Raw genomic sequence first — 88,623 nt, forward strand, 5'->3', positions numbered from 1 at the left:
CGATCCCGCATGTCAGCGACGGGGTGTTCCCCTCGTCCACCGCGTCCGGATCGTGGCTCGGGGCGCTCGCCGAACTGCCACCGTCCTTGCGTGGTGACCGGGCGGTCGACGCTGATTCGGCCGACGGAGTTCCGGTGCTCGACCTCGAGGAGCTCTACAACCGCAAGGACCTCGAGAACGCGATCACGGCGCACAAGAAGGCCTTGTCCAACCGTCGACTGGACGAGGACCGGCGACTGTTCTACGTCGCGCTGACCAGAACCGAACGGGCGCTGTTCATCTCGGCGCATCACTGGGCGGAGTCCGGTTCGGAACCGAAGGGGCCTTCGGAGTTCCTGGACGAGCTGCATCAGATGGTCACGGCCGAAAACGATGCCGGTGAAGAAGACTCACGCGGTGCGATCGGCGTCGTGGAGGAATGGGCGCCTGCACCGGAACCCGACACCGAGAACCCGTTGGCCTCCACACCCCGTACTGCGCAGTGGCCGCCCGACCCGCTGGGTGCGCGTCGCGGCGCGGTCGAGGCCGGAGCCGCGAGCGTCCTGTCCGCACTTGCATCGCTGCCGCAAGACAGCGAAGAGACGGAAGAACCGGAGGACGATCCGGAGAACTGGGCCTCGGACGTCGACGTTCTACTGGCCGAGCGCGAAGCCCGGGCAAACGCGCGTGCCGAAGTGATTCTCCCGGCGCAGCTTTCGGTGACTCAGCTCGTCGACCTCAAGGCAGATCCGGATGAACTCGCGGCACGGCTGCGTAGACCACTGCCGTACCCACCTAACCCGCTCGCGCGGCGCGGCACGGCTTTTCACGCCTGGATCGAGCGAAGGTTCGGTGCGACCCGACTGTTGGATCTCGACGAACTACCCGGCGCCGCGGATACCGGCGCGGGTCCCGAGACCGATCTGGTGAAACTTCAGGATGCGTTCCTGCGGTCCCCGTGGGCCAATCGCAGCCCGATCGAAGTGGAAGTTCCTTTCGAAACATCCATTGCCGGAACGGTTTTACGCGGTCGGATCGACGCTGTGTTCGCCGATCCCGACGGCGGATGGACGGTGATCGACTGGAAGACCGGTGCCGAACCGTCGGCCGCCAACGAGGACGCTGTTGTGATGCAGTTGGCCGCGTATCGGGTGGCCTGGGCCGAATTGATGTCGGCCAGAGCCCGTTCGGCGGGGCGCAACGAACAGTTTCCGGCCGACAAGGTGCGGGCGGCGTTTCACTACGTTCGATCGGGTCGCACCATCGCACCCGAGAACCTGCCGGACGGTGAGGCTCTCGCTCGCCTCATCCGAACGGCAGGCGCGCAAGATTAGCTTGCGTTTCGACGAGCCTTGAGTGCTTCGGTCACCAGCGGAACCTGCAGGGGAAGACGTGCGATCGAACCGATCTTCTGCGGTGTGGACGTCTTCGGGCTTCGGCACCAGTCGATCGCCATCTGGATGTTGGCGGGGAACACGGCGACAAAGAGCGCGGCGGCAAGGCCCGCGCCGAGCTTGCGGGTCTTCGGCACGGCCAAGGCAGCGCCGATCGCCAGTTCCGCGACGCCGGACACCTGGGTGTAGGTGCGGGCCTGTCCGGGAAGCTGGCGGGGAACGGTGCTGTCGAAGAAGGAAGGCGCCACGAAATGCATGGTGCCGGCGCCGAGAAGGAGGGCCGACAAACGAAGAGCGGCCGCTTGGCTGGGAGTGGACGTCGAACCGGTGAAAGGCATTTGCCCAGCCTGCCTCACGGTGGACCTTCTTGCCACTACCGGCGCCACGACCCGCGCGCTATTCGGCGCCCGAGTTCCGAAGTCGATCTTCGAGGGTTACGCTGCCTGCCGATGTCCGTGTAGGTATTTCGTAAGTTCGAGTGAGAGAGTCGATGTATGGCCGGTAAGCTCCGGGCGCGTTTGACCAGGTCGGAAGCATTGACCGATCAGCCTGACTTCGCCCTTGTCGGGGTGCTGCGCATTCCCCAGCTACAGACAAGTCCGGCGCGGGCCATCTACAAGCGAGTTCTCATCGCGTTGGGTGCTCTCGGCGCCGCCGTGTTGATCGTGTACATCGATCGCGCGGGATACCGGGACGCACAGGACAACGAGCTGTCGCTGCTCGACTGCATTTACTATGCGACGGTTTCGCTCTCGACCACCGGTTACGGCGATATCACTCCGTTCACGCCGTCGGCGCGCCTGGTCAACGTCCTGTTGATCACGCCACTTCGGATCTTCTTCTTGATCGTGTTGGTCGGAACCACACTTTCAGCTCTGACCGAGAGTTCGCGTCAGGCGTTCAAAATTCAGCGTTGGAGGCAGCACGTGCGTAATCACACCGTCGTCGTCGGATACGGGACCAAGGGGCGGACGGCAATCGAAGCAATGCTCGGTGACGGTGTACCGGCGTCGGAGATCGTGGTCGTGGACACCGATCAGACCGTCCTCGATTCGGCGGCGAGCAAGGGCCTGGTGACGGTGTTCGGTTCGGCGACGAAATCGGACGTACTTCGGTTGGCAGGTGCGCAGAATGCGTCGTCGATCATCGTGGCAACCAACCGTGACGACACCGCAGTGCTCGTGACGCTGACAGCCCGCGAAATCGCGCCGAAAGCCAAGATCGCCGCAGCCATCCGTGAAGCCGACAACGCGCATCTTCTGCGTCAGTCCGGCGCAGACTCCGTCGTCGTGTCCTCGGAGACGGCGGGTCGACTCCTCGGCATCGCGACCACGACGCCGACCGTCGTGGAGATGATCGAAGACCTGCTGACTCCGGAGGCCGGATTCGCGATTGCCGAGCGTGCCGTCGAGCGCGACGAGGTCGGCGGCTCTCCGCGTCATCTCTCCGACATCGTGCTCGGGGTCGTTCGTGACGGCCGTCTGGTTCGCGTCGGTTCACCCGAGGTGGACGCCGTCGAAGAGAACGATCGACTGCTCTACATTCGCCGCGTCACGAACTGAGTGTTACCGAGCTTCGTGCGCGCAGTAATGTCGTGAGCGTGAACGACTTCCAGCTGACCGAAACACCTCTGCTCTCACGCTCGAGCGTCGGCCGCGCCGAGGAATTGCGGTCGGACGCCGCTGCACTGACGACGGGTTGGGCGGACGCACTGCTCCTCCGTGTGAATTCACGGGGTCAGGTCAAGGTGTCGCCGGAAGGTCAATTGGTCTTCGCCGAGGCAACCGAGTTGGGGCCCGAACCGGTGCGCGGCGCGGTCTTCCTGGGAATTCGGGAGAATCGCCACGTCTGGGCGGTGCGGGTGTCGCTGCTGGCGGGCACTTTGTCTGAATTGCGGATGCTCGGCGGAACACTCGACGACGCGGACGCCGGTTTGTTGACCGGTGCCGTCGCGATTCTCAACTGGCACGACAGTGCCGGATTCAGCGCTATCGACGGCGCACCGAGTGAACCCACGATGTCCGGCTGGTCACGCATTTCCACGTCCACCGGCCACGAGGAGTTTCCCCGAACGGATCCGGCGGTCATCTGCCTGGTGCACGACGGCGGCGATCGAGTTCTACTCGCGCGTCAGCCGACCTGGCCGCAGCGCCGTTTCTCGATTCTCGCGGGATTCGTCGAGGCCGGGGAGTCACTCGAAACGTGTGTTGTCCGCGAGATCAAGGAAGAAGTCGGTATCGACGTGCACAGCGTTCGATACCTCGGGAGCCAGCCTTGGCCGTTCCCTCGCTCGGTGATGTTGGGCTTCGCCGCAATCGGCGACCCCGCCGCTCCGCTGCTGTTCGCGGACGGCGAGATCGCCGAGGGCACCTGGTTCACGAAGGACGAGGTGCGCGCCGCTCTCGAACTCGGCGACTGGGGTTCGGAAGCGGACGCGCCACTGCTGCTGCCCGGGTCGATCTCCATCGCTCGCGGAATGCTCGAGAGCTGGGTCAAGTAGCAGCCGGAGAAGGTCTACAGACCCAGAGCCTGCTTGACCTGGTTGAGCGACGGGTTGGTCGCAACGCTGCCGTCGCCGTACTTCACGGTCGGAACGACGTGATTGCCACCGTTGACGCTGCCGACGAAATCGGCTGCTGCCGGATCGTTCTCGATGTCGATCTCGGTGTACTCGATCCCCGACGCGTTGAGCTGCGTCTTGAGGCGACGGCAGTAGCCGCACCACGTGGTCGAGTAGATGGTCAGGGCAGGCGCATTTTCGGTAGAAGTCACGGCCGATATAACACCACGACCGAGAGCGTTGTTCCGTATCGGCCCGTGTTCTCTTGCCCACATACCGTCGGGCGCGGCGAATGGAGTGTCGGAACGTCCTGCCATGATGGTCCCCATGCCTGCGGACACCGGACTGGATCCAGAACAATCGGCCGCCGTGCTCGCGCCACGCGGCCCGGTATGTGTCCTCGCGGGCGCTGGAACAGGCAAAACCCGCACCATCACGCGCCGGATCGCTCATCTGGTTGCCGACGGTCACGTGTCGGCCGGTCAGGTGCTTGCCGTGACGTTCACCGCTCGTGCGGCCGGGGAAATGCGTGGACGTCTCCGTGAGCTGGGCGTCGGCGGGAGTGGGCCGCAGGTGCAGGCTCGAACTTTTCACGCTGCTGCTCTCCGTCAACTGAAGTACTTCTGGCCGCAGGTTGTCGGCGACACGCCGTGGCGCCTGCTGGACCGAAAGTTCGCGGTTGTCAGCAGTGCCGCAGCCCGGGTGGGATTGTCCACCAGCACGGAAAGCGTCCGCGACCTAGCCAGTGAAATCGAGTGGTCGAAGGCGTCGTTGATCGCGCCGGAGGATTACCCACGCGCGATCGCCAAGATTCGCCGTGAGGCACCGGTCGATGCCACCAAGGTGGCCCAGGTGTATGCCGCATACGAAGAGCTGAAAGCACGCGGCCAGGACGGCATGCTGCTTGATTTCGACGATCTCCTACTGCACACGGCGGCAGCTCTCGAAGAGCATTCGACAGTCGCCGACGAGTTCCGCGAGCGGTATCGCTGCTTCGTCGTGGACGAGTATCAGGACGTCACCCCACTGCAGCAGCGTGTGCTCGACGCCTGGCTGGGCGACCGAGACGATCTGACCGTGGTGGGCGATGCGAATCAGACCATCTACTCCTTCACCGGAGCCACCCCCAACTATCTGTTGGACTTCTCCCGGAAATTCCCCGAAGCGACCGTCGTTCGGCTCGAACGGGATTACCGCTCCACCCCTGAGGTCGTGTCGTTGGCGAACCGCGTGATCGGTGCCGCGCGCGGGCGGATCGCCGGGACGCGTCTGCAGCTGATCGGGCAACGCGCTCCGGGGCCTGAGCCGGAGTTCATGGAGTTCGACGACGAGCCGGCCGAAGCACTCGGCGTTGCGCGGGCGATCAAACGGCTGATCGCGGCAGGCACCCCTGCGGCCGAGATCGCTGTTCTGTACCGGATCAATGCTCAGTCGGAGGCGCACGAGCAGGCCCTGACGAAGCTGGGCATTCCGTTCCAGGTGCGCGGTGGAGAGGGCTTCTTCACTCGCACCGAGGTACGTCAGGCGGTGGCAGCGCTGCGTCAGGCTGCTGGACGCGACGACCTCCCCGAAGGTGCAGACAACGGCGAAGCACTGGTCTCACTCGTCCGCGCTGTGCTCGCGCCGCTCGGCCTGACCAACGAAGAGCCTTCGGGTACTCAGGCACGCGAGCGCTGGGCTTCGCTCTCGGCTCTCGTGGCGCTCACCGAAGAACAACTTGTCCACGAACCTGAACTGACGCTCACCGGGCTTCTACAGGAGCTCACGGCCCGAGCCGAGGCGCGGCACCCACCGACCGTGCAAGGTGTGACGCTGGCCTCGCTCCACGCGGCCAAGGGGCTCGAATGGGATGCGGTGTTCCTGGTCGGCCTCAACGACGGCACCCTGCCTATCCAACACGTTCTCGGCGACGCCAATTCGGGCGCCGACGACGTCGCGGTGGAGGAGGAGCGTCGGCTTCTCTACGTGGGGGTTACTCGCGCTCGCGAGCATCTGCAGCTGTCGTGGGCATTGGCCCGCAATGAGGGTGGACGCAAGTCCCGTCGCCGGTCGAGATTTCTCAACGGACTAATCCCGGAGGACTCGCCGGCCTCGCGCGTTGCCGCGCCGTCGTCGGGGAACAAGAAGCGTCCGCGCTGCCGCGTCTGCGGCAAACCGTTGATCGGGACGTCGGCGACCATGCTCGGGCGCTGCGAAAAATGCCCGTCCAATGTCGACCTGGAATTGCTCGAGCACCTCAAGGCCTGGCGTCTGGACAAGTCCAGAGAACTCAAAGTTCCGGCCTATGTCGTCTTCAGTGACAACACATTGATGGCTATTGCCGAACAACGACCACAAGACAATCGTGGACTGGTTTCGATCCCTGGAATCGGGCCGAAGAAACTCGACAACTTCGGGGAAGACGTACTAGCTGTCATTCGCGGCGAACTGCGTGCGGCAACACTCGATATCTGAAATGCATCCGAATCGACAACGGTGAGTTACATAACCGCAGGTCAAAAATAGGTTGTGCAGATTCGGCAGATTCTCTACTCTGGTTTTCAGTGTTACGGGGCAACCTGTGCGCAGAAACTATCCGGACCGACACGAAATGGAGGTGGCAAAAAAATGACGAACTTGATCTCGTATGAAGCGTGCGCAAGCGCAAAGTTCGCTGTTGCCGCCCCCATGCTGCCGCGTGCAGCGGGATGGGCGCAGCATGCGTTCCGCCTGCGCCCTCAAGCAGCAGCAAAGAAAGCAGCTGTCGAGTCCGTGTTCTTAAGCCATCGAGGTATTTCTCGGTAGGACACATCCGTTCACTTACGGCCACGGACCCGCAGCCCCTGCGGACCGTGGCCTTTGTGTTGGATAGCCCTCTTCATCTGGTTTCCGACTCGGCTCAGGTTCGCACCCATCGAACCCATATCGTGCGACACAGTTTCGCATCCGAGCACTAGGAGACCGAGTTGTCTGCCCAGACAATCCGCGTGGAATCCGAAAACTCCACCACTGCAGTAACTTCCACCGACGTCACTTCGGCTGCAGTCACGTTCATCGAGGTCGCGTCCACCCGCCGCGACCTGCCGTGCCGGGCATCCAACCCCGATCTCTGGTTCGCCGAAGCTCCGGCCGAACTCGAGCAGGCGAAGGCACTGTGCGCGCAGTGCCCCATCCGTTCCCGTTGTCTCAGTGCGGCTCTCGACCGCGCCGAGCCATGGGGGGTGTGGGGCGGCGAGATCCTCGATCAGGGGGCCGTCATAGCGCGCAAGAGACCGAGAGGGCGCCCACGCAAGCAACTTGTGTGCGCGTGAGAGCCCTATTCGGCGGAGCCGGTGTCTTAGTCGGCGGAGCCGGTGTCATCCAGAACCGGCTCCGCGAACCCTGGCAACCAACGAGTCAGGATTTCCATGTACGGGGCATATGCGTCCAACTGGGCGCATATGCCGACCGAACCGAGAAGAACACGGAAGATCATCAAATACTCGGCCGGAAGGTTGAGTGCACGGGCCGTTCGGAACTGCGCACTGTTGAAGTCAGTGGCGGTTCCGGCGGCCTTTTGCAGCCATGCCCGAGTGAAGTGAAATGACTCGGTCTGGATCGGGTCGGTGAAGGGTCGCAGGTAATCCGCGATCTCCTTGTCGGTCACCGTGCGTCCGGGGATCACGAAACCGTTGGCGCGCAACAACTCCGTCAACTCGTCGAATTGTTCCTCGACAGCCAGGCGCACCATCGTGCCGAGAACCCGTGGCAGTCCGTTCGGAAACGGCGCAGCAGCACCGAAGTCGATGACGCCGAGTCGGCCGTCCTCGAGAAGCATGAAATTGCCGGGGTGCGGGTCACAGTGGAGCAATCCGACACGGGCCGGAGACGCGAAGTGGAATTCGGCGAGTAGTGCACCGGCCGCATTGCGCTGCTCCGGCGTTCCACTCTCGATGATTCTGGTCAACGGGGTTGCCGTCATCCATTCGGTCACGACCACTTTCGGCGCGCTCGCCACGACGTGCGGGATCACGAATTGGGGATCTCCGTCGAACTCTTTGGCAAAAGCTCGCTGATTGTTCGCCTCGATCCGATAGTCGAGTTCTTCCTCCGTGCGCGCGGTGAACTCCTCGATCACGGGCCGTACGTCGACACCGGGCATGACCGAACCGAAGAGACCGGCAAATCTGCCCAGGGTCTTGAGATCGGCGCGTAGAGCTTCGTCGGCGCCGGGGTACTGAACTTTCACGGCTACGTCGCGGCCGTCCGCCCAGACGGCTCGGTGAACCTGCCCGATGCTTGCCGACGCGGTCGGTTCGTCGTCGAACGACTGGAATCGGTCGCGCCACTTGGTTCCGAGTTGCTGGTCGAGCATCTTGTGTACTTGCTTGGTCGGCAGCGGCGGGGCGGCGGCCTGGAGCTTGTTCAGCGACTCGCGGTACGGCTCGGCGAATTCCTCCGGAATTGCCGCCTCCATGACGCTGAGCGCTTGGCCCAGCTTCATCGCGCCGCCCTTGAGTTCGCCCAGCACCGCGAACAGTTGCTCGGCCGCCTTCGCGCTCAACTGCGCGTCGATCTCGCCTTTGTCGCCGCCGGCGAGCTTGCGTCCGAAGCCCATGGCGGCGCGACCGGCCATCCCCAGGGGGATGCTCGCGAGTTTGGCAGTACGGGCAGAACTCTTGCGTGGGATCTCGGACACCACACCATCATGTCTGACTGGGGCGTCCTTTGCCCGAAACAGGTGCCAGGTATTGGCAACTGCAGGATATTTGCCGAGGCCAGCGCCTGGTTGTGATCCGATACGGACGGAGCGCGATCTCGAGCGTCGACGACAGACTCGCCGCATGCGTCGCCGCTGTCTCCGATAATGCGGAGTCGATCTCGGCCAGGGCCAGCGCGACACTTGCATGGATCATCGCCGATTCCGCGTGGCCTGCGCTGCCGAGTAGCTGCGCGGACAGATGAAGCCAATGAGGGTCGAGTTCGGATCGGAGGATGTCTGCGCACCGCAGGCAACTCGACTGACCAGGCAGGACAAGAGGACCGACCACACCGTTGCCGTCGCGGATGCGGACGGAAAGGTGGGGGAGTCCGCAGCGAACGAGATCGCTGACCAGACGAGGATCAGTCACGACGTCGTCGCTCAGGACCACCAGTTGTTCGTTCCACGTGCGCACGACGTCGGTGTTGCGATACCCGCGCGAGCGACGCGTGCTGACCCCGCCGGTGACCAGTGCGCGCTCGATGGCGTCAGAGAGCGGACCGACACCGTGAATCCGGACCGTCGCGGTGCTTCTGCGGGCAGTGTGGGCGAAACCGGAATCGGCGAGTTGCTCGAGCAACTCCTCCGTCACGGACGTGGGAATCCCGAGCCTCGACGCTTCCCAGAGGATGTTTGCGCGGGATCTCGAGCCGTCCATTTTGCGCAGGATCGACTTCACCGCGCGATCGTCGACCCCGACAGGCAGAGTCAGCAGGACGGCACGTCCGGGGGTCCATCCCAGCTGCAGTCGACCATCCGGGCGCGACAGAACAGCGATCCGCGGGTCCCATCGAGGTCCCGCGGATCGCTGTGAAGTGCTGTCTTGTCTGGTGTCGTCGTGTGTGTGACCGGTCATCATTCGATGCTGGCACGACGGGCCCTCGGCGAGTCCCCGTCAGCGGCAGTTATCCACAGGCGGTCATCGCGGCTGATCTGCGAAAATCGGTCGAGAAGGGATTACTTCTCTTCGTCGTCCTCGCGGGTCTTGTCCATCGCTTCCTCGGCCGCACGCTCTTTTGCCACGACGGCTTCGAGCTGGGCTATCGGGTCGTCGAAATTACCGGCTTCGCCGGCGCCGAGGACACGGGCGACAAATCCGTCCGGTGCGTCGAGATCGCTCGAATCGGGCATCAGGTCGGGATGCGACCAGACGCCATCGCGAACGTCCATACCGGCTTCCGCAGTGAGCTTCTGCCACAAACCGGCCGCTTCACGGACCTTGCGAGGACGAAGTTCGAGTCCGACCAGCGTCGCAAAGGTCTGTTCGGCGGGGCCGCCGGTAGCGCGGCGACGCCGCAACGTCTCACTCATCGCGGCAACACCAGGCAGTCGCTCGCCGAGTGCGGCGGTGACGACCGTCTCCACCCAACCCTCGACCAGCGCAAGCAGAGTCTCGAGACGTTCGAGAGCGGCTTTCTGCTCCGGTGTGTTCTGCGGCTCGAACGTGCCCTGCTGCATCAGCGCTTCGAGCTTGCTCGGATCGGTGAGAGCGGATGGATCGAGGTCCTTGGCGAATTCTTCCATCGCCGAGAAGTCCATGGTGATTCCGCGGGCGTATTCCTCCACTGTCGCGAGAACACGCTGGCGCAGCCACGGAACGTGACTGTAAAGGCGCTGATGAGCGGCTTCCCGCGCGGCGAGGAAGACCAGAACTTCCTGATGCGGCTGTTCGAGACCCTCACTGAAAGCCTGAACCGCAGCCGGGAGAAGGGCCGCGGTGCCTTCGGGGCCGAGGGGCAGGCCGATGTCAGTGGAGGAGAGCACCTCGGTGGACAGTTGGCCGAGTGCCTGGCCCAATTGCGAGCCGAACGCGAGTCCGCCCATCTGGCCGAGCATGCCCAGCATCGGGCCAGCCATCTGCTGTGCTTCGGCCGGAAGACCCTGGACCCACATGCCCGCTACCTTCTCGGCCACCGGATCACAGAGTCGCTTCCAGGTGTCGATCGTGTTGTCGAGCCAGTCGTTCGGAGTCCACGCAAGAGTGCGGCTCGCTCCGGCAGGGAGCGTTGTCGCGGCGTCCAGCCACATCTCGGCCAGGTGCGCGGCGTCGGCGATCGCCTTGACGTTGCCCTCGGTGATCGGTGTGACCGATCCGATCTGTTGGCGTGCCAGCTTCTTGGCGATGTCGTAGTTGACCGGGCCGGACGTACCGCCCTGGCCCATCGACGAGCCCATTCCGCTCAGCATCTGCCCGAACTGGGTGAGCATCTGGCCGAGCTGAGCCGGATCGAATCCCTCACCGCCCGCGCCGAACCCGAACGGCATGTCACCACCCCCGAACGGATTGCCACCCGCCGCGTTCTTGTCGCGATCGGGATCGTCGTCGGAGTTGGAGAAGCCGAACGGCATATTGCTCATACCTCAACGGTACAAGGCTCGAGCGGTCGGAGTCGCCCTCCGAGTCACGCTGACGGCGAACACGCACGGCGCTCAGGCGGTGCGATCGGTGCTCCGGAGCCTTCGCGCTTTACTCTGGATCAGGTGAATCGACGGATAGTGACGCTCTTGGCCGCACTCGCACCCATCGTCGTGTTGGGAGTCGTCGGAACAATGGTCACTGTTCCTTATGTCGCACTCGGTCCGGGCCCCACCTTCAACACGCTCGGCGACGTCGACGGTAAGCCCGTCGTGGACATCCAGGGGACCGAGGTCGATCCCACCGACGGCAACCTCAACATGACAACGGTGTCGGTTCGCGACGGCCTCAACATCTTCGAAGCGTTCGGACTGTGGGCGAGTGGCAGCAACGGACTCGTCCCTCGCTCGGAGATCTATCCGCCCGAGAAGTCGAAGGAAGAGATTCAGCAGGCCAACACGGCCGACTTCCAGCAATCAGAGGACAGTGCCGAGTTGGCGGCACTGCACTTTCTCGGCAAGCCGGTGGCACTGACTGTTTCGAAGGTGACTCCGGACGGTCCCGCTGCGGGTGCCCTGCAAGAAGGCGACGTCCTGGTCAAGATCGGCGACACTCCGGTAACCACCATCACCGGCGTTCAGGACACGGTCGGTGCGATCGCGCCCGGCACCGCGATCGACGTCACCGTCCTTCGTGAGGGTGTGGAGACCGTGGTGCCGGTCACCGTCGGGGCGCGGCCCAACAAGCCCGAATCGGGTTACCTCGGCGTCACACCCAACGAGGTCCCGGACGTTCCCTTCACCGTGCAGTTCAATCTCGCCGACATCGGCGGTCCTTCTGCCGGACTGATGTTCACACTGGCCTTGGTCGACAAGCTGACTCCGGGGGAGCTCAACGGTGGAAAGTTCGTGGCCGGAACGGGCACCATCGACTCCGACGGCGAGGTCGGTCCGATCGGCGGCATCAGGTACAAGTTGATCGCCGCGTCCGAAGCCGGTGCTGAGACCTTCCTCGTGCCGGCCCAGAACTGTGACGAGGCGAAACAGAATGCGCCGGACGGGCTTCGACTCGTCAAGGTCGACAACCTGCCCGGCGCAGTGGACTCACTCGAGAGCCTCAACACGGGCGGCGACGCACCCCGCTGCTGAAAGCTGCCTGGCCGCCGACGACTCTGTCAGTCTTCTTCGACCTCGTCGAGCGTCGCGTACAGGGCGTGCACGAGGTGAGGTGCAAGACCGTCGTAGGTGAGCAGTTCCAAGTCACCGTACGGATCCGCATCCTCGTCGGGACGCATCTGTAGGAGCGACAGCGAGGGACCGTCACGGAGCACGCCGACGAACAGTCGAGCCTCGCGTCGATCGGGATGCGCGTTGGCCGTCAGCCGCGCGACCTCGTCCGCCGCGTGCTGATCGGTCAACACCGGCGCCGTGGCGTGGTCGAGATCCGATTCCGCCTCGGGCGGCAGGACGACGATCTCCTGCACCAGGATGCAACCCTGCACGGACTCGGGCCAATGCGTCGTCGCCAGGAACTCGTCGAGTGCCCGTGAACCGCCGATGATGTCCTCGGGAAGCGATTCCTGTTCGATCGGTGTGTATTCGGCGCCCTCGGCGAGTTGGTCGAGCAGTCCGGGTTCGGCCGCGGCGAGCATTTCGGTGGGTACCAACGCGTACAGCTTCGGCGGCTGATCCCAGCCTTCGGCGTCGATGTGGTCGACAACTTCATGAACGCACCGGGCGAGGGCACTCGGTGATCTGCTCATATTCTCTTCACTCACACGTTCATCCTCCCACCTTCTGTCCGGCTCCCCGCTCTCCGTGTTGTCAACCCGTGACCGTTGTTACGTAGAGTGGTCGGAAACGGCCAAGTCCACTCGGGCGTGGCCGCAGTGATCGATGCAATCGGTTGCGACGCCACGGCGTCGCCAAATCTTGGAGCGTGGCACGTGGGCATGCGGCCCCCCGCAGGTTTACCCTCTCTGTCCAGACGCAGTCGAATCTTGTTGGTGGTGGCTGTCGTAGTGGCGGCCTTGCTGCTCGTGGGGCCGCGACTGATCGGCATGTACACGGACTGGTTGTGGTTCGGCGAAGTCGGCTTCCGCGGTGTCTTCACCAAGGTTCTGCTGACGCGATTCGTGCTCTTCCTGGTCGTCGGAATTGTCGTCGGCGCCATCGTGTGGCTCGCGATGCTTCTCGCGTACCGCGCACGCCCGGTGTTCGTCCCGGTCTCCGGGCCCAATGATCCGATCGCGCGCTACCGCACCACCGTTATGTCGCGTCTTCGTCTGTTCGGCGTGATCATTCCGGTAGCGATCGGCATCCTGTCCGGTCTCATCGCGCAGGCCAACTGGGTCACTATCCAGTTGTTCCTCAACGGCCAGGCATTCGGTATCACCGATCCGCAGTTCAACATGGACGTCAGCTTCTACACGTTCGATCTGCCGTTCTACCGTTTCGTTCTCAACTGGTTGTTCGTCTCGATCCTGCTGGCTTTCGTGGCAAATCTGATCACCCACTACGTTTTCGGTGGAATCAAATTGGCCGGACGAGCGGGGACGTTCACTACCGCCGCTCGTGTGCAGTTGGCTGTTCTGGCCGGCACTTTCGTGCTGTTGAAGGCCGTCGCCTACTGGCTCGATCGCTACTCGTTGCTTTCGAGCGGCCGTAAAGAGCCGACGTTCACCGGCCCGGGGTACACGGACATCATGGCTGTGCTCCCGGCAAAGCTGATATTGATGTCCATCGCGATCATCTGTGCTTTGGCTTTCTTCGCTGCGATCTTCACCCGCGACCTTCGTATCCCGGCTATGGCCGTTGCTCTGCTGGTTCTCTCGTCCGTGCTCGTAGGCGCAGTCTGGCCGATGATCGTCGAGCAGTTCTCCGTCAAGCCCAACGCGGCGGACAAGGAGAGTACGTACATCGAGCGGAACATCGCGGCCACCAGGCAGGCCTACGGAATCACGGACGACAAGGTCACATATCAGCCTTACTCGGGTGACGGCGACGCAATTCCGCGCGAGGTGCCGGCAGACGTCACCACTATTGCCAATGCTCGTCTCCTCGATCCGAACATTCTGTCGCCCACTTTCACCCAGCAGCAACAGCGTCAGAACTTCTACGGGTTCCCGCCCTCGCTCGACATCGATCGCTACGACATCGACGGTGAGATGCGCGACTACATCGTGGCGGCGCGTGAGATCTCACCGAACAACCTGCAGGGAAACCAGACGGACTGGATCAACAAGCACACGGTCTACACCCACGGCGACGGCTTGGTGGCCGCTCCGGCGAACAAGATCACTGCGCCGGTCCTGGACCCGACGAAGGACAACGCGAACAACAACAATGCGGGCTACCCGATCTACACGGTCAGCGACATCGCCTCGCAGGACGCGGGAACACAGGTCATCAAGGTCGATCAACCGCGCATCTACTACGGCGAGGTCATCGGTCAAGGCGCTGACGACTACGCAATCGTCGGTGGTGCCGGTGGTTCGGAAGCTCGCGAATACGACACGGAGCAGACCAAGTACACCTACACCGGTTCCGGCGGCGTCTCCATCGGAAACTGGGTCAATCGCTTGGCTTTCGCGGCGAAGTACACGGAGAGGAACATTCTCTTCTCGGGTGCCGTCGGTTCGGATTCCAAGATCATCTACAACCGTGATCCTCGCGATCGCGTCGGTCAGGTTGCTCCGTGGTTGACCACTGACGGAGATGCGTACCCGGCCGCAGTCGACGGCAAGATCGTCTGGATCGTCGATGCGTACACCACGCTGGAGAACTACCCGTACGCACAGCGCAGTTCGCTGGACGGACTGGTCGCGGACAGTGTGGATGCAACGACCGGTCGTTTGTTGCCGAAGAAGGAAGTCTCGTACATCCGCAACTCGGTCAAGGCAACCGTCGATGCCTACGACGGCACCGTGACGCTCTATCAGGTCGACGACAACGACCCGGTACTCAATGCGTGGAAGGGTGTGTTCCCGGACACGGTCAAGCCGCAGAGTGATATCTCGGACGATTTGCGGGCACACTTCCGCTATCCCGAAGACCTGTTCAAGGTTCAGCGGGAAATGTTGGCGAAGTACCACGTCGACAATCCGACCGAGTTCTTCACCAACAACGCTTTCTGGTCGGTGCCCAACGAGCCGACGGTGGAGAATTCGAAGGAAAATGAACCGCCGTACTACGTGATGGTGGGGGACCAGGAAACCGGCGCGCCGTCGTTCCGGCTCACAAGTCCGATGGTGGGATTCCAGCGAGACTTCCTGTCGGCTTACATCACCGTGAATTCGGATCCGAAGGACTACGGCAAGATCACTGTTCTGCAGTTGCCCGTCAACAAACAGACGCAGGGTCCGTCACAGTCGCAGAACTCGATGATCTCGGATGCTCGCGTGGGCTCGGAGAAGGCACTGCTGGAGAGAACCAACACGATCCGATACGGCAACCAGTTGGCCTTGCCGATCGCAGAGGGTGGAATTCTCTACGTCGAACCCATGTATACCGAGCGAAGTAACACAACGACTTCGTTCCCGCAGCTTTCCCGAGTTCTGGTGAGTTACCAGGAGTCTGCGAAGGCTGGCAGCAGGGTTCGTGTCGGTTACGCATCCACGTTGGCCGAGGCGCTCGATCAGGTCTTCGACAATGGTGGAGCCGCGGGTGCTGCCACCGCACCGGGTGGAACTGCCACGACGGAACCGCCGGCGGGAACCGGGACCACCCCCGCGCCGACGGCGCCGACGACGCCTACAGGTCCGGCATCATCGGAAGATGTGTCGAAGGCTCTGGCAGAGGTCAACGCTGCCATGGATGCATTGAAGTCTGCGCAACAGACTGGTGACTTCAGTGGTTACGGAGCCGCGCTGGATCGCCTGCAGAAGGCGGTTGACGCTTACCAGGCGCTGCCGCCCAGTTAGTCGACCTCGTTCGTGAGTCACAGAAGGCCCGCCATCCGATCGGATGGTGGGGGGGCCTTCTTGTGTTCTCAGGTGAAGCTGTACGAGCTGAATCAGCGCAGTGCTGCAACGATCGGTGCGTTGGCATCGGAGAGCTGCTGGAACTGTGCGGCGAAGCCGTACTGGCCGGCGAGGTCACGAGCGGTGTCGTAAGCCTGCTGTGCGGCGGGCTTGAGCTCGGCCGGGATCTCGATGGCGGGAGCAACTGCGGGTGCCTCGGCGACGGGAGCCGGCGCTGCGGCGGGAGCTTCTTCGACTGCAGGCTCGCTCGCGACGGTCAGACGCTGGCCGCAGACGGGCCATGCGCCGGGGCCCTGGCTCTGCAGGGTGTTCTCGGCGACGCGGATCTGCTCTTCCTTGGAAGCGTTGGCGGGCGAGCCGGTGCCACCGTTGGCGGTCCAGGTGCTCTGCGAGAACTGCAGGCCGCCGTAGTAGCCGTTTCCGGTGTTGATGTTCCAGTCGCCACCGCTCTCGCACTGTGCGACGCCGTCCCAGTTGTGGGTGGCTGCGGAAGCGGTGCCGGTGCTCATGGTGAGGGGCACTGCGACAAGTGCGCCGGCTACTGCCAATGTGCCGAATGCACGCTTGCTGATGCTGGTGTACGTCATGTCGGGGTAAATCCTCTCCGCGCTTGCTGACATCGGCGGGCCTGCGGGTCGGCGATGATGCTGACTTTCCCGGGCGCTTGTCTCTCCGTGTCTCTGCCCCTCGAAGGTTTCGGGGGTTCCGATCCCGCGGGGCAGAGTGGAGCAGCGGCGGGTCGGCGTTCGCCCGGTTGATTCGGGCCGGGACCGACCGTACGGGAGCGTCGAACGAGGGTCGATTCGCAATTTTCCGGACTGTCTGGTCTGCTCTCGACCCAAAATTTTAGCGTTTGTGCTGGTAGAGCCTTTCCGATGCCGTTTCGACGTACGTTCGTTACATGCTTGTTATGTGTTGATGCTCACGGGCATTTTGTGAACCCAGTCACCCGATTCTTCGACTTTCAGGCGTGTATTTCGCTCCAGCGCAGGCGATTTGCGTTCCGTTCACCTGCTCGTGTAACTTTGTCCATGCATCGCGGGGTGGAGCAGCTCGGTAGCTCGCTGGGCTCATAACCCAGAGGTCGCAGGTTCAAATCCTGTCCCCGCTACTAGAAAAGGACCGCCGCACTGGAATCCAGTGCGGCGGTCCTTTTTTTGTGCGCAGCCGTCGTAGGGTGGCGACGTGCGACTCTCGAAGATTCTCTTGGCGATGGCGGTGACTACTTCGCTGGTGACCACCGCTCTGGCGTTCTCGGCAGGAAGCGCTGCCGCCGGTGGGCGGATCACCGATGCGAAGCGCGTGGTCTTCATCGTTCCGGGGCAGCAGCTCTACAACTCGGGAGAAACGCACCAGGCGACCTACCGCGCCCTCGACAAGGCACTGAGCGCTGCGGGCTACGAGACACACTTCGTCGACGCACCCGGCAAGATGATTGCGGCCGACGCCGAGCTGATTGCGGATTCGATTCGCTCCTACGCTACCGGCGCTGACTCCGTCGGGGTGATCGCGCACAGTGCGGGTGGACTGAGCTCCCGGTACTACGCGAAGTTCCTCGGTGGCTCCGAAGTAGTGGATTCATTCGTCGCCATCGGTGCGCCACAGTACGGTAGCCCCGGTGGCTGCGTACAAGGCCCTGCCGACGGTTACGACACCTGCATGTTCTCCGAAGTTCTCACCAAGCTCAATGCCGGTGAGGACACTCCTGGATCTGCCTACTATTCGGTGGTGCAGAGTTCGGGCGAGTGGGCGGACGGTCGGTTGGACGGGGGCCAGTGCCGGGTGTACGTCGATGGCGTTCCCGGGGCCGGAACCGGAGGAGACCACCTCACCGAGCTCGAGCATCCAGAGGTCATCTCGGGAGCGATCAGCGCTTTGGGGCGCGACTGTGTCGGTACGTTCGTGGACGAGAACGACGGCGACATCACCTGGCCTGACACGCTGTTTCCGTCATTTCGGTAAAGCTTCAGGTCCGGGTTGTTCGGACGAGTAGCCCGGCTACGTGTGCGCTCGCGGCAGTCCTCGCCCCCAAGGCGTCACCCGATTCGATGGCCGCGACTATACGTGCGTGCTCGGTGACGGCGATCCGCCGATTGAGCTCGAGGCTCCACATGTCCGAACGGTAGAGGTGTGACTGACCATCCAGACGATGCAGGGCTTCGCTGAGCGGGTGATTGCATGCAGTCTCACGAATCAAGGTGTGGAACTCGAGGTCGAGCTTCGAATCCCGACGCTGATCCGGCGGGCTCTCGAGAAGTTCGCGTTGCACCTGCACCATCTTGTTCAGCTGTGACACGGTTTCGTGCGTGGCATTGGCCGTCGCGTTGAACGCCGCGAGACCGTCGAGTACCTCACGCACCTCGAAGACCGCGCGCAGAGACTCCGCGTCCAGCGAATCGACTTTTGCACCCGCATTCCGTGTGTGGACGGCGATGCCCTCGTAGATCAACTGCTGCACGGCCTCGCGGACCGGCGTTCGACTGACATTGAGCTTGCTCGCCAGCGCGGGAACACTCAGTGGTGTCCCCGGCGCCAGCTCGCCCGAAAAGATCAGTTCGCGAAGCGTCTCGTGCACGGACTCGGTGAGTAAAGCTCGTTCGGTGGTGGTCATCTTGTCCTCACTTCGATCCTGCACGATGTCGACGGTACCCGGGAGCGCTATCCAGCGGCGCGCACCCGGTCAGCGCTGCGACTGTCGACCTCGGGCGCCGTCGCGCCTTTCAGTCCGGCCACTTTGGCCGCGATGTTCTCAGCGATCGTGATCGGCGGGTATCCCACTTCGCCCGGTGTGAGAGTCCCTGGCAGTGCTTCGATGACGGCGTCGTAGTTCCCGTCGAAAAAGAATGCGGCAGAGCGACGTCGGATGATCTGACCATCGACGATAGGTGGGTCGACTCGGTGCACTGTCGAGCGCCATCGGTCGTTCGTCCAGCGTGCCATCGCGTCGCCGAGGTTGATCAAGAGTGCGCCGTCGGCAGGTTGGACGTCGTGCCATAAGCCGTCGGCACTCAGAACTTGAAGACCCGGAACTCGATCTGCCCACAGGATGGTCAAGATTCCGAAGTCGGTGTGAGCGCCCATTCCCGTCATGTCGCCGGAGATGCGGATCTCGCCCTCGGGCAGTGCGTAGTTGTTCATCTTCATCGCGTCGATCGAATGGTCGAGCATCGAATCGAAGTACCCGGGCTGCAATCCGAGAGCGTCGGTAAAGGCGCACATCAGGATTCGTGCCAAGCCCTGGGCATGACGGAAATACTCTTCGATTGCCGGTCGGAATCCGGGCGCGGCCACGGGCCAGGTGTTGGCGGCGTAGCTGGACTCGGGTAGGTCGACGCCCGGATAGTCGCTCACCTCTGTGCCCACGACTATTGCTTCGTAGAAATCGTTCATCTGGTTCGCAGCGGCGACGCCCAGGCTCATGCTGAGTGATTCCGATTTCGGTGGTGAGTAGCCGCGGTTCTCGGACGAGGGACGGCGATAGTTGTTCTTCACCGTCAGTGGGAGAGCAAAGAACTCGTCGAGAGCGTCGGCCAGTCCTTCGGTCGCCGATCGTGGAATGCTGTGTCCGACAATCTGTATGAATCCGACCTCCCGGCACGCGCGATCGAGTTGAGCTGCCACTTCCGCACAGGCAGTGCTGTTGGTGGCGTTTGCAACCGCTGCCTCGCCGCGGAGGTACGGGCTGATATCGATCGTAGGGATTTCGAAGACAGGAGTTTCGTGGGTCATTTAAAGTCCTTGCGGCCGGACGTGTGCCACTTACCGACGAGCACACGTGAGAGGAATCCAAAGGCAGAGAAGACGAGGACACCGAACACCGACGCGATCACGATCGCGGCGATCAGATCCTCGGACTGAAGGCGGCTTCGGTAGACGTCGAGCAGCGTTCCGATCCCGGGTTGTCCTTTGGCGAAGAACATGTCGCCGATGATGGCACCGACGACAACAAGGCCGGAGGCGGTGCGGATGCCGGTGAGAATAGCCGGCATTGCCGCTCGCAGTTCGAGTTTCACCAATCGATCCCAACGGGACGCGCGGCCGAGGGTGAACAGTTCGTGCAGTCCGCGATCGACCGATTGCAATCCGAAGTGTGTGTTGGTGATGATCGGGAAGGCTGCGATGAGAACACACACCAGGGTACGCGCGGTCATACCGTAGCCGAACCAGAGCCCGATGAGGGGGACGATGGCGAGGATGGGAATGACCTGCAGCACAACGGCATAGGGATAGACGATCCGCTCGATCCACTTGGCCTGGCTCATCAGCACGCCGGTTCCGACGCCGACTGCCACCGCGACCACGAAGCCGACCAGTGCTACCTGTGCCGTCACTGCGAGGGCTTCGAGCATGGGAGAGAGGTGTTTCCAGTCGAGTAGCGACTTTGTCAGTACTTGACTCGGCGGCGGAAGGAGAAATCGACGTTCCGGGGAGAGAACGAGGTAGCTGACGATCGACCACGCTGCGACCGCGCCGGCAAGTGAGAGCAGCGGATAGAGAAGGAAGGTGCCGAGCGCTCTCATTCGCGAGGGCCGTCCGGGCTGTGACTGTGCTCGCGCGGCGGTCGCAGAATCAGTGCGAACGGCGGAATTGCGTGCGGTGCCCTGTTGCACTGCAAGGACTTCGGTCATCGTGAGCTCCCATGGAGACTGGCCGAGATCTCGGCGACGTGTTCGGTGTATCGGGCGTCGTAGCGCAGTTCCGGGCTACGCGGGTACGGGAAATCGATGTCCACGACCGAATGGATTCGTCCGGGCCGGGCGGTCATGACGACCACCTTGTTTGCGAGGTACACGGCCTCGGATACCGAGTGCGTGATGAACATCGAGGTGAACCCCTTGTCGGTGTAGAGCCTTTGCAGCTCTACCTGCATCTCCAGTCGTGTCATCTCGTCGAGAGCACCGAAAGGTTCGTCGAGCAGCATCACAGCAGGTGCGAGGGTGAGCGCACGTGCCAACGAGACGCGCATCTTCATTCCGCCCGACAACGCGTTGGGCAGTTGTTTCGCAAAGTCCGCCAGGCCCACTGCGCGAATTGCCTCGTCGGCGCGCAACTTTCGGGCTGCTTTGTCGCCGCCACCGAGTTCGGCGGACAATTCGACGTTGGCCTGCACGGTTCGCCAGGGGAGGAGAGTCGGCTCCTGGAAGATGAAGCCAACTGATTCGGTGTCGAGGGCAACCGCGCCGCTGGTCGGTCGCTCGAGGCCGGCCGCCATGCGCAACAAAGTCGACTTGCCGCAGCCGGAGGGTCCGACCACGGCGACGAAGTCTCCTCGCTCCACGTTCAGATCGATGCCGTCCAGCGCGACAGTGCCGGTATCGAACTTCTTGACGACATCGGAAAAGACCATCTGCATCGGTGCGGTGAGCTTGCGAGCGTCGGCATCCTGCATCGTGTTCGCGAGTTCCATCTGAGCCTCCGGTTCGATAATGCATGCAAAAGTTGTTCAATATGTATGAACCATCTTGAATTGCATGTATGTCGCCTAGGTTGCTGAATGTAAATGTGAGGTGACATTGCAGGTGAAGCGAGAATCCTGGCGCACGTTACCTGATGGAAACAACGAGTCGATTGCATGTAATCCACGTGCTGCAGAGTGTGCTCATCGGATCACCCTTCCTGGTTCGCCCACATCCCAATTGTTTTCACGAAGGAGACGCTGTGTATTCAAATCGCAAGGTGCATTCCAATCGCAGAAGTGTGGGAGCGGCGGGCGCGGCACTGGCCATGTGTGCAGCCATCGGATTGACTGCGTGCAGCTCCAGTGAGGCTGAGACGGCCAAGGCTGAATCTCTCGAACCAGCTGCCGAGGCTCAGAACCTAGCGGGTCTCTGTCCGGAAAACGTTGTGGCTCAACTCCAATGGCAGCCACAGTCGGATATGGGGGCGCTCTTCGAGATGCTTGGTCCCGGCTATTCGGTCGACACCGACGACAAGTCCGTCAGTGGGACTCTTGTCGCCGGAGGGAAGGACACCGGAGTCGACTTGACCTTGCGGGCCGGGGGACCGGCAATCGGGTTCCAATCCGTCAGCTCCCAGATGTACGTCGACGATTCGATCACTCTCGGCTTGGTGCACGGCGATCAGGTGATCGCGGCAGCGGCAAGTCAGCCCGTTGTGGCCGTCACGCCATTGCTCAAGTACAGCCCGGCAATCCTCATGTGGGACAAAGAGTCTCATCCGGAATGGGCGAGTGTTGCCGATATCGGCAAGTCCGACGCGAGTGTCGTCGTTTCCAAGGAGCAACTGTTTCCGCAGTGGCTCGTGGCGAAAGGCCTACTGAAGCGGTCTCAGCTCGACACGAGCTACGACGGAGCTCCCTCGCGATTTGTCGGTGACCCGACCATCGCTCAGCAAGGATTCGCGAATTCGGAACCGTACACGTACGAGAAGGAGACGCCGGCGTGGGACAAGCCGGTTTCCTATGACCTGCTGAAAGATTCGGGTTTCGACATCTACGCGTCCAATGTTTCCGTTCGTGCCGACAAGGTCGAGACACTCTCCCCGTGTTTGAGCAAGCTGGTTCCGATCATTCAGCAGGCCACCGCGGACTACATCACTGCGCCGGATACGGCGAATGCTGCCATTGTCGACGTCGTCTCGCAGGACGTGTCGTTCTCTCCCTACACCGAGGGTGAAGCAGCGTTCAGTGCCCAACTCTTGAAAGAGAAGGGCCTGATCGCGAACGAGGCGGACGGATCCGTCGGCACGTTCGACATGACGCGAGTCGCTCACACCGTCGAAGAACTGAAGCCCATCCTGAACGCCGGGGGTGCGGCGATACCGCAGTCATTGACTGCAGAAGAGATCTACACCGACAAGTTCACCGATCGGTCCATCGGAATCCGCTGAAGGAGCTGACAGCAAATGACTTACGACATGACAGAACTCAACCGCGAGACCCGCATGGGTGGCCTGGGCACGGAGACCACCGACCGCGAGGTCCGAAGAATCGATCTCTCGGATTTCGAGAACCGGCGCAGCGAGATCGCCGAGGAGTTGTGGTCGGCAGCAACCGACATCGGATTCTTCCAAATCGTCAATCACGGGATCGATCTGGACCAGGTCCGCGAGGCTTTCGCGGCGGCCGAGCGATTCTTTGCACTGCCCACTGAGGTCAAAGCGCAGTATCCGCTCAAGAAGGGTTTCAACTCCGGCTGGGAGAGCATGACGCAGGTGCGTCCGTCCATCGGAACACCTGATCAGAAAGAGTCCTATCAGGTGACCCGCCCGCATATGGGTGATCTGTGGCCCACTGCAGACGAATTGGGCGGATTCCGCGAAACGATCCTGGACTTCGAAGCCAAGTGCTGGGGCATTGCGATGGACCTGTTGTCGTGCTTCGCCGAGAAGCTGGGATTCGAACGAGACTTCTTCACCAGGGCACATGACCCGTCGGTGGACACCTACCAGAGCACGCTGCGACTACTCCACTACTTCCCCCTTGCCGCCGACGCAGATGTCGAAGGGATGTGGCGTGCCGGAGCACACACCGATTTCGATTGCCTGACATTGCTTTTCCAGCGTGACGGTCAGGGCGGCTTGCAACTGTGCCCGGGCAAGGAGATGGACACCCAGGAACGGACGTCGGTGGTGCCGGCTGAGGAAGCAATCACCTGCAACATCGGCGACATGCTGATGAGATGGAGTGATGACGTCCTGCCGTCGAATTTTCATCGAGTCAAGAGTCCCGGAGTCACCGACTATCGGGGAGCCCGCTACAGCCTCGCGTTCTTCGCTCAGGCGAACCGCGACGTGACCATCGAGGGGCCGGCGGGCAAGTACCCGCCGATCACTGCCGAGGACTACATCGACCAGCGAGTACGCGCGAACTTCGCGCGTTGATCCGTATCCGTTCCGTCACACACTTTCAGGAGAACTGGCGATGACTACCGCGCCCAAGAACATGACCGACGTGATCATCCGGGACGTGACGTTGTACAGCGGCGGGCAATGGCTGACCGGCCACGACGTCGTCGTCTCGAATGGGGTGGTCGAATCGATCGAGAAGTCGACCGGCACCGCCACACCTGGAAGTGTGGACGGATCGGGGGCGTATCTGATCCCTGGGTTCGTCAACACCCATACGCACCTTCAGCAGTCACTGATGCGTGGGATCGCCGAAGGGGCACCGCTTCTCGAATGGCTACTCGCGGTCGCAGAAGAGTCGGTTCAGATCACTCCCGAGCGCGCATACGCGGCCACTGTCGCAGCCTCGCTGGAGGCATTGCGCAGCGGTACGACCACCCTGGTCGAACACATGTGGCCGCACCCGTCCAGCGAGGTTCACGATGCCGTGATCCGGGCGTTGCACGACACCGGGATTCGTGCGGTGCTGGGACGCGGAACCGCAGACCGGGCGGACAAGACGAGGAAGTGGGGCTTCGATCCGCGGCTCATGCAACCACTCGGAGACGTTCTCGCACATACGGATCAGATGATGCGGGACGTCGCCGGTTCCCGCATTGACGTGGCAGTCGCGGTACCGAACCCGCGTTCGCTGACCCCGGAGGGGATGTCGGAAGTGCGTGAGTTCGCGCAGGCTCGCGACCTGACGGTCTCGATTCACCTGCTCGAGACGCAGACCGACAACACGATGTGTACCGAACACGCGGGCATGAACGCGGTCGACTACCTGGATTCCCATGGTTTCTTGTGGGACCGGGTGCTGGCGGTCCACTGCGTCGAACTCGACGACCGTGGTCAGAAGGTGCTGGCGGAGCGCGGCGTCGGAGTGTCGTACAACCCCGTCAGCAACATGCGCCTCGGTAGCGGAATCGCGCCCGTCCCGAGTTTCCTCGACGCGGGGATCGCGGTGGGGTTGGGTGTGGACGGCGCAGCCAGCAACGATACTCAGGACATGCTCGAGACGCTGCGCACCGGCGCCTACGTGCAGCGAGCCGCGCGCGGCCGCGCCGACCTGCTCGGCTTCGAAGCCATGATCGACATCGCATCCGGCGGTGCAAACGCAGCACTCGGTCTGCCGGCCAGGTCCGGCGGGATCTCCGTGGGCGATCCCGCCGACCTCACCATGATTCGGTTCGAACGCGACTTCGGTTGCCTCCCGGTGCGAGATCCGGGCGCGTCCATTCTCACGACGGGCAGTCGTCAGATAGTGGACACGGTGTTGGTTGCGGGCGAGGTCGTGCTCCGCGACGGGCACTCCACTCGCGTCGACGAGGCGGAATTGATCCGCACGCTCAGAGCTTTGTGACTGTGCTCAGTCTTCGCTGATCTCCATCTCGATCAGGACGCGGCGCAACAGCTTTCCGGTGGCGTTGCGGGGAAGTTCGTCGATGAAGACGATCTCGCGGGGAACCTTGTAGCGCGCGAGATTCGACCGGACGTGATCCTTCAGCTCGTCGGAGTTCTGGTCGGCGCCGTGGGCGACGACGACAAACGCTCGCAGACGGTGCCCGAAGTCGGCGTCCTCGACTCCGATGACTGCCGCTTCCAAGACGTCCTCGCGATCGGCGAGCAGGTTCTCGACTTCGAGCGGGTAGACGTTCTCGCCACCGGAGACGATCATGTCGTCGTCGCGGCCGTCGACGAAGAGGAGGCCGTTGGCGTCGAAGTGTCCGACGTCGCCGGTCGAGAGAAGTCCGTCGATACGTTCCTTGTCGCGCCCGTCGGTGTATCCCTCGAAGCTCAGCCCGCTGGCGACGAAGATCCTGCCGATCGTGTGTGGGGTGGTGATCTTCTTGTTGTTCTCGTCGAACAGTTCGACGTGACAGGTCACCGGAGCGCGGCCCGCGGTTCCCGGCGCAATGGTCAGATCCTCGGGAGTCGCGACCGTGGCCACTGCGACCTCGGTGGATCCGTACAGGTTGTAGAGGACGTACCCGAACGAGGCCGTGACTCGCTTGCACAGGTCGGGTGAGAGTGACGAACCTGCCGAGAAGATGATCTTCAGGTTCGACGTGTCGTACTTGGACAGCACGTCGGGACCGAGGTCGATGATGCGAGTGAGCATCGTCGGGACCACGACCAGACTGTCGCACTTGTACTGGGCGACAAGCTTGATCGTGTTCTCCGGATCGAACTTTCGATGCATGACGACGGTCTGGCCGAGCGCCAACGCGAGAGCGAACTGCGAGACACCGGTTCCGTGGAAGGCGGGGGCCGCCATCATCATGGTCTGTCCGCGGCGCAACGGCACGCGGTCGAGGAACTGTGCCGACGCGAGAGGGGAGGTGTGGCCACGCGGCGCACCCTTGGGAGTTCCCGTTGTGCCGCTGGTGAGGAGGACGAAGCCACCGTTCTTCTCGGGTGCCGGCACCGACGACGTGGTGCGTCCGGCGATGGCCTCGTCGAGAGTAGCTGCCGTGGAACCGTCAGCGGCTGTGCCCTCTGGCCAGGAACGATAGACGACGACGTCGTCCGGCAAGGCATCGGCGATGTCCGCGAACTCGTCGTCGTAGACGAAGGCGACAACCTTCTCACGCGCTGCGACGTCCACGAGTTGGGGCCGAGCGAAGCCCGTGTTCATGAGAACGAGCTTCGTTCCGTTCTTTGCTGCCGCCAGCATGGTCAGGACCAAGCCTCGATGGTTACGGCACATCGCACCCATGACGGAGTCGGAGGTGATGCCGTCGGCCTGCCACGCCCGGACCAACGCGTTGCTCTGACGCTCGAGCTCGGCATAGGTGATGGGTCCGCGCTCGTCGATGATCGCCACCGCATCGTAGCCGTTCTCGGCGTGTGCATGGACCGGCCCGGCAAAGGGTCCGTACTTGTCCACGGCTGCAATGGATTTGAGTCCGCGATCGAGGCGAGGGAACGGGACGAGTCCGGCTCGGAACATAACCCCCGCCGCGCCGATGGTGTCAGTGACCTTGGTGACCAATCCGGGCATACGTGAACCTCTTCCCAGCGTCGTTGTAGGACTGATTACACACTAATGCGCAATCAGGTTTCGGTGGTGAAGTTTCACGATGGCGACCGAGCACTCCGCCCCCCCACCTCGAAAGGTGGCGGGGCGGAGTGTTTCGGGATCTGGTCCGTGCGACCGTCACTTCAGTTCGGCGGACGACTTTCCGAGTAGACGGCGTGCGACGATCAGCTGCTGGATCTGCTGGGTGCCCTCGAAGATGTCGAGAATCTTCGAGTCGCGGCCCCACTTCTCGAGCAACGGGCGCTGCGAGTAGCCGTAAGTGCCGGCCAACTCGACTGCCTTGAGCGTCACGTCGGTGCCGGTGCGGCCGGCCTTCGCCTTGGACATGGACGCTTCGAGCGAGTTCGGCTTCTTGTTGTCGGCCATCCACGCCGCGCGCAGAGACAGCAGGTACGCGGCCTCCCAGTCGGCTTCCAAACGGATGAACTCGGCTGCAGCTGCATGCTGGTTGTAGACCGGTGTGTCGTAGGAGATCTCGACACCGGCTTCGGTCAGGATGCCGCGCAGTTCTTCGAGAGCTGCGCGTCCGACGCCGACGGCCATGGCTGCAACGAGGGGCCGGGTGTTGTCGAACGTCTGCATGACGCCGGCAAAGCCCTGCTCCACGTTGACCTCCGGGCTGCCGAGGATGTTGTCCGCGGGAATGCGGCAATCCTGGAGCAGGAGTACTGCGGTGTCGGAGGCCTTGATGCCCAGCTTGTGCTCGAGGCGAGCAACGCTCAGGCCCGGTGCGTCACGCGGAACGACGAACGACTTGATGGCCGCTCGGCCCTTCGACTTGTCGACCGACGCCCACACGACGATGTGCGTCGAACGCTCACCGGCGGTGACGAAGATCTTCTCGCCGTTGAGAACCCACTCGTCGCCGTCGAGAACGGCGGTGGTGGTCACGGCGGCGGAGTCGGAACCGAAGCTCGGTTCGGTGATGGCCATCGAGGCCCACACCTTGCCGAAACGTTCGAGCTGTTCGTCGGTTGACACTGCGGCGATCGCGGCGTTGCCGAGCCCCTGGTAGGGGATCGAGAGCATGAGTCCGACGTCGCCCCAAGACGTTTCGAGCGAGTTGAGGAGCGCAGACATGTTGCCGCCGTTGGCGTTGCCACCCTTGGCGCTCGCGTCGGACCGTCCGCCGCTGGCACCGCCGATGTCTCCACCGGAATCGGAGAGGCCTTCGACCATGGCGGCCATGGTGTCGAGCTCGACGGGGTACTCGTGCTCAGCGAGATCGTACTTACGTGAAATGGGTCGGAAGATCTGCGCCGCGACCTGATGTGCCTGGTTCGCTGATGCTTTGAGCTTCTTGGGAAGTTCGAGGTTGATCATCGTGGTTCTCCTGGAAGTTCAGCGGCGTCAGATGAGGACGATGCCCTCGGCAACGCCGATGGCACGGAGGTCGCGGTACCAGCGCTCGACCGGGTGTTCCTTGGTGAACCCGTGTCCACCGAGGAGTTGCACACCGTCGAGGCCGATCTGCATGCCCTTCTCGGAAGCCAGCTTCCGGGCCAGAGCGGATTCGCGAGCGAAGGACAAGCCCTGCTCGGCGCGTGAAGCGCCCCGAAGCGTGACCAGGCGCAGTCCGTCGAGTTCGATGCCGATGTTGGCGACCATGAAGGCAACCGCCTGGCGGTGGCTGATCGGCTCGCCGAACGCTTCGCGCTCGTTGACGTACGGAATCACGTAGTCGAGAACTGCCTGGCTGGTTCCGACGGCCATGGACGCCCAACCGAGGCGAGCCAGGCGAATCGCGTCGGCGTATTCGGCCTTGCGCTGCTCGGCGTCACCGTCGCCGAGCAGTGCGGACTCCGGCACAGCGACATCGGTGAGGATCAGGCGACCCAGGCCTGCGGCGCGCAGTCCCATGCTGGGATCTGCTTCGACGACGAGTCCCTTGGTGTCGGATTCGACGATGAAGAAGGAGGGCTTGCCGTCGAGTTCTGCGGCGATGACGAAGAGTTCGGACGTAGCCGCGGCGGGCACCAAGCTCTTGACGCCGTTGAGCTTGTAGCCGCTGGGGGAGCGAACTGCCTTGGTCTGCAGGGCGAACGGATCGAACAGTGCGCGTGGTTCGTTGACCACCACTGCTGCGCCGGGGACCTGCTCGCCGGTGAAGGCCGGAAGGTAGGTCTTCTGCTGCGCGTCGGTGCCCCACTGCGTCAGTGCGACTGCAACGCCGCTGGGTGCGAGGATCGGAAGTGCAAGCCCCATGTCTCCGTGCGCAAGTGCCTCGGCGACAAGAGAATTGGTGACTGCGCCGCGATCGGCAGCTGCTCCGTCGAGTTCTTCGGGAACGTTGATCAGCGTGATGCCGAGTTCGGCCGCGCGCTTGGAGAGATCGGCGGGTGCCTGCGCTGCGCCGTCGGCGTCGTGCGCTGCGGGACGCAGGATCTCGGCCGCGAACTCGCGCACGGTCTCGACGATCATCTTCTGGTCGTCGTCGGGGGTCAGATCGAAGTAGTCGGCGTTCTTGCTCGGGTTGTCGGGCAGGCGCTTGGGTGCGCCGTTGCCCGAGACCTTCTGGAATCCTCGAGTGGCGGCACCCAGGGTTTTGAAGCCCGTCTTGGTGCCCTCGTAGGTCACGCGATCGATGGTCTGACGCAGATTGAACTTCTCGGCCAGTTCCGAACCGGTGATCTTGGTAAGCACACGCATGGCTGCGCCCATGGCGTCGCGTTTGATCGGGTTCAGGCCGACGGCGGACGTGTCGCGGGGCGCACCCTTGGCGCCGCCGCGCTGCGCGCCCGATTCGCTGCGCTGAGCGCTCTTGTCGGGGGCAACACTGTCTTGCTTGGTCATGATCACCAGCTGTTTCTCGGTGTTGGGGCGTTGGACGATCCTTATCTTACTCATCAGTAAGGTCTGTTGTCGAGAAACCGCGAAATGATGCGCGTCATAGGCTCGAGGGGTGAACCGGACAGAGGTGCCAGATCGGATACAGCGGTACGTGCGCTACACGCCGTTGGTGGTGGTCCCGTGCCTGTTGATCGCCAGCACGTATCCGGGGGAGTATCGAGTTCCCCTCACCTACTGGATTCTGTCGATGCTGTCGGCGCTCGCCTTCGCCGTCGGCCGTCGATGGCCGGTCTTCGCGTCCCTGGTCATCTCGGCGCTCGCCGTTCCGATGTTCGTCGCCGACGCCTGGGGGCTGTCCGAGCTTGTTCCGTATCTCGGGGCGGTCGCCGTCGTCGACGTCACGATGCGGGCCGAGCGTAGAGAAATGGTTGCCGTATCGGCAGCAGGATGGTGCGGTTCGGTGCTCGCGGGTATCTGGTTCGAATCTCACGAAGCGTTCTGGTCTGTCACGACGGCTGTGAAAGTGCTTGCGTACGTGGGGTTGCCACTGCTGCTCGGGCTGTATCTACGCTCGCAGCGTGAATTGGCCGCGAACAATCTTGCGCAGACCCGCGCTGCGGAGCGCAGTGCGCTCGCCCGCGAACTGCACGACCTGGTTGCGCACCACATGGCATCGATCGTCCTGAGAATCGGCGTGGCTCAACATGTCTTGGCGCCCCAGGACGAGGCCGTGCGTGAGGTCCTCGCGGATGTGCGTGGGACTGCGTCCGATGCGCTGGCCGATATCCGTCGCCTCCTGGTCGCACTTCGTGATCCTTCGCTCGGTGAGGTCGCTCTGGTCGAGCCGGATGCCGTCGAGGCGGAAATCGAGGCGGCGATAGATCGTGTGCGTGCGGCGGGTTTCGAGGTGCAGGCAGTCTTCGATGCCCAGGAGAATGTCGAGTCAGGCGCAGCCGATCTCGACGCGATCGGGAGGCTGACGTTGTTGCGGGTGATTCAGGAATCACTGACCAACGTCATGAAGCACGGCGACAAGAAGGGGCTGGTATCGGTCTCGGTCGGTCGCGAAGACAGCCGGGTGCATGTCAGGGTTGTCAACGACGTCGAGGGATCGCCTCGGAGTGCAGGTCATGGCCTGGTGGGAATGCAGGAGCGTGCGGAGTTGGTCGGCGGCGAGATGACCGCCGGCACCAACAGTGACGGGAAATGGGAAGTGCACGTGAGTATTCCACTCGTTGTCTCGGGCGATGTCTCGTGATCAGCGTGCTGATCGTCGACGACCAGCGACTTGTGCGCGCCGGTTTGCGGATGCTGTGCGCGGCAGCCGAGGACATGACCGTGGCCGGTGAGGCGTCGAACGGCGTCGAGGCGGTAGCGCTCGCTGCAGAATTGGATCCCGACGTGATTCTGATGGACTTGAGAATGCCCGGGCTGGACGGGATCGGCGCCACGCAGCAGATCGTCAAGGCCGGTCGTCGAGCGCGCATCCTCGTGCTGACCACCTTCGACGACGACGATCATCTGTATCCCGCACTCGCCGCGGGGGCTTCGGGATTCTTCGTCAAGGACACCGAACCCGCCGAGTTGCTCGGTGCCATTCGGCGGATCGCCGAGGGCGAGATGGTGTTCACTCCGGAACTTCTCCGCCGCGTTGTGGATCGAGCGGTGATCGGTGGTATCGCAGACACTGCTGCGACGGAGAAGGTTCCGTTGACCGATCGCGAATCGCAGGTCCTCGCGCTGGTGGCAGAAGGGAAGAGCAATCAGGAGATCGCGGACACGCTGCATCTCGGTGTGACCACGGTGAAGACGCACGTGGCGAACCTGATGTCGAAGACCGGTTGCGACAATCGGGTTCGCCTCGCCGTGTACCACTTGCAGAACTTTCAGTGACCGGAGTGCGAACCAGGCATCGGCATGTCCATCGGCATGTCCATCTGCATCGGAGCCGCCTTCTGTCCCGGTTCGAGGACGAGGAATTGGCCCATCATCCCTTGGTCCTCGTGCATCAGCAGGTGGCAGTGGAACATGTACGGGAAGGTGGGATCGGTGTACTCGGACCACTGCAGTGCGACGCGAACCCTGCTGCCCGGCGGTGTGTAGACGGTGTCCTTGAGTCCGCGCAAGTGCGGCGGGGGAGTGCGACCGTCGACGTCGAGGATCTGGAACTGTACGTCGTGGACATGGAAATTGTGTGGCCAGTTGTCCTTGTTGGTGATCGTCCACACCTCGGTCGCGCCGACCTCGGCCTCGAAGTCGATGCGGTTCATGTCCATTCGTTGCCCGTTGATCATGTACCACTGCAGATCGAAGGTTCGGGAAACGCTTGCCTTCGACGGATCCAGACTCGGCAGTACGGCCAACTGCGCCGGGAGAGTCGACCGTGACGCGCGGCTGGCAACGCCCCGCAGTTCGAGGATGTCGAAGCGGTCGTTCATGCCGAAGTTCTCGGCGTCGGAGGAACTCACGCCACCGCCGTCCTCGATCGGGAACGACACCAGTGTGGTCGTCGCACCGGGGTCGACGCGAACCACGATCTCGGCTCGTTCGCCGGGGCTGAGCTGAATCCGCTTGATCGCAATAGGTGATTCGAGCAGTCCGCCGTCGGTGGCAATCAGATCGAAGGTGCGGTCGTCGGGGAACCCCAGGTTGTAGAGACGGCCGGAAGAGCCGTTCAGAATGCGTAACCGGACGACCCCGGTGGTGACGTCGAGGTAGGCGTCGGAGATGCCGTTGGTGACTATCGTGTCGCCGAGCAGGCCTATGTCGGTCGGATCCGATTCGTCGAAGCTGCCGTCGGCGAGGAATCGACGATCCTGGATGATCAGCGGAACATCGTCGACACCATAGCTTTTGGGGATGTCCAACGCCCGCGTGTCGGCGTCGTCGATCAGGAACAGTCCGGCGAGACCGCGCTGCACGTGCCGTTCGGTGGATCCGTGCGGGTGTGGGTGATACCAGAGCGTCGACGCCGACTGGCCGATCGTCCACGCCGGTTCCCAGCGTCCGCCGGCTTCGATGGTCTGGTGCGGGCCGCCGTCGTATCGGGCGGGCAGATGCATGCCGTGCCAATGGACGGTCGTGGGCTCTGCCAGTGTGTTGTCGATCGTGAATGCGACAGATTCTCCGCGTTCGGCGCGGACGGTCGGCCCCAGAATGGATCCGTTGAAACCCCAAGTGTCGGTGAGTTTTCCCGCGACGATCTCGGTGGTCCCGGCACCGGCACGAAGTGTGAAGTGGCGAACACCGGCGTCGTCGACGGTGGATTCGGCAAGCGGCGGAATCGGTAGCGGACGCGAAGTTCCGGCCACCGCCAACGTGGCGCTCTTCGCTGCCGGGTCGGCGCCGCAGCCCACCGCGAGCCCGAGGGGCGCTGCGGCCAGACCGAACAGAATCGTGCGCCTGGAAATCCGGTTCATCGTTCTCCTGGAAGTAGTGCGTGATCAACTACTTCCAGTCAACGGGCCGAGATGTCGTGCCGAATCCTGCCGACGGGCCTGTCGGAACTCCTCCCTCGGACCCTTGCGGCGGGTGGGATGTTCTGGTACTCGGGTGTTACCGCAGGCGGGCCAGAACGTCTTCGTGCAGCAGTCCGTTGGTGGCGACCGCGCTGCCGCCGTGCGGACCTGCGCCGCCGTCCAGATCGGTGAACGCGCCGCCGGCCTCACGGACCAATACGTCGAGCGCTGCCAGATCCCACAGGGAAACCTCGGGTTCGGCAGCAATGTCGACGGCGCCTTCGGCCACGAGGCAGTAGGAGAAGAAGTCCCCGTAACCGCGCACGCGCCAGACGTGGTCGGTGAGTTCGACGAACTGATCGCGAATTCCGCGGTCCTTCCACCCCGAGAGGCTCGAGAAGCTCAGGCTCGCTGACTCGCTGCGATCGACGGCGGATACCTGGATCGCCCGCGCATCACTGTCCCCGAAGGAAGTATGTGCACCCAAACCTGTTGCAGCCCACCATCGCCGATTCAGTGCAGGTGCGCTCACGACGCCGATGACCGGGACGCCGTCCTCGAGCAAGCTGATCAGCGTGGCCCACACCGGTACGTTGCGGACGAAGTTCTTGGTCCCGTCGATGGGGTCGACCACCCACTGTCTGCCCTCGAAGACTGCGTCGCCGCCGAATTCCTCGCCGAGTACGGAATCCGCAGGACGATGCTCACCGAGCGTCGCGCGCACTGCTCGCTCGACAGCCAGATCGGCGTCGGAGACGGGGGTGAGGTCCGGCTTGTCGTCCACTCGAAGGTCGAGGGCGCCGAAGCGGGCGCGAGTGATCGCGTCAGCCTCGTCGGCGATACGGAGGGCGAGTGCGAGGTCGGATGCGCGATCGGTCACGGGTACACAACCTACCGGCTCAATCGGGGAGGACCTCGTTCAGCTTTCCGGTTGCGACGTCGAAGACGAATCCGCGTAGGGAGGTCGTCGCGGTGACGAACGGACTGTTCTCGATGCGCTTCAACGACTGACGGACGTCCTCGTCGATGTCGGGAAACGATTCGGCAGCCCAATTTGGTTTGATGCCGATCTCGTCCTGGATGGATCGCTTGAAGTCGTCGTCGGTGAACGTCAGCATTCCGCAGTCGGTGTGGTGGATGAGGATGATCTCGGTAGTTCCCAGCAGACGCTGGCTGATGGCCAGGGATCGGATCTCGTCGTCGGTGACGACTCCACCCGCATTGCGGATGACGTGCGATTCGCCTTCCTTGATTCCCAGCACCCGATAGACGTCGATGCGGGCGTCCATGCAGGCGAGTACGGCGACGTGTTTGCTGGGTGGGAGGGGGAGCGGTCCGGTGAACTGCTCGGCGTAGGCGGCGTTGTTCTGCAGGTATTCGTCGGTGACAGTCATCGTTCCAGTAGGTTCCCTCGGAGCGAGGTTGGCAAGGCTTCCAGTCCCGGTGATCCCAATACGTGACGGGCGGCAGGGCCGAGGTCGGCACCCGGTAGCCTTGAGAACCGTGCATCCCGACGTAATTGCAGACCTGAACGCCCTCGACACCACCCTTCGCACCTGCGAATCGGTTGTGGACGTCGAGGAGCTGCGCCGACGCATCGACGAGCTCGAGCACCAGGCAGCCGACCCGGGTCTGTGGAACGACCAGGAACACGCCCAGCAGGTCACGAGCCAGCTCTCCCACGCGCAGGCCGAGCTGCGCCGGATCGTGGCACTACGCGAGCGACTCGACGAGATGCCGATCCTCTACGAACTGGCAGAAGACGAAGGCCCCGACGCGGTGGCCGACGCCGACGCCGAGCGCGCGAGCCTGCGAGACGACATCGCGGCGATGGAAGTCAAGACCATGCTCTCGGGCGAGTACGACGAGCGCGACGCGCTCATCAACATCCGCTCCGGTGCCGGCGGTATCGACGCTGCAGACTGGGCCGAGATGCTCATGCGTATGTACATCCGCTGGGCGGAGAAGCACGACTACGGCGTCGAGGTCTACGACACGTCGTACGCCGAAGAAGCCGGACTCAAGAGCGCGACGTTCGCGATCAAAGGCCCGTACACGTACGGCACGTTGTCCGTCGAGATGGGCACCCACCGGCTCGTTCGCATCAGCCCCTTCGACAACCAGGGGCGCCGTCAGACGTCGTTCGCCGAGGTCGAGGTACTGCCGGTCGTCGAGACGACCGACCACATCGAGATCAACGAGAACGACATCCGCGTCGACGTCTACCGCTCGTCCGGTCCCGGCGGCCAGTCGGTCAACACGACGGACTCCGCCGTTCGACTCACGCACATCCCGACGGGAATCGTCGTCACCTGTCAGAACGAGAAGTCGCAGCTCCAGAACAAGGTGTCGGCGATGCGCGTCCTGCAGGCAAAACTGCTCGCGGTCAAGCGTCAGGAAGAGCGCGCCGAGATGGATGCGCTCAAGGGCGACAGCGGCAGCTCGTGGGGCAACCAGATGCGCTCCTATGTTCTGCATCCGTACCAGATGGTCAAGGACCTGCGTACCGAGTACGAGGTCAACAACCCGTCGGCAGTGCTCGACGGCGACATCGACGGGTTCCTCGAGGCCGGCATCCGCTGGCGCATGAGCGAGAACCAGTCCGCATAGCGTTCGGATACCGAAAGGCACGATGACTTTACTTCGACCTGGGCAGAACCTGCTCGATTGGCTTCAAACCACCGGTTTGTCCGTCCTCATGACCGTGCTCGGGGCGATGATTCTCGCCCGGTTGGTCAGTTGGGGAGGCAACAAGGTCACCGACCAGATCGACTCCAACTATCAGTTGGGCGATGCGCTGGTTCGTTCCGAGGCGACCAAGCATCGTCACTCGGTCGCGCAGGTCATCACCTGGGTGGTCATCACGTTCATCTACGTGATCGCGACGCTGAAGGTTCTCGACCAACTGAACCTGCCGATCGGAAGTCTCGTCGCGCCGGCGACCGTTCTCGGTGCGGCGCTCGGTTTCGGTGCACAGCGCGTCGTGCAGGACATTCTTGCCGGTTTCTTCATCATCACCGAACGTCAGTACGGCTTCGGTGACACCGTGCGACTTGCGATCACCGGCTCCTCCGACGACGCCGAGGGTGTCATCGAGGACGTGACCCTGCGCGTGACGCGGATGCGAAACTCCGACGGCGAGGTCATCACCGTTCCCAACGGCCAGATCGTGAAAGCGACCAACCTGTCCAAGGATTGGGCACGCGCCGTCATCGACGTTCCGGTTCCGGCGACCGCCGATCTCACCCGGGTCAACGAGGTGCTTCGCCAGGTCGGAGTCGACGCGATGGCCGACCGCGGACTCAAGAAACTGCTGCTCGACGAGCCCACGGTCATGGGCGTCGAAAGCCTGGAGGTCGATCAGGTCAACGTGCGGATGGTCGCGCGCACACTCCCTGGCAAACAGTTCCAGGTCGGACGCGCTCTTCGCGTCCGCGTCGCCGCAGCACTGCGACGTCAGGGGATCACGGTGTCACCGGATCTGCACACCGTACGGACCGAGGAGGCGAGCGAATGACCGATCAGGAACCGCGCCGCGGACTCGACCGACTGTTTCACCTGGACTGGCTCCCGTCCCGGATTTTCGGCGGCCGGATGCGAACCTCTACCTTCATTCTCATCGTGGCGTGGATATTGACGTATCTGTTGCATACGTATCTCAATCCTGAGGACCCGACCGCAGTGACACCACCGCCCAGCGTGGACACGTCGCAGACCGAGCCTTACGTCGCGCCCTCGGTCAAACCGTCGACGACGACCCCCGTGCCGTCCTCGGCCGAGCCGACGACTACGTCCGAGACCCAGTCTCCGGAATCGAGCACGGGCAGCTCAGGTTCTCCGACGCCGACTTCGGGTCCCGCGCCTGCGCCGGGCAACGCCGAACAGTCCGCGACCACGGTGCCGACCACTCCGGCGACGACCACCGTTCCCCAACCCGGCGCGGCGATGCAGGCACCGACGTCTGTGCCGCAGTCACCCGCGACCACCGGTACCGGATAAGGACGAGGGTGCTCGCGCGTGGCGCCAAGGTCACCGTTAGATAACGGCTAGACTGGCTAGTTGTGATCAGCATGAAGAATGTGTCGAAGTCCTACAAGGCCTCCACCAGGCCGGCGCTCGACAAGGTCAGTGTGGAGGTGGAGAAGGGGGAGTTCGTCTTCCTCATCGGCCCCTCCGGCTCCGGCAAGTCGACGTTCATGCGGTTGCTGCTCAAGATGGAGTCGCCCACGTCCGGCGACATCGAGGTCGCGGATTTCCACGTCAACAAGTTGGCGGCCCGCCGCGTGCCGAAGCTTCGCCAGAGCATGGGCTGTGTGTTCCAGGACTTCCGCTTGCTTCAGCAGAAGACGGTCTCCGAGAACGTGGCCTTTGCGTTGGAAGTCATCGGCAAGCCCCGCAACGTCATCGCGCGCACTGTGCCCGAGGTTCTCGACATGGTCGGTCTGGCCGGCAAAGCCGATCGACTGCCCACCGAACTTTCCGGCGGTGAGCAGCAGCGCGTCGCCATCGCCCGCGCATTCGTGAACCGCCCTCTCGTGCTGCTCGCCGACGAGCCCACCGGCAACCTGGACCCCGAAACGAGCCAGGACATCATGCTGCTGCTCGAGCGGATCAACCGCACCGGCACCACCGTCGTGATGGCGACCCACGATCACCACATCGTCGACTCCATGCGTCGACGCGTCATCGAACTCGATCTCGGCAAGGTGACCAGAGACGAAGCGCGGGGTGTGTACGGCGTCGGCAGGTAGCGCCGACTACGACCACACGTCCCGTACGCCCACCGGTTGTCGTGAAACAACCGGCCTCTCGAGAAGGAATCGGATTCCCCGATGCGCGCCAGCTTTATTTTCAGCGAAGTCCTGACCGGCCTACGCCGCAACATCACGATGACCATCGCCATGATCTTGACGACGGCGATCTCCCTCGGACTCTTCGGCGGCGGTCTGCTGGTCGTGCAGATGGCAGGCAAGACCCAGCAGATCTTCCTCGAACGAGTCGAGGTGCAGATCTTCCTGACCGACGACATCTCTTCGGCCGATCCCGGTTGCGAGCAGGAGATCTGCAGTTCGTTGCGCAAGGAACTCGAGCAGACTCCGTCCGTCGTCGCGGTTCAGTACCTCAACCGCGAAGACGCCGTGAAGGACGCCACCGAGCGCGTGTTCAAGGACCAGCCCGAACTGGCAGCCCTGGTGAGCCCGGACAGCTTCCCGGCGTCGTTCAAGGTCAAGCTCAGTGACCCGGAGCGGTTCGGCGTCATCAACGACACCTTCGGTTCGAGGCCCGGCGTCGAGAGTGTGCTCAATCAGCGCGAGTTGGTGGACCGACTGTTCAGCGTGCTCGGTGGAGTGCGCAACGCAGCGTTCGCGATCGCGATCGTCCAGGCGATAGCGGCCATCCTGCTCATCGCCAACATGGTCCAGATCGCCGCGTTCACGCGTCGTACCGAGGTCAACATCATGCGGTTGGTCGGCGCGACGCGTTGGTACACCCAGCTTCCGTTCCTCCTCGAAGCCGTCGTGGCGGCCTTGATCGGTGCGGTGCTCGCCATTGCCGGACTGTTCACGGCGAAGAACGTCTTCATCGACGGGGTCCTGTCCGACGTCTACGAAGCGAACATCGTGGCGCGGATATCCAACAGTGACGTGCTGTTCGTCTCGCCGATCCTCGTACTTGCCGGTGTCGGAATGGCCGCGGTGACGGCGTACGTGACGCTGCGTCTGTACGTCCGCGAATAATCGGTTTGCACGAGCTTCTATGCTGGAACAGCAAGAACCATTCGACAGCAAGACAGCGGACTGAGAGGCCCGGACAGTGAAGGAAAAGGGCCGCAAGGTCATTGCGACCAATCGCAAAGCACGCCACAACTACACGATCATCGACACCTACGAGGCCGGCATCGCTCTCGTCGGGACCGAGGTCAAGAGTCTGCGTGAAGGCAAGGCGTCGCTCGTCGACGCGTTCGCCACGGTGGACAACGGCGAAGTGTGGTTGCGCTCGTTGCACATTCCGGAGTACACGCAAGGCACGTGGAACAACCATTCGCCACGTCGTACCCGAAAGCTCCTGCTGCACAAGCGTGAAATCGAGCACCTCGTCGGCAAGACCCGCGAGGGAAACCAGACGCTGGTCCCGCTGTCGATGTACTTCAACGACGGCAAGGTCAAGGTCGAACTCGCACTGGCAAAGGGTAAGCAGGACTACGACAAGCGCCAGGACATGGCCAAGCGCACCGCCGAGCGCGAGGTGACCCGCGAGCTCGGTCGTCGTATCAAGGGCATGCGCTGACCTCCATCCTGCTTGCCCTCGTGGCGGCAGTTGCCTACGGAGTCAGCGACTTCGTCGGGGGAGTTGCGTCACGACGAGTTGCCGCACTGCGTGTGGTGATCGTCTCGTATCCACTCTCGCTCGTCATCGTTCTGATCGCAGCACCTTTCGTATCCGGGACGCTGACGCCGAACGGTCTGATCTGGGGTGCGATCGCGGGCGTCACGAGTGGTCTGGCGGTCTGGTGGTTCTATCTCGCGCTGGCAACCGGCCCCATGTCGGTGGTCTCGCCGCTGACAGCTGTTCTGGTGGCGGGCATTCCGGTGCTCGTCGGCTTCGCTTTCGGTGAGCGGCCGGGGTTGATCGCGTACCTGGGTATTGCCGTCGCGCTGGTCGCCGTCGTCCTGGTCAGCCGCGAGTCGCCTGACGACACCGCGGGTGAGGTTGCTGGCGGAATCACCCTCCGCTTCACCAGACAAGTGGCTCTTCTGACCGTCGGAAGCGGTGGCGCATTTGCTCTCTCGTTCATCGCACTTCACCAGATCGGCGAGGGCAGCGGGCTGTGGGCGTTGGCCGTATCTCGAGGCGCCGCGACCGTCGTGGTGTGGTTGGTCGCGCTGGCGGCCGGTCACTTCGTTCTCCCACGAGGCGAGCCACTCAAGCTCGCGGTGTACGTCAGCGTCCTCGACGTCGTCGCGAACGGGACGATGATCTACGCCTTCCAAGGCGGAATGCTCTCACTGGTCAGCGTGATCGGTTCGCTGTATCCGGCTGCGACGGTTCTGCTCGCCATGGTGATGCTGGGCGAGCGGGTAAGCCGCGTGCAACAAGCGGGAATGCTGTTGGCGCTGGCGGCAGTCGGCATGATTGCCGTCGCTGGGGCGTAGTTCCTTTTCAGCGGCTGTGACCCGTACACCCATCGTAGGAACGCGCTGTTTCATTCCTCGACGAGTACCTGGGCTACTTGCACGCCGGATACCCCGATCCCCACCATCCTGTCAAAAGAGTCCCGCGTGGTTTGAACTGGTCTCCGATTGGCGGAGTGGCCAAATTGGAAACGCGGCGGCGGTGCGAGTTTGGTATCGCACCAAACTCAGGGCCTCGGAATAGCTCATGACGGCTCGACAATGCCCGCGGGCGAACCAAATTCAGTACTCCGCAGGAACATCCGAGTGGCCGCGGAAAGGTGGGCCAAGGTTTCATCCGGATCTCCGATATCAGCGGTGAACACCTCGACTCCCAACACGACGTCGGGAGCCACGACCCCCAACGCCCGCACAATCTCCGCGATCGGCGCCGTTCCCTCGCCAGGAGCCAGGCGGCCGGTCATCGGTACATAGGGATCGTGGCGGCCAGGCTGGACACGATCGCTGATCTGCACTTCGAATACCTGCTCATGGGTAACCTCTGCAAGCTGGGTCGGCGTACCACCCGAGCGCAGAAAGTGCCAAGTATCGAACAGGATTCCAACGCCGGGGTGGTCGGCTCGCCGGACGATGTCCAACGCCGCACCGAGATCCGGTATTCCTGTGCCGGGGATGAACTCCAGACTGACACGAACTCCGACCTCGGCTGCGCGGTCGGCGACTTGTCGCACCGCCGACGCCAGCGCGTTTCTCTTCACTGTCGGATCACCCAAGAAATGGGCGACGTTGAGAGTGCGAGCGTGAAGCGCCTCAGCGGCTTCGAGACACTCGTCGAGATCTACCATGAGCTTGCGCCAGTGTGGAGGTACCTCATCCAGTCGAGCAGAGCCGGGTAGATAGGTCATGAGCGCATCGATCACGCCAACAGTCACACCTAGATCGTCCAGGCGCTCCCGCACTCGGGAGTCGGCACTCTTCACAATCGAATATTGCGAGGGATGAACAGTGATCTCTGGAAAGCCGCCCCTACGGGCCAACTCGGCGAGCTGTATCAAATCAGCGTGTGGGATGCATCCCCAGCAGAGGGCAGTGCCCTCGATTGGCTGCACAGCCTGGTAGGTCATCGATGGCCACTTCTCTTCGTCACTCACACACACTCGGAGGTGATGTGCTGGTCCTGTCGTTGCGACTGCCGGCGGAACGAATACGGTCGACGCGGCTTACAGGTTGGAAGTCCAACATTGGATTGCGAAAGCGAGCTACCAGTGCGCGGGCCGTTTGTTTTCTATCTGGCTGCTCAGTAGTCAAATCAGCAAAAGGAGTTGAACCGCAGACTTTCAGGGGCGCGAAGGCAGCGCCGCAAGAACGTCGTCGTCGAGCTTCCACTCCGCGGCGGCAACATTTGATCGCACTTGTTCGGGGTTCATCGCACCGATGATCACAGAGGGAACGCTCTCCTGCGCGCACAGCCACGCTATGGCGAGTTCGAGTATCGAGTGTCCGTGCGCTTGTGCGAACGCTGACAGTTTCTCCACGTACTCGAAGTTCTCTTCCGTTGCCAGTGTGGCGAAGTACGGCGCACTGGCTAGTCGGCTGCCGGTCGGAAACGGCCGTCGCATCGTGTACTTACCGGTGAGCATTCCGGAAGCAAGCGGAAAGAAAGGGATGATTGACATTCCGACCTCGTGTGCGGCGGGAACAATGTCTGCCTCGATCGCGCGGTTGAGCAAATTCCATTCGACCTGGTTCGCCAATAAATGCGATGCGCCAGTACCGGTGGCGATGCCCTCGGCCTGCCTCATCTGATCCGCGGAGTAGTTCGAGCAAGCTACGTGGCGGGCTTTCCCTTTGGCTACCAGCCCATTCAACGCCTCGATGGCCTCCTCCAGTGGAGCATCGGGGTCAGGGACATGCTGGTAGTACAAGTCGATTCGATCGGTGCTGAGTCGCCGCAAGCTTGCCTCACAGCTATCCTCGATGCTTCGTGCGAGTACTCCGGGCTTGTAATCGACCTCACGCGGGCGTGGAATCGCTTTGGTGGCGATTACCACCTGGTCTCGTTGACCTGCGAGCGCCTTGCCGAGGATTTCCTCCGAGCGCCCGTTTCCGTACATCGTCGCTGTGTCAAAGTGGGTGACGCCCTCATCGAGGGCGGTACGGACGACCTCCGTACTCCCCTCAGGGTCCAGCCGGGTACCAAAGTTGTTACACCCTAAGCCAATACGCGAGACTTGAAGATCGCGCGCGAGTTGTCGTAATTCCATGTCATTCCCCTTGTTTTCGCCACTTACGTGAATTCGTCGCCCCGCGAACTCGACGAATGATTGGACGCAAGATCAATTACCCTGCAAGAGCTCTGAGCGGTCGGCAGGCCCTGTGGGACGAACGAACATCTACATTCCATACATCGACAAGGTGGGTCCGCCGACCCACTTCATCGGAGCGATTCAAATCGTGCACGAGCCCGGACCGCAGTAGGAAGTGGTTTTTCCACTCATCGGGATTCCTCTTCTCGGTCATGATGATTCATCGGGCTAGCTATCTCGCGTGGAGACAGGCGGCGCGGTACAACAGTTGGCATTGGTTTGGCCGGATTCTCAGTCATCTCTCAACGATGTGCACCCGCTCCACCGAGTCACCCGCTTGTAGATGTCCTCGCTTCTCGGAGAGTTTTCTTCAGCCGCGTCTGTCGGCCGGCGCTGCGCGTAGGTGAACCCGCTCGCCTTGTTTTCCGAAGAGGCTGATCGCCTCGGCCGGCCGTCCGTCGGCAGCACTGATGCGGTGCGGGATGTGCGTGTCGAACTCGGCGGCCTCGCCTGCCCCCATGATGAAATCCCGGTCGCCGAGTTGGAGTCGGATGCGCCCGGACAGAACGTAGACCCACTCGTAGCCCTCGTGGGATCCCGGTTCGCGATCGTCGTCGGTGGGCGAGATGATCATCTTGTAGGCCTGCAGATTGCCGGGTTGACTGGTCAGCGGAATGACCGTCATACATCCGACCGTTCGAGGTTCTTCTCGAACGCGGGGGTCCTTGATCTTGCTGTTCACCAGGTCGTCCAACGGGACGCCGTGTGCCTTGGCAATCGGCAGCAGAAGCTCCAAGTTGGCTCGGCGAGTACCGGATTCGAGTCTCGACAGTGTGCTGACGCTGATGTCGGTGGCCTCCGACAAATTGGCCAGGGTCATCTCGGACTGTTGGCGCAACGCACGTAGGCGAGGGCCGATGCCGGCTAGTACGGCTTCGAACGATGGTTCGGTCATGCACTCATTTTGCCAAAGTGGCAACAGTGTTTGTCAAGACTGCGTTCTCTTGTCATTCTGGATTCATGACGCAGAACTCATTCGACGTAGCAGTAATCGGAGCCGGTGCGGCAGGCCTCAACGCCGCACTCATTCTCGGTCAGGCACGCAGGTCCGTGATCGTCTTCGACAACGGATCGCCACGGAACGCGGCCGCCGACCACATGAACGGATTCCTCTCCCGTGACGGCATGAACCCGGCAGAATTGTTGACCATCGGCCGAGGTGAGGTCCGCAAATTCGGCGGCGAGTTCCATGACGGCACCGTTGTCTCCGTGACACGGGACGGCGAGAAATTCTCGGTAGAACTGGCTGGCGGCAGCAAGATTCAGGTGCGCAAGGTGCTTGTTTCGACGGGTCTGACGGACCGCCTACCGGTAGAACTCGAAGTCTTCGGCGAGCGTTGGGGCCGCGATGTGTTGCACTGCCCGTACTGCCACGGGTACGGCGTGCGTGATCAGCCGCTCGGCGTGATCGCCAAGAGCGCGGAATTTGCGATGCACCAGGCGCTCATGGTTCGCCAGTGGTCCGATGACGTGGTTCTCTTCCTTCATCGCATCACCGAACTGAGTTCCGAAGATCGGGAAAAGCTTGCGGCTCGCGGTATTTCGATCGTCGAGGGTGAGGTTGCCGGTCCCGTCGTCGAGGATGATCGGTTGGTGGGCGTGCGGTTGGCCGACGGCAGTGTGGTCGCGCGTTCGGCGGTCTTTGTCGGTGGCGCCCTCACGATGGACCCCAACGATGCGATCTTGCGCGCATTCGGTGCGCAGCGCGCCGAGACGATGATGGGCGATTTCGTCACAGTCGACATGATGGGGGCCACAAGCGTGCCCGGCGTGTTCGCCGCGGGCAATGTCGTGGACCCGGGTGCCCAGGTCATCATGGCCGCAGCCGCCGGGGCGAAGGCCGGAGCGGGGATCAACATGATGTTGACCAACGACGACCTCGGGGTTGCACTCGCGCTTCGCAGTTGAATTGTGCGTAGCGTGGGGTGATGGACGCAGTGAGAGTGTTGATCACGGGTGCGACCGGATACATCGGCGGACGTCTTGCCCCTCGCCTGGTCGAAGAGGGCCATCGAGTTCGAGTGGTGGTGCGCAGCCCGGAGAAACTACGCGATGTTCCCTGGCACGATTCCGTGGAGATCAAGCGCGGAGATCTGACCGACAGTGCCACCCTCTCAGGTGTTTTCGACGATATCGACGTGGTCTACTACCTCGTTCACGCCATGGGTGGGGGAGGGTCGTTCTCGGATATCGACAAGCGAAGCGCGGAGAACGTCGCCGCCGCTGCCCGCGATGCGGGGGTGCGACGGATCGTCTACCTGGGCGGGCTTCATCCCTCCGACCGAGAGTTGTCGACTCACTTGCAGTCCCGGCTCGAAGTCGGTCGGATCCTGCTCGACTCCGAGGTTCCGACGGTTGTGTTCCAAGCTGGAGTGGTGATCGGATCGGGTTCGGCGTCCTTCGAAATGGTGCGCCACTTGACCAATCGGCTTCCGGTGATGACCACACCCAAGTGGGTGCACAACAACATTCAGCCGATCGCGGTGCGTGACGTACTCCACTATTTGATTGCAGCCGCGGCGACGACGCCGGAGGTCAACCGCGCCTTCGACATCGGTGGGCCGGATGTCATGCAGTACGGCGAAATGATGAACACCTACGCCGACGTCGCTGGATTGGTACGCCGACGCATCCTCGTCCTGCCCGTCCTCACCCCGCGTCTGGCAGGTCACTGGGTGGGATTGGTCACGCCGATCCCACGAGGTTTGGCGATGCCCCTGATCGAATCCCTGCAGAACGACGCGGTGATGCACAATCACGACATCGACGGCTTCATCCCGCCTCCCGCCGAGGGCCTCACGCCGTATCGAGAAGCGGTGCGACTGGCACTTCGAAAGATCGACACCGGTGAGGTGGAGACGGCGTGGTCCGGTGCAACGATCGCGGGCGCTCCATCCGATCCTCTTCCATCCGACCCGGATTGGGCCGGCGAAGCGGTCTACGTCGATCATCGCGAACGTGACTGCGCGGCGGATCCGAAAACCCTCTGGTCGGTGGTCGAGTCGATCGGCGGCGAGAACGGTTGGTATTCATTCCCTTTGGCGTGGGCCATTCGGGGGTGGATGGACCGCGCGGTCGGTGGTGTCGGACTGCGCCGGGGCAGGCGGGATCCACGCCGGCTCAACACGGGCGAAGCCCTGGACTTTTGGAGGGTCGAAGAAATCGATCGAGGCAAGTTGCTCCGATTGCGCGCCGAGATGAAGGTCCCGGGCGGAGCATGGTTGGAGTTGCGAGTATCAGAAGGCCCAGCCGGTGCCGACGGACGGCCGGTGGGTTCCCACCTCGATCAACGCGCGGTCTTCTTCCCTCGCGGGCTCGCGGGTCGGGCGTACTGGTATTCGATCCTGCCTTTCCACGGAGTCGTCTTCCAGGGGATGATCACCAACATCACCGGTGCCGCCGAGCGTGAGATGGCTGCGGTGCAGGAAACGGGTGCAGTGCAGGAAGCGGGTGCAGTGCAGGAAACGGCTGGGCCGAAGGACACGGAAAGTGCCGCCGATTAATTGGTATGACTTCCGAACTTCGGCGCGTTATAGTGAATAGCCCCACGAAAGACGCGGGGCACACACGGGGCTGAACGGTTTCGACTGCGTGTGTTGAGTTAGGGGAAGCGTGTCGGTGCAGGCAAGAGACCACCGTAAGCGTCGCTGCAAACCTATAAGCGCCGATTCCAATCAGCGCGACTACGCTCTCGCTGCCTAAGTAGCGAAGCGTGTCTGTCAGCCCGGGGTTGCCCTCGACCCGGTTCCTGGCATCAGCTAGAGGGCTTTACTGTTCGGCTCGGTCACGGAGTCGAATGGGACATCAAACAGTGACTGGGATCGTCATCCTGGCTTGTTCGCGAGACTGGGAGATCCAAGTAGAGACTTAGCGAACTGCACACGGAGAAGCCCTAGCGATTCAACGTAGGACCCGGGTTCAATTCCCGGCAGCTCCACAACAGGTCGGGCCGGAGAGCACACGCTCTCCGGCCCGACCTTTTTGCTGCCTTTTTGCTGCCTTTTTGCTGCTGTCTTGCTGCGGCACTCTGCTGTGTGCCCGGGCCTTCTTGCGATCAGGAGCCGAAGAATCCCAGGTCGACCGAGCCGACGAAGCCGGGAGCTTCCTTGGCCAGCGGCTTGCCGTCCAGATCGGCAGGCAATGCAACGCCCAGGCTCTTGAGGATTGTCGGGGTGATGTCGGCGATCGTGTACGAGTCTGTGTTCTTACCGGCCGCGTATCCCGCGCCGCGTGCTATGACGAATGTCGTTGCTTCCGCGGGTGTCTGACCGCCGTGCCCACCGGCGGGCTTGTGCCCGTGATCCGCAGTGACCAGTACAGTCCACTTCTCGCCGGTCTTTGCTGCGCGCTGATCGACGGCATCGACAATCTTGCCCACCTGAGCATCGACCGAGGCGATCGACTCTTCGTACGCAGCGCCGTTGGTGCCGCCGCTATGTCCCGCGCCGTCCACCTGATCGAGTTGGGTGAAGATCAGGTCAGGTCCCTTGTCTGTGATGTCGCGGGCGACGGCGTCTGCCGTCGCAGCGTCGGTGGCCGCTCCGGAACCTGCATCGGCCGTGGTGACGACAACGTCGGCTTTCGGTGTCCCACTGGAGGCGATGTTGTCGATGCCGCCCCAGGTGGAGATCGATTCGGTGAGGAGGGAGGGCTTTGCTGTTTCCAGTCGGGTGAAGACGCTCGGGTAGAGGTCGAAGCGGGCGCCCGCGTACGTGTTGTCCTTGACTCCGTGCTTGGTATCCCAGACTCCGGTCAGGATGGTCGACCACGACGGTCCGGAGATGGTGGTGTGGCCGAGGATGGAAGATTCTCCGCTGGTTCCTTCGGCGATCAGCTTCTGGAGACGGGGAGCGTCGGCGGTCTTGATGTGGCTGAGCATGGTGCCGTCGAGGCCGATGACAACTGTCTTCTCGGCGGCCGACGGATTGAGGTCGGATGATCCGGGAATTGCTGCAGCGGTTGCAGTTCCGGCTGCTACCGCGCCGGCGAGGAGGAGTGTGATGGCGGCTGAGGTGCGTGCGATTTTCTTGGTCACGCTAAGCATCTTGCGATAGGACTAGACCAATTGCACTACCTGGATGTGAGGGTTGTCCTGTTGTTCACGGCAGGTTCAGATTGGACTAGACCAATGTTTCCTCAGGCGGCCCAACCGTCGAGGATGACGCTGACCGCGTGATCGAGGTGAAGGGGCTCGCCGTCCCATCTTGGGATGATCGCGTCGTCGGGTATGTCTCCGCGCAGTAGGCCATCAGCGAATCCCTCGGTCGGTGGTGCTGGGTCGATGACGTCACCATTGGCGTAAAGGAACTCGAACTTCTGCTCGCCGAGAGCAGTGATCGTGAACTGGCCGTCATGCAGCGCGCGGTGGCAGGTGCCGCACAGCATGATCAGATTGTCCAAGTCCGTATTTCCGCCGCGTCCCCAGAATTTCACGTGATGTGCGTGTAAGAAGCGAGTCCGCCCGCAACCCGGTGTGCGGCAACATCCGTCGCGGTAATTCAATGCCAGCATTTGTTTGGCGCTGACGACGCGGGTCCTTCGGCCCAGATTCAAAACGCATCCCTCCTTTGTCGTTCCCAGGCGAAGTTTCGCGTTGCAGAGCACTTCCTCGGCGGCACTTTGGGGGAGTGCGGGTCCACTCGGTACACGGACGGTGTTCGCTTCGTGGAAGAACACAACTTCGTTCGCGGCGGCCTTGGACGTGCGGTCTGTGACTGCGGCGGTGGCGAGCTCTGCCATCGCGACGAGTCCTGGTCCGATATTTCCGGCCGGGTTCTTTGTGGCCTTCTCGTCGACAGGGCGGATGGCAGCGGTTCGGGTGCGTTCACGTTCCGCCGCCGCCAATGCTGCGAGGATTCGGGCGCCGTCCTGCGCGGGCAGGCGTCCTTTGATGACAAACTCGCCCGTATCCGAGTCCCAATGCCAGCGGACCTGAAGATGTTCGGGCGCTTTGCTTTTGCCAGATTCATTGTCGGTTGCTTTACGCAGACCTGCGGCGAGACGATCGATCTGGGCTGCGGGCGCCTCGCATCCGAACCGAACCATCTGCTTTTCGTTTGACGGCGTGGTGACCCGGGTGAGTGCGCGAACCTTCGAGTAGGACAGCCGGCCTTGCTCGAAAGCCTTCCGCATCTCGGGCAAAGGGCGGAGCGCTTTGGCGACGCGAACATATTCCCTGCCGGTGTGCAGGCTCATTCCACATTTCCACGACAGCCAGTGGGCGCATGAATGCAGTCCAGGGCCGGCCCAGCCGCGGTCTTCGTCGAACTTCGACAGGAGGGTGAGGAATCGAGCCGTGGCCGCCGCGATCTGGCCGGCGAGAGCGCAGATTTCGGAGCCGAGTTGCTCTACGTCGCTTCGGGTGGAACCCTGCGTTTCTTCATTGATCAGTGCTGCGGTATCGGTCAGTTCTGCGGTATCGGTCAGTGCTGCGTTCATCGTTGCCCCCCGGCGCGTGTCCGACAATGTTTCGAATGTACGTTCGATAATAGATGCCAGTACCGACACACATCCGTGGATGAGGACGGAAAGCGTCCCCGCGGGGACGTCTAACCGCTGCCGATCGAGTACTCGGCGTAGGTACCGACATCCTCGAAGCCGACGTTTCGATAGAGCTGTGCGCCGTCGCTGGACGCCTGAAGTACAGCGGTTCGGGCACCTCGCTCGCGGGCGATGTCGAGTGCGGCAAGGGTGACCGCCGAGCCGAATCCGCGTCGGCGCGCCGTTTCGAGTGTGACGACCCCATACAGTCCGGCGACGTCGGCGGCAAAATGGACCTCGGCTCCGGCGACAGGCTGGGAGTTCGCGTATCCCACGACAAACGAACTCCGCGAGCGCTCATCGAGGATGTCATCGGCGGTGTCTTCGAAGAAACGTATTACTGCGGTTGAGGGCGGCGACCAATTGGCGGCCATCACGGCGGCGTAGTCGGCGAGCTGCGAACGAGTCGTCACTCGCTGAACGCACAGTTCTGAGACAGGCGTTGGGCGTGGGACGACGTTCAAGTCTGCCGTCATCGCTCTTTCTTCCTCGGAGCGCACGCAGCCGACGGCTGACAAGCGAGCGCCGAGGTCAGAGGGCTTGTCGCGCGGACCTGTCCACCAGGAGAACGGACGACCGGTTGCTCGAAGCCACGCGAGTACGTCGAGTAGTCGTCGGTCTTCTTCCGGGCCTTCAGCAGCAGGTACAGCGAAGCGCGCACCAGCGATGATGTTGAAAGTGTCGTCGGTGAGGCCGCTGTCTGCGACGACAACATCTGCAGAGACCGATCCCGTCGGCAAGTGTTCATGCAGGTGGCAGGCATGGGATACCAAGTTGGCGTCCATGGCGTCGAGGACATCGCCGACGAGTGCTTCACGATTCACAAAAGAAATTCTACGAACCCCATCCAAATGGTTTTCGGCTCCGAATACCGTGTATGACGCCCAACCGACGGCAACAGCAGGACGGTGACCAGCACCTGGTGGTGCTAGTGCTGCCTGGAGGAAAGGTATCGAGCCATCGCCCGGCTCGCGCCTGGCATCTGTCCAACCTTCGGATGTGCCCGTTCACCGCTCAGCTTCGCCTCTCCCGTGTCAAAGCGGTGCAGGCTCGCTATCGAGTTCGAGGTTGGAACGGTGCCGAGCGCAGTCCGGTCGCCGACGCCCGCGCCGCACTCGACGCGATAACGAAACGTAATTCACAAGCTCAGGTGATCCTGCTGGGGCACTCGATGGGCGGACGGGTCGCCGCCGAACTATGTGGCGATCCGGCGGTGGTCGGTGTGGTCGCGCTGGCGCCGTGGTGGCCCGATGGAACGTCGGTGAATCTGCGTTCGGACACACCACTGTCAGTCCTTCACGGCACGGCTGACTCCTGGACCGATCCGGAGGTGTCGCGGCGAAAGGTCGACGAACTGCAGGCGTCGGGTAAGAGCGCTGAATGGATCGGCATCGACGGCGCAGGCCACTTCATGCTCCGTCGGGCGGCGACTTGGCATCGCCTCGTCGCGGATGCAATCGCAGGAATGAGTCGCGGGGTAGCCGCAACAAAGATGGGAGAACGACGATGAGTTCCGACAAGCGCAAGGTGGCCGTCGTCGGTAGTGGTGTCGCAGGTCTGACAGCGGCGTGGGTGCTCAGTAAGGACAGTGACGTCACCCTCTACGAAGCGGATTCACGGCTCGGCGGGCACGCGGACACCCATTCGGTGACCGACCCGGAAGGGCGAAGCCTCGCCATCGACACGGGGTTCATCGTCCACAACGATCGCACCTATCCGACATTGTTGCGATTGTTCGCAGAACTCGATGTGCCTACGCAGGAATCCGATATGAGCATGTCGGTCAGGTGTGGGGGGTGCGGGCTCGAGTACTCGGGAGGCCAAGGGTTGCGCGGCGTTCTCCCGACGCCGGGGCTGCTGGTGAACGGCAGTTTTCTGTCGATGTTGATGGAGGTCAAGCGCTTCCATCGCCGTGCCCGCGCATTGCTCGACAACACGGATCCGTCGGCACCTGACCAGACGCTGGGAGTGTTTCTGCGCAGCGGCCGGTTCTCCGACTACTTCACCGCTCATTTCATGACTCCGCTCGTGTCGGCAGTCTGGTCGTGTGATCCCGGCTCGGCCCTGAAATATCCCGCGCGGTACCTGTTCTCGTTCCTCGATCACCACGGAATGCTGAGCGTCACTGGATCGCCCACCTGGCGAACAGTCACCGGTGGATCGGGCGAATACGTTCGTCTCGTCGCCAAAAGTATCGGGGATATCCGCCTCAACACGCCGGTGCGCGCAATCCACCGGTTCGATGATCGCGTCGACATTCGTGACGGCGACGACCAGATCCAGACCTTCGACGCAGCCGTGGTCGCAACGCATCCGCAGCAAGCGCTGAAGATTTTGGCGGATCCGACGCCTGTCGAATCCCAGGTCCTCGGCGCAATGCCGTACTCCGTCAACCACACCCAGCTTCACACCGACGAGAATGTGCTGCCCGGCAACACCAATGCGCGCGCGTCGTGGAACTACTACATCCCTGAATGCAACGCGAAGCCGGATCACGTTCTGGTCAGCTACGACATGACGAGGTTGCAGCGGCTCCCGGAGACCGGCCGGCGCTACCTGGTGACCTTGGGGGGAGGCGAAATGGTGTCCCCGGACTCGGTGATCGATCAGATGACCTACGAGCATCCGCAGTACACACCCACCTCCGTCGCCGCTCAAGCGCGGCTTCCCGAGTTGGACTCGGACGTGCTCGCGTTTGCCGGTGCGTACCACGGATGGGGCTTCCACGAGGACGGTGCACTCTCTGGCCTGCGCGCCGCCGAACGCGTCGGAGGTCGGTGGCCGTGACCGCACCCATCACGCCGTCCATCGTTCATACGAGCATTCGGCACGTTCGAACGGAGCCGTTGCACAACGAGTTCGAGTACCGAAGCTACAGTTGGCTCGTCGACGTCGACGATTTGCCCGAGCTTCCGAAGGCTTTGCGGCCCTTGGCGAAGTTCGACGCCGGGGATCACCTCGGCGACCCCACTCGATCGATTCGTGCCAACGTCGAGACTTTTCTGGCAACCAACGGATTGGAGTTCGCCGGCGGTCGCATCCTCATGCTTGCGAACGCGCGTGTGTTCGGCCATGTGTTCAACCCGCTGAGTGTGTTCTGGTGTCTGAACGACGACGGCAGTCAGCGGTGCGTCGTTGCCGAGGTTCACAACACCTACGGCGAGCGGCACTGCTACCTGCTCGAAACCGACGAACGTGGCGCGGTTCGCACGTCCAAAGAGTTCTACGTATCTCCGTTCAACGATCTGGACGGCGAGTACCGGATGCGACTTCCGCTACCCGACACCGCGCTCGCGCTCTCGATAGTTCTGGCCCGTGACGGCAAGGCGCCCTTCGTGGCCACGGTGTCCGGTCGTTGTGTGCCGGCGACGACGCGCGAGATCGTGCGCAGTGCGCTCGCCATCCCGCTGGCTCCGCTCCGAGTCGCCGCGCAGATCCGATTTCAAGGAATCCGGCTGTGGGCCAGGCGCTTACCCATCGTTCCCCGACCGCAACATCACCCGCAGGAGGCAGTGCAATGACCACAACCACTCTCGGCACCGAACCTTCCGCTCACGCGATCGAAACCGAGCGGTGGCCGGGCGTCGCCACCGTGCCGAGTGGGCTCAAAGTGCGGGTTGCATCACCGGTTGCCCGCGCCCTGTTCCACAAGGCGGTCGCACGTTTGCCGCTGCGCGTCCAGATGCCCAACGGTGAGTTCTCCGGTGGCGGTAGCCCCGATTCGCCGTTGATGGTCATTCACCGCCCAGACGACTTCGCTGCTCGTGTGGGTGACAGTGGTTTGATCGGATTCGGGGAGTCGTACATGGCGGGCGATTGGGAAGCATCCGACCTCACTGCGGTCCTGGAAGTCTTCGCCTCCCGCGTGGCGACGCTCATTCCCGACTTCCTGCAGCGGCTACGAGGCCTCTACATTCCGAAGCAGCCTCGCAGTGAGCGGAATTCGACGCAGAACACGCGCTCGAACATCTCCCGGCACTACGACCTCTCGAACGAGATGTTCGAACTGTTCCTCGACGACACCATGACGTATTCCAGTGCTCTCTTCGAGGATCTGTCGGTAGGAGCGACCCCGTCGTGGGACGTGTTCGCAGCGGCGCAGCATCGGAAGATCGATCGACTGCTGGATGGCGCAGGTGTCGGACCCGGTTCGCGAGTGCTCGAAATCGGCACAGGCTGGGGAGAATTGGCGATCCGAGCTGCCCAACGGGGAGCGACCGTGCGCTCGGTGACACTTTCGGTCGAACAGCAGGAATTGGCAGCGAAGCGGATAAGCGCTGCGGGACTGGCAGATCGCGTTCAGGTCGACCTTCTCGACTATCGGCAGGTACAGGGGGAGTACGACGCCGTTGTGTCGGTCGAGATGATCGAGGCCGTCGGCCACCAGTACTGGGGAAGCTACTTCCAGACGATCGACGCCCTGCTGGCGCCGGGTGGGCGCGCGGCGGTCCAAGCCATCACGATGCCGCACGATCGAATGCTCGCGACCCGCAACACCTACACCTGGGTGCACAAGTACATCTTCCCCGGCGGATTTCTCCCGTCGGTGCGGGCGATCGAGGACGTCACCGAGCGCATGACAACCCTGCGGGTGCGTGAGCGGATGTCGATGGGCGATCACTACGCGCAGACGTTGCGACTGTGGGACGAGCGATTCAGCGCTCGCACCGACGAGGCGTCCGCGCTCGGGTTCGACGCAGTGTTCGCGCGCATGTGGCATTTCTATCTCTGCTACTCCGAGGCGGGGTTTCGGTCGGGGTATCTCGACGTCCAGCAAATTGTTCTCGATCGGAGGAACCAGCGATGACTGCCACAATGGATCGAACGACACAAGGTACCGGCGTTGCGGGTCGTCTCTCGGACATCCTCAGTCCACTTGTCGGCGGCGAACTTCCGGTGCGGTTGACTGCATGGGACGGCAGCACAGCAGGTCCGGAAGATGCTCCGAAGGTGACGCTTTACAGCCCGAACGTTTTGCGACGCTTGCTCTGGAATCCCGGCGAGTTGGGGGCTGCGCAGGCGTATGTTCTCGGTGAACTCGACGTCGAGGGCGATCTAGGCGACGCACTCACACACGTGTGGAAGGTGTCTGCCGAGCGGGGGCTCGGGTCGATTACCCCGACACCGTCGCTCGTCTTGGCCGCGGTCAAGGCTGCGCGATCCTTCGGTGCTTTCGGGAGACCTTTGGCTCCGCCGGCGTCGCAGGCTCAGGTGAAGGGGCGCCTGCACAGCCTCGCCCGCGACCGCGAGGCGATCGGGCACCACTACGATTTGTCGAACGATTTCTACCAATTGATCCTCGATGAGAACATGGCGTACTCCTCGGGCTATTGGACTTCCGATGCACCGGACTACACGCTCGAAGACTCACAGACAGACAAGCTGGACCTGGTGTGCCGCAAGGTCGGTCTCGATCGAGCGCGAGGCTTGCGGTTTCTCGATGTCGGCTGTGGTTGGGGCTCGCTCAGCCTGCATGCAGCGCGGGAGTACGGCGCCAGGGTTGTCGGAATCACGATCTCGGCGGAGCAGAAGGCTTTTGTCGACGCGAAGGTCCGCGCGCTCGGTTTGGAAGACTGGGTCGAGATTCGCCTCCAAGATTATCGAGAGATTCCAGACGGTCCCTTCGATGCGGTCGCTTCCATCGAGATGGGTGAGCATGTCGGTGAGGACAACTATCCGACCTACGTGAAAGCGCTCCACGACAATGTTATTGCCGGTGGCCGAGTGCTGATTCAGCAGATGTCCCGCACTGGCCCGCACCCCGGGGGAGGTCCGTTCATCGAGTCGTTCATCGCGCCGGACATGTACATGCGGCCCGTCGGTCGCACTGTTGCGATGATCGAGGAAGGTGGACTCGAAGTGCGGGACGTCCACGCCCTGCGTGAGCACTACGTGCGGACCGTCGACGCGTGGATCGAGACCTTCGAATCGAACTGGGATCGCGTCGTGGAACTCGTAGGTGTCGAAGTCGCCCGGGTGTGGCGTCTCTACCTCGTCGGCGGAGGAATGGCATTTCGGGACGGCAGGATGGGCGTCGATCAGATTCTCTCGGTCCGGCCGCACGGTGATGGTCGATCGGGTATGGAACCGGTACGGCCGCAGTGGGTGTCGCGGCGATGAACGGATTCGACTGGGGCGCGTTCGGAGTGGTCACACTCACGAGTCTGCTGGCGATCGCCGTCGGAATGGCGGTGACAGCCACGATCGGTGTACGGATCGGGCGCCACAACGTTGTCGACGTGTCGTGGGGCGCCGGCTTCGTTCTGATCGCGCTCGTGTCCGCGATAGTGGGAACCGGCGACCTCTGGCGCCGGTTGCTGATGCTTGCGCTCGTGGCGATCTGGGGTCTGCGGTTGGCGACGCACATGGCGATTCGATCGCGTGGCAAAGGTGAAGACCCGCGGTACGAAGAAATGCTCGGACGAGCGACGGGTAATCGAACGCTGTATGCGATCCGCAAGATCTATCTCACGCAGGGGATTTCGTTGTGGTTCGTCTCCCTGCCGATCCAGGTCGCAGCAGTGTCGAACGGCAGCTTCGGACTTCTTGTCGTACTCGGAATCGCGCTGTGGATTGTCGGCGTCACGTTCGAGACGGTCGGCGACCGACAGATGGAGGAGTTCAAATCCGATCCGGGCAGCCGTGGCCACATCATGGATCAAGGTTTGTGGGCATGGACGCGGCATCCCAACTATTTCGGCGACGCGTGTGTCTGGTGGGGGATCTTCCTCGTCTCGGCGTCCGTGTGGCCGGGGGTGTTGACCGTCCTCTCACCGATCGCCATGACGTACTTCCTGGTCTTCGCCACCGGAGCGCGGTTGCTCGAGCGACACATGGAACAGCGTCCGGGCTATCGCGAGTATCAGCAGCGGACAAGTTACTTCATTCCTCGCCCGCCGAAAGCCCGCTCTGGGACGTAGGCTCTTTCGGGTGAGGCCAGAGCATGGGTGATCTGAAACTGCCGGCTGCGGTATGCGCGGTTGCCGTCGGCGGAGGGTTGGGCGCGCTCAGCCGCTACGGTCTGGGGGAGCTCTTTCCCCACATCTGGACGACTCTGGTCATCAACGTCGTCGGCTCGTTCGTTCTCGGTGTTCTCGCGGCCCTGCTCGTGCACAACAAGGTTGGGTACCTCTTTCTCGGCACGGGCTTCTGCGGCGGCTTCACCACCTTCTCGTCCTTCGCGGTTCACGCCGTGACGGAGAGTCCGTGGCGATCGATTCTCTATGTTCTCGGGACGTTGATTCCCGCGATCCTCGCTGCAGCACTGGGCAAAGGGCTCGGTGAACGCTGGATCCGCGCGCGGGACGGAGCGTCGGCATGACAGTTCTCCTGGTGGCGCTCGGCGGCGGCGCTGGTGCGAGTGGCCGGTACCTGTTGGCGCGGTATGTGCCCGCGTACAAGGGATTTCCGGCTGCGACGTTCGCCGCGAACGTGATCGGCTGCTTCCTCCTTGGATTGTTCACCGGGGCAGCTCTTTCCACCGAGATGGCCGCACTTCTGGCGACCGGCTTCTGCGGCGGCTTGTCCACCTATTCGACCTTCGCGACCGAGAACGTCGGGATGATCGAGAGGCGCCAGACGGCGCTTTCTCTGATCTACATCGTCCTCAGTCTGATCGTGGGACTGTCCGCTGCGTGGTTGGGAATCCAGATCACGGATTGACGGATCCGGCGCCGAGCGTGCACGCCACGCGGCCAGGGTAGACAATTGTCCACAGTCGCGTCGACACAGTGGTCGACCACCGGGCCGAGGGGGATTCGTGGCGCACGAACGAGCAGGACAAGTGGCTCTGCCAGAGGATCTGATCAATGTTCCTCATCTGGTCACCGCGTATTACACGCGCACTCCGGATCCCGAGAACCCGATGCAGCAGGTACTTTTCGGCACTTCAGGACATCGCGGTTCCAGTCTCGACTCGGCGTTCAACGAAGCTCATATCCTGGCGACAACCCAGGCGATCGTCGAGTACCGCGCTTCGCAGGGAATCGACGGCCCGCTGTTCATCGGCCGGGACACACATGCGCTCTCGGAGCCTGCCTGGCTGTCGGCCTTGGAGGTCCTGGTCGCCAACGACGTCGTCGTCCTCGTCGATTCACGCGACGCCTACACTCCCACCCCGGCTGTCAGTCACGCGATCTTGCGATACAACTCGACGGGTCCGGAGGCCAAAGCCGACGGCATCGTCGTGACACCGTCACACAATCCGCCTCGTGACGGTGGCTTCAAATACAACCCGCCGCACGGCGGGCCCGCGGACACGGATGCGACGTCGGTTATCGCCGATCGAGCGAACGAGCTACTGCGCAAGGGGCTTTCCGGGGTACGGCGTGTGACGGCGGCACAAGCGCTGGACCGCGTCGAACGCTACGACTTCCTCCGCTACTACGTCGAAGACCTCCCCAGTGTCCTCAACCTCGACGCGATCCGCGATGCCGGAATCACGATCGGTGCAGACCCCCTCGGCGGGGCAAGCGTCGACTACTGGGGCGCGATTGCCGAAACTCACCGACTCGACCTCGAAGTGGTGAATCCTCTCGTCGATCCGACCTGGCGGTTCATGACGCTCGATACGGACGGCAAGATCCGCATGGACTGCTCGTCGCCCGACGCGATGGCGTCGCTGATCGGGATTCGGGATCGGTACGACATCGCGACCGGAAACGATGCGGACTCCGACCGCCACGGCATCGTCACTCCCGACGGCGGTTTGATGAACCCGAATCACTATCTCGCCGTTGCCATCGAGTACCTGTTCGCGAACCGGCCAGGTTGGGGCGCAGATACCAAGGTCGGCAAGACACTCGTGAGTTCCTCGATGATCGACCGTGTCGTGAGCAGCCTGGGCCGCGAATTGCTCGAGGTTCCGGTCGGGTTCAAGTGGTTCGTTCCAGGATTGCTCGACGGGTCCGTGGGATTCGGCGGCGAGGAAAGCGCCGGCGCGTCCTTCCTCCGACACGACGGTTCCGTCTGGACGACGGACAAGGACGGCATCATCCTTGCGTTGCTCGCGTCGGAAATCACCGCGGTGACGGGAAAGTCTCCGTCAGCGCACTACGCCGCGTTGGCCGAGAAGTTCGGGAGCCCGGCGTACGCACGTATCGATGCGCCCGCGACGCGCGCACAGAAGGCAGTCTTGGCAAAACTGTCTCCCGACCAGGTGAGTGCGACCGAGTTGGCGGGTGAACCGATCACCGCGACACTGACTGCCGCGCCCGGAAACGGCGCGGCGATCGGTGGTCTCAAGGTGACGACGGAGAACGCGTGGTTTGCAGCGAGGCCGTCCGGCACGGAGGACGTGTACAAGATCTATGCCGAGTCGATGAAGGGCGCCGATCATCTGGCTCAGGTTCAGGCAGCGGCCAAGGACTTGGTGTCCAGCGTCTTGAAGGCGAACTAGCCCGCGGACCGCTCATGTCGCCCGGCTAGAATTCCGGGCGACATGAAAACTCGTGCAGCCAAGCTGCCACAGGAAATTTGGGTACTGGTCGCCGCCAGCTTCGTCATCGCCCTCGGATTCGGGTTGGTCGCCCCGGCACTACCTCAGTTCGCGCGCAGCTTCGACGTATCGGTCACCGCCGCCACGATCGTGATCTCGTCTTTCGCTTTCATGCGGTTGGTGTTCGCGCCGATGAGCGGCACTTTGGTACAGAAACTCGGTGAGCGGCCGGTCTACATCGTCGGCCTTCTCATCGTCGCGGTCTCGACCGGTGCGTGCGCTTTCGCGGGGGAGTACTGGCAACTTCTGCTGTTCCGGTCGTTGGGCGGCATCGGGTCGACCATGTTCACGGTGTCGGCCCTCGGGCTGATCATTCGCATGTCACCGCCGGACAGTCGCGGCCGCGTGTCGGGTCTGTACGCGACAAGCTTTCTCATGGGATCGATCGGCGGCCCGCTGGTCGGCGGAGCGCTGTTGCAGTTCGGTCTGCGGATGCCGTTCATCATCTACGCAATTGCGTTGGTGATCGCCGCGCTCGTTGTCTTCGTGAGCCTGCGTGGATCTCATTTGGCGTCACCGGACAAGGCTGTCGATGTGAAGTCGATGACTCTCACAGAAGGCCTCCAGTCTCCGGTGTACCGGGCAGCGCTCGGATCGAATCTCGCCTTCGGCGGCGTGATCTTCGGAGTTCGCGTTGCCATGGTTCCCCTGTTCGTCGTCGAGTTCCTCGGCCGAGACCCCTCGATTGCGGCCTACGCCCTGACGATCTTCGCCGTCGGCAATGCGTTGGTGTTGATCGTCTCCGGACGACTCTCCGACCGCTTCGGACGCAAGCCCTTTGTCGTGAGCGGTCTGCTCATCTGTGGTCTGGGAACCATCGCAATGGGATTCACCGACAACCTCGTGGTGTTCTTCGCCATCGCCGCAGTGACTGGTGTCGGCTCCGGGCTCATGAGTCCGGCCCAGCAGGCCGCGGTTGCCGATGTTGTCGGATCGACGGCCCGAGGCGGACCCGTTCTGGCGGTATTCCAGATGATGTCCGACATCGGTGGGGTAGTGGCGCCGATTTGTGCCGGGCTGATCGCCCAACATGTTTCGTACTCGGCGGCCTTCGCAGTGATGGGAGCCGTCGTTGTCGTGTCGGCGACGGGGTGGCTGTTCGTCCCGTCGCGAACGAAGCCTGTCGAATCCGTTGTAGAAGATCTGACTGATGTGACGGTGCTAACGGATACTCCTGCGCGGACAAACCTGGACTGACCGGGCATTCTGTACTCTCGATCGGGTGGCAATTCGCATCGTGAGTCTTGTGGCCCGATTGGGTTTGGCGGCCGTCTGGCTGATTTCCGGGGGACTCAAGTTCTTTGATCCCGTTCAGACGAAGATCGCGGTGCGCGCCTATCAACTATTGCCCGAGTCACTGGTGGGTCCGGTGGCGACGGCTCTTCCCCTGGTCGAAATAGTCCTGGGCCTGCTGATCCTCGTCGGGTTGGCGGTGCGAGCATCCGCTGCAGTCTCGGTGGTCATCCTCACGGTTCTCATTGCGGTGATCATTTCGGTGTGGGCCAGGGGATTGTCCATCGACTGCGGATGTTTCGGCGGCGGAGGTGCAGCCGACGTCGGCGCTTGGGACTATTCGAAGGAGATTCTCCGCGACCTGGGCTTCTTGGCACTTGCCGTCTGGCTGCTCGTGTTCCCGCGTTCGCCACTCGCATTGGGGCCCGGATCACGCGCGGCGTTCTCAGTGGATACTCAGTCTTCAGTGGCAAGGTAAGCAATCGGTAAATCGTTTCGACGCACGAAGGACTGCATCAGCGTGAGCACCAAGAGCAGCAAGAACAAATACTCGCCGGAACCGGTCTCGAGCCGCTCCACCTACATCATCGGTGGCCTCGCGGTGCTCGTGATCGCGGCCCTCGTCATCGGCGGTGTCTTGTGGACGAACAGCAAGAACAAGCCCCAGAACGACGGCTACGGCTCCGTGCAGAGTTCCGAAGTTGCCGTCACGGTGCAGGACAACGGAGTGGTGCTGCTCGGCAAGCCCTCCGCCGCGACAACCATTGATCTCTTCGAGGATCCGCTGTGCCCCGCCTGTGCCGCTCTCGAACACCTCAGTGGCCAGGCTCTCGCGGCCGCTGTCGACAACGGTGACGTCGCCGTGCGATACCACATGCTGAACTTCCTCAACCAGGCGTCGGGCAGCGGTGACTACTCCACACGGGCCGGCGCTGCGCTCCTGTGCGTTGCTCAGGGCGGCGACGCGATCGCGTACTCCGCATTCCACAACAAGCTTTTCGCGACCGACACGCAGCCGGCCGAGGGCGGCAGCAGCGACCACACCAACGACGACCTCGCCCAGATCGCTCGTGATGCGGGCGCATCCGAGGACGTGGCAACCTGCATCTCTTCCGGTACCAACGTCGAAGCCGCCGCGGCCAATGCCGCAGCCGCCAGCCAGGCGCTCAAGGATGTCGGGTCGAACGGGACGCCCACGGTTGTGGCGAACGGCAAGATCGTTGACACAGGCAGCAGCGACTGGGTTTCCAAGCTCTCCTCTTGAGCTGGAGCGGCCGCTTCGACAAGGAGCGGCCGCTTCGCTCTGACCAGGCGATTTGTTGCCCACGAGTCAAGTGGTGTAACTTTCTTCCAGCAAGCGGAAAGCAGAACAGCCGCTGCGAGTTCGACTGTTAGAGCGAACTGAATACGGGGCTATGGCGCAGCTGGTAGCGCACCACACTGGCAGTGTGGGGGTCAGGGGTTCGAGTCCCCTTAGCTCCACCCGAACAAATGCTCTGCACCAATCGGTGCAGAGCATTTGTTGTTTTCGTGCGCAATACTGTCCGCTGTGAGGCCTGATCGGCCCGTGCATCTCGGTACGGAGACCAGCGGCGGAATGGGGAATCGTGCGCGCACACGTGGTGGTGATCAGTGCAGGATATGCGGGCGCCATGGCAGCGAAGCGGCTCCATCAGATGATCGCGGCTGGCTACGACGCGACGGTCTCGTTCGACAGGGCGCTACCGCGTGCGGCACACCGAGTCTTCGGAGAGGTGACGACGATCGAGGCGGGGCTCGGCAGGCTTACCCTCGACGACGGCAGTGTGCTCGACTACGACTATCTGGTCTACGCAGTCGGAAGTGGGCAGTTACCCAGCACTATCGGCGGGGCGGCGGAGCACGGGTTCAGCGTCTCCGAGTTCGAGGACGCGGTTCGCCTCGAATCCAGAATGGCGACACTCGACGGGAAGGCTACGGTCTGCGTTGTCGGCGGCGGTCTCACCGGAATCGAGACTGCCGCAGAATTGGCTGAGCAGCGAAGCAGCCGAATCACTTTGGTGACCGGAGGAATCGTGGCCCCGGATCTGTCAGAGCGTGCGCGATCTGCAATTCTCAGAACATTGACCGATCTTGGGGTCGACATCGTCACCGAATCCCGGGTGACGCGGATCGACGGTTCGTCCTGCGAGCTTGCGGGAGGCGCACGGGTGGAGGCAGATTGCACGATTCTCGCGACAGAATTCGGGGTCCCCGATCTGGCGCGCCGAAGTGGCCTTCCCGTCGACGGTCTCGGTCGTCTGAAGGTCGACGACCGACTCGAATGCTCGTCCCACCCCAACACCGTCGGTGCGGGTGATGCGGTCGCAGTCGGTGATCTTTTACTGAGGATGAGTTGTCAGGCCGCGATTCCCTTGGGAGTCCATGCGGCCGAGACGATCCTGCATCGACTCGAAGGTTCCGCGCCGCGCCCGGTGGCTCCGAAGTTCGCAGGCCGGTGCATCAGTCTCGGGAGGCGGCGAGGTGTGTTCCAGCGGACCACTCGTGTCGACAACGCAACGGGCATGTTCGTCGCAGGCAGGGCGGGTGCGTTCGTCAAGGAACGAGTGTGTTCGTCGACGACCGACTGGGCCCTCACTCCGCGCCGCTCTTTCTTCTACAGCTGGACATGAGGAGCGCTGGTCACGCTCGATCACAGACTCGATCGATGATCGCCGCAGTCTTGCGGACGTACGGTTGGCGGACGACGTCTTCGTGGCACGCGTCGACGTCGTCGAAATCCAGTGAGCCCGTGGCAATGAGTGACCAGATCTCGCGTCCACGGTTGTTGGTGGCCCCACGGATCACGGTGACGGGCGCGGCGCATGCTCGTATCCGATGCTTCCGGAGCGCCTGGCCTCCTATGTAGAGGAACACGGTCCACTGGGTGGCCGGCGGGTACTGCAGAATGCCGGCGAACAGCGTGCGGATCCACATGGCCGCGACGGTGCGTCTGGTCGGCTTCCAGCGGGCATTGGTGGATGGTTGTGGTGCAAGGTCGACGATCGACGGATCCAAAGTGATGCCCGCTCGACCAGCCAGTCGTGCGGCAGCCTCGGTGGAGATTCTGGTGTCGAGAACGGTGACGTGTTCGACAGTGTCACCTGACTCGGACAGCTGTGTCGCCATTTCCAGCGCCACGTAGCCGCCGTACGAGTATCCGGCGAGGAGGTATGGCCCGGTGGGCTGAATCTTCTTGATTTCGAAAATGAAACGGCGGGCGCTTGCTTTCACCGACCGGTCGGGTAGTCCGCGAGATTCGAAGCCATGTGGCTGAAGTGCGTAAACCGGCCGATCGGTGTGCAGCGCTTTCGACAAGGCGGACAGCGTCGTCGATGGGCACCCCGCTCCGTTCATGATGAACAGCGGTCGCCCGGACCCTTCGAGCTTCAGCGGAACCATCGTGTTGTGACAGACGCGATCATCGGGATCGATTCTGCGCCGATCCACCAGCGCTGCAAGGTCTTTGACGGTACTGGCGGCCGCGAACTCCGCCGCCGTGATCCGGATCCGGAACATGTCGTGAATCTTTGCCACCACTTCGGTTGAAGCAAGCGAGTCGCCGCCGAGTTCGAAGAAGTCGTCCTCACGGTCGATGGAGTCGATGCCGAGAATCGACTCCCAGATCGAGGACAACCACAATTCGGCGGGCCCGGCGAGAGCCGGTGGAGTGGACCGCACCTCGACGGAGGGCAGCGCTGTTCGATCGACCTTTCCTCTTTCGTTGCGGGGCAACGCCGGCATCAGAAGAAAATGTCGGGGGAGCATCCAGGCCGGCAGATATGTCGCCAGTTCGCGCCGCATCTCGGCGCCCGACCGTGCCATCACGGTGTTGGTCAGGACCACGTAGGCGACGATCTCCGGTCGATCGTTCTCGAGGACGACGGCCACGAAAACATCGGCGACGCCGGGAATTCGACGAATATGCGCCTCGACTTCCATCGGTTCCACCAGGTAGCCCCGAATCTTGACGGCGTCGTCGACGCGTCCCCGCAGTTGCAGTTCTCCGCGTTCGTCGATGCGGCCCCGGTCACCGGTCCGGTAGATGCTCACTCCGTCGGCCAGGCGCGTGAATCGTGTTGCAGTTCGATCCGGGTCGCCGTGGTATCCGTCGGCAAGATCACTGGAGACAACCTGAATCTCTCCGATCTCTCCGTCGGGGAGAGGCACGCCGTTCACATCGACGATCTGTACGTCCTTGCCGTCGCGAGCACGTCCGGCCGGTACCACTCCGACGGGTAGTTCGGAATGTGGTGGGAACGCGTTGTACGCGACGACACCGGTCTCGGTGGTGGCCAGCCAGTTGACGTACGTGACGCGAGCGAAGCCGTGACTGCGATGGCGCGCGTAGTCCTCGCCGTGAACTGCTTCCCCGTACGTTACGACGACGCGTAGGGAACCGATCGAATCATCATTTGCTGCATCGCAATCGAGATCCGACCACGCCCGCAGAAAGGACGGCGCACAGTGCGTGGTCGTGATCGAATTCTCGATCAGCCAGTCGTCGATTCCCGAGACGCCGTCGATACGTGGATCCCAGCAGTAGACCGTGACTCCGTTCATAAGCCCCATGATCAGGGCCGTGATTCCGGCTCCGAAACTGACGGGCAACAGGTTCCCGATGTGATCGTCGGGTCGCAGGTCGATTGCTGCGGCGAGTTCGTCGGCCTTGTTCAGGCACATGGAGTGGCTCAACACGACTCCCTTGGGTGCCCCGCTGGTGCCTGACGTGAACGCGATCATTGCAGGGTCGGAACTCGATGGTTCCAACGCGCTGTCGAATCTGAAGCCCGTCGCAGCAGACTCGTCGAGTATCGACTGCAGCGGGACTGCACCCGAGGTGCTCATGATGTGCGCTCGGCGGGCCTCGGGGAGTTGTGGGTCGATCATGACCAAGGGCCGACCGGAAATCAGAGTGGCGAGGATGGCGGGCACCGACTCGGCCGTTGGTTCGAGATCGACCGCAACCGGGCGTGCCCCGTGTGACCCACGTAGGCGAAGTTCGCGGACCAATGCGTCGGTCCGGAGTTCGAGTTCGGCGAAAGTGATCCGGTCGCGCGGAGTCACGACGGCAACGGCGTCGTGCTGCATAGAGGTGACTCGGCGCCACCTCGACTCGATCGTCTCGTCGATGACTGCATAGCGAGTGCGTTCTAGACCTAAGTCGACAACCTTCATCACAGTAGCTCCGTCCGACTTTCAGCTATCTTTTAGCAAAGACTACATAAGGTTTGTGAAGTAGGTCCATAACAAACCAAAAGTAGTTTTACATACCGCCCCATCCTCCAGTCCGTCAGCTCCGAATGTCTTGACGAACCAATGCCGATCGAGCGTTGTACAGACGAGGAGCAGTGACATGAAGTGGTCGGGGCGAAGTGCGATTGCGATTGCGGGAGTGTGCGCCGCAGCGACGATGTTTTCGGGAACCGCGCAGGCGAGCCCACTCTGGGAACCCTTGCAGCCGGTGGCGAACCTGGACGTCGCGCGCTACGTAGGGGAATGGAACCAGGTGGCGGCGATTCCTCAGCCCTTCAACCTCGCGTGCGCGAAGGACACCCGGGCGAGTTACGGGATCGTCGATTCGTCGAACGTGAGCGTGAAGAACACGTGTACGACGTGGACCGGTCAAGCCAACGAGATCGTCGGGAATGCCCGAGTTACCGATCCAGCAACGGGTGCCCAGTTGCATGTGAGCTTCCCCGGGGTGCCCTCACAGGAAAGCTTGGACGGCCCACCCAACTACATCGTCACCTACATTGCCGACGACTATTCGTGGGCACTGGTGGGCGATCCGCTCAGGCTTTCCGGGTTCGTGCTCTCACGGTCGGCGGTCATCGACGCGGCAGGCTGGAGTGAGATCCGCCGGGTCGCCGAATCCCGTGGATACAACGCATGCACGATCCTGACGTCACCGACCACCGAGGGCACGTCGGACATCCGTCCGCTCTGCACGGTGTGAGTCTGCTGTCAGCGTGAACCTTCCGGAGCCACACTCCACTACGATCACTGATCGGTACGTGTGGTTTCGGAAGGTTGTGTGGTGGCGAAGAAGCAGATTCCCGTAATAGTCGTCGCAGGCTTTCTCGGTTCGGGCAAGACGACGCTGCTCAACCATCTTCTGCGTAACAACGACGGTGTACGCATCGGCGTGATCGTCAACGACTTCGGCTCCGTCAACATCGACTCGATGATGGTCGCTGGTCAGGTCGATTCGATGGTCTCTCTCAGCAACGGCTGTTTGTGCTGCGCTGTCGACGTCTCGGACATGGACGAGATGCTGAACAAGTTGGCGCACCGGCAGTCCGGGATCGACGTGATCGTCATCGAGGCCAGCGGGCTTGCCGAGCCGCGGAACATGATTCGACTCGTCCTCGGAAGTGAGAACCCGTCTGTCGTCTACGGCGGCCTGGTGGTCCTGGTCGACGGAGCCAATTTCTCCACCGTTCGCCGCGAACATCCCGAGCTCGATCAACATGTCCGCCTGGCAGACCTGGTGGTAGTCAACAAGATCGACAGCGTTCCGGTCGCCGAACGCGAGCGATTCACGACCGAAATTCGTAAGTTGAATCCGCGAGCGCCGATGGTGGAAACCTCGCACTCGCGGATAGACCCCGCTCTGTTGTTCGATACCGGCGAGGTGACCCCTCCGGCTCCGGGCGATCAACTGAGCCTCGACGAGCTCCTGCGCGACGGGCACGACGACGATCACGAGGACGGCTCGTGTCACCACGATCACCTGCACCACCGCTACGAATCGGTTGATTTCGCATCGGAGACGCCTCTCGATGCCAGGGCCTTGACGCACTTTCTCGAGAATCAGCCGTCGGGTGTTTACCGCATCAAGGGCTTCGTGAACTTCGAGATTCCGGGCTACACAGGAAAATTCGAGATCCAATCGGTGGGTGATCATGTCCGGATCACGCCGCTGCGATGGAAGTCGGGCGAACCTCGAACCACGCAACTGGTCGTGATCGGTACCGGGATGGATTCGGGGGCGGTCGGCAGCGCGCTCCGCGCCTGCGTGCGCGAAGAAACGGTCGAACCGCACCCCGACGCCATGCTGGGATTGCACCGCTATACCGTCGGGGCGTGAGTGAATCAGCTGTATCCGTGTACGAAGCGATTCGGCGACGCCGAGACGTTCGCGCCGAGTTCTCGGGAGAGATCGTCCCCGACGAAACTCTGATGCGCATTCTCGACGCCGCCCATCGCGCGCCGAGCGTGGGAAACACGCAACCGTGGGATTTTGTCGTCGTTCGTAATCCGGAGACGCTCGACACCTTCGCGGCACACGTCGCCGATGCCCGGGTGAAATTCGCGCAGTCTTTGCCCGAGGATCGCCGCTCGACGTTCGACCCCATCAAGATCGAGGGAATCGCCGAGAGCGGTACCGGCATCGTCGTCACTTACGACCCGTCGCGCGGTGGTCCGAACATCCTCGGCCGTCATACCGTCGACGACACCGGACTGTTCTCGGCGGTACTGGCAATTCAGAATTTGTGGCTCGCCGCGGTAGCCGAGGAGATCGGCATCGGCTGGGTTTCGTTCTACGACGAGAAGTACCTCACCGAACTCATGGGCATTCCGTCACCCGTTCGCCCCATTGCGTGGCTGTGCGTCGGGAAGGTGACCGAGTTTCAACAGGTTCCGGATCTCGAACGCTTCGGATGGCGACAGCGCCGGCCACTGGCCGACGCTGTCCATTTCGAAACCTATTGAGTTGTACCGGGCGGCGTTGCGCGCGGGGCGGCGGTGTGGCCTAGCGTGCGGGACGGCCACCGGTGGAGCCTGCGGTGCGAGCGCCGCCGCCGGTGCGGGGACGGCGAGCGCCACCACCGGCATGTTCCTGACGGGCAGCTCCGCCGGTGCGAGCACCGCGTGACTGACCGCCCTGTCCGGAGCGAGCCTGACCCGAACGTGCTGCGCCGCCGCGTCCACCCTGGCCGGCGGGACGCTGTCCGCGTCCACCGTTGGGCTGGGCAGGAGCCTTCGGAGCCGGCGTGACGTGCGGTGCGATGTCGCCGACCAACTTGACGACGTGCTCGGAGTTGGCAGTCGAACGGACCGGGGTCACCTTGATGGCTGCCTTGCGCATGAGGATCGCAAGATCCTTACGCTGCTCGGGCAGAACCACGGTGACCACGTCGCCGGCGCTACCTGCGCGAGCGGTGCGACCACTGCGGTGCAGGTAAGCCTTGTGCTCGGCCGGCGGATCGACGTGGACGACCAACTCGACGTCGTCGACGTGGACGCCACGCGCTGCGACGTCGGTGGCGACGAGGACGCGCGCTTCACCGGCGGAGAATGCCGCCAGGTTACGGTCGCGAGCAGCCTGCGAGAGGTTGCCGTGAAGGTCAACGGACGGGATGCCCGACTCGGTGAGCTGGCGAGCCAACTTGCGAGCCTGGTGCTTGGTGCGCATGAACAGGATGCGACGACCGGTACCGGAAGCGAGCTTCTCGACCAGAGCCTTCTTGGCTTCGACGCCGTCGACGTCGAACACGTGGTGCGTCATTGCGGCGACGGGGGAGTTGGCCTCGTCGACCGAATGCATGACCTCGTTCTTGAGGAAACGCTTGACGAGCTTGTCGACGCCGTTGTCCAGCGTTGCCGAGAACAGTAGACGCTGCCCGTCCTGCGGGGTGGACGAGAGGATGCGGGTGACGACGGGCAGGAAGCCGAGGTCGGCCATGTGGTCGGCCTCGTCGAGCACGGTGATCTCGACGGCGTCGAGACTGACGAACTTCTGCTTCATGAGGTCTTCGAGGCGACCGGGGCAGGCGACGACGATGTCGACTCCGGCCTTGAGAGCCTGAACCTGGCGGTGCTGCGAGACACCGCCGAAGATCGTGGTCACGCGCAAGTCGTATGCGGCGGCCAACGGTTCGAGGGTTGCGGTGATCTGGGTGGCGAGCTCACGCGTCGGTGCGAGCACCAGGCCGAGCGGTCGACCCGGACGACGCTTTCCTCCGGACAGTTCGCCGGCGAGGCGGGAGACCATGGGGATGGAGAACGCGAGGGTCTTGCCGCTTCCGGTCTTTCCGCGGCCCAGTACGTCGCGCCCCGAGAGAGTGTCGGGGAGGGTGTCGATCTGGATCGGGAACGGAGAAGTGATTCCGCCGTCTTCGAGAGCTTTCACCAGCGGTGCGCGCACACCGAGGGCTGCGAAGGTGGTAGCGGGCGTAGAGATGTCAGACAAGTGTGTTCAGAGCCTTTCGGGCACGTGTTCGTGCCCGGATGCCGACACGGGAATTAACCGGTCGAACAATCAAGCACAGTGGTGGCGGCGCTGCCGGTCGGCAGGCTTCTTCGCCGTAAGAAGAGCGGGTGCATTGAGCACTCAGCAAGAAAATTTGCGTTCTACGACGCTGGATGCCCGATTTCAGGCACCTAGTGATCGCAACTCTACCTTCCCGGAGCGTTCGACCTACAACCCGACCCATTCGGAGACGCCGTTCGCGAAGTGTTGCCGCTTCCAGATCGGTACCTCGTGCTTGATGCGCTCCACCAGTTCGGCGCACGCGGCAAACGCCTCCGCTCGATGCGGCGCGGCGACGGCGGCGACCAGTGCGAGATCACCGATCTCGAGGTGACCGACGCGATGGATCGCAGCGACCGGCAGGCCGGTCGAGGCCGCAACCTCTTGGCAGCACGTCTCGAGGAAGCGTTCGGCATCCGGATGCGCTTGGTACTCCAACGCCGAAACCGATTGACCTCCATCGTGATTGCGCACTGTTCCCGTGAACACCACAACAGCGCCGTTCTTCGGACCGGCAACGGCGGCGTCGACGGTGTCTGCGTGAATCGGTTGCTCGGAGATCCGAGCCAGTAGCTCACTCATCGTGCGCTCCTCCGCCTGCGACCTGCGCGAGCAGGTGATCGATGATGGGTTCGAGGACGGCGAGACCGTCCTTCACTCCACCGGGAGAACCCGGAAGATTGACGATGACCGTCGTACTTGTGAGACCTGCCACACCACGGCTCAGCGACGCGTGCGGTGTCTTCTCGAGGCCCTTGGTCCGGATCGCTTCTGCGACGCCGGGCAACTCACGGGTCAAGACTGCCCGGGTAGCTTCCGGGGTGGCATCCGTGGGGGAAGCCCCGGTGCCGCCGGTACTGATGACGAGTGACGGGGAGCCCTCCTTGGCGTCAGCGATGCCCGCCGCGATGTCTGCGTCGGCGTACACAAGCGGTCCACGTACCTCGAAGTCCCGTTCACGTAGCCAGGTCGCGATCGTGGGTCCGGTGGTGTCGGGTCTGGTGCCGTTCGCACCGCCGGTGGAAGCCACGAGGACGGTCGCGGACCGTGCCGAGGTGAAGGTGTGCGCCGGAGCTGTCTGTGCGTTCTGAGTGTCGCGGGTCCAATGTCCGCGTTTACCACCGTCTTTGGTGAGCAGACGAACACCGTTCATGGTAGCTCCGGGGTCCACCGCTTTGACCATGTCGTGCAAGGTCAGGCCGGCTACCGCGACGGCGGTGAGTGCTTCCATCTCGACGCCGGTCTGTCCGCGAGTCTTCGCCGTCGCCTCGACGGTGATCGATGTTTCGGTGAACCCGAATTCCACCTTGACCGACGAGAGCGCGAGTTGATGACACAGCGGGATCAGTTCGGAGGTCTTCTTCGCACCGGCGATTCCGGCGATGCGCGCGGTGGTGAGGACATCAGCCTTGGGCATGCCGTCGGCGCGGACGAGGCGAACTACCTCGGCGGTCGTGACGAGTTCGCCGGCGGCGACGGCGATACGCGTCGTCTCGGCCTTGGCGCTGACGTCGACCATGCGCGCTCGGCCCTCGCTGTCGACGTGTGTCAATTCGGTCATCAGTGTCCTTTGAATCAGATCGAGTGAATCAGATCGAGGAAGTCGAGAGCGGGACGACGTCGACGAGATCGCCCGCGCCGAGCTCGGTCACGGCGGCGGGGATGTCGATCAGGACGTCGGCCCACGCCATGGCTGCAACAAGGTGCGATCCGGGTCCGGCAACGAGTTCGATTCCGTCCGCAGTTCTGCGTGCCCGCAGGAACTGCCGCTTGCCGTCCACCGAACGCAGCGGTGCAGTCAACGGGAGTCGCTCGCGCGGGATCTCGGGCAGGCCCGCGGCCCGGCGCAGTTCGCCCCGTGCGAAGACCTCGAAGGAGACCATCGTGCTCACCGGGTTGCCCGGGAAGCTCAGTACCGGCACTTCGTTCACCACTGCAGTGCCTTGCGGACCGCCCGGCTGCATTGCGACGTGGCCGAAGTGTGCTCCCAGAGGCGTGAGAGTTTCCTTCACCACCTCGAAGTCGCCCATGGACACTCCGCCGGAGGTGAACACCAGATCAGCGACCGAGGTTGCGTACGAGAGCAATTCGCGGAACTCGGCGGGGTCGTCGCTGCTTCGGGCGACGGATACGACATCGGCGCCGTTGGCTTCGGCCAATGTTGCCAAAGCTGGACCGTTGGAATCGTAGATCTCACCGGGTTCGAGAGTTGTTCCGGCACTTTTCAGTTCGGCGCCCGTCGTAATTATCGCGACCCGTGGCTTCGTGTAGGTGTCGAGCGAGGCCAGGCCCACAGCACTCAGCGCGGCGATATGGCGAGGTTCCAAGTGCGTTCCGGCCGTGACCAGTAGCATTCCGGCGGTGATGTCGCTGCCACGTTCGCGTACGAATTCGCCTACCGACCTGCCCCGTTCGATCGTGACGACGTGCTCGGTGACACCCGTTGTGTCCTCGACCGGAACAACGGCGTCGGCACCCTCGGGAAGCGGAGCACCGGTCATGATGCGAAATGCCGATCCTGGAAGGTGTTTCGGTGGTTTTCCGCTTCCAGCGGCGATCACGCCTCGAACCGTCAGTGTGGTCGGAACCGAGGCCACAGAAGCAGCATCGACGGCATACCCGTCCATCTGCGAGTTGCGGAAGAGTGGCAGGTCTACCGGTGATGCGATATCCGAGCAAGTTATGCGCCCCAACGCTTCTGCCGTCGGAACTGCCGTCGGAGAGAGGGTGTGCAGGCCGGTGAGCAATCCGGAGATGTGCGACGCGTGTTCCTCGACCGAACGCGCGCTCATGACAGTAACCTCGACAACCTCGACATGTTTTGATCCTAGGCGGTGTGGTCCGTCCGACACACGGAGTACGGCTTTCGGTCATACTGGAGCAATACGGAAGTTGGTGAAGTGATGACAGTGGTCTCGATGGGAATTCCCACCGTGCGGTTCGACGCTGCCTCCCTCGCCGGTCGTCCCGAGACGGATCTCCTGGTCGACAGGTTCGGGCGTGTTGCCAGAGATCTGCGAGTCTCGATCACCGAGAAGTGTTCACTTCGTTGCACGTATTGCATGCCGGAGGAAGGCTTGCCGGCCATCGCTGCGGAAGATCTTCTGAGTGCCGACGAGATCATTCGAGTGGTCGGAATCGGCGTCGAGCGGGTCGGTATTCGTGAAGTGAGATTCACCGGCGGGGAACCGTTGATGCGTAGTGACCTCGAAAAGATCATCGCGGGGTGTGCCGCTCGCGTGCCAGGAATTCCACTTTCCATGACTACCAACGCCGTTGGGCTCGAACATCGTGCGGCGAAGTTGGCTGCAGCTGGTTTGACTCGCATCAATGTTTCCCTGGATTCGGTTGATCGCGCCCATTTCGCTGAATTGACGCGTCGAGACAGGTTGCCGTCCGTTCTCGCGGGAATTCGAGCGGCAGCTGCGGCCGGGCTCGCGCCACTGAAGATCAATGCGGTGCTGATGCGTGAAACGCTCCACGGCGCGGCGGATCTTTTGCAGTGGTGCCTCGAAGCCGGCGTCGAATTGCGCTTTATCGAGCAAATGCCTCTGGACGCAGACCATGCATGGGCACGCGAGAACATGGTGACCGCGGCTGAATTGTTGTCCGTTTTGGGAAGCCGTTTCGAATTGGAAGCAATCGGCCGTGAAGATCCGTCGGCTCCTGCCGAAGAATGGCGTGTCGACGGGACCACGATGACGGTAGGGATCATCGCTTCCGTGACCCGCTCGTTCTGCAGTGAATGCGATCGGACGCGAATGACCGCAGAGGGAACAATTCGGTCATGTCTGTTCAGTGACCGTGAAGTTGATCTGCGTGCCGCGCTCAGGGCCGGAGCAAGTGACGACGAACTAGCGGATTTGTGGCGCGGTGCGATGTGGAACAAGTGGGCTGGGCACGGCATCGACGCCGCGGACTTCGTTCCGCCGGAAAGAAGTATGGGAGCGATCGGTGGCTGATCCGCATTCGATCTCGGTTCGTTACTTTGCTGCTGCAGCGGATGTATCCGGTTGCCGTAGCGAGGTAGTCGCCATTTCGCCCGACAACACACTTGCCGAGTTGGTGGCGGTGCTGGTCGGGCGATACGGACAGGAGATGGAGCGAGTGCTGTCGGTCTCGGCTTTCCTCGTCGGTGACGAGTTGACCCGCGACGTCTCTCGAGCCTCCGGTAGCGCTGTCGATATTCTTCCGCCTTTCGCTGGAGGCTAGTCCGAGAATTGCCGGCGTAGCTATTTGTGGGCTGCCGACGTATTGTCCTTTTTCGGTTTGCCGGTCCAAATATTTATATCTTGATCACTCCAGCTCAAGTGGCATCTATCTCCGTTTTTTCCATTGTTGGTCAATTGTCCAGCATTGGTCGTTTTGTTTAGTTTCTCCTACTTTTGGGGGAGCGAATGCACTTCGAATTGCCAAGGTGAATTGTCATCTGTTTGGATGACAAAAGAAATAACTTCGCTGTTGGTAATTGTCGACATGTGTTAATTTTGGCGCAATTCCACTCGGGATATGTGAAAGGTATTTCAATGTCGATTAATTCCACGCGCCGTGTCGGAGTCGTCGTAGCACTCCTCGGGGCAGCTGCACTCACCGCTCCGGCAATTGCTACTGCGCTTCCGTCCACCGGTTCTCTCGGCTCTTCTGCGCCGGAAGCCTCCTGCTCGACCCTGTCCACCGAAGCGACGCCGAACGGGTGGGGCATCCCGTTCACCGACGAGAAGGATCAGACCGCGTCGTACTCGGCCGACAACGTTCTCGACAAGGACGGTTCACTGAAGCTGGCCGTTGACGGTACCGGCGATCGTTCGGTTTCCTACCATTCGGCCGGCGGTATCAAGCTGTCCGACGCAGTCGGCAAGGCGATCGGCTTTGCCGAGCGCGCCGCCACGCCGACTGCGGCATTCCAGCTCCGCCTCACCGGAACCACCGGCGGAAAGTTCGAGAACGGATTCACCACCCTGGTGTGGGTCCCGGGACCCGACGCGACGCCGACGGCTGACGGCGGCGTTCACGCGGATCTCCAGAAGGGCGTGTGGTGGAGCACTCAGAACATCGACGGCGCCAAGGACCGCGTGTCAGTGCCTTTGGCTGACATCGTCGCCGCGAACCCGAACGCGGTAGTCGACCACTACGGCGTCAGCGTGGGCACCGGTTCCGCCGCCACGTCGACGCTGGTCGATGCAGTGCAGTTCAACGGATGCACCACCAACTTCGCGAAGAAGGATCCGGCTTCGGGAACGGGTTCGCTGGGCGACGTCTTCGGCAGCCTGTTCGGTAGCTAGTCGCTGGTAAGAGCTCTGGTAGGAGTTACTTCCACCAGTCATCGAGGGGTGTGACCGGCACCGTGCGCTTGTGACGAGTGTTGGTGAACATCTTCTCGAGCTTCTCGGCTACCTCGGAGGAAACGTCCTTTCCTTCGAGGTAGTCGTCTATCTGTGAGTACGTGACGCCGAGGGCAACTTCGTCGGGTAGCGCGGGTCGGTCGTCCTCGAGGTCGGCGGTCGGCACCTTGCGCCACGTGCTCTCGGGTGCGCCCAATTCCTGCAGCAATGCAGCGCCCTGGCGTTTGCTCAAGCCGGTGAGCGGCGTGATGTCGACACCGCCGTCACCGAATTTCGTGAAGAAGCCGGTAATCGCTTCTGCGGCGTGGTCGGTACCGATCACGAGGTAGCCGAGCTGACCGGCAATCGCATACTGAATGACCATTCGTTCGCGCGCCTTGATGTTGCCACGGACGAAGTCGCGTAGTTCGCCGTTCCCCAACGCCTCGGAGGCCTCACGGGCCGTGGCGTCGGCGCCAGGCTTGACGTTGACCGTGAGAGAGCGGTCCGGCTTGATGAAGCCGAGCGCGATCTGAGCGTCGGATTCGTCGGCCTGCGCGCCGTAGGGGAGTCGAACGGCGACGAACTCGGCCTCGTGGCCTTCTTCACGAAGTTCCGTGACCGCGCGTTGGGCGAGGGCTCCGGCGAGCGTGCTGTCCTGACCGCCGCTGATTCCCAGAACGAACCCTTTGGCGGGGGTCGAGCGCACGTAGTCCTTCAGGAACTGGACTCGCGCGCGAACCTCCGCTGCGGCGTCGATTGTCGGCTTTGTGCCGAGTTCTTCGATGATGCTTTCACGCAGTGTGGCCATGAATGGACTCTAGCGATGTGAGCAGGCGCGTGCAGTGCCACCGTATCCGGGGCGGTACGGTCGCGCACATGAGTGCGAACAACGTTCTGGTGGTCAGTGCGACGAAGTCGGAAGCGGCATACGTGCCGCAAGGATACGAACTGCTGATCACGGGGATTGGAAAGGTCAGTGCTGCAACAGCAGTCGCCTCTGCTCTCGCGCGGTACGAGCGGGATGATCTGCCGCTGGTCGTCAACATCGGGACAGCCGGTGCGCTGCACGCGCACCACGGCGGCCTCTATATTCCCGGCGTCGTCATCAATCACGACATCAGCAGCACCGCGATCCGAGCGCTGGGGCACGACGTCGCGGACCGTTTGGAGCTCGCCGGCGGTGACGACTCGGTGTTGGCGACCGGCGACGCATTCATCGCCGACGCTGCAACCCGGGACGCCCTTGCGCAGCGAGCCGATCTGGTCGACATGGAGGGGTTTGCCATCGCATTCGCCGCACAAGCTGCGGGTGCTACCTGCCGACTCGTCAAACATGTCAGCGATCACGCGGACGACTCGGCCTTGGACTGGCCCGCGATGATCGATGCCAGCGCCCGCGAATTGGGGCGCTGGCTGCTCGACAACGTCTGATCGAGCCTGCAGCGTCTGGTCAAGCCTGCGCAGTCAGTATCAATCCGGTGTCGTCGGGCTTGCGCAGGGTCAGCGTGTCGGCGTCGACGGTGTAGCTCACTTCGCCGTCGAGCACCGCCAGGATCTGGCGCTCGATGTCCATGTTCTCCTCGGGGCAAGCCATACGCGTGGTTGCCATCGGCGTGAACGTGACTGTGGTGTCGGACGTCTGGGCGCTTCCGGTCATGCGATTGCATCCGGTGCTCCCGCTGACCGAACCGTCTGCGGCAATCGTCAGTTCGGGAGCTGACGTCTCCAGAGCCAGGCTCGTACTGATCGCATCGGGACTGATGAGGGACGTGACAGTCCACGTCGTGCCCTGCAGCGGTCGATCCGGCGTGACGATTTTCTTGTCCTGCAGGGTGACTGTGGCGTCCTTCGATGTCAGGACGAGGGTGTCGCCGTCGAGGCTCCACGCCGGCGCAGCGGTCAGCAATGTTGTTGTCCAGGAGTCGGATTCGGCGATGCCGGGAGGGCAGCCCATCATGGTCGACGCCATGGTGCCGGTGGTCAGCGTGCCGTCGGTGAACTCGACCGAACCGTTTGCCGTGTTGCATCCGGCGCTCGCGGACACTCGACCGGCCTGGCTGAAGTCGAGAGTCAGCGGGCCGCCGCCGGGAATTTGTGTTCCATCCACGGAGGTCGAGATGAACACACGACCGGAGGGATCCGTCTTGTCTTCGGGGGAGTCGGACGAAGCGGAGCAACCGCTTACCGCGGCGATGGTCAGGAAGCCGATGACGGCAGCAGCGATGCGCATGGGCTCACATTAAGCGGTGGGACGGATCGGGGGAGTCAACATCGAGTAACGCGCCGGGCAAGGTCTTCCCAGCCGGCGGCCAGACGCTCGGTGGTCATCCCGAGATCGCGCACCTGATGAAGGACGAGCGACGCTTCGAGCGGTGCCAACAGTGCTGAAGCGAGCAGATCGAGGTCGCCCTCGACGCCGGCTCCTCGAAGAAGCCCGATGACGTGAGCGATGCCGAGAGCCCGGGCCGGACCGCCAAAGCGGTATTCAGGAGCGTTTTCCGCCGCTCGGAGGACTTCGCCCTGTACTTCCACCATGGCAATCCGGGCTCGTCCGAACGCGATGAGGCGCTCGATCGGCGGCGCGCCCGGACCCAACGGTGGGGGGCCGAACATGAATGCCTGCTGCAGTTCTCGCTCGGTGTGATCGAGCAGTGCCTGCATCAGTCCCGATCGATTGCCGAAGCGCCGAAAAACTGTGCCCTTGCCCACACCGGCCCGGCACGCGACAGCATCCATCGTCACCGCGTCGACACCTCGCTCGGCAACGAGGAGGGCTGCGGCGTCGAGCAGAAGTACGCGGTTACGTGCTGCGTCACCGCGCTCGACCGGCGCGGCGCCGATCTGGGGGAGGGGGATTGCGCTCACGGGATCAGGTTACAGGGCCGGGGAATGTAAGTGGACCGCGGTCCGTTTAGTTGATATAACTTTCAACCGGAGCCACCAACCGCACCACTCTCGAAGGAAACTCGCTATGTCACAGACCAATGTTCTCGTTCTCGTCGGCAGCCTGCGCGCCGGATCCGTCAACCGCCAGCTTGCCGAGACGGCTGTGTCCGCCGCACCCGAGGGTGCCACGCTGACGGTCTTCGAAGGCCTCGCCGACGTCCCCTTCTACAACGAAGACATCGACGTCGAGGGTGCTTCCATCCCCGCTGTCGACGCACTGCGCTCTGCTGCGAGCGACGCGGACGCGTTCCTGCTCGTCACCCCCGAGTACAACGGCACCATTCCCGCAGTTCTGAAGAACGCCATCGACTGGATCTCGCGTCCGTACGGTGTCGGTGCAGTCAAGGACAAGGCTGTCGCAGTCATCAGCGCTTCGCCCAGCGGCAACGGCGCCAAGTGGGCACACGAAGACACCACCAAGGCAGTCCGTATCGCCGGCGGCAAGGTCGTCGAGGACACTGCACTGAGCATCGGTGGAACCGGCGCACTGTTCGGTGAGCTGCACCCGCGTGAGAACGCAGAGGTGCTCGCTCAGGTCTCCAAGGTCGTCTCCGACCTCGTCGACGCCGGCAAGCAGCTCGTCAACGCGTAATTCGTTTCACGAATGAGGGCCATGCCGGAAGGTGTGGTCCTCACTCGTATGCGCGCTAGAGCCCTTCGCGTTCCATCGCGTCGTCGACCGCGTCGCGAACCGACTCGAAATCCTTGCCGGCCATCATCGCTTCGCCCATCGCAGCATCGATACGGTCGGCGACGGCGGCGTACCGACGCTCCCAGTTCTCCTTGTCCTCCCGCCAGTAACCCATCACGTGCATGCGGGTTGCCGGGATTTCCCATGTTCGACGCAGGTGAGTGCGGATGCGTCTGGCGGCCGCGGCCTCGACTGCACACCAGATGTAGCCCTCGCCGGGGGGCAGGGCAGCGTCGGCCAATTCGGCGAGCAGCGAGTCCGATTCCTCGATCCATCGGTAGTGAGCGTCGGCGCGCGTCGTGAACGTCTGCTGTTCGCTCGGCGCGGGTACCTGCGCGATGACGTGGATCGGTAGACCGTCGGGTGCTTCTTCGAGAATTCGCCCGATCGCGGGCAGAGCGGCGTGATCGGCGACCATCAGCAGCCAGTCGCAACCTGCCGGCGGCGTGAACCACCCGCTCGCCGTCGAGAGGTGAACGGTCTCGCCCGGTTGCGCAGTCGCGGCCCAGAGTGCCGCGCCGCCGTGGCCGTGGAGAACGAAGTCGATCTCCAGTTCGTTCTTCGACGGCTGCCAGCGCCGGACCGTGTAACTACGGGCGTGAGGGGGATCGAGGGGGAATCTGACGAGCACCCGTTCGTCGGGGCTCCCGCTCGTCTCGAAGTCGCTCAGGCCCTCCCCACCGAAGGTGATTCTGCGCATCAACGGTGTCACCTGCTGTGTTCTCGTCACGGTTGCCTGGTGGCGTGGAGCCTCGTCCTTCGGGGGTGTTTCCACGACGCTCATGGTAGGTCCGTGGCGCGGCTCCCAGAGGCTGGCGAGCACAAAAAGGAACTGTGACGCGCGACACGCCGACGCGCCGGGAAATGAAGGCGCTGAACTGGGGCGACCTGGGAATTCCAACGATGTGACTCACAACATCTCGCGTTATGTGTTTCTGTCGGCCACTAGGTGTAGTGTCTTGAGCACTGAGAGACCACAACGCGGAACGCCTCGAGCGAGACTCCGGCAATCGGTCGTATCGGTGCTGAACATCACTACATCGGCCTTTGTTGGCTAAGCGAAAGAGGGACTCTCATGAGCATCACCGTCTACACCAAGCCCGCTTGCGTTCAGTGCAATGCCACCTACCGCGCCCTGGACAAGGCCGGTCTCGAATACAACGTCATCGACATCACCGAGGATGCCGAAGCCCGCGACTACGTCATGGCTCTCGGGTACCTCCAGGCACCCATCGTGGTTGCCGGTGAAGATCACTGGTCGGGCTTCCGTCCTGATCGCATCAAGACCCTGACCGTCGCTGCTTGAAGCGCCGCAGTGTCGGCGGTGGACACCTCCGCCGACACATCTGAGTAGTTCCGGGCACCGTACAAGAAAATGGTGACAACCGATGACTTCGCTGGTCTATTTTTCCAGCGTGTCGGAGAACACCCACCGATTCGTTCAACGTCTCGGCCTGCCTGCGACACGTATACCTATCCATGACCGTGACGGCTCATTTCGTGTAGACGAGCCCTATGTGCTGATTCTGCCCACCTATGGTGGCGGGGTCACCGTGACAGGGCGCGACACCAGTTATGTACCGAAGCCGGTCATTCGTTTTTTGAACAATCCACACAACAGGTCGTTGATCAGAGCAGTGATCGCGGCGGGAAACACCAATTTCGGTGAGTCCTTTTGCTATGCAGGAAACATCATTTCCCAGAAATGCCACGTTCCTTTTCTGTACCGGTTCGAACTCATGGGCACTGCCGAGGACGTCGACCGGGTACGAGAAGGCTTGGGGGAGTTCTGGAATCATCTCGAAACAGAGAAGGAGCACGGGCAGTGGCGCCAACCATCACTGACACGATCGCGGCAGGAAGCGTAGAGCGTGATGCGCGCGGCGGCGATTCCACCAACGGTCTCGACTACCACGCACTCAACGCCATGCTCAACCTGTACGGCGCCAACGGTGAGATCCAGTTCGAGATGGATGTCGCTGCAGCCCGTCAGTACTTCTTGCAGCACGTCAACCAGAACACCGTGTTCTTCCACAACCTCGACGAGAAGCTGGACTACCTCGTCGAGGAAAACTATTACGAGCCCGAGGTTCTCGATCAGTACTCACGTACTTTCGTGAAGTTCCTGATCGATCACGCGTACGCCAAGAAGTTCCGCTTCCCGACGTTCCTGGGTGCATTCAAGTACTACACCTCCTACACGCTCAAGACCTTCGACGGTAAGCGCTACCTCGAGCGTTTCGAAGATCGTGTCTGCATGGTTGCGCTCACCCTGGCCGCAGGCAACGAAGACCTGGCCGTCGAACTCGTCGACGAGATCATCGCCGGACGCTTCCAGCCCGCCACCCCGACGTTCCTGAACTCGGGCAAGAAGCAGCGCGGTGAGCCCGTGTCCTGCTTCCTGCTTCGTATCGAAGACAACATGGAGTCCATCGGTCGCTCCATCAACTCGGCACTGCAGTTGTCCAAGCGCGGTGGCGGAGTTGCCTTGCTGCTCACCAACGTTCGTGAGCACGGCGCCCCGATCAAGAAGATCGAGAACCAGAGTTCGGGTGTCATCCCGATCATGAAGCTTCTCGAGGACTCGTTCTCCTACGCCAACCAGTTGGGTGCGCGTCAGGGCGCCGGTGCTGTGTACCTGCATGCGCACCACCCCGACATCTACCGGTTCCTCGACACCAAGCGTGAGAACGCCGACGAGAAAATCCGTATCAAGACGCTCTCACTCGGCGTCGTGATCCCGGACATCACGTTCGAACTGGCGAAGAAGAACGAGGACATGTACCTGTTCTCGCCGTACGACGTCGAGCGCATCTACGGAGTTCCGTTCTCCGACATCAACGTCTCCGAGAAGTACTACGAGATGGTCGACGACAAGCGAATTCGCAAGTCCAAGATCAAAGCTCGCGAGTTCTTCCAGACCGTCGCCGAATTGCAGTTCGAATCGGGCTACCCCTACATCATGTTCGAGGACACGGTGAACCGGGCAAACCCGATCGAGGGCAAGATCACGCACTCGAACCTGTGCTCGGAGATTCTGCAGGTTTCGACGCCTTCACTGTTCAACGACGACCTGTCCTACTCGAAGGTCGGCAAGGACATCTCCTGCAACCTGGGTTCGCTGAACATCGCGAAGACCATGGACTCGCCCGACTTCGCCAAGACCATCGAAGTGTCGATCCGCGGATTGACGGCAGTGTCCGACCAGACGCACATCTACTCGGTGCCGTCGATCGAGCAGGGCAACAACGACTCTCACGCCATCGGCCTCGGTCAGATGAACCTGCACGGATACCTCGCTCGTGAGCGGATCTTCTACGGCAGCGAAGAAGGCATCGACTTCACGAACATCTACTTCTACACCGTGCTGTTCCACGCACTGCGTGCGTCGAACAAGATCGCCATCGAGCGCGGCTCGTACTTCAAGGGTTTCCCGGAGTCGAAGTACGCCTCGGGTGAATTCTTCGACAAGTACACCGATCAGGCTTGGGAGCCGGCAACCGACAAGGTTCGCGGACTCTTCGCCGATGCGAAGCTGCACATCCCCACTCAGGACGACTGGCGTGAGCTGAAGGCTTCGGTTCAGAAGCACGGTATCTACAACCAGAACCTTCAGGCCGTCCCGCCGACCGGCTCGATCTCGTACATCAACTACTCCACCAGCTCCATCCACCCGGTGGCGTCGAAGATCGAGATCCGCAAGGAAGGCAAGATCGGCCGCGTCTACTACCCGGCGCCCTACCTGACCAACGACAACCTGGAGTACTACCAGGATGCCTACGAAATCGGGTACGAGAAGATCGTCGACACCTATGCTGCCGCAACGCAACACGTCGACCAGGGCCTGTCGCTGACGCTGTTCTTCAAGGACACCGCAACCACTCGCGACATCAACAAGGCGCAGATCTACGCGTGGCGTAAGGGCATCAAGACGCTGTACTACATCCGTCTGCGTCAGATGGCACTCGAAGGCACCGAGGTCGAGGGCTGCGTTTCCTGCATGCTGTAAAGGGCTCCGCCCCCGTGCGCCTTTTCGGTAGTGGTTACTACCGAAAAGGCGCACAGGGGTATCAGGCCGGCGGGCGGCCGGGACCGTGCATCTTGCCGGCATTCTTCGGCATACGACCGTGTTCGGTGAGTGCGCGCCGAAGGAGAAACTCGATCTGGGCGTTGGTACTTCGGAGATCGTCGGCGGCCCAGCGGGCAAGCGCGTCGTGTACCGCTGGGTCCAACCGAAGCAGGATCTTCTTACGCTCGGATCGCGGAGCTGGATCCGTGGCCATGTGGCCTTTCCTTTACTGGTAGAGCGAACCGGTGTTGAGCACCGGTTGTGCGTCGCGGTCGCCGCACAGCACGACCAGAAGGTTGCTGATCATCGTCGCCTTGCGTTCCTCGTCGAGTTCGACGACGTGCTTTTCCTCGAGCTGCTTGAGTGCCATGTCGACCATGGACACCGCACCTTCGACGATTTGCTTGCGGGCGGCTATCACAGCACCCGCTTGCTGGCGCCGAAGCATCGCGCTGGCGATCTCCGGTGCATACGAGAGCCTGTTGATGCGTGTCTCGATAACTTCGACACCCGCCGCACGCACGCGGGCGTGAACCTCCTCCGACAAGGTGGTGGTGATGATGTCGGCGTTCTCGCGCAACGAGACTCGGCCTTCGGCGTCGTACGGGTAGCTACCGGCGATATGGCGGACGGCCGCCTCGGTCTGTACGGAGACGAACTCCTCGTAATCGTCCACCTGGAACGAGGCGAGCGCTGTGTCGGCCACCTGCCAGACGACCACCGCCGAGATCTCGATGGGATTGCCGTCGGCGTCGTTCACTTTCGCCTGACCGGTCTCATGGTTTCGGATGCGCGTCGAGATCGATCGACGGACCGTCAGCGGGTTTGTCCATCGCAGTCCCGGCGTGCGCAAGGTGCCGCTGTACGAGCTTCCGAGAAGTTGCAGAACTCGGGCTTGATTAGGTTGCACCAAGGTCAGGCCCATCAGGAGGGGGAGTGACGCGATGAACAGCACCACTCCGACCGGAATCAGGGCGAAGAGTCCCAGAACTCCGCCAACGACGGACAGCGCGATTCCGGCCAGGAAGAGAAGGACGCCGCCGAGGAGCATCCAGCTGCCGGACAGGTCCCAGCCTGGGCGTTCGGCGATCGTTGTGGTGGCGACACCGGTCGGTTTCTCGGCCACGGTGGGTGTGCTGGTCATGCGAGACTCGCTTTCCATCGGTAAGTGATATTTAATTGATATCACATTTTTTGTACTCGTGGAGGGGCGCGTGCGACACATGTTGTTGTGTTGGCATCGCGGACCCGACACAACGGGTAGTGTTCAGGCAAGCCAACATTCGGCAGTATCTCTCTCGCTAGGTAGGAATTATGGTCAAGCTGGTCAGTCGCGTTTCCGCCATCAACTGGAATCGCGTCCAGGACGAGAAGGACGCCGAGGTATGGGATCGCCTCGTCAGCAACTTCTGGCTGCCCGAAAAGGTGCCGGTCTCCAACGACATCCCGTCCTGGGGAACGCTGACCGCGCAGGAGCAGCAGCTCACCATGCGCGTCTTCACGGGCCTGACGCTGCTCGACACCATCCAGGGAACGGTCGGCGCCGTCAGCCTCATCCCGGACGCGATCACTCCCCACGAAGAAGCGGTGTACACCAACATCGCCTTCATGGAATCGGTGCACGCGAAGAGTTACAGCTCGATCTTCTCGACGCTGTGCTCCACCCCCGACATCGACGACGCGTTCCGCTGGTCGGAGGAGAACCCCAACCTGCAGCGCAAGGCGCAGATCGTTCTCGACTACTACAACGGCGAGTCGCCGCTCAAGCGCAAGGTCGCATCGACGCTCCTCGAGAGCTTCCTCTTCTACTCCGGCTTCTACCTGCCGATGTACTGGTCCTCGCGAGCCAAGCTCACCAACACCGCAGACCTCATCCGCCTCATCATCCGCGACGAGGCTGTGCACGGGTACTACATCGGCTACAAGTACCAGAAGGGCCTCGAACAGCTCACCGAGGCCGAGCGTGAAGAGCTCAAGAACTACACGTTCGAGTTGCTCTTCGAGCTCTACGAGAACGAGGTCGACTACACCCAGGACCTCTACGACGGCGTCGGTCTGACCGAGGATGTCAAGAAGTTCCTGCGCTACAACGCCAACAAGGCGCTCAACAATCTCGGCTACGAAGGCCTCTTCCCGAAGGACGAGACGGACGTCAATCCGGCTATCCTGTCGGCACTTTCACCGAATGCGGACGAGAATCACGACTTCTTCTCCGGCTCGGGTAGCTCCTACGTCATCGGCAAAGCCGTCAACACCGAAGACGACGACTGGGACTTCTAGAGCGACCTACACGCCGAAGCCCGACTCCTGCACACGCGGGAATCGGGCTTCGGCCGTGTATTGAGAGCGGGCTAGCGCTGAAACCACGCTTCCGGCTTGTCCTGCAACGCTTTTGCGAGGCGCAGACGCGAGGTTTCCGTCATGTCCGAAGGCAGTTCGCTCGGCGCGAACCACGCGACCTCGAGGTTTTCGTCGTCCGCCACGTGTGCATCTCCGTCGGTCCACCTGGCCAGGAAGCAGACGTCGAGGTACTGAGTCACGTCACCATTGGGGTACGTAATGGGTTCTGTGACATCGATACTCGTGATCCGAACCAATTCGGCGTCGACGCCGGTTTCTTCCTTCGCCTCGCGCACCGCCGCCGCCGACGGTTCCTCCCCAGGCTCGAGAACGCCGGACACGACGGCCCACTGACCGTTGTCGGCGCGGCGGGTGAGCAGGATCCGGCCGTCGTCGTCGCGGATCACGACGCTCACTCCGGACAGCCAGAGCGGCGCATGACCGACCTTCTCGCGCAAAGCGACAATGAATTCCGGGATCGGCATGTCAGAACCCGACCGTCACAGTTGTGGCGAGCCGCTTCGAATGTCGGAGTTGTGGTTCGTTCCAGTCAGCTGGCATATCCGTTCAAGGTTCCCTTCAAGTCCGCCAATACGGCACGGGCAGCAGTCATCCCGTTTCCGCTCCAGATGTCGTCTTCCGCTACGAACACACGTCGGTCGGTGGCAGCGGCGAGGTCCTGCCACTGGTCGCTCTTCATGACCTCGGTGCCGTAGGTACGACCGTTCGGCCCGTCGAAGAGTACGTAGATCAAGTCCCCTTCGGCGGCGCTGAGATCGTCGGCCGGAATCGGTGCCGTGGTCGCATCGGTCAATCGCTGCGCCGGTGGGCGCCGGACGCCGACGTCGCTGAGGATCTGTCCGGCGAAGGATGCGGGGCCCTCGATCTGCAGGTCCTTCGAACCGAACCGAACCACTGATGCCTGCGTCTGCGATGCATTCAATGCGTCGCCGAGCTGCACGACGTCCTGCTGGTAGCGGTCCAGCTCCGTCGCAGCCGCGGACGAACGGCCCAGTGCCTGGCCGGCGAGGGCGAACTGCGCTTTCCAGTACACGGGATCCGAGCCCGCGAACACGGTGGGGGCGATGGCGTCGAGTTGCCCGTACAAGCCGTCGGACGCCGGACTGGACCCGAGGATCAAGTCCGGCGCGGCGGCCTTCACGGCGTTGACGTCAGGTGCGCTCACGGGGCCGACACTCGGAATCTCCGAGATGCCGAAACCCAGGTACGACGGTTGTGGCGAGTCGACACCGGTTGCGGCGCCCACTACCCGCTCCCACAGACCGAGGGCGCACACGGCGTCCATCGAGACACTGTCGAGGACCACGATCCGTTGGGGATCGGAAGGAACCTCGGTTTCACCCGCAGTGTGTACGACTCGACGCTTCACCCCGGGGCCCGCTCCCGGGTCGGCTTGCGTCGGCGTCGGGCACGCGGTGGCGGTGTCGCGTTCGATGCCCATCACGCCGGCACCGGCGATCGACGTAGTGGTCCGGACGATGGTGCTCGCCGGATCGTCCGACGAGTCGGACGAGCAACCACCGAGGACGAGCATCGTGGCGGTGATCCCCAGGATCGAGACACGACGAACGGACGTGCGGGCGGTCGTGCGTGAGAGAACAGACGTGCGTGAGAGAACAGACAAGTCGACGGCTTCCTGTGTGAGCGGGCGCCGTTCAGGTTAGCTGTTCGACTCAGCTGTTCTGCTTGTCCACCTCGAACGTGTCCGAGAGGTCGTCGAGGATCATGTGGGCGCCCTGGATGCTGACCGGCGACATCCACCGTGAATCGTCCACATCGACCTTGCGTCCTCGAAGCGTCTGCCACAGCGGGCTCTCGAGGAACGGCTTCGCGGCTTCGGCGCTCTTGCCCTCGGCGTCCTGCCAGGTGCTGATGAAGATGACGTCCGCGTCGGCTTCGTTGATCAGCTCGGGGCTGATCTTCATCATGATGTTGCCGGCGTCGGCGGGGTCAGGTCCCTGGTTGTCCGGGCGCTTCAATCCGGCGTCCTGAAGAACGATGCCGCTGAACGAGGTGGTGCGGTAGAGACGTGCGGTCGGTTCACCGGCGAACCGGACTACCGAGATGACCGGGTTGTTCGCCTTCTCGTTGATTTCCTTGCCGACGGCAGCCGCGCGAGTTTCGTATTCGGAGATTTTCGCCTCGGCCAGCGATTCCTTGCCCAGCGCTTGACCGACTACGCGGATGTTGTCCTTCCACGTCGGACCGGTTGTCTGGGTGAAGACGGTGGGCGCGATTGCGGAGAGCTGCTCGTAGTTCTTCCCGTCGCGGACCTCGGCGGAGATGATGAGGTCCGGCTGCAGTGCGGCGATCTTCTCGAGGCTTGCACTGCTGACCGTGCCGACCGAGACGGCGTCCGCGGCGAATTCCTCCCGCGAGGATCCGAGGTAGTCGGGCAGACCGGGCTCGCGGTAGTCGACGTAGCCGACGAGCGGGGATTCGAGGAGAAGGACGGCGTCGGTGAAGCTGTTGTCGAGCGCGACGATCCGCTGGGGTGCTGCCGGGATTTCGGTGCTTCCACGGAAGTGTTCGATCGTGCGGGGGAATGCGCCCGACTCGGTCGAGGTGGTGGTTGCAGCGGGCTCGTCGTTACTCGAGCAGGCTGGAACGACCAAGGCGATCGAGGCTGCGACGGCTACCAGCGCGGCGCGGCGGGGAAAGAATTTCACTGAATACTCCTGAGGTGAGTTAGGCGAGGGTGACCTTATCAGTGGAGGAGATGGCCGAAAACGGACACCGGCCGAATTCTTCGACGGGTACGACACGCCGATTCGGATGTGGGTTCGGACTCCCGAGGGAACATAAACCGCAGGTCGTTCGTTTGGTGCCCCCAAAAACGGATGCTCGAGTACGACGCAGGGTAGGACCGGGTCGCGGTGCCTCGGAGTCACGGTCTACGATTCGATGAGCGCAAGCCAGAAGCCGTTGTCCGCAGCCCGGGCGACGGACCCTGCGGGCGCAACCAAGGGCTCTTTGACGGAGTCTGCGGAGCGACCAAAGGCACATTCAGGAGGATCAGTGACTGCCGTAGCGCCCCAGCCAGTCCCCACGATAGCGCCGGCCAGGCCTTACCCGCCGCGGCAGGGACCCAAGGGCTCATTCATTTTCAAGATGATCACGACCACCGATCCCAAGGTGCTCGGAATCATGTACTTGGCGACTTCCATCGCCTTCTTCCTCATCGGTGGCCTCATGGCACTGATGATGCGTGCCGAACTTGCTGTACCCGGCATGCAGTTCCTTTCCAACGAACAGTTCAACCAGCTGTTCACCATGCACGGCACGATCATGCTGCTGCTGTACGCGACCCCGATCGTCTTCGGCTTCGCGAACTACATTCTTCCGCTCCAGATCGGTGCACCCGACGTCGCGTTCCCGCGCCTGAACGCGTTCAGCTACTGGCTGTACCTGTTCGGTGCGATCATCACGACGGCCGGATTCGTCACGCCCGGTGGCGCAGCAGACTTCGGTTGGACGGCATACACGCCGCTGACCAGCGCGCTGCACAGCCCCGGCGTCGGCGCCGACCTGTGGGTCTTGGGTCTGGCCGTCGCCGGCCTCGGCACCATCCTCGGTGGCGTCAACATGGTCACCACCGTGATCTGCCTGCGCGCACCCGGTATGACCATGTTCCGCATGCCGATCTTCACCTGGAACATCTTCATCACCAGCATCCTGATCCTGCTGGCGTTCCCGCTGCTGACCGCTGCATTCATGGGCCTGTTCGTCGACCGCCATCTCGGTGGGCACATCTTCGACCCGGCAACGGGCGGTGTGCTCCTGTGGCAGCACCTGTTCTGGTTCTTCGGTCACCCCGAGGTGTACATCATCGCGCTGCCGTTCTTCGGCATCGTCTCGGAGATCTTCCCGGTCTTCAGCCGTAAGCCGATCTTCGGCTACAGCGGTCTGGTGTACGCAACGTTGGCCATCGCCGCTCTGTCGATCGCGGTGTGGGCTCACCACATGTACGCAACAGGCGCTGTTCTCCTGCCGTACTTCTCGTTCATGACGTTCCTGATCGCCGTGCCGACGGGTGTGAAGATCTTCAACTGGATCGG

General features: G+C 62.5%; 85 protein-coding genes, 2 tRNA genes and 1 other RNA gene (1 of these 88 cut by a window edge). 51 read left to right on the forward strand and 37 right to left on the reverse strand.

The annotated features are described in order from the left end of the window. Positions 1-1,313 carry the end of an ATP-dependent helicase gene (locus tag AC1Q61_RS21380; RefSeq protein ID WP_047271670.1) on the forward strand. The gene continues 2,080 nt to the left of window position 1, outside the view, so 1,313 of the gene's 3,393 nt are visible here — the last part of the coding sequence; its start codon lies off the left edge, out of view; the stop codon is at positions 1,311-1,313. Here AC1Q61_RS21380 and AC1Q61_RS21385 read toward each other — a convergent pair. Continuing rightward, on the reverse strand, positions 1,310-1,711 hold the full coding sequence (locus AC1Q61_RS21385) for a DoxX family protein (RefSeq protein ID WP_003942341.1): 402 nt from the start codon (positions 1,709-1,711) through the stop codon (positions 1,310-1,312). The genes AC1Q61_RS21380 and AC1Q61_RS21385 overlap by 4 nt on opposite strands. A 156-nt stretch (positions 1,712-1,867) precedes the next feature. Between AC1Q61_RS21385 and AC1Q61_RS21390 the strand changes: the two genes are divergently transcribed. After that, a complete protein-coding gene (locus tag AC1Q61_RS21390) occupies positions 1,868-2,935 on the forward strand; it encodes a potassium channel family protein (protein ID WP_003942296.1) in 1,068 nt (355 codons plus the stop codon). Positions 2,936-2,973: 38 nt separating this feature from the next. Further along, the gene (gene nudC / locus AC1Q61_RS21395; RefSeq protein ID WP_007731249.1) at positions 2,974-3,873 is read left to right on the forward strand and encodes an NAD(+) diphosphatase; all 900 of its coding nucleotides are present in this window, start codon (positions 2,974-2,976) and stop codon (positions 3,871-3,873) included. 14 nt (positions 3,874-3,887) lie between these two features. Here nudC and AC1Q61_RS21400 read toward each other — a convergent pair whose 3' ends face one another. Further along, complete coding sequence (locus AC1Q61_RS21400; protein WP_003942350.1) at positions 3,888-4,145, reverse strand: mycoredoxin; 258 nt, start codon at positions 4,143-4,145, stop codon at positions 3,888-3,890. 103 nt (positions 4,146-4,248) lie between these two features. On the opposite strand from AC1Q61_RS21400, the gene AC1Q61_RS21405 reads away from it, so the two are divergent. After that, a complete protein-coding gene (locus AC1Q61_RS21405) occupies positions 4,249-6,387 on the forward strand; it encodes an ATP-dependent DNA helicase UvrD2 (protein ID WP_003942300.1) in 2,139 nt (712 codons plus the stop codon). Positions 6,388-6,899: 512 nt separating this feature from the next. Further along, the gene (locus AC1Q61_RS21410) at positions 6,900-7,223 is read left to right on the forward strand and encodes a WhiB family transcriptional regulator (RefSeq protein WP_003942321.1); all 324 of its coding nucleotides are present in this window, start codon (positions 6,900-6,902) and stop codon (positions 7,221-7,223) included. A 26-nt stretch (positions 7,224-7,249) separates the two neighbouring features. Here AC1Q61_RS21410 and AC1Q61_RS21415 read toward each other — a convergent pair whose 3' ends face one another. The 3 genes from AC1Q61_RS21415 to AC1Q61_RS21425 all read right to left on the reverse strand — a co-directional run bounded on the left by AC1Q61_RS21415 (position 7,250) and on the right by AC1Q61_RS21425 (position 11,011). Continuing rightward, positions 7,250-8,593: an ABC1 kinase family protein gene (locus tag AC1Q61_RS21415; protein ID WP_172403528.1), complete on the reverse strand. Its 1,344-nt coding sequence runs from the start codon at positions 8,591-8,593 to the stop codon at positions 7,250-7,252. 4 nt (positions 8,594-8,597) lie between these two features. After that, on the reverse strand, positions 8,598-9,512 hold the full coding sequence (locus AC1Q61_RS21420) for a hypothetical protein (protein WP_054187618.1): 915 nt from the start codon (positions 9,510-9,512) through the stop codon (positions 8,598-8,600). A gap of 98 nt (positions 9,513-9,610) precedes the next feature. Next, entirely contained in the window at positions 9,611-11,011 is a 1,401-nt protein-coding gene (locus tag AC1Q61_RS21425) for a zinc-dependent metalloprotease (protein WP_003942352.1), read from the reverse strand. A gap of 123 nt (positions 11,012-11,134) precedes the next feature. Between AC1Q61_RS21425 and AC1Q61_RS21430 the strand changes: the two genes are divergently transcribed. Then, entirely contained in the window at positions 11,135-12,157 is a 1,023-nt protein-coding gene (locus tag AC1Q61_RS21430; protein WP_020907134.1) for a YlbL family protein, read from the forward strand. A gap of 26 nt (positions 12,158-12,183) precedes the next feature. Here the strand turns inward: AC1Q61_RS21430 and AC1Q61_RS21435 are convergent, their stop codons facing one another. Then, positions 12,184-12,786 (reverse strand): PPA1309 family protein, encoded by a 603-nt coding sequence (locus AC1Q61_RS21435; protein WP_019747831.1) that lies wholly within the window; start codon positions 12,784-12,786, stop codon positions 12,184-12,186. A gap of 168 nt (positions 12,787-12,954) precedes the next feature. On the opposite strand from AC1Q61_RS21435, the gene AC1Q61_RS21440 reads away from it, so the two are divergent. Further along, positions 12,955-15,930 carry a UPF0182 family protein gene (locus AC1Q61_RS21440; protein WP_030534991.1) on the forward strand — a complete coding sequence of 992 codons (2,976 nt, stop codon included), beginning with the start codon at positions 12,955-12,957 and terminating at the stop codon, positions 15,928-15,930. A 92-nt stretch (positions 15,931-16,022) separates the two neighbouring features. Here AC1Q61_RS21440 and AC1Q61_RS21445 read toward each other — a convergent pair whose 3' ends face one another. After that, entirely contained in the window at positions 16,023-16,577 is a 555-nt protein-coding gene (locus tag AC1Q61_RS21445; RefSeq protein ID WP_003942299.1) for a transglycosylase family protein, read from the reverse strand. A gap of 450 nt (positions 16,578-17,027) precedes the next feature. On the opposite strand from AC1Q61_RS21445, the gene AC1Q61_RS21450 reads away from it, so the two are divergent. Further along, positions 17,028-17,101, forward strand: a tRNA-Met gene (locus AC1Q61_RS21450). A 74-nt stretch (positions 17,102-17,175) separates the two neighbouring features. Next, positions 17,176-17,952, forward strand: a complete 777-nt coding sequence (locus AC1Q61_RS21455) for an esterase/lipase family protein (RefSeq protein WP_042450097.1) — start codon at positions 17,176-17,178, stop codon at positions 17,950-17,952. A 4-nt stretch (positions 17,953-17,956) separates the two neighbouring features. On the opposite strand, the gene AC1Q61_RS21460 is transcribed toward AC1Q61_RS21455, so the two are convergent. The 4 genes from AC1Q61_RS21460 to AC1Q61_RS21475 are packed head-to-tail and all read right to left on the reverse strand — an operon-like array spanning position 17,957 to position 21,397. After that, complete coding sequence (locus AC1Q61_RS21460; RefSeq protein ID WP_007731273.1) at positions 17,957-18,601, reverse strand: GntR family transcriptional regulator; 645 nt, start codon at positions 18,599-18,601, stop codon at positions 17,957-17,959. Between the two features lie 47 nt (positions 18,602-18,648). After that, positions 18,649-19,719: an isopenicillin N synthase family dioxygenase gene (locus AC1Q61_RS21465; RefSeq protein WP_042450095.1), complete on the reverse strand. Its 1,071-nt coding sequence runs from the start codon at positions 19,717-19,719 to the stop codon at positions 18,649-18,651. Continuing rightward, positions 19,716-20,618 (reverse strand): ABC transporter permease, encoded by a 903-nt coding sequence (locus tag AC1Q61_RS21470; RefSeq protein ID WP_042450093.1) that lies wholly within the window; start codon positions 20,616-20,618, stop codon positions 19,716-19,718. The genes AC1Q61_RS21465 and AC1Q61_RS21470 overlap by 4 nt, the downstream gene beginning before the upstream one ends. Next, entirely contained in the window at positions 20,615-21,397 is a 783-nt protein-coding gene (locus tag AC1Q61_RS21475; RefSeq protein ID WP_003942349.1) for an ABC transporter ATP-binding protein, read from the reverse strand. The genes AC1Q61_RS21470 and AC1Q61_RS21475 overlap by 4 nt, the downstream gene beginning before the upstream one ends. A gap of 251 nt (positions 21,398-21,648) precedes the next feature. Here AC1Q61_RS21475 and AC1Q61_RS21480 point away from each other — a divergent pair, with 251 nt between their 5' ends. Genes AC1Q61_RS21480 through AC1Q61_RS21490 form a run of 3 tightly spaced genes read left to right on the forward strand, consistent with a single transcriptional unit; the run spans position 21,649 to position 25,201 of the window. Continuing rightward, a complete protein-coding gene (locus AC1Q61_RS21480; RefSeq protein WP_082238981.1) occupies positions 21,649-22,839 on the forward strand; it encodes a nitrate ABC transporter substrate-binding protein in 1,191 nt (396 codons plus the stop codon). Positions 22,840-22,854: 15 nt separating this feature from the next. Continuing rightward, positions 22,855-23,832, forward strand: a complete 978-nt coding sequence (locus AC1Q61_RS21485) for an isopenicillin N synthase family dioxygenase (RefSeq protein WP_492651046.1) — start codon at positions 22,855-22,857, stop codon at positions 23,830-23,832. A 40-nt stretch (positions 23,833-23,872) separates the two neighbouring features. Then, positions 23,873-25,201 carry an amidohydrolase family protein gene (locus AC1Q61_RS21490; RefSeq protein WP_007731280.1) on the forward strand — a complete coding sequence of 443 codons (1,329 nt, stop codon included), beginning with the start codon at positions 23,873-23,875 and terminating at the stop codon, positions 25,199-25,201. A gap of 6 nt (positions 25,202-25,207) precedes the next feature. Here AC1Q61_RS21490 and AC1Q61_RS21495 read toward each other — a convergent pair whose 3' ends face one another. The 3 genes from AC1Q61_RS21495 to AC1Q61_RS21505 form a co-directional block, all read right to left on the reverse strand. Continuing rightward, positions 25,208-26,842: an acyl-CoA synthetase gene (locus AC1Q61_RS21495; RefSeq protein WP_003942348.1), complete on the reverse strand. Its 1,635-nt coding sequence runs from the start codon at positions 26,840-26,842 to the stop codon at positions 25,208-25,210. A gap of 156 nt (positions 26,843-26,998) precedes the next feature. Beyond that, positions 26,999-28,204: an acyl-CoA dehydrogenase family protein gene (locus AC1Q61_RS21500; RefSeq protein ID WP_003942363.1), complete on the reverse strand. Its 1,206-nt coding sequence runs from the start codon at positions 28,202-28,204 to the stop codon at positions 26,999-27,001. Positions 28,205-28,231: 27 nt separating this feature from the next. Then, a complete protein-coding gene (locus tag AC1Q61_RS21505) occupies positions 28,232-29,680 on the reverse strand; it encodes an acyl-CoA dehydrogenase family protein (protein WP_050655137.1) in 1,449 nt (482 codons plus the stop codon). Between the two features lie 103 nt (positions 29,681-29,783). On the opposite strand from AC1Q61_RS21505, the gene AC1Q61_RS21510 reads away from it, so the two are divergent. Further along, complete coding sequence (locus tag AC1Q61_RS21510) at positions 29,784-30,929, forward strand: sensor histidine kinase (RefSeq protein ID WP_228232573.1); 1,146 nt, start codon at positions 29,784-29,786, stop codon at positions 30,927-30,929. Further along, entirely contained in the window at positions 30,926-31,564 is a 639-nt protein-coding gene (locus AC1Q61_RS21515) for a response regulator (protein ID WP_047271656.1), read from the forward strand. The genes AC1Q61_RS21510 and AC1Q61_RS21515 overlap by 4 nt, the downstream gene beginning before the upstream one ends. On the opposite strand, the gene AC1Q61_RS21520 is transcribed toward AC1Q61_RS21515, so the two are convergent. From AC1Q61_RS21520 to AC1Q61_RS21530, 3 genes are all read right to left on the reverse strand, one after another. Beyond that, complete coding sequence (locus tag AC1Q61_RS21520) at positions 31,558-33,090, reverse strand: multicopper oxidase family protein (RefSeq protein WP_492651045.1); 1,533 nt, start codon at positions 33,088-33,090, stop codon at positions 31,558-31,560. The two genes, AC1Q61_RS21515 and AC1Q61_RS21520, sit on opposite strands and share 7 nt — an antisense overlap. A gap of 136 nt (positions 33,091-33,226) precedes the next feature. Then, entirely contained in the window at positions 33,227-34,009 is a 783-nt protein-coding gene (gene hisN / locus AC1Q61_RS21525; RefSeq protein WP_007731284.1) for a histidinol-phosphatase, read from the reverse strand. 19 nt (positions 34,010-34,028) lie between these two features. Continuing rightward, entirely contained in the window at positions 34,029-34,523 is a 495-nt protein-coding gene (locus AC1Q61_RS21530) for a beta-class carbonic anhydrase (protein ID WP_007731285.1), read from the reverse strand. A 109-nt stretch (positions 34,524-34,632) separates the two neighbouring features. On the opposite strand from AC1Q61_RS21530, the gene prfB reads away from it, so the two are divergent. The 7 genes from prfB to AC1Q61_RS21565 all read left to right on the forward strand — a co-directional run bounded on the left by prfB (position 34,633) and on the right by AC1Q61_RS21565 (position 40,283). After that, on the forward strand, positions 34,633-35,739 hold the full coding sequence (prfB, locus tag AC1Q61_RS21535; RefSeq protein WP_003942364.1) for a peptide chain release factor 2: 1,107 nt from the start codon (positions 34,633-34,635) through the stop codon (positions 35,737-35,739). Positions 35,740-35,761: 22 nt separating this feature from the next. Then, positions 35,762-36,646, forward strand: a complete 885-nt coding sequence (locus AC1Q61_RS21540) for a mechanosensitive ion channel family protein (protein WP_003942304.1) — start codon at positions 35,762-35,764, stop codon at positions 36,644-36,646. Beyond that, positions 36,643-37,128, forward strand: a complete 486-nt coding sequence (locus tag AC1Q61_RS21545) for an Rv3103c transmembrane domain-containing protein (RefSeq protein WP_076948539.1) — start codon at positions 36,643-36,645, stop codon at positions 37,126-37,128. The genes AC1Q61_RS21540 and AC1Q61_RS21545 overlap by 4 nt, the downstream gene beginning before the upstream one ends. Positions 37,129-37,199: 71 nt before the next feature. Beyond that, the gene (gene ftsE, locus AC1Q61_RS21550) at positions 37,200-37,880 is read left to right on the forward strand and encodes a cell division ATP-binding protein FtsE (RefSeq protein ID WP_020969258.1); all 681 of its coding nucleotides are present in this window, start codon (positions 37,200-37,202) and stop codon (positions 37,878-37,880) included. Positions 37,881-37,961: 81 nt separating this feature from the next. Beyond that, positions 37,962-38,867, forward strand: coding sequence for a permease-like cell division protein FtsX (ftsX, locus tag AC1Q61_RS21555; protein ID WP_003942367.1), 906 nt, complete (start codon positions 37,962-37,964; stop codon positions 38,865-38,867). A gap of 76 nt (positions 38,868-38,943) precedes the next feature. Beyond that, on the forward strand, positions 38,944-39,417 hold the full coding sequence (gene smpB / locus AC1Q61_RS21560) for an SsrA-binding protein SmpB (protein WP_003942330.1): 474 nt from the start codon (positions 38,944-38,946) through the stop codon (positions 39,415-39,417). After that, positions 39,414-40,283 carry an EamA family transporter gene (locus AC1Q61_RS21565; protein WP_482628527.1) on the forward strand — a complete coding sequence of 290 codons (870 nt, stop codon included), beginning with the start codon at positions 39,414-39,416 and terminating at the stop codon, positions 40,281-40,283. Before smpB ends, AC1Q61_RS21565 begins: the two co-directional genes overlap by 4 nt. Positions 40,284-40,507: 224 nt before the next feature. Here the strand turns inward: AC1Q61_RS21565 and AC1Q61_RS21570 are convergent, their stop codons facing one another. From AC1Q61_RS21570 to AC1Q61_RS21580, 3 genes are all read right to left on the reverse strand, one after another. After that, positions 40,508-41,386: a sugar phosphate isomerase/epimerase family protein gene (locus AC1Q61_RS21570; RefSeq protein WP_447001338.1), complete on the reverse strand. Its 879-nt coding sequence runs from the start codon at positions 41,384-41,386 to the stop codon at positions 40,508-40,510. A 213-nt stretch (positions 41,387-41,599) separates the two neighbouring features. Beyond that, positions 41,600-42,526, reverse strand: a complete 927-nt coding sequence (locus AC1Q61_RS21575; RefSeq protein ID WP_030534980.1) for an aldo/keto reductase — start codon at positions 42,524-42,526, stop codon at positions 41,600-41,602. Positions 42,527-42,938: 412 nt separating this feature from the next. Beyond that, positions 42,939-43,523, reverse strand: a complete 585-nt coding sequence (locus tag AC1Q61_RS21580; protein WP_209921018.1) for a helix-turn-helix domain-containing protein — start codon at positions 43,521-43,523, stop codon at positions 42,939-42,941. Positions 43,524-43,588: 65 nt separating this feature from the next. On the opposite strand from AC1Q61_RS21580, the gene AC1Q61_RS21585 reads away from it, so the two are divergent. From AC1Q61_RS21585 to ssrA, 3 genes are all read left to right on the forward strand, one after another. Then, a complete protein-coding gene (locus tag AC1Q61_RS21585; RefSeq protein ID WP_042924655.1) occupies positions 43,589-44,536 on the forward strand; it encodes an NAD(P)/FAD-dependent oxidoreductase in 948 nt (315 codons plus the stop codon). A 20-nt stretch (positions 44,537-44,556) separates the two neighbouring features. Continuing rightward, positions 44,557-46,131 carry an SDR family oxidoreductase gene (locus AC1Q61_RS21590; RefSeq protein WP_161120862.1) on the forward strand — a complete coding sequence of 525 codons (1,575 nt, stop codon included), beginning with the start codon at positions 44,557-44,559 and terminating at the stop codon, positions 46,129-46,131. Positions 46,132-46,197: 66 nt separating this feature from the next. Next, positions 46,198-46,568, forward strand: a transfer-messenger RNA (tmRNA) gene (gene ssrA / locus AC1Q61_RS21595). A gap of 114 nt (positions 46,569-46,682) precedes the next feature. On the opposite strand, the gene AC1Q61_RS21600 is transcribed toward ssrA, so the two are convergent. The 3 genes from AC1Q61_RS21600 to AC1Q61_RS21610 form a co-directional block, all read right to left on the reverse strand. Next, positions 46,683-47,663, reverse strand: a complete 981-nt coding sequence (locus AC1Q61_RS21600) for an alkaline phosphatase family protein (protein WP_003942284.1) — start codon at positions 47,661-47,663, stop codon at positions 46,683-46,685. A gap of 101 nt (positions 47,664-47,764) precedes the next feature. Further along, on the reverse strand, positions 47,765-49,066 hold the full coding sequence (locus AC1Q61_RS21605; protein ID WP_042924502.1) for an HNH endonuclease signature motif containing protein: 1,302 nt from the start codon (positions 49,064-49,066) through the stop codon (positions 47,765-47,767). 110 nt (positions 49,067-49,176) lie between these two features. Continuing rightward, on the reverse strand, positions 49,177-49,992 hold the full coding sequence (locus AC1Q61_RS21610; RefSeq protein ID WP_128638017.1) for a GNAT family N-acetyltransferase: 816 nt from the start codon (positions 49,990-49,992) through the stop codon (positions 49,177-49,179). 53 nt (positions 49,993-50,045) lie between these two features. Here AC1Q61_RS21610 and AC1Q61_RS21615 point away from each other — a divergent pair, with 53 nt between their 5' ends. The 14 genes from AC1Q61_RS21615 (at position 50,046) to AC1Q61_RS21680 (ending at position 62,548) form a co-directional block, all read left to right on the forward strand. Further along, positions 50,046-50,678: a dienelactone hydrolase family protein gene (locus AC1Q61_RS21615; RefSeq protein ID WP_209921023.1), complete on the forward strand. Its 633-nt coding sequence runs from the start codon at positions 50,046-50,048 to the stop codon at positions 50,676-50,678. Further along, positions 50,675-51,955: an NAD(P)/FAD-dependent oxidoreductase gene (locus AC1Q61_RS21620; protein WP_042924499.1), complete on the forward strand. Its 1,281-nt coding sequence runs from the start codon at positions 50,675-50,677 to the stop codon at positions 51,953-51,955. Before AC1Q61_RS21615 ends, AC1Q61_RS21620 begins: the two co-directional genes overlap by 4 nt. Next, a complete protein-coding gene (locus AC1Q61_RS21625) occupies positions 51,946-52,689 on the forward strand; it encodes a DUF1365 domain-containing protein (RefSeq protein ID WP_042450068.1) in 744 nt (247 codons plus the stop codon). Before AC1Q61_RS21620 ends, AC1Q61_RS21625 begins: the two co-directional genes overlap by 10 nt. Then, complete coding sequence (locus AC1Q61_RS21630) at positions 52,686-53,975, forward strand: SAM-dependent methyltransferase (protein WP_215515834.1); 1,290 nt, start codon at positions 52,686-52,688, stop codon at positions 53,973-53,975. The genes AC1Q61_RS21625 and AC1Q61_RS21630 overlap by 4 nt, the downstream gene beginning before the upstream one ends. Further along, positions 53,972-55,288: an SAM-dependent methyltransferase gene (locus AC1Q61_RS21635; RefSeq protein WP_051649691.1), complete on the forward strand. Its 1,317-nt coding sequence runs from the start codon at positions 53,972-53,974 to the stop codon at positions 55,286-55,288. Before AC1Q61_RS21630 ends, AC1Q61_RS21635 begins: the two co-directional genes overlap by 4 nt. Continuing rightward, positions 55,285-56,088, forward strand: a complete 804-nt coding sequence (locus tag AC1Q61_RS21640; RefSeq protein ID WP_037130102.1) for a DUF1295 domain-containing protein — start codon at positions 55,285-55,287, stop codon at positions 56,086-56,088. Before AC1Q61_RS21635 ends, AC1Q61_RS21640 begins: the two co-directional genes overlap by 4 nt. A 23-nt stretch (positions 56,089-56,111) precedes the next feature. Then, positions 56,112-56,489 carry a fluoride efflux transporter FluC gene (locus AC1Q61_RS21645; protein ID WP_007731302.1) on the forward strand — a complete coding sequence of 126 codons (378 nt, stop codon included), beginning with the start codon at positions 56,112-56,114 and terminating at the stop codon, positions 56,487-56,489. Continuing rightward, positions 56,486-56,830 carry a fluoride efflux transporter CrcB gene (gene crcB, locus AC1Q61_RS21650; protein WP_003942344.1) on the forward strand — a complete coding sequence of 115 codons (345 nt, stop codon included), beginning with the start codon at positions 56,486-56,488 and terminating at the stop codon, positions 56,828-56,830. Before AC1Q61_RS21645 ends, crcB begins: the two co-directional genes overlap by 4 nt. A 97-nt stretch (positions 56,831-56,927) precedes the next feature. After that, a complete protein-coding gene (gene pgm, locus AC1Q61_RS21655; protein ID WP_042924497.1) occupies positions 56,928-58,565 on the forward strand; it encodes a phosphoglucomutase (alpha-D-glucose-1,6-bisphosphate-dependent) in 1,638 nt (545 codons plus the stop codon). A 42-nt stretch (positions 58,566-58,607) separates the two neighbouring features. Continuing rightward, entirely contained in the window at positions 58,608-59,861 is a 1,254-nt protein-coding gene (locus tag AC1Q61_RS21660; protein WP_030534968.1) for an MFS transporter, read from the forward strand. 25 nt (positions 59,862-59,886) lie between these two features. Continuing rightward, the gene (locus AC1Q61_RS21665) at positions 59,887-60,375 is read left to right on the forward strand and encodes a MauE/DoxX family redox-associated membrane protein (protein WP_003942318.1); all 489 of its coding nucleotides are present in this window, start codon (positions 59,887-59,889) and stop codon (positions 60,373-60,375) included. Positions 60,376-60,417: 42 nt separating this feature from the next. Further along, positions 60,418-61,161, forward strand: coding sequence for a DsbA family protein (locus AC1Q61_RS21670; protein ID WP_492651044.1), 744 nt, complete (start codon positions 60,418-60,420; stop codon positions 61,159-61,161). Between the two features lie 145 nt (positions 61,162-61,306). Then, positions 61,307-61,379 (forward strand) — tRNA-Ala (locus tag AC1Q61_RS21675). A 125-nt stretch (positions 61,380-61,504) separates the two neighbouring features. After that, positions 61,505-62,548 carry an NAD(P)/FAD-dependent oxidoreductase gene (locus AC1Q61_RS21680; RefSeq protein ID WP_307807258.1) on the forward strand — a complete coding sequence of 348 codons (1,044 nt, stop codon included), beginning with the start codon at positions 61,505-61,507 and terminating at the stop codon, positions 62,546-62,548. Positions 62,549-62,558: 10 nt separating this feature from the next. Here AC1Q61_RS21680 and AC1Q61_RS21685 read toward each other — a convergent pair whose 3' ends face one another. Beyond that, on the reverse strand, positions 62,559-65,093 hold the full coding sequence (locus tag AC1Q61_RS21685) for an AMP-binding protein (protein WP_042924494.1): 2,535 nt from the start codon (positions 65,091-65,093) through the stop codon (positions 62,559-62,561). Between the two features lie 178 nt (positions 65,094-65,271). Here AC1Q61_RS21685 and AC1Q61_RS21690 point away from each other — a divergent pair, with 178 nt between their 5' ends. The 3 genes from AC1Q61_RS21690 (at position 65,272) to bluB (ending at position 67,634) form a co-directional block, all read left to right on the forward strand. Next, a complete protein-coding gene (locus AC1Q61_RS21690; RefSeq protein ID WP_042924492.1) occupies positions 65,272-65,874 on the forward strand; it encodes a lipocalin family protein in 603 nt (200 codons plus the stop codon). 81 nt (positions 65,875-65,955) lie between these two features. Further along, positions 65,956-67,008 (forward strand): CobW family GTP-binding protein, encoded by a 1,053-nt coding sequence (locus tag AC1Q61_RS21695; RefSeq protein WP_030534965.1) that lies wholly within the window; start codon positions 65,956-65,958, stop codon positions 67,006-67,008. Next, on the forward strand, positions 67,005-67,634 hold the full coding sequence (gene bluB, locus AC1Q61_RS21700; protein ID WP_042924489.1) for a 5,6-dimethylbenzimidazole synthase: 630 nt from the start codon (positions 67,005-67,007) through the stop codon (positions 67,632-67,634). Before AC1Q61_RS21695 ends, bluB begins: the two co-directional genes overlap by 4 nt. A gap of 40 nt (positions 67,635-67,674) precedes the next feature. On the opposite strand, the gene AC1Q61_RS21705 is transcribed toward bluB, so the two are convergent. From AC1Q61_RS21705 to AC1Q61_RS21720, 4 genes are all read right to left on the reverse strand, one after another. After that, on the reverse strand, positions 67,675-69,114 hold the full coding sequence (locus AC1Q61_RS21705) for a DEAD/DEAH box helicase (protein ID WP_042450056.1): 1,440 nt from the start codon (positions 69,112-69,114) through the stop codon (positions 67,675-67,677). A 228-nt stretch (positions 69,115-69,342) separates the two neighbouring features. After that, positions 69,343-69,756, reverse strand: coding sequence for a molybdenum cofactor biosynthesis protein MoaE (locus AC1Q61_RS21710; protein ID WP_030534963.1), 414 nt, complete (start codon positions 69,754-69,756; stop codon positions 69,343-69,345). Continuing rightward, positions 69,749-70,735, reverse strand: a complete 987-nt coding sequence (moaCB, locus tag AC1Q61_RS21715; protein WP_030534962.1) for a bifunctional molybdenum cofactor biosynthesis protein MoaC/MoaB — start codon at positions 70,733-70,735, stop codon at positions 69,749-69,751. Before moaCB ends, AC1Q61_RS21710 begins: the two co-directional genes overlap by 8 nt. 28 nt (positions 70,736-70,763) lie before the next feature. Then, complete coding sequence (locus tag AC1Q61_RS21720) at positions 70,764-71,966, reverse strand: molybdopterin molybdotransferase MoeA (protein ID WP_003944714.1); 1,203 nt, start codon at positions 71,964-71,966, stop codon at positions 70,764-70,766. A 111-nt stretch (positions 71,967-72,077) separates the two neighbouring features. Here AC1Q61_RS21720 and moaA point away from each other — a divergent pair, with 111 nt between their 5' ends. The 3 genes from moaA (at position 72,078) to AC1Q61_RS21735 (ending at position 74,456) form a co-directional block, all read left to right on the forward strand. Beyond that, a complete protein-coding gene (gene moaA / locus AC1Q61_RS21725) occupies positions 72,078-73,136 on the forward strand; it encodes a GTP 3',8-cyclase MoaA (protein WP_030534961.1) in 1,059 nt (352 codons plus the stop codon). After that, on the forward strand, positions 73,129-73,386 hold the full coding sequence (locus AC1Q61_RS21730) for a MoaD/ThiS family protein (RefSeq protein WP_030534960.1): 258 nt from the start codon (positions 73,129-73,131) through the stop codon (positions 73,384-73,386). Before moaA ends, AC1Q61_RS21730 begins: the two co-directional genes overlap by 8 nt. A 314-nt stretch (positions 73,387-73,700) precedes the next feature. Next, positions 73,701-74,456 carry a hypothetical protein gene (locus AC1Q61_RS21735; protein WP_003944763.1) on the forward strand — a complete coding sequence of 252 codons (756 nt, stop codon included), beginning with the start codon at positions 73,701-73,703 and terminating at the stop codon, positions 74,454-74,456. Between the two features lie 25 nt (positions 74,457-74,481). Here AC1Q61_RS21735 and nadE read toward each other — a convergent pair whose 3' ends face one another. Continuing rightward, positions 74,482-75,306, reverse strand: a complete 825-nt coding sequence (nadE, locus tag AC1Q61_RS21740) for an NAD(+) synthase (protein WP_003944695.1) — start codon at positions 75,304-75,306, stop codon at positions 74,482-74,484. 68 nt (positions 75,307-75,374) lie between these two features. Here nadE and AC1Q61_RS21745 point away from each other — a divergent pair, with 68 nt between their 5' ends. Next, entirely contained in the window at positions 75,375-75,929 is a 555-nt protein-coding gene (locus tag AC1Q61_RS21745; RefSeq protein ID WP_030534959.1) for a nucleosidase, read from the forward strand. Positions 75,930-75,948: 19 nt separating this feature from the next. Here AC1Q61_RS21745 and AC1Q61_RS21750 read toward each other — a convergent pair whose 3' ends face one another. Both AC1Q61_RS21750 and AC1Q61_RS21755 read right to left on the reverse strand, forming a co-directional pair. Continuing rightward, complete coding sequence (locus tag AC1Q61_RS21750) at positions 75,949-76,728, reverse strand: META domain-containing protein (protein WP_030534958.1); 780 nt, start codon at positions 76,726-76,728, stop codon at positions 75,949-75,951. A gap of 35 nt (positions 76,729-76,763) precedes the next feature. Further along, a complete protein-coding gene (locus tag AC1Q61_RS21755) occupies positions 76,764-77,363 on the reverse strand; it encodes a TetR/AcrR family transcriptional regulator (protein ID WP_003944690.1) in 600 nt (199 codons plus the stop codon). A gap of 106 nt (positions 77,364-77,469) precedes the next feature. On the opposite strand from AC1Q61_RS21755, the gene AC1Q61_RS21760 reads away from it, so the two are divergent. Continuing rightward, positions 77,470-78,036 carry an NAD(P)H-dependent oxidoreductase gene (locus AC1Q61_RS21760; protein ID WP_030534957.1) on the forward strand — a complete coding sequence of 189 codons (567 nt, stop codon included), beginning with the start codon at positions 77,470-77,472 and terminating at the stop codon, positions 78,034-78,036. 55 nt (positions 78,037-78,091) lie between these two features. Here the strand turns inward: AC1Q61_RS21760 and AC1Q61_RS21765 are convergent, their stop codons facing one another. Next, positions 78,092-78,919 carry a siderophore-interacting protein gene (locus tag AC1Q61_RS21765; RefSeq protein ID WP_030534956.1) on the reverse strand — a complete coding sequence of 276 codons (828 nt, stop codon included), beginning with the start codon at positions 78,917-78,919 and terminating at the stop codon, positions 78,092-78,094. Positions 78,920-79,210: 291 nt separating this feature from the next. Here AC1Q61_RS21765 and nrdH point away from each other — a divergent pair, with 291 nt between their 5' ends. The 3 genes from nrdH (at position 79,211) to nrdE (ending at position 82,144) form a co-directional block, all read left to right on the forward strand. Further along, positions 79,211-79,441 carry a glutaredoxin-like protein NrdH gene (gene nrdH / locus AC1Q61_RS21770; protein WP_003944717.1) on the forward strand — a complete coding sequence of 77 codons (231 nt, stop codon included), beginning with the start codon at positions 79,211-79,213 and terminating at the stop codon, positions 79,439-79,441. 82 nt (positions 79,442-79,523) lie between these two features. Next, positions 79,524-80,003 carry a class Ib ribonucleoside-diphosphate reductase assembly flavoprotein NrdI gene (gene nrdI / locus AC1Q61_RS21775; protein WP_003944767.1) on the forward strand — a complete coding sequence of 160 codons (480 nt, stop codon included), beginning with the start codon at positions 79,524-79,526 and terminating at the stop codon, positions 80,001-80,003. Then, the gene (gene nrdE / locus AC1Q61_RS21780) at positions 79,961-82,144 is read left to right on the forward strand and encodes a class 1b ribonucleoside-diphosphate reductase subunit alpha (RefSeq protein ID WP_003944756.1); all 2,184 of its coding nucleotides are present in this window, start codon (positions 79,961-79,963) and stop codon (positions 82,142-82,144) included. Before nrdI ends, nrdE begins: the two co-directional genes overlap by 43 nt. 61 nt (positions 82,145-82,205) lie before the next feature. Here nrdE and AC1Q61_RS21785 read toward each other — a convergent pair whose 3' ends face one another. Both AC1Q61_RS21785 and AC1Q61_RS21790 read right to left on the reverse strand, forming a co-directional pair. Further along, positions 82,206-82,418, reverse strand: a complete 213-nt coding sequence (locus AC1Q61_RS21785; protein WP_003944723.1) for a type II toxin-antitoxin system antitoxin — start codon at positions 82,416-82,418, stop codon at positions 82,206-82,208. A 12-nt stretch (positions 82,419-82,430) separates the two neighbouring features. Further along, a complete protein-coding gene (locus AC1Q61_RS21790) occupies positions 82,431-83,348 on the reverse strand; it encodes an SPFH domain-containing protein (RefSeq protein WP_003944699.1) in 918 nt (305 codons plus the stop codon). A gap of 170 nt (positions 83,349-83,518) precedes the next feature. Between AC1Q61_RS21790 and nrdF the strand changes: the two genes are divergently transcribed. Beyond that, positions 83,519-84,484, forward strand: a complete 966-nt coding sequence (nrdF, locus tag AC1Q61_RS21795) for a class 1b ribonucleoside-diphosphate reductase subunit beta (RefSeq protein ID WP_003944744.1) — start codon at positions 83,519-83,521, stop codon at positions 84,482-84,484. Between the two features lie 71 nt (positions 84,485-84,555). Here nrdF and AC1Q61_RS21800 read toward each other — a convergent pair whose 3' ends face one another. From AC1Q61_RS21800 to AC1Q61_RS21810, 3 genes are all read right to left on the reverse strand, one after another. After that, positions 84,556-85,029: an NUDIX hydrolase gene (locus AC1Q61_RS21800; RefSeq protein WP_042450043.1), complete on the reverse strand. Its 474-nt coding sequence runs from the start codon at positions 85,027-85,029 to the stop codon at positions 84,556-84,558. Positions 85,030-85,094: 65 nt separating this feature from the next. After that, positions 85,095-86,189: an iron-siderophore ABC transporter substrate-binding protein gene (locus AC1Q61_RS21805; RefSeq protein ID WP_042924484.1), complete on the reverse strand. Its 1,095-nt coding sequence runs from the start codon at positions 86,187-86,189 to the stop codon at positions 85,095-85,097. 49 nt (positions 86,190-86,238) lie between these two features. Then, entirely contained in the window at positions 86,239-87,234 is a 996-nt protein-coding gene (locus AC1Q61_RS21810; RefSeq protein ID WP_050655126.1) for an ABC transporter substrate-binding protein, read from the reverse strand. A 349-nt stretch (positions 87,235-87,583) separates the two neighbouring features. On the opposite strand from AC1Q61_RS21810, the gene AC1Q61_RS21815 reads away from it, so the two are divergent. Next, a partial coding sequence (locus tag AC1Q61_RS21815; RefSeq protein WP_492654901.1) for a cbb3-type cytochrome c oxidase subunit I occupies positions 87,584-88,623 on the forward strand: 1,040 nt, incomplete at its 3' end.

The sequence above is a fragment of the Rhodococcus sp. MPR-R1B genome (genome assembly GCF_058793255.1).

Excerpts from the sequence above, each read along its gene's own strand:
- AC1Q61_RS21385 (WP_003942341.1), bottom strand. The coding sequence starts at position 1,711 with ATGCCTTTCACCGGTTCGACGTCCACTCCCAGCCAAGCGGCCGCTCTT.
- AC1Q61_RS21390 (WP_003942296.1), top strand. The coding sequence starts at position 1,868 with ATGGCCGGTAAGCTCCGGGCGCGTTTGACCAGGTCGGAAGCATTGACC.
- AC1Q61_RS21405 (WP_003942300.1), top strand. The coding sequence starts at position 4,249 with ATGATGGTCCCCATGCCTGCGGACACCGGACTGGATCCAGAACAATCG.
- AC1Q61_RS21420 (WP_054187618.1), bottom strand. The coding sequence starts at position 9,512 with ATGATGACCGGTCACACACACGACGACACCAGACAAGACAGCACTTCA.
- AC1Q61_RS21425 (WP_003942352.1), bottom strand. The coding sequence starts at position 11,011 with ATGAGCAATATGCCGTTCGGCTTCTCCAACTCCGACGACGATCCCGAT.
- AC1Q61_RS21445 (WP_003942299.1), bottom strand. The coding sequence starts at position 16,577 with ATGACGTACACCAGCATCAGCAAGCGTGCATTCGGCACATTGGCAGTA.
- AC1Q61_RS21460 (WP_007731273.1), bottom strand. The coding sequence starts at position 18,601 with ATGACCACCACCGAACGAGCTTTACTCACCGAGTCCGTGCACGAGACG.
- AC1Q61_RS21465 (WP_042450095.1), bottom strand. The coding sequence starts at position 19,719 with ATGACCCACGAAACTCCTGTCTTCGAAATCCCTACGATCGATATCAGC.
- AC1Q61_RS21470 (WP_042450093.1), bottom strand. The coding sequence starts at position 20,618 with ATGACCGAAGTCCTTGCAGTGCAACAGGGCACCGCACGCAATTCCGCC.
- AC1Q61_RS21475 (WP_003942349.1), bottom strand. The coding sequence starts at position 21,397 with ATGGAACTCGCGAACACGATGCAGGATGCCGACGCTCGCAAGCTCACC.
- AC1Q61_RS21485 (WP_492651046.1), top strand. The coding sequence starts at position 22,855 with ATGACTTACGACATGACAGAACTCAACCGCGAGACCCGCATGGGTGGC.
- AC1Q61_RS21490 (WP_007731280.1), top strand. The coding sequence starts at position 23,873 with ATGACTACCGCGCCCAAGAACATGACCGACGTGATCATCCGGGACGTG.
- AC1Q61_RS21495 (WP_003942348.1), bottom strand. The coding sequence starts at position 26,842 with ATGCCCGGATTGGTCACCAAGGTCACTGACACCATCGGCGCGGCGGGG.
- AC1Q61_RS21500 (WP_003942363.1), bottom strand. The coding sequence starts at position 28,204 with ATGATCAACCTCGAACTTCCCAAGAAGCTCAAAGCATCAGCGAACCAG.
- AC1Q61_RS21520 (WP_492651045.1), bottom strand. The coding sequence starts at position 33,090 with ATGAACCGGATTTCCAGGCGCACGATTCTGTTCGGTCTGGCCGCAGCG.
- AC1Q61_RS21530 (WP_007731285.1), bottom strand. The coding sequence starts at position 34,523 with ATGACTGTCACCGACGAATACCTGCAGAACAACGCCGCCTACGCCGAG.
- AC1Q61_RS21540 (WP_003942304.1), top strand. The coding sequence starts at position 35,762 with ATGACTTTACTTCGACCTGGGCAGAACCTGCTCGATTGGCTTCAAACC.
- AC1Q61_RS21545 (WP_076948539.1), top strand. The coding sequence starts at position 36,643 with ATGACCGATCAGGAACCGCGCCGCGGACTCGACCGACTGTTTCACCTG.
- ftsE (WP_020969258.1), top strand. The coding sequence starts at position 37,200 with ATGAAGAATGTGTCGAAGTCCTACAAGGCCTCCACCAGGCCGGCGCTC.
- ftsX (WP_003942367.1), top strand. The coding sequence starts at position 37,962 with ATGCGCGCCAGCTTTATTTTCAGCGAAGTCCTGACCGGCCTACGCCGC.
- AC1Q61_RS21570 (WP_447001338.1), bottom strand. The coding sequence starts at position 41,386 with ATGACCTACCAGGCTGTGCAGCCAATCGAGGGCACTGCCCTCTGCTGG.
- AC1Q61_RS21575 (WP_030534980.1), bottom strand. The coding sequence starts at position 42,526 with ATGGAATTACGACAACTCGCGCGCGATCTTCAAGTCTCGCGTATTGGC.
- AC1Q61_RS21580 (WP_209921018.1), bottom strand. The coding sequence starts at position 43,523 with ATGACCGAACCATCGTTCGAAGCCGTACTAGCCGGCATCGGCCCTCGC.
- AC1Q61_RS21585 (WP_042924655.1), top strand. The coding sequence starts at position 43,589 with ATGACGCAGAACTCATTCGACGTAGCAGTAATCGGAGCCGGTGCGGCA.
- AC1Q61_RS21590 (WP_161120862.1), top strand. The coding sequence starts at position 44,557 with ATGGACGCAGTGAGAGTGTTGATCACGGGTGCGACCGGATACATCGGC.
- AC1Q61_RS21605 (WP_042924502.1), bottom strand. The coding sequence starts at position 49,066 with ATGAACGCAGCACTGACCGATACCGCAGAACTGACCGATACCGCAGCA.
- AC1Q61_RS21615 (WP_209921023.1), top strand. The coding sequence starts at position 50,046 with ATGACGCCCAACCGACGGCAACAGCAGGACGGTGACCAGCACCTGGTG.
- AC1Q61_RS21620 (WP_042924499.1), top strand. The coding sequence starts at position 50,675 with ATGAGTTCCGACAAGCGCAAGGTGGCCGTCGTCGGTAGTGGTGTCGCA.
- AC1Q61_RS21630 (WP_215515834.1), top strand. The coding sequence starts at position 52,686 with ATGACCACAACCACTCTCGGCACCGAACCTTCCGCTCACGCGATCGAA.
- AC1Q61_RS21635 (WP_051649691.1), top strand. The coding sequence starts at position 53,972 with ATGACTGCCACAATGGATCGAACGACACAAGGTACCGGCGTTGCGGGT.
- AC1Q61_RS21640 (WP_037130102.1), top strand. The coding sequence starts at position 55,285 with ATGAACGGATTCGACTGGGGCGCGTTCGGAGTGGTCACACTCACGAGT.
- AC1Q61_RS21645 (WP_007731302.1), top strand. The coding sequence starts at position 56,112 with ATGGGTGATCTGAAACTGCCGGCTGCGGTATGCGCGGTTGCCGTCGGC.
- crcB (WP_003942344.1), top strand. The coding sequence starts at position 56,486 with ATGACAGTTCTCCTGGTGGCGCTCGGCGGCGGCGCTGGTGCGAGTGGC.
- AC1Q61_RS21660 (WP_030534968.1), top strand. The coding sequence starts at position 58,608 with ATGAAAACTCGTGCAGCCAAGCTGCCACAGGAAATTTGGGTACTGGTC.
- AC1Q61_RS21685 (WP_042924494.1), bottom strand. The coding sequence starts at position 65,093 with ATGAAGGTTGTCGACTTAGGTCTAGAACGCACTCGCTATGCAGTCATC.
- AC1Q61_RS21690 (WP_042924492.1), top strand. The coding sequence starts at position 65,272 with ATGAAGTGGTCGGGGCGAAGTGCGATTGCGATTGCGGGAGTGTGCGCC.
- AC1Q61_RS21710 (WP_030534963.1), bottom strand. The coding sequence starts at position 69,756 with ATGAGTGAGCTACTGGCTCGGATCTCCGAGCAACCGATTCACGCAGAC.
- moaCB (WP_030534962.1), bottom strand. The coding sequence starts at position 70,735 with ATGACCGAATTGACACACGTCGACAGCGAGGGCCGAGCGCGCATGGTC.
- AC1Q61_RS21720 (WP_003944714.1), bottom strand. The coding sequence starts at position 71,966 with ATGAGCGCGCGTTCGGTCGAGGAACACGCGTCGCACATCTCCGGATTG.
- moaA (WP_030534961.1), top strand. The coding sequence starts at position 72,078 with ATGACAGTGGTCTCGATGGGAATTCCCACCGTGCGGTTCGACGCTGCC.
- AC1Q61_RS21735 (WP_003944763.1), top strand. The coding sequence starts at position 73,701 with ATGTCGATTAATTCCACGCGCCGTGTCGGAGTCGTCGTAGCACTCCTC.
- nadE (WP_003944695.1), bottom strand. The coding sequence starts at position 75,306 with ATGGCCACACTGCGTGAAAGCATCATCGAAGAACTCGGCACAAAGCCG.
- AC1Q61_RS21745 (WP_030534959.1), top strand. The coding sequence starts at position 75,375 with ATGAGTGCGAACAACGTTCTGGTGGTCAGTGCGACGAAGTCGGAAGCG.
- AC1Q61_RS21750 (WP_030534958.1), bottom strand. The coding sequence starts at position 76,728 with ATGCGCATCGCTGCTGCCGTCATCGGCTTCCTGACCATCGCCGCGGTA.
- AC1Q61_RS21760 (WP_030534957.1), top strand. The coding sequence starts at position 77,470 with ATGTCACAGACCAATGTTCTCGTTCTCGTCGGCAGCCTGCGCGCCGGA.
- AC1Q61_RS21765 (WP_030534956.1), bottom strand. The coding sequence starts at position 78,919 with ATGAGCGTCGTGGAAACACCCCCGAAGGACGAGGCTCCACGCCACCAG.
- nrdH (WP_003944717.1), top strand. The coding sequence starts at position 79,211 with ATGAGCATCACCGTCTACACCAAGCCCGCTTGCGTTCAGTGCAATGCC.
- nrdI (WP_003944767.1), top strand. The coding sequence starts at position 79,524 with ATGACTTCGCTGGTCTATTTTTCCAGCGTGTCGGAGAACACCCACCGA.
- AC1Q61_RS21785 (WP_003944723.1), bottom strand. The coding sequence starts at position 82,418 with ATGGCCACGGATCCAGCTCCGCGATCCGAGCGTAAGAAGATCCTGCTT.
- AC1Q61_RS21790 (WP_003944699.1), bottom strand. The coding sequence starts at position 83,348 with ATGACCAGCACACCCACCGTGGCCGAGAAACCGACCGGTGTCGCCACC.
- nrdF (WP_003944744.1), top strand. The coding sequence starts at position 83,519 with ATGGTCAAGCTGGTCAGTCGCGTTTCCGCCATCAACTGGAATCGCGTC.
- AC1Q61_RS21800 (WP_042450043.1), bottom strand. The coding sequence starts at position 85,029 with ATGCCGATCCCGGAATTCATTGTCGCTTTGCGCGAGAAGGTCGGTCAT.